General features: G+C 73.4%; 101 protein-coding genes, 1 tRNA gene and 1 pseudogene (1 of these 103 cut by a window edge). 34 read left to right on the forward strand and 69 right to left on the reverse strand.

The features are described 5' to 3' along the window. Positions 1-418, forward strand: partial view of a PhzF family phenazine biosynthesis protein gene (locus ACFYNO_RS00250; RefSeq protein WP_388002654.1) — the 3' portion only. Its footprint begins 437 nt before the window's first position; only the last 418 of its 855 coding nucleotides appear in the window; its start codon lies off the left edge, out of view; its stop codon occupies positions 416-418. A 43-nt stretch (positions 419-461) separates the two neighbouring features. Continuing rightward, positions 462-1,367 carry a 5'-3' exonuclease H3TH domain-containing protein gene (locus ACFYNO_RS00255; RefSeq protein WP_388004269.1) on the forward strand — a complete coding sequence of 302 codons (906 nt, stop codon included), beginning with the start codon at positions 462-464 and terminating at the stop codon, positions 1,365-1,367. A gap of 9 nt (positions 1,368-1,376) precedes the next feature. On the opposite strand, the gene ACFYNO_RS00260 is transcribed toward ACFYNO_RS00255, so the two are convergent. The 3 genes from ACFYNO_RS00260 to ACFYNO_RS00270 are packed head-to-tail and all read right to left on the reverse strand — an operon-like array spanning position 1,377 to position 3,553. Continuing rightward, the gene (locus tag ACFYNO_RS00260; protein ID WP_388002657.1) at positions 1,377-1,865 is read right to left on the reverse strand and encodes a SitI3 family protein; all 489 of its coding nucleotides are present in this window, start codon (positions 1,863-1,865) and stop codon (positions 1,377-1,379) included. Positions 1,866-1,883: 18 nt separating this feature from the next. Then, complete coding sequence (locus ACFYNO_RS00265; protein ID WP_388002660.1) at positions 1,884-3,227, reverse strand: putative T7SS-secreted protein; 1,344 nt, start codon at positions 3,225-3,227, stop codon at positions 1,884-1,886. Then, on the reverse strand, positions 3,227-3,553 hold the full coding sequence (locus tag ACFYNO_RS00270; RefSeq protein ID WP_388002663.1) for a WXG100 family type VII secretion target: 327 nt from the start codon (positions 3,551-3,553) through the stop codon (positions 3,227-3,229). Before ACFYNO_RS00270 ends, ACFYNO_RS00265 begins: the two co-directional genes overlap by 1 nt. Before the next feature lie 222 nt (positions 3,554-3,775). Between ACFYNO_RS00270 and ACFYNO_RS00275 the strand changes: the two genes are divergently transcribed. Further along, positions 3,776-4,804: a sphingomyelin phosphodiesterase gene (locus ACFYNO_RS00275; protein WP_388002666.1), complete on the forward strand. Its 1,029-nt coding sequence runs from the start codon at positions 3,776-3,778 to the stop codon at positions 4,802-4,804. A gap of 153 nt (positions 4,805-4,957) precedes the next feature. Here the strand turns inward: ACFYNO_RS00275 and ACFYNO_RS00280 are convergent, their stop codons facing one another. Then, positions 4,958-7,822, reverse strand: a complete 2,865-nt coding sequence (locus ACFYNO_RS00280) for a DEAD/DEAH box helicase (protein ID WP_388002669.1) — start codon at positions 7,820-7,822, stop codon at positions 4,958-4,960. 173 nt (positions 7,823-7,995) lie between these two features. On the opposite strand from ACFYNO_RS00280, the gene ACFYNO_RS00285 reads away from it, so the two are divergent. Then, positions 7,996-8,370, forward strand: coding sequence for a hypothetical protein (locus ACFYNO_RS00285; RefSeq protein ID WP_388002672.1), 375 nt, complete (start codon positions 7,996-7,998; stop codon positions 8,368-8,370). Here the strand turns inward: ACFYNO_RS00285 and ACFYNO_RS00290 are convergent. Further along, positions 8,339-9,520, reverse strand: a complete 1,182-nt coding sequence (locus tag ACFYNO_RS00290; RefSeq protein ID WP_388002675.1) for an aminotransferase class V-fold PLP-dependent enzyme — start codon at positions 9,518-9,520, stop codon at positions 8,339-8,341. The two genes, ACFYNO_RS00285 and ACFYNO_RS00290, sit on opposite strands and share 32 nt — an antisense overlap. A gap of 48 nt (positions 9,521-9,568) precedes the next feature. Here ACFYNO_RS00290 and ACFYNO_RS00295 point away from each other — a divergent pair, with 48 nt between their 5' ends. Continuing rightward, on the forward strand, positions 9,569-11,638 hold the full coding sequence (locus ACFYNO_RS00295) for a prolyl oligopeptidase family serine peptidase (protein WP_388002678.1): 2,070 nt from the start codon (positions 9,569-9,571) through the stop codon (positions 11,636-11,638). Positions 11,639-11,694: 56 nt separating this feature from the next. On the opposite strand, the gene ACFYNO_RS00300 is transcribed toward ACFYNO_RS00295, so the two are convergent. The 6 genes from ACFYNO_RS00300 to ACFYNO_RS00325 form a co-directional block, all read right to left on the reverse strand. Then, entirely contained in the window at positions 11,695-13,419 is a 1,725-nt protein-coding gene (locus ACFYNO_RS00300) for a glycoside hydrolase family 36 protein (RefSeq protein WP_388002681.1), read from the reverse strand. A 225-nt stretch (positions 13,420-13,644) separates the two neighbouring features. After that, positions 13,645-14,649, reverse strand: a complete 1,005-nt coding sequence (locus ACFYNO_RS00305; protein ID WP_388002684.1) for an ABC transporter ATP-binding protein — start codon at positions 14,647-14,649, stop codon at positions 13,645-13,647. After that, positions 14,646-15,620 carry an ABC transporter ATP-binding protein gene (locus ACFYNO_RS00310; protein WP_388002687.1) on the reverse strand — a complete coding sequence of 325 codons (975 nt, stop codon included), beginning with the start codon at positions 15,618-15,620 and terminating at the stop codon, positions 14,646-14,648. The genes ACFYNO_RS00305 and ACFYNO_RS00310 overlap by 4 nt, the downstream gene beginning before the upstream one ends. Further along, positions 15,617-16,606 (reverse strand): ABC transporter permease, encoded by a 990-nt coding sequence (locus ACFYNO_RS00315; protein WP_388002690.1) that lies wholly within the window; start codon positions 16,604-16,606, stop codon positions 15,617-15,619. Before ACFYNO_RS00315 ends, ACFYNO_RS00310 begins: the two co-directional genes overlap by 4 nt. Continuing rightward, positions 16,603-17,553, reverse strand: a complete 951-nt coding sequence (locus tag ACFYNO_RS00320; protein WP_388002693.1) for an ABC transporter permease — start codon at positions 17,551-17,553, stop codon at positions 16,603-16,605. The genes ACFYNO_RS00315 and ACFYNO_RS00320 overlap by 4 nt, the downstream gene beginning before the upstream one ends. 16 nt (positions 17,554-17,569) lie before the next feature. Beyond that, the gene (locus tag ACFYNO_RS00325) at positions 17,570-19,318 is read right to left on the reverse strand and encodes an ABC transporter substrate-binding protein (protein ID WP_388002696.1); all 1,749 of its coding nucleotides are present in this window, start codon (positions 19,316-19,318) and stop codon (positions 17,570-17,572) included. Between the two features lie 306 nt (positions 19,319-19,624). Here ACFYNO_RS00325 and ACFYNO_RS00330 point away from each other — a divergent pair, with 306 nt between their 5' ends. Next, on the forward strand, positions 19,625-20,113 hold the full coding sequence (locus ACFYNO_RS00330; RefSeq protein WP_388002699.1) for a glutathione peroxidase: 489 nt from the start codon (positions 19,625-19,627) through the stop codon (positions 20,111-20,113). Positions 20,114-20,342: 229 nt separating this feature from the next. Here ACFYNO_RS00330 and ACFYNO_RS00335 read toward each other — a convergent pair whose 3' ends face one another. From ACFYNO_RS00335 to ACFYNO_RS00350, 4 genes are all read right to left on the reverse strand, one after another. Beyond that, complete coding sequence (locus tag ACFYNO_RS00335; protein WP_388002702.1) at positions 20,343-20,648, reverse strand: hypothetical protein; 306 nt, start codon at positions 20,646-20,648, stop codon at positions 20,343-20,345. 185 nt (positions 20,649-20,833) lie between these two features. Further along, on the reverse strand, positions 20,834-23,704 hold the full coding sequence (locus ACFYNO_RS00340; protein WP_388002705.1) for an ATP-binding protein: 2,871 nt from the start codon (positions 23,702-23,704) through the stop codon (positions 20,834-20,836). A gap of 183 nt (positions 23,705-23,887) precedes the next feature. Then, the gene (locus ACFYNO_RS00345; protein WP_388002708.1) at positions 23,888-24,916 is read right to left on the reverse strand and encodes a nitronate monooxygenase; all 1,029 of its coding nucleotides are present in this window, start codon (positions 24,914-24,916) and stop codon (positions 23,888-23,890) included. A 147-nt stretch (positions 24,917-25,063) separates the two neighbouring features. Beyond that, positions 25,064-25,732, reverse strand: coding sequence for a TetR/AcrR family transcriptional regulator (locus tag ACFYNO_RS00350; RefSeq protein ID WP_388002711.1), 669 nt, complete (start codon positions 25,730-25,732; stop codon positions 25,064-25,066). 129 nt (positions 25,733-25,861) lie between these two features. Here ACFYNO_RS00350 and ACFYNO_RS00355 point away from each other — a divergent pair, with 129 nt between their 5' ends. Further along, complete coding sequence (locus ACFYNO_RS00355) at positions 25,862-26,992, forward strand: hypothetical protein (RefSeq protein ID WP_388002714.1); 1,131 nt, start codon at positions 25,862-25,864, stop codon at positions 26,990-26,992. 269 nt (positions 26,993-27,261) lie between these two features. Further along, positions 27,262-28,215, forward strand: coding sequence for a hypothetical protein (locus tag ACFYNO_RS00360; protein WP_388002717.1), 954 nt, complete (start codon positions 27,262-27,264; stop codon positions 28,213-28,215). Positions 28,216-28,352: 137 nt separating this feature from the next. On the opposite strand, the gene ACFYNO_RS00365 is transcribed toward ACFYNO_RS00360, so the two are convergent. The 3 genes from ACFYNO_RS00365 to ACFYNO_RS00375 form a co-directional block, all read right to left on the reverse strand. Continuing rightward, a complete protein-coding gene (locus ACFYNO_RS00365) occupies positions 28,353-28,853 on the reverse strand; it encodes a GNAT family N-acetyltransferase (protein ID WP_388002720.1) in 501 nt (166 codons plus the stop codon). A gap of 103 nt (positions 28,854-28,956) precedes the next feature. Further along, positions 28,957-29,601, reverse strand: a complete 645-nt coding sequence (locus ACFYNO_RS00370) for a response regulator (protein WP_388002723.1) — start codon at positions 29,599-29,601, stop codon at positions 28,957-28,959. Next, complete coding sequence (locus ACFYNO_RS00375; protein ID WP_388002726.1) at positions 29,598-30,974, reverse strand: sensor histidine kinase; 1,377 nt, start codon at positions 30,972-30,974, stop codon at positions 29,598-29,600. The genes ACFYNO_RS00370 and ACFYNO_RS00375 overlap by 4 nt, the downstream gene beginning before the upstream one ends. A gap of 182 nt (positions 30,975-31,156) precedes the next feature. Here ACFYNO_RS00375 and ACFYNO_RS00380 point away from each other — a divergent pair, with 182 nt between their 5' ends. Then, positions 31,157-32,230 carry an ABC transporter permease gene (locus tag ACFYNO_RS00380; RefSeq protein ID WP_388002729.1) on the forward strand — a complete coding sequence of 358 codons (1,074 nt, stop codon included), beginning with the start codon at positions 31,157-31,159 and terminating at the stop codon, positions 32,228-32,230. Further along, on the forward strand, positions 32,227-32,937 hold the full coding sequence (locus tag ACFYNO_RS00385; RefSeq protein ID WP_388002732.1) for an ABC transporter ATP-binding protein: 711 nt from the start codon (positions 32,227-32,229) through the stop codon (positions 32,935-32,937). The genes ACFYNO_RS00380 and ACFYNO_RS00385 overlap by 4 nt, the downstream gene beginning before the upstream one ends. Positions 32,938-32,953: 16 nt before the next feature. On the opposite strand, the gene ACFYNO_RS00390 is transcribed toward ACFYNO_RS00385, so the two are convergent. The 19 genes from ACFYNO_RS00390 to ACFYNO_RS00480 all read right to left on the reverse strand — a co-directional run bounded on the left by ACFYNO_RS00390 (position 32,954) and on the right by ACFYNO_RS00480 (position 49,548). After that, entirely contained in the window at positions 32,954-33,226 is a 273-nt protein-coding gene (locus ACFYNO_RS00390) for a Uma2 family endonuclease (protein ID WP_388004272.1), read from the reverse strand. A gap of 324 nt (positions 33,227-33,550) precedes the next feature. Then, the gene (locus ACFYNO_RS00395; RefSeq protein ID WP_388002735.1) at positions 33,551-34,252 is read right to left on the reverse strand and encodes a GntR family transcriptional regulator; all 702 of its coding nucleotides are present in this window, start codon (positions 34,250-34,252) and stop codon (positions 33,551-33,553) included. A gap of 128 nt (positions 34,253-34,380) precedes the next feature. Next, positions 34,381-35,313 (reverse strand): ornithine cyclodeaminase family protein, encoded by a 933-nt coding sequence (locus ACFYNO_RS00400; RefSeq protein WP_388002738.1) that lies wholly within the window; start codon positions 35,311-35,313, stop codon positions 34,381-34,383. Next, positions 35,310-36,284, reverse strand: coding sequence for a proline racemase family protein (locus tag ACFYNO_RS00405; protein ID WP_388002741.1), 975 nt, complete (start codon positions 36,282-36,284; stop codon positions 35,310-35,312). Before ACFYNO_RS00405 ends, ACFYNO_RS00400 begins: the two co-directional genes overlap by 4 nt. Beyond that, entirely contained in the window at positions 36,284-37,630 is a 1,347-nt protein-coding gene (locus tag ACFYNO_RS00410; RefSeq protein ID WP_388002744.1) for an aldehyde dehydrogenase family protein, read from the reverse strand. The genes ACFYNO_RS00405 and ACFYNO_RS00410 overlap by 1 nt, the downstream gene beginning before the upstream one ends. Next, positions 37,627-38,631, reverse strand: coding sequence for a proline racemase family protein (locus tag ACFYNO_RS00415; RefSeq protein ID WP_388002747.1), 1,005 nt, complete (start codon positions 38,629-38,631; stop codon positions 37,627-37,629). Before ACFYNO_RS00415 ends, ACFYNO_RS00410 begins: the two co-directional genes overlap by 4 nt. 79 nt (positions 38,632-38,710) lie before the next feature. Next, positions 38,711-39,574, reverse strand: coding sequence for a dihydrodipicolinate synthase family protein (locus ACFYNO_RS00420; RefSeq protein ID WP_388004275.1), 864 nt, complete (start codon positions 39,572-39,574; stop codon positions 38,711-38,713). A 209-nt stretch (positions 39,575-39,783) separates the two neighbouring features. Further along, entirely contained in the window at positions 39,784-41,193 is a 1,410-nt protein-coding gene (locus ACFYNO_RS00425; protein WP_388002750.1) for an FAD-dependent oxidoreductase, read from the reverse strand. Next, on the reverse strand, positions 41,174-41,488 hold the full coding sequence (locus tag ACFYNO_RS00430; RefSeq protein ID WP_388002753.1) for a (2Fe-2S)-binding protein: 315 nt from the start codon (positions 41,486-41,488) through the stop codon (positions 41,174-41,176). Before ACFYNO_RS00430 ends, ACFYNO_RS00425 begins: the two co-directional genes overlap by 20 nt. A gap of 24 nt (positions 41,489-41,512) precedes the next feature. Further along, complete coding sequence (locus ACFYNO_RS00435; RefSeq protein WP_388002756.1) at positions 41,513-42,676, reverse strand: NAD(P)/FAD-dependent oxidoreductase; 1,164 nt, start codon at positions 42,674-42,676, stop codon at positions 41,513-41,515. A 150-nt stretch (positions 42,677-42,826) separates the two neighbouring features. Continuing rightward, complete coding sequence (gene tatC, locus ACFYNO_RS00440; RefSeq protein WP_388002759.1) at positions 42,827-43,777, reverse strand: twin-arginine translocase subunit TatC; 951 nt, start codon at positions 43,775-43,777, stop codon at positions 42,827-42,829. Positions 43,778-43,844: 67 nt separating this feature from the next. Next, positions 43,845-44,096: a twin-arginine translocase TatA/TatE family subunit gene (locus ACFYNO_RS00445; protein ID WP_388002762.1), complete on the reverse strand. Its 252-nt coding sequence runs from the start codon at positions 44,094-44,096 to the stop codon at positions 43,845-43,847. Between the two features lie 143 nt (positions 44,097-44,239). Then, the gene (locus ACFYNO_RS00450) at positions 44,240-44,413 is read right to left on the reverse strand and encodes a hypothetical protein (RefSeq protein WP_388002765.1); all 174 of its coding nucleotides are present in this window, start codon (positions 44,411-44,413) and stop codon (positions 44,240-44,242) included. An 8-nt stretch (positions 44,414-44,421) separates the two neighbouring features. Continuing rightward, entirely contained in the window at positions 44,422-44,673 is a 252-nt protein-coding gene (locus ACFYNO_RS00455) for a hypothetical protein (protein WP_388002768.1), read from the reverse strand. Further along, entirely contained in the window at positions 44,670-45,623 is a 954-nt protein-coding gene (locus tag ACFYNO_RS00460; protein ID WP_388002771.1) for a helix-turn-helix transcriptional regulator, read from the reverse strand. Before ACFYNO_RS00460 ends, ACFYNO_RS00455 begins: the two co-directional genes overlap by 4 nt. Next, entirely contained in the window at positions 45,620-46,606 is a 987-nt protein-coding gene (locus ACFYNO_RS00465; protein WP_388002774.1) for a helix-turn-helix transcriptional regulator, read from the reverse strand. Before ACFYNO_RS00465 ends, ACFYNO_RS00460 begins: the two co-directional genes overlap by 4 nt. Before the next feature lie 129 nt (positions 46,607-46,735). Beyond that, positions 46,736-47,110, reverse strand: a complete 375-nt coding sequence (locus ACFYNO_RS00470) for an FKBP-type peptidyl-prolyl cis-trans isomerase (protein ID WP_388002777.1) — start codon at positions 47,108-47,110, stop codon at positions 46,736-46,738. Positions 47,111-47,258: 148 nt separating this feature from the next. Further along, positions 47,259-48,578: an FKBP-type peptidyl-prolyl cis-trans isomerase gene (locus tag ACFYNO_RS00475; protein ID WP_388002780.1), complete on the reverse strand. Its 1,320-nt coding sequence runs from the start codon at positions 48,576-48,578 to the stop codon at positions 47,259-47,261. Between the two features lie 154 nt (positions 48,579-48,732). Further along, positions 48,733-49,548 (reverse strand): FKBP-type peptidyl-prolyl cis-trans isomerase, encoded by an 816-nt coding sequence (locus tag ACFYNO_RS00480; RefSeq protein ID WP_388002783.1) that lies wholly within the window; start codon positions 49,546-49,548, stop codon positions 48,733-48,735. Between ACFYNO_RS00480 and ACFYNO_RS00485 the strand changes: the two genes are divergently transcribed. Further along, positions 49,526-49,825 carry a hypothetical protein gene (locus ACFYNO_RS00485; protein ID WP_388002786.1) on the forward strand — a complete coding sequence of 100 codons (300 nt, stop codon included), beginning with the start codon at positions 49,526-49,528 and terminating at the stop codon, positions 49,823-49,825. The genes ACFYNO_RS00480 and ACFYNO_RS00485 overlap by 23 nt on opposite strands. Positions 49,826-49,845: 20 nt before the next feature. On the opposite strand, the gene pafA is transcribed toward ACFYNO_RS00485, so the two are convergent. The 7 genes and pseudogenes from pafA to arc form a co-directional block, all read right to left on the reverse strand. Continuing rightward, on the reverse strand, positions 49,846-51,207 hold the full coding sequence (gene pafA / locus ACFYNO_RS00490; protein ID WP_388002789.1) for a Pup--protein ligase: 1,362 nt from the start codon (positions 51,205-51,207) through the stop codon (positions 49,846-49,848). Positions 51,208-51,360: 153 nt separating this feature from the next. Beyond that, entirely contained in the window at positions 51,361-52,119 is a 759-nt protein-coding gene (prcA, locus tag ACFYNO_RS00495) for a proteasome subunit alpha (RefSeq protein ID WP_388002792.1), read from the reverse strand. A gap of 42 nt (positions 52,120-52,161) precedes the next feature. After that, positions 52,162-53,004 (reverse strand): proteasome subunit beta, encoded by an 843-nt coding sequence (gene prcB, locus ACFYNO_RS00500; protein WP_388002795.1) that lies wholly within the window; start codon positions 53,002-53,004, stop codon positions 52,162-52,164. 68 nt (positions 53,005-53,072) lie between these two features. Then, a pseudogene (locus ACFYNO_RS00505) lies at positions 53,073-53,489 on the reverse strand (endonuclease domain-containing protein); the annotation flags it as partial. Beyond that, positions 53,443-53,661: a ubiquitin-like protein Pup gene (locus tag ACFYNO_RS00510; RefSeq protein WP_388002798.1), complete on the reverse strand. Its 219-nt coding sequence runs from the start codon at positions 53,659-53,661 to the stop codon at positions 53,443-53,445. The pseudogene ACFYNO_RS00505 and the gene ACFYNO_RS00510, both read right to left, overlap by 47 nt. Before the next feature lie 108 nt (positions 53,662-53,769). Continuing rightward, on the reverse strand, positions 53,770-55,281 hold the full coding sequence (dop, locus tag ACFYNO_RS00515) for a depupylase/deamidase Dop (RefSeq protein ID WP_388002801.1): 1,512 nt from the start codon (positions 55,279-55,281) through the stop codon (positions 53,770-53,772). A 125-nt stretch (positions 55,282-55,406) separates the two neighbouring features. Next, positions 55,407-57,173, reverse strand: a complete 1,767-nt coding sequence (gene arc / locus ACFYNO_RS00520) for a proteasome ATPase (protein WP_388002804.1) — start codon at positions 57,171-57,173, stop codon at positions 55,407-55,409. Between the two features lie 223 nt (positions 57,174-57,396). Between arc and ACFYNO_RS00525 the strand changes: the two genes are divergently transcribed. Beyond that, positions 57,397-57,699: a ferredoxin gene (locus ACFYNO_RS00525; protein WP_388002807.1), complete on the forward strand. Its 303-nt coding sequence runs from the start codon at positions 57,397-57,399 to the stop codon at positions 57,697-57,699. A 32-nt stretch (positions 57,700-57,731) separates the two neighbouring features. On the opposite strand, the gene ACFYNO_RS00530 is transcribed toward ACFYNO_RS00525, so the two are convergent. The 3 genes from ACFYNO_RS00530 to ACFYNO_RS00540 form a co-directional block, all read right to left on the reverse strand. After that, positions 57,732-58,355 (reverse strand): hypothetical protein, encoded by a 624-nt coding sequence (locus tag ACFYNO_RS00530; RefSeq protein ID WP_388002810.1) that lies wholly within the window; start codon positions 58,353-58,355, stop codon positions 57,732-57,734. Between the two features lie 155 nt (positions 58,356-58,510). After that, the gene (locus ACFYNO_RS00535) at positions 58,511-59,470 is read right to left on the reverse strand and encodes a tRNA (adenine-N1)-methyltransferase (RefSeq protein WP_388002813.1); all 960 of its coding nucleotides are present in this window, start codon (positions 59,468-59,470) and stop codon (positions 58,511-58,513) included. 61 nt (positions 59,471-59,531) lie between these two features. After that, the gene (locus ACFYNO_RS00540) at positions 59,532-60,782 is read right to left on the reverse strand and encodes a site-2 protease family protein (protein WP_388004278.1); all 1,251 of its coding nucleotides are present in this window, start codon (positions 60,780-60,782) and stop codon (positions 59,532-59,534) included. A 192-nt stretch (positions 60,783-60,974) separates the two neighbouring features. Between ACFYNO_RS00540 and ACFYNO_RS00545 the strand changes: the two genes are divergently transcribed. Both ACFYNO_RS00545 and ACFYNO_RS00550 read left to right on the forward strand, forming a co-directional pair. Further along, positions 60,975-61,868, forward strand: a complete 894-nt coding sequence (locus ACFYNO_RS00545; RefSeq protein WP_388002816.1) for a RecB family exonuclease — start codon at positions 60,975-60,977, stop codon at positions 61,866-61,868. Continuing rightward, positions 61,869-62,540, forward strand: a complete 672-nt coding sequence (locus ACFYNO_RS00550; RefSeq protein WP_388002819.1) for a response regulator — start codon at positions 61,869-61,871, stop codon at positions 62,538-62,540. It begins immediately after the preceding gene. A gap of 48 nt (positions 62,541-62,588) precedes the next feature. Here the strand turns inward: ACFYNO_RS00550 and ACFYNO_RS00555 are convergent, their stop codons facing one another. The 3 genes from ACFYNO_RS00555 to metH all read right to left on the reverse strand — a co-directional run bounded on the left by ACFYNO_RS00555 (position 62,589) and on the right by metH (position 68,797). Beyond that, positions 62,589-64,205 (reverse strand): ABC transporter substrate-binding protein, encoded by a 1,617-nt coding sequence (locus ACFYNO_RS00555; RefSeq protein WP_388002822.1) that lies wholly within the window; start codon positions 64,203-64,205, stop codon positions 62,589-62,591. A gap of 291 nt (positions 64,206-64,496) precedes the next feature. Then, positions 64,497-65,201, reverse strand: a complete 705-nt coding sequence (locus tag ACFYNO_RS00560; protein ID WP_388002825.1) for an HAD family hydrolase — start codon at positions 65,199-65,201, stop codon at positions 64,497-64,499. A 92-nt stretch (positions 65,202-65,293) separates the two neighbouring features. Then, positions 65,294-68,797 carry a methionine synthase gene (gene metH, locus ACFYNO_RS00565; protein WP_388002828.1) on the reverse strand — a complete coding sequence of 1,168 codons (3,504 nt, stop codon included), beginning with the start codon at positions 68,795-68,797 and terminating at the stop codon, positions 65,294-65,296. 195 nt (positions 68,798-68,992) lie between these two features. On the opposite strand from metH, the gene ACFYNO_RS00570 reads away from it, so the two are divergent. Together ACFYNO_RS00570 and ACFYNO_RS00575 are read left to right on the forward strand one after the other, a co-directional pair. Next, positions 68,993-70,012, forward strand: coding sequence for a hypothetical protein (locus ACFYNO_RS00570; RefSeq protein WP_388002831.1), 1,020 nt, complete (start codon positions 68,993-68,995; stop codon positions 70,010-70,012). A gap of 23 nt (positions 70,013-70,035) precedes the next feature. Then, positions 70,036-70,845: an alpha/beta hydrolase fold domain-containing protein gene (locus ACFYNO_RS00575; protein ID WP_388002834.1), complete on the forward strand. Its 810-nt coding sequence runs from the start codon at positions 70,036-70,038 to the stop codon at positions 70,843-70,845. A gap of 40 nt (positions 70,846-70,885) precedes the next feature. Here the strand turns inward: ACFYNO_RS00575 and ACFYNO_RS00580 are convergent, their stop codons facing one another. After that, positions 70,886-71,506 (reverse strand): disulfide bond formation protein DsbA, encoded by a 621-nt coding sequence (locus tag ACFYNO_RS00580; RefSeq protein WP_388002837.1) that lies wholly within the window; start codon positions 71,504-71,506, stop codon positions 70,886-70,888. A 32-nt stretch (positions 71,507-71,538) separates the two neighbouring features. Then, positions 71,539-72,684, reverse strand: a complete 1,146-nt coding sequence (locus ACFYNO_RS00585) for a phosphoribosylaminoimidazolecarboxamide formyltransferase (protein ID WP_388002840.1) — start codon at positions 72,682-72,684, stop codon at positions 71,539-71,541. 236 nt (positions 72,685-72,920) lie between these two features. On the opposite strand from ACFYNO_RS00585, the gene ACFYNO_RS00590 reads away from it, so the two are divergent. Continuing rightward, a complete protein-coding gene (locus ACFYNO_RS00590; protein ID WP_388002842.1) occupies positions 72,921-73,637 on the forward strand; it encodes an HAD family hydrolase in 717 nt (238 codons plus the stop codon). A 41-nt stretch (positions 73,638-73,678) separates the two neighbouring features. Beyond that, positions 73,679-74,461: a GNAT family N-acetyltransferase gene (locus ACFYNO_RS00595; protein ID WP_388002844.1), complete on the forward strand. Its 783-nt coding sequence runs from the start codon at positions 73,679-73,681 to the stop codon at positions 74,459-74,461. A gap of 66 nt (positions 74,462-74,527) precedes the next feature. Here ACFYNO_RS00595 and ACFYNO_RS00600 read toward each other — a convergent pair whose 3' ends face one another. Further along, complete coding sequence (locus ACFYNO_RS00600; protein ID WP_388002846.1) at positions 74,528-77,788, reverse strand: discoidin domain-containing protein; 3,261 nt, start codon at positions 77,786-77,788, stop codon at positions 74,528-74,530. Positions 77,789-77,891: 103 nt separating this feature from the next. On the opposite strand from ACFYNO_RS00600, the gene ACFYNO_RS00605 reads away from it, so the two are divergent. Beyond that, on the forward strand, positions 77,892-79,031 hold the full coding sequence (locus ACFYNO_RS00605) for a LacI family DNA-binding transcriptional regulator (RefSeq protein ID WP_388002849.1): 1,140 nt from the start codon (positions 77,892-77,894) through the stop codon (positions 79,029-79,031). A 40-nt stretch (positions 79,032-79,071) separates the two neighbouring features. Here ACFYNO_RS00605 and ACFYNO_RS00610 read toward each other — a convergent pair whose 3' ends face one another. Further along, entirely contained in the window at positions 79,072-80,082 is a 1,011-nt protein-coding gene (locus ACFYNO_RS00610; protein WP_388002852.1) for a LacI family DNA-binding transcriptional regulator, read from the reverse strand. Positions 80,083-80,158: 76 nt separating this feature from the next. Between ACFYNO_RS00610 and ACFYNO_RS00615 the strand changes: the two genes are divergently transcribed. The 3 genes from ACFYNO_RS00615 to ACFYNO_RS00625 all read left to right on the forward strand — a co-directional run bounded on the left by ACFYNO_RS00615 (position 80,159) and on the right by ACFYNO_RS00625 (position 83,259). Further along, positions 80,159-80,971: an SGNH/GDSL hydrolase family protein gene (locus ACFYNO_RS00615; RefSeq protein WP_388002855.1), complete on the forward strand. Its 813-nt coding sequence runs from the start codon at positions 80,159-80,161 to the stop codon at positions 80,969-80,971. A gap of 88 nt (positions 80,972-81,059) precedes the next feature. After that, positions 81,060-82,139: a PAC2 family protein gene (locus ACFYNO_RS00620; protein WP_388002858.1), complete on the forward strand. Its 1,080-nt coding sequence runs from the start codon at positions 81,060-81,062 to the stop codon at positions 82,137-82,139. 259 nt (positions 82,140-82,398) lie between these two features. Beyond that, positions 82,399-83,259 carry a slipin family protein gene (locus ACFYNO_RS00625; protein WP_388002861.1) on the forward strand — a complete coding sequence of 287 codons (861 nt, stop codon included), beginning with the start codon at positions 82,399-82,401 and terminating at the stop codon, positions 83,257-83,259. 20 nt (positions 83,260-83,279) lie between these two features. Here ACFYNO_RS00625 and mshC read toward each other — a convergent pair whose 3' ends face one another. From mshC to ACFYNO_RS00645, 4 genes are all read right to left on the reverse strand, one after another. After that, on the reverse strand, positions 83,280-84,509 hold the full coding sequence (gene mshC / locus ACFYNO_RS00630) for a cysteine--1-D-myo-inosityl 2-amino-2-deoxy-alpha-D-glucopyranoside ligase (RefSeq protein WP_388002864.1): 1,230 nt from the start codon (positions 84,507-84,509) through the stop codon (positions 83,280-83,282). 92 nt (positions 84,510-84,601) lie between these two features. After that, complete coding sequence (locus ACFYNO_RS00635; RefSeq protein ID WP_388004281.1) at positions 84,602-85,432, reverse strand: SCO1664 family protein; 831 nt, start codon at positions 85,430-85,432, stop codon at positions 84,602-84,604. A gap of 41 nt (positions 85,433-85,473) precedes the next feature. Further along, positions 85,474-86,040: a DUF3090 domain-containing protein gene (locus tag ACFYNO_RS00640; RefSeq protein WP_388002867.1), complete on the reverse strand. Its 567-nt coding sequence runs from the start codon at positions 86,038-86,040 to the stop codon at positions 85,474-85,476. 71 nt (positions 86,041-86,111) lie between these two features. Then, positions 86,112-86,816: a histidine phosphatase family protein gene (locus tag ACFYNO_RS00645; RefSeq protein ID WP_388002870.1), complete on the reverse strand. Its 705-nt coding sequence runs from the start codon at positions 86,814-86,816 to the stop codon at positions 86,112-86,114. A 90-nt stretch (positions 86,817-86,906) separates the two neighbouring features. Between ACFYNO_RS00645 and ACFYNO_RS00650 the strand changes: the two genes are divergently transcribed. Next, entirely contained in the window at positions 86,907-87,707 is an 801-nt protein-coding gene (locus ACFYNO_RS00650; RefSeq protein ID WP_388002873.1) for a CorA family divalent cation transporter, read from the forward strand. 16 nt (positions 87,708-87,723) lie between these two features. Here the strand turns inward: ACFYNO_RS00650 and ACFYNO_RS00655 are convergent, their stop codons facing one another. Then, positions 87,724-88,770 (reverse strand): LLM class F420-dependent oxidoreductase, encoded by a 1,047-nt coding sequence (locus tag ACFYNO_RS00655; RefSeq protein WP_388002876.1) that lies wholly within the window; start codon positions 88,768-88,770, stop codon positions 87,724-87,726. 151 nt (positions 88,771-88,921) lie between these two features. On the opposite strand from ACFYNO_RS00655, the gene ACFYNO_RS00660 reads away from it, so the two are divergent. Further along, a complete protein-coding gene (locus tag ACFYNO_RS00660) occupies positions 88,922-89,902 on the forward strand; it encodes an aldo/keto reductase (RefSeq protein ID WP_388002879.1) in 981 nt (326 codons plus the stop codon). Next, the gene (locus ACFYNO_RS00665) at positions 89,899-91,974 is read left to right on the forward strand and encodes an ATP-binding domain-containing protein (protein ID WP_388002882.1); all 2,076 of its coding nucleotides are present in this window, start codon (positions 89,899-89,901) and stop codon (positions 91,972-91,974) included. Before ACFYNO_RS00660 ends, ACFYNO_RS00665 begins: the two co-directional genes overlap by 4 nt. Positions 91,975-92,175: 201 nt before the next feature. Here the strand turns inward: ACFYNO_RS00665 and ACFYNO_RS00670 are convergent, their stop codons facing one another. After that, positions 92,176-92,775: a hypothetical protein gene (locus ACFYNO_RS00670; protein ID WP_388002885.1), complete on the reverse strand. Its 600-nt coding sequence runs from the start codon at positions 92,773-92,775 to the stop codon at positions 92,176-92,178. Between the two features lie 297 nt (positions 92,776-93,072). On the opposite strand from ACFYNO_RS00670, the gene ACFYNO_RS00675 reads away from it, so the two are divergent. Further along, positions 93,073-93,267 (forward strand): DUF5703 family protein, encoded by a 195-nt coding sequence (locus ACFYNO_RS00675; protein ID WP_388004284.1) that lies wholly within the window; start codon positions 93,073-93,075, stop codon positions 93,265-93,267. Between the two features lie 60 nt (positions 93,268-93,327). On the opposite strand, the gene ACFYNO_RS00680 is transcribed toward ACFYNO_RS00675, so the two are convergent. The 3 genes from ACFYNO_RS00680 to ACFYNO_RS00690 form a co-directional block, all read right to left on the reverse strand. Then, a complete protein-coding gene (locus tag ACFYNO_RS00680; protein WP_388002888.1) occupies positions 93,328-94,206 on the reverse strand; it encodes a chaplin in 879 nt (292 codons plus the stop codon). A gap of 258 nt (positions 94,207-94,464) precedes the next feature. Then, the gene (locus ACFYNO_RS00685) at positions 94,465-94,707 is read right to left on the reverse strand and encodes a chaplin (RefSeq protein WP_388002891.1); all 243 of its coding nucleotides are present in this window, start codon (positions 94,705-94,707) and stop codon (positions 94,465-94,467) included. A 176-nt stretch (positions 94,708-94,883) separates the two neighbouring features. Continuing rightward, positions 94,884-96,197 carry a M20/M25/M40 family metallo-hydrolase gene (locus ACFYNO_RS00690; RefSeq protein WP_388002894.1) on the reverse strand — a complete coding sequence of 438 codons (1,314 nt, stop codon included), beginning with the start codon at positions 96,195-96,197 and terminating at the stop codon, positions 94,884-94,886. A 220-nt stretch (positions 96,198-96,417) separates the two neighbouring features. Between ACFYNO_RS00690 and ACFYNO_RS00695 the strand changes: the two genes are divergently transcribed. From ACFYNO_RS00695 to ACFYNO_RS00710, 4 genes are all read left to right on the forward strand, one after another. Next, positions 96,418-96,502, forward strand: a tRNA-Leu gene (locus ACFYNO_RS00695). Between the two features lie 455 nt (positions 96,503-96,957). Next, positions 96,958-99,717, forward strand: a complete 2,760-nt coding sequence (locus ACFYNO_RS00700) for an AAA family ATPase (RefSeq protein WP_388002897.1) — start codon at positions 96,958-96,960, stop codon at positions 99,715-99,717. A gap of 252 nt (positions 99,718-99,969) precedes the next feature. Then, positions 99,970-101,592, forward strand: a complete 1,623-nt coding sequence (locus tag ACFYNO_RS00705; RefSeq protein WP_388002900.1) for an MFS transporter — start codon at positions 99,970-99,972, stop codon at positions 101,590-101,592. A 147-nt stretch (positions 101,593-101,739) separates the two neighbouring features. Beyond that, entirely contained in the window at positions 101,740-102,195 is a 456-nt protein-coding gene (locus ACFYNO_RS00710; protein ID WP_388002903.1) for an SsgA family sporulation/cell division regulator, read from the forward strand. Between the two features lie 92 nt (positions 102,196-102,287). Here ACFYNO_RS00710 and ACFYNO_RS00715 read toward each other — a convergent pair whose 3' ends face one another. From ACFYNO_RS00715 to ACFYNO_RS00730, 4 genes are all read right to left on the reverse strand, one after another. Next, complete coding sequence (locus ACFYNO_RS00715) at positions 102,288-102,995, reverse strand: YoaK family protein (protein WP_388002906.1); 708 nt, start codon at positions 102,993-102,995, stop codon at positions 102,288-102,290. 81 nt (positions 102,996-103,076) lie between these two features. After that, positions 103,077-104,960 carry an amidohydrolase gene (locus ACFYNO_RS00720; protein ID WP_388002909.1) on the reverse strand — a complete coding sequence of 628 codons (1,884 nt, stop codon included), beginning with the start codon at positions 104,958-104,960 and terminating at the stop codon, positions 103,077-103,079. Between the two features lie 53 nt (positions 104,961-105,013). Next, positions 105,014-105,640: a CE1759 family FMN reductase gene (locus tag ACFYNO_RS00725; RefSeq protein ID WP_388002912.1), complete on the reverse strand. Its 627-nt coding sequence runs from the start codon at positions 105,638-105,640 to the stop codon at positions 105,014-105,016. A 17-nt stretch (positions 105,641-105,657) separates the two neighbouring features. Beyond that, on the reverse strand, positions 105,658-106,740 hold the full coding sequence (locus ACFYNO_RS00730) for an LLM class flavin-dependent oxidoreductase (RefSeq protein ID WP_388002915.1): 1,083 nt from the start codon (positions 106,738-106,740) through the stop codon (positions 105,658-105,660). A 291-nt stretch (positions 106,741-107,031) separates the two neighbouring features. Between ACFYNO_RS00730 and ACFYNO_RS00735 the strand changes: the two genes are divergently transcribed. Together ACFYNO_RS00735 and ACFYNO_RS00740 are read left to right on the forward strand one after the other, a co-directional pair. Next, a complete protein-coding gene (locus tag ACFYNO_RS00735) occupies positions 107,032-107,694 on the forward strand; it encodes a hydrolase (protein WP_388002918.1) in 663 nt (220 codons plus the stop codon). A 32-nt stretch (positions 107,695-107,726) separates the two neighbouring features. Continuing rightward, positions 107,727-108,209 carry a DoxX family protein gene (locus ACFYNO_RS00740; protein ID WP_388002921.1) on the forward strand — a complete coding sequence of 161 codons (483 nt, stop codon included), beginning with the start codon at positions 107,727-107,729 and terminating at the stop codon, positions 108,207-108,209. 134 nt (positions 108,210-108,343) lie between these two features. Here ACFYNO_RS00740 and ACFYNO_RS00745 read toward each other — a convergent pair whose 3' ends face one another. Continuing rightward, positions 108,344-108,898: a Dps family protein gene (locus ACFYNO_RS00745; protein WP_388002924.1), complete on the reverse strand. Its 555-nt coding sequence runs from the start codon at positions 108,896-108,898 to the stop codon at positions 108,344-108,346. 337 nt (positions 108,899-109,235) lie between these two features. On the opposite strand from ACFYNO_RS00745, the gene ACFYNO_RS00750 reads away from it, so the two are divergent. After that, positions 109,236-110,072 (forward strand): alpha/beta fold hydrolase, encoded by an 837-nt coding sequence (locus tag ACFYNO_RS00750; protein ID WP_388002927.1) that lies wholly within the window; start codon positions 109,236-109,238, stop codon positions 110,070-110,072. Positions 110,073-110,217: 145 nt separating this feature from the next. Continuing rightward, positions 110,218-111,141: a VOC family protein gene (locus tag ACFYNO_RS00755; RefSeq protein ID WP_388002930.1), complete on the forward strand. Its 924-nt coding sequence runs from the start codon at positions 110,218-110,220 to the stop codon at positions 111,139-111,141. Positions 111,142-111,251: 110 nt separating this feature from the next. On the opposite strand, the gene ACFYNO_RS00760 is transcribed toward ACFYNO_RS00755, so the two are convergent. Next, entirely contained in the window at positions 111,252-112,292 is a 1,041-nt protein-coding gene (locus tag ACFYNO_RS00760; protein WP_388002933.1) for a helix-turn-helix domain-containing protein, read from the reverse strand. Positions 112,293-112,371: the final 79 nt, after the last annotated feature.

Consider the following 112,371-nt stretch of genomic DNA (forward strand, 5'->3'; position numbering starts at 1 on the left):
CGAGGAGCTGGACCCGGCCTTCCCGCCGCTGGTCTCCTGCGCGGGCTCCCGCCACCTGGTGCTGGCGGCCGCCACCCGGGAGCGGCTGGCGGCGCTGGACTACGACTTCGACCGGCTGGCCGCCTTCATGACGGCCCATGACCTGACCACCGTCCAGCTGGTCTGGGCGGCCGGCCCGACCGTCTTCCACGTCCGCGACCCGTTCCCGGTCGGCGGCGTGGTGGAGGACCCGGCCACCGGCTCGGCGGCGGCCGCCTTCGGCGCCTACCTGCGCGCCCTGGACCTGGTGCCGGAGCAGGCCGAACTGACCCTCCACCAGGGCGAGGACATGGGCAGCCCGGGCGAGCTGCTGGTCGAACTGCGGCCCGGCGACGCCCGGGTGCGGGTCACCGGCGCGGCGGTGCGGCTGCCCGACTGACGGTGCGGGCCGCGATAATCGGGCGGTGACCGCACCGCGACTGATGCTCCTCGACTCCGCCAGCCTGTACTTCCGGGCCTACTTCGGCGTGCCCGAGTCCATGAAGTCCCCGGACGGCATCCCGGTGAACGCCGTCCGGGGCCTGCTGGACTTCATCACCCGCCTGGTCCAGGACCACCGCCCCGACCAGCTGGTCGCCTGCATGGACGCCGACTGGCGCCCCCAGTGGCGGGTCGACCTGATCCCCAGTTACAAGACCCACCGCCTGGCCCCCGAGGGCGCCCCCGGCGAGGAGGAGGTGCCCGACACCCTCTCCCCCCAGGTCCCGGTGATCGAGCAGGTCCTCGACGCCCTCGGCATCGCCCGCATCGGCGTCCCGGGCTACGAGGCCGACGACGTCATCGGCACCCTCGCCACCCGCGCGGCCGGCCCGGTGCAGATCGTCACCGGCGACCGGGACCTCTTCCAGCTGGTGGACGACGCCCGCGGCGTCCAGGTCGTCTACCCCGTCAAGGGCGTCGGCGCGGCCCAGCTCGTCGACGAGGCCGCGCTGCGCGAGAAGTACGGCGTCACCGGCACCGAGTACGCCGACATGGCAGCCCTGCGCGGCGACCCCAGCGACGGCCTCCCGGGGGTGAAGGGCATCGGCGAGAAGACCGCCGCCCAGCTCATCCGCGAGTACGGCAACCTCGCCGGCATCCGCGCCGCCGCCGCCGACCCGCTCTCCAAGCTCACCCCCGCCCGCCGCAAGAACATCCTCGAAGGTGCCGCCTACCTCGACGTCGCCCCCACCGTGGTCCGCGTCGCCACCGACGTCCCGCTCCCCGACTTCGACCCCGCCCTCCCCCACGAACCCCTCGACCCCATGACACTGGAAGCCCTCACCACCCGCTGGGGCCTCGGCAATTCCCTCACCCGCCTCCTCGACACCCTCGCCGCCACCCGCTGAGAACGGCGCTCACTCCGGGTCGGAGAACTCCACGGTCTGCCGGCGGTAGGGCCCGGGGACCGCGGCCAGGCGGTGCGGCGGCCACAGCTCGGAGCGCTCGCTGAGGCTCAGCTCGCCGTCCAGGCGGGCGAGCCAGACCTCCTCCGACTGGAAGTGCAGGACGGCGTCACCGGGGATACGGGCCAGCAGCTCGGCGGTGAGGCGGGTCATGTCGTCCTGCTGGCCGACGATGTCGCCGTCCTTCCCGAGGTCGAAGGAGACCGAGACGGTCGGCGAGAACGCCCGGCCCCCGACGAGCGGATCGCCCCAGGGGATCGGCGTCATCGGAGTCACGTAGGTCGTGGTGCCGTACGCCGTGACCGCTCCGTCGCCCACCAGCAGTTCGGGGGTCGCGGAGGCGTCGAACAGCCGGAGTGACCGGGCGGTCTCGCCGAGGGTTCGGGCGACCTCGTCCACGGAGAGCGGGGTGGCCAGTTCGAGGCTGTAGGAGAGGGACATGTTCGTCTTCCTGCTGGTCTAGGGGTAGAGGTTGATCACGTTGCCGGCCTTGTCGATCACCTTGACCTCCTTGAGGCCGCTGACCGGATAGTCGGTGAGCTGCTGCTTCATGGCGGCCACGTCCACCGGGGTGTCCGACATGTTCAGCACGATGCGGTCCGCCTGGCCCTTGTTGATCTTCTTCTGCATTTCCGAGGCGATGTTGCGGGGGTTGTCGGAGGTGGGCGAGAGGCAGTCCATGATCTCGCCCTCGACCCGGTAGTCGGGGTTCTTGGCTCCGGGCACGTCGGGGTTCTGCTCGACCTTGTAGCCGTTCTTCGCCAGGATCTCGGCCGACTCGTTCTCCCGTCCCAGCGCGCGGACGGTCGTCGGATCGGCGTTCTTCGGGATGTTGGTGACCCGGCCGCCCGGGGTGGCGGCCGGGTCGGCCGCTCCCGACGGCTGGGTGCCCAGGTTCGGCGTGGAGCTGCCGCCGCCCCCGCCGCCGTTGCCCTGCATCTGGACCCGATCGGGACCGACCGCGTCCTTGGCGAGCTGGGTGGCTCCGAGACCGGCCGCACCGAGGCCGGTGGCGATGACGCCCGCCGAGAGGACGTTGACCGGGACGCCGATCAGGGCGCCCGCACCGGTGAGGTCCAGACCGACGCCCAGGACCTCACCACCGGCCCCCAGGGTCGCGAGCGTCAGGCCGAACGCCACCTCCCCGACGGCACCCGGGTCGTGGAGCATCGCGTTGCCCACCGAGGCCAGGTCCTCGACCGCGGTCTCCCCGACGTTCAGGAGGAAGTCCCCCGCGTCGGAGAAGAAGTCGCCGACGTCGTCCCAGAAGCCGGGCTCCTCGGGAGCCTTGCCGTAGGCCTTGGCAACCTTGTCGGCCGCGGCGTCGCCCGCGGTCTTGAGCTGGTCGCGGGCACCGCTCAGGATCTGCTGCGCCGCCGCGCGCGTGGCATCGCCGGGGTCGGTGAACGGCAGGCTGTGTCCGGCGGTCTTCTCGGCATCCTGGTGCTGCGTCTTGGCCGTGTCCGTGGCGCTCTGCCCCGCGTTCCACTGCCGGATCGCCTCCGCCGCCTGTCCCTGCGCCCAGGTCAGGGTGCCCTGATAGGACGTCAGCGCGGCGGCGGCGTCGTGGAAGCCGTCACCCGCCTCCAGCCATTTGCCGGGCTGGCCCTTGAAGGCGTCGCGGAAGGCGTCGCCGGCCTGGCCCGACCACCCGTCGGTGGTGTCGATCCGCTGCAGGCCCTCGCCGGTGGAGTGGAGCGTGTCGCCGTAGCTGGTCAGCCAGGCGGCGGTCGAGGCGATCGCATCCGGGTTGCCCGGTATCAGCTCGTTCGGGTCGGAGGTCTGCCCCAGTTCCTTCGCCATCACTTCGCCCCCGGGTCCGCGCCGCTGTCACGGCTCAACGTGCCGCTGAGGTGGCCGGCGATCTGGCCGTCGACCTCGCGGTAGGCCTTCACGCTCGCGTTCAACCGCTGGGAGACCGCCTGGGCGTCCTTCGCCAGGTTCTCCACCCCCAGTTCCCAACGGGTGCAGAACGTCTTCAGGACATCGGCCAGATGACCGTGTCCGATGTCGCTCTTCTGCGGGTCGAGATCGCTGACCTTCCTGAACTGGAGCTTCGCCAGTGTGTCCGTGATCCCCGAGGAGGCGTCGTCCAGCGCACCCAGATCGACCCTGAATCCCTCCGACATGATCCCCCGTCTCCACGCCAAGCGGCGAAGTGCTGTTCCAACCACCCAAGATAACAAAGCGACAGATGCAAAGTTGTCCGGACAGCTTGCCCAGGGTTGTGCAGACAGCTTCCTGCTGTTCTCCTGGACGTACTTACCGGTAGCTACCGTTTGCGGCTGTCAGAGCACCGTCAGATCCCCACCGTCAGATTCCCGCTGACGCACCCTCGGAGCACCCACACCATGACCCTGCGCCGCACCACCGCCGCGCTCTTCGCCGCCGCCACCGCCACCGCGCTCCTCTCCGGCGCCCACAACGCCTCCGCCGCGACGGCGCCGAGCACCCTCTCGGTCTTCGCCTGGAACGTGGACCTGGGCACCTCGGTGGTCGACTGGAGCCAGAACGAGCAGGCCTCGACCCGCACGCCGGTGATCGAGTCGATCGTCCGCCGGCACAACGCCGACGTGGTGATCCTGGACGAGCTGTTCAACAACTCCTCGATCGGCGACATCAACAGCAAGCTCGCCGACCTCTACCCGTACCGCACCCCGGTGGTCGGCGGGACCTGCTCCGGCGGTGGCTGGAACGGGACCAGCGGCAACTGCTCCAGCTCCCCGTTCGTGATCAACGGCGGGACGATGATCCTCTCGAAGTACCCGATCGCCGCGCAGTACCAGCACGTCTTCAGCAACTCCACCTACGGCACCTGGGACTACCACGCGGACAAGGGCGCCGCGCTGGTCCAGGTGAACAAGGGCGGCGTGAAGAGCTGGGTGGTCGGCACCCACCTGCAGGCGGACGAGTCGGACACCTCCACCGACACCACCCAGTCCACCCGGCTGGCCCAGCTGGGCGAGATCAGGTCCTGGGTGAACGGCATCGTCGGCAGCTCGGCGCCGGTGCTGATCGGCGGCGACCTGAACGTGGAGTACTACAACGGCCAGGCCCGCGGCGACTACGCCAACGCCCAGGCCGCGGCGGGCGGCGTGCTCGGCACCCCGGCCACCGACCCGTCCTCCTCGCTGACCACCATGGACTGCACCGTCTCGGCCTGGTGCCAGTACATGGCCGGCGTGGAGACCTTCCCGGCAAACTACCGGGACGACCTGGACTACCTGGGCTACCTGAACGCCCCGGGCCGCCCGGTGCCGGTCGCGCTGCCGCAGGTGAAGACCGACTTCGACCCGCAGGCCGGCTGGACCGCCGGCCAGCTGGACACCGAGTCGCCCAGCGACCACTACCCGGTCGAGGCGACCTTCCAGCTGAACTGAGATCTGCATCGACTGCGCGGGCTGACGCCGCGGGGGGGGGGGCGGCGGGCGGCCCCCGCGCCGCCGCCCCCCCCCCCCGCCGCGCCCCGGGGGGGGGGGGGGGGGGGGGGGGGGGGCCCCCCCCCCCCCCCCCCCCCCCCCCTCGGCGCGTGCTCAGCCCACCGAGGAGTAGGCGATGATGCCGCGCCGCAGCCCGTCCACCGCCTTGCGGGCGGTGGCGCGCAGCTCGCTGTCCTCGCCCGCCGCGTCCTGGATCTGGCCCAGCACGTCGATCAGCTGCTTGGTCCAGCGCACGAAGTCGCCGGCCGGCATCTCGGCGTCCCGCAGCACCTGGTCCAGGCTGTGCCCGAGGGCCCAGCGGTAGGCGGCCCAGGCGAAGCCCAGGTCGGGCTCGCGCTGGCCGACGCCCTCGGCGGTGTTGATCCGGTGCTGCTCCTCCAGCGCGTCCAGGTGGCCCCAGATCCGCACCATCCGGCCCAGCGCATCCTTGGCCTTGCCCTCCGGCAGCCGGGGCGCGCCCGCGTCGTCGGACTGCCGGGACTCGTAGACCAGGGCGGAGGCGCAGGCGGCCAGCTCGGCCGCGGCCAGGCCCTTCCAGACGCCCTCCCGGATGCACTCCGAGGCGAGCAGGTCCAGCTCGCCGTAGAGCCGGCCGAGCCGCTTGCCGTCCGAGGTGACGGTGTCCCCGGCCAGGTAGCCGAGGTCGCCGAGCAGCCCGCAGACCCGGTCGAAGGTGCGCGCGATGGTGTGGGTGCGCGAGCGCATCTTGCGCTCCAGCACCTCGGTGTCCCGGTGCAGCCGCTGGTAGCGCTCGGACCACCGGGCGTGGTCCTCGCGCTCGTTGCAGCCGTGGCAGGGGTGGGCCCGCAGCTCGGTGCGCAGCCGGGCGATCTCGGGGTCGTCGGCCGCGGCGGCCCGGCCCCGGTGGAACCGCTCGGGCTCCACGTGGCCGGCCTTGGTGCGCAGCGTGGAGGCCAGGTCGCGGCGGGACTGCGGGCTGCGCGGGTTGAAGGACTTGGGGATCCGCAGCCGGTCGATCGGCACCACCGGGTGCGGGAAGTCGATCATCGCCAGCCGCTTGACCTGCCGCTCGGCGGTGAGCACCACCGGGCGCGGCCCGTCCTGGTAGTCCGGGTGCCGCATCCCGCCGCGGCTGCGGCTGACCGGCGGCAGGCCGGGGTCGAGCACCAGGGCGAGGCCGGCGAACCGGCCGGTCGGCACGTGGATCACGTCGCCGGGCTTGAGCGCCTCGACCGCCTCGATGGCGGCCGACCGGCGCTGGCTGCTTCCCTCGCGGGCCAGCTCGTTCTCCCGGTCCTTGAGCTTCCGGCGCAGGCCCATGTACTCCTGGAAGTCGCCCAGGTGACAGGTCATCGACTCGCGGTAGCCCTCCAGGCCCTCCTCGTTCTTCTGCACCTGCCGGGAGATGCCGACCACCGAGCGGTCGGCCTGGAACTGCGCGAAGGAGGTCTCCAGCAGCTCCCGGGAGCGGTGCCGGCCGAACTGGGCGACCAGGTTGACCGCCATGTTGTAGGACGGCTTGAAGGAGGAGCGCAGCGGGTAGGTGCGGGTGCCGGCCAGGCCGGCCAGCACCTCCGGGTCCAGGCCGCGCTGCCAGAGCACCACGGCGTGGCCCTCGACGTCGATGCCGCGGCGCCCGGCCCGGCCGGTGAGCTGGGTGTACTCGCCGGGGGTCAGGTCGGCGTGCGCCTCACCGTTCCACTTGACCAGCTTCTCCATGACCACCGAGCGGGCCGGCATGTTGATGCCCAGGGCCAGCGTCTCGGTCGCGAAGACCGCCTTGACCAGGCCCTTGAGGAAGAGCTCCTCGACCACTTCCTTGAACCGCGGCAGCATGCCGGCGTGGTGCGCGGCCACCCCGCGCTCCAGCGCGTCCAGCCACTCGTAGTAGCCGAGCACGTGCAGGTCCTCGTCGGGGATCGCGGCGGTGCGCTCCTCGACGAGGGCGCGGACCTGGCGGCGCTCCTGGTCGGAGTTGAGCCGCAGCCCGGAGTGCAGCACCTGCTGCACGGCGGCCTCGCAGCCGGCCCGGCTGAAGATGAAGGTGATCGCGGGCAGCAGGCCCTCGGCGTCCAGCCGGTCGATCACGTCGGCCCGGCCCGGGGTCCAGACCCGGCTGGGCCGGCCGTTGGGCATCGAGCGGCCGCGGCCGCGCCCGGCGAACCGGGGGTTGCGGTCGGCTTCGGCCCGGGCCAGCCGGACCAGCTCGGGGTTGACGGCCTTGCCCGGGTTCTTCTGGTTGCCCTTGGGCCGGCCGTCCACGTCCGGGTTGGAGAACAGGTCGTACATCCGGTTGCCGGCCATCACGTGCTGCCAGAGCGGGACCGGGCGGTGCTCGGCGACGATGACCTTGGTGCCGCCGCGCACGGTGTCCAGCCAGTCGCCGAACTCCTCGGCGTTGGAGACGGTGGCGGAGAGCGAGACCAGGGTGACCGACTCGGGCAGGTGGATGATCACCTCCTCCCAGACCGCGCCGCGGAACCGGTCGGCGAGGTAGTGGACCTCGTCCATCACCACGTAGCCGAGGCCGTTCAGGGTCGAGGAGCCGGCGTAGAGCATGTTGCGCAGCACCTCGGTGGTCATCACCACCACGGGCGCGTCGCCGTTGACCGTGTTGTCGCCGGTGAGCAGGCCGACCTTGGCGGCGCCGTAGCGCTTGACCAGGTCGGCGTACTTCTGGTTGGACAGGGCCTTGATCGGGGTGGTGTAGAAGCACTTGCGGCCTGCGGCCAGCGCGAGGTGGACGGCGAACTCCCCGACGATGGTCTTCCCCGAGCCGGTGGGGGCGGCGACCAGCACACCCTCGCCGGCCTCCAGCGCCTCGCAGGCCTCGATCTGGAAGGGGTCGAGCGGGAAGTCGTAGAGCTCCTGGAATCCGTACAACTCGGTGCGCTGCTCGATCGCGCGCCGGCGGGCGGCCGAATAGGCCTCGGCTGGGCTCATCTCTTCGGCGGACAGAGCGCTGCTCCTGGGGTCACGGGTGTGCTGTTCCTGCATCTCAGCCTGAGGTTACCCGTCTGGGCTGACATCGATCACACCGTTTTGCCCACTGCTGACGGTCACATCAGCACACCGTCCGTCACCTTTCGATCAGCTGTGATCAATCGTCAACCCTGCGTGTCCGCGCTCCCTAGAGTCGACGGAAACCTGTGATCGAGAGGGGAACGGCCGTGGCGAACGTGGAGTCGGCGCTCAAGGAAGCGATGACCATCGAGGGCTCGATCGGGGTGGCCCTGGTCGACTACGGCAGTGGCATGGCGATGGGCATGCTGGGCGACAACAACGAGCTGAACCTCGAGGTGGCCGCGGCCGGGAACACCGACGTGGTGCGGGCCAAGATGCGCACCATGGAGCTGCTCAACCTGCACGACAACGAGATCGAGGACATCCTGATCACCCTCACGGGTCAGTACCACCTGATCCGGCCGCTGACAAAGCAGACCGGCCGCGGGCTCTTCCTCTACCTGGCGCTCGCCCGCAACCGGTCCAACCTGGCCATGGCCCGGCACCAGCTCAGGCTGATCGAGAACGCCCTGGAGGTGTGAGCAGCGCGCCCAGCCCGTCGGCCAGCCGCTCGTACTCCTCGGGCCGGTTGTAGATCTGCGCGCTGACCCGCAGCACCCCGCCGCCCGCCCAGGGCCGCACCGCCACCCGGGTGCCCAGCTTCGCCAGCACCTCGGCCATCAGCGGCCGGACCTGCTCCTCGGTCTCGGCCACCCCGGCGGGCAGCCGCACCGCACCCATCGAGACGCCCGGCGAGGCCGGCAGCTCACCCAGCCCGGTGCGCTCGACCAGCAGCCGCCGGCCGTACTCGGCGAGCCGGGCGTTGTGCTCGCGCACCCGGTCGAGGCCGAGCCGGTGCAGCAGCGCCAGCCCGGTGGGGGCGGCCAGCCAGCCGGTGTAGTCGGCGGTACCCCGCCACTCGACGTTGCCCGGGAATCCGCCCGCGTGCTCCCAGGAGTAGGTGAGCGGGCGGACCCGCTCACGCCAGGCCGCGGAGACGGCCAGCACGGCGGTCGGCCGGGGGGTGAAGGCCCACTTGTGGAGGTTGCCGAACCAGAAGTCGGCCCGCTCGACCTCCAGGTCCACCGGCAGCATCCCGGGCGCGTGCGCGGCGTCCACCAGGGTGATCACCCCGCGCGCGGCCAGTGCGTCCAGCAGTGCGGGGGTGGCGACCACCCGGGCGGTCGGCGAGGTGATCTTGTCCAGGATCACCGCCCTGGTCCGCGCGGTGACGGCGGCCAGCACCAGCGGGGCCGGGTCGGCCGCCTCCAGCGGCAGCGCCACCACCCGCACCACGGCACCGCACTCGGCGGCCCGGCGCTCGGCGGCCAGGTTGACCACGCCGTAGCCGTGGTCGGTCACCAGGATCTCGTCACCGGGGGCGAACGGGATGGTGTCCAGCGCCACCGCGATCGCCTCGGTGACGTTGCTGAGCAGGGCCAGTCCGGCCGGGTCGGCGTTGAAGAGGCCGGCCACGGCGGTGCGGGCCTCGGCCACCCGGCCGGGCGCGGTGAGGAAGAAGTCGTCCGGGTCGGCCTCCTGCTCGCGGCGGAAGGCCAGCTGGACCTCGGTCACCTCGCGCGGGACGGTGCCGTAGGAGCCGTGGTTGAGGTGGGTGACGGCGGGGTCGAGGTCGAAGAGCTCGGCGGCGTCCTCGATCGGGTCCGGGAGAATTGCTGTGTGACATTTCACACTGCACATTTCTAGCCGAATGGCCCGCCCGGGGGCAACCATCGGGCAGTGACCACTGACGACCACTTTCTCGCACTCAGCGCCGCCACCGGAAGGTTCAGTTACGGCGCGCCCCGCGCGTTCAGCTTCTCGGCCGACGGCGACCGGCTGCTGCTGCTCCGCTCGGCCGGCCCCCGGGACGCCTTCGACCGCCTCTGGCAGCTGGACCTGACCACCGGTCAGGAGCGGCTGCTGGCCGACCCGGCGGCCCTGCTGCCCGGCCGCACCGGCGACCCGGCCGACCTGCCGCTACTGGAGCGCCGGCTGCGCGAGCGCACCCGGCTGTTCGCCCGCGGAATCGGCACCTTCGCCGCCACCCCCGACGCCGGCACCGCCGTCTTCGCGCTCGACGGCCGGCTCTTCCGGGCCCGCCCGGACGGCGTCGAGCAGCTGCCCGCCGCCGGCCCGGTCTTCGACCCCCGCCCGAACGCCGACGGCAGCGCCATCGCCTACGTGGTCGACGACGTGCTCCACCTGACCGGCCGCGAGCAGCCGCTCAGCCCGGCCGACGGCGCCCGCTGGGGCGTGGCCGAGTTCGCCGCCGCCGAGGAGCTGGGCCGGCACCGCGGCCACTGGTGGGCGCCGGACGGCAGCGCCGTGCTGGCCGCCCGGGTGGACGACTCCGCGGTGCCGCGCCGCCACTTCGCCGACCCGGCCCACCCGGACCGCCCCGCCGAGTCCTTCAGCTACCCGCAGGCCGGCGGCCCCAACGCCGACGTCCAGCTCTGGGTGCTCGGGCTGGACGGCTCCCGGGTGCGGCTGGACTGGGACGCCGAGCGCTACCCGTACGTCAGCGCGGCCGACTGGGACGGCAACGGAGAGATCCTGCTCACCATCGCCGACCGGCTGCAGCAGCGGGTGCTGCTGCTCAGCGCGGACCCGGCCACCGGCCGGACCACCGAGCTCTCCCGCACCGAGGACCACTGCTGGGTGGACGACCTGCCCGGCACCCCCGCCCGGCTGGCCGACGGCTCGCTGCTGACCTCCGCCGACAGCCCGGACGGGCAGGCCCGGGCGGTCGCTCTGGACGGCAAGATCCTCAGCTCCGAGCGGATCCAGGTCCGCCGGGTGGTCGGCCGGCTCGGCACCCGGCTGCTGATCGAGGCCACCGACGGCGACCCGGCCGACCAGCAGGTGCTCGTCCTGGACCCGGCCGACGGCGCGCTGGAACGGCTCTCCGAAGGCCCCGGCGTGCACTCCGCGCTGGCCGCCGGCGAGAGCCTGCTGCTGATCTCCGCGACCGGGACGGGCGTGCGCCGCCGGGTGCTGCGCAGGGGCGTGGAGACCGAGCTGGCCGATCTCAGCGAGCCGCTGCCCTACCTGGTCCGGCCCAAGCTGGCCCGGGTCACCGAGCACGGCCTGCCCACCGCCGTGGTCTACCCGCGCGGGCACCGGTCCGGCGAGCGGCTGCCGGTGCTGCTGGACGTCTACGGCGGCCCGGGCTACCAGGCGGTGGCCAGCGAGCCGCGACGCTGGCAGCTGCGCCAGTGGTGGGCCGACCAGGGCTTCGCCGTGGTCACCATCGACAACCGGGGTACGCCGTTCGTCTCCCCCGCCTTCGCCAAGGCGATGTTCCGCGGCTTCTCCCGGGTGACCATGGAGGACCAGGTCGCGGGGCTGCTGGCGCTCGGCGAGCGCGAGCCGGACCTGGACCTGGGCCGGGTCGCGGTGCGCGGCTGGTCCTACGGCGGCTACCTGGCCGCGATGGCCGTGCTGCGCCATCCGGAGGTCTTCCACGCCGCCTCGGCCGGCGCGGGCCCGACCGACTTCCGCACCTACGACACCGCCTACACCGAGCGCTACCTCGGCCTGCCGCAGGAGAACGAGGAGGTCTACCTGGCCGACTGCCTGCTGCCGGACGCCCCGGCGCTGACCCGGCCGCTGCTGCTGATCCACGGCCTGGCCGACGACAACGTGCACCCCTCGCACACCCTGCGGCTCTCCGCCGCCCTGCACGCGGCCGGCCGCCCGCACAGCGTGCTGCCGCTGCCCGGGATCAGCCACCTGACGGCCGAGGGCAGCCACGAGCGGATGGTCGCCGCCGAGCTGGCCTTCCTGCGGTCCGCGCTCGGGCTCTGATCGGACGCCGGAGGGCCCGGCCGACCGGCCGGGCCCTCCGCGCAGCTGACGGCAGGTCAGCGGCGCAGCGTCAGCAGCGAGCCGCGGGCGGCCGTGACGGCCAGCTCGGTGCCGCACTCCACCGCGTACTCGCTGAGCACGGCGCCCTGGGCGTCGCGCACCAGCACCTCGACCGAGCCCAGCGGTTCGGGGAAGCTGAGCCGGACCTGCGGGTCGGCGTCGGCGTTGGCCACCAGCAGCAGCGACCACTCGGCGTCCGCCTCGATCGGCACCGGCGCGTACCGGCCGAAGGCCCGGGCGGCGCCGTCGGCCGACTCCAGCAGCGGGTAGCCCAGCTCCGGGCGGTAGGCCCGGAACCGGCCGCGCTGCAGCAGGTCCACGTGCTCGCGGGCCACCTCCAGCCAGAACCGCACCGCGGCCAGCTGCTCCGGGCTCTGCAGCCCGAGGTCCACCGAGACCTGGGCGGTGGCGAAGAAGACCTGCTGCAGCAGCACCGCGATCTCGGTCGGCGACTCGCCCGGGTGCCAGGTCAGCGGGTCGGCGTGCACGGCCAGCGGGCCGGCGGTCAGCCGCAGGTCGGTGGTGCGCTGGCGGTTCTCGGCGGCGTTGTGCGGGCAGTCGGTGGCCCGCACCATGGTGGCGTGCGGCCACAGGCCGGGGCCGACGTACGGCTGGCGGTGCTCGATCAGCAGGCCGGCCGGCAGCACCTCGTCCAGTTCGGCGAGCAGCAGCCGCACGCCCTCGGTCGCGGCGCCGGCCCGGGCGAAGGTGTCGATGAAGTCCACCTTGAGGCCGTCCAGCCCGTACCTGGTGACCAGCTCGCCGAGCCGGGCCACCAGGTGGGCCCGGACCTCGGGGATCGACGGGTCCAGCACCGAGGTCTGCAGCTCCTCCCGGTAGGAGAGGTGGCGCCCGGCGAACCGCTGCCCGAGGGCGCTGCGGTCGCCGGCGAACGGCAGCGCGCACCAGAGCAGGTAGCCCAGGCCGAGGTCCTGCACCCGCTGCACGTGCTCGGTGAACTCGGGGAAGGCCGGCTCCCAGTCGCCCGCGGTGCCGTAGGAGCGGGTCACCTCGGGGGTCTGCCAGCCGTCGTCCACGATCACCGCGCCGAAGCCGAGCGGGGCGGCCAGTGCGGCCAGCCGCTCCACCTCGGGGGCGGTGATCTCCAGGTGCTTGGCGTACCAGGTGCAGAAGACCGGCTCGAAGGCCTCGTCCGGCACCCGGGCCGGACTCAGCCCGGCCTCCCACCACTGCACCATCTCGCGCACGGTGTCGCTGAAGTGGCGCTGGGTCAGGTCCAGCCGCAGCACGATGCGGCCCTGCTGCTCGGCCCAGCCGGTGAAGTCGCCGGTCTCCTCGACCACGCCCTCGCCGATCCGCACCGGGCCGACCGGCTCGGCCACCGCGTAGGTGCACAGCGCCGCGTCACCGGCGCCGACCAGCGAGCCGATCGGGGCGCCGGAGGCCAGCGAGGCCTCCCGGGGCTCGCTCCAGGACGGCGGCAGCCAGCGGCCGTCGGTGTAGGGGCGCCAGAGCGCGGTGGCCCCGGTGCAGGGCAGCCGCCACTCGATCCGCACCCGCGCGGGCAGCTCGTCCGAGGCGCCCGCCGGGGCGGCCTCGATCTGCAGCAGCCGGTCGGTGCCGCTGACGGAGACCTCCAGCTCGGACGCGCCGACCGCCACCGCCCGCAGCCGCAGGCCGGGGACGGGGCTCGCGAGTTCCCGGGTGGTCTCGGTGCGACCGGAGGGCGGCGCGCTGCCGTCCCAGCTCAGGGTTGCCACAGGTGCTGCCTCTCTCGATCGCGAAGGGTGTCTCGATCGCGAAGAACGGGGCCCGGTCGGGCGCGGTCCTCGTCAGGGTCCCCACCGCGCCCGACCGGGGGTCGGGGGTGCCGGCGGCGGCACCGGGTGGGCCGCCGCCGGCAGGGGTGCTCCGGCCGTGCAGGGGGTGGAGCGGCACGACAGGGCGGTACCCGGCCCGCGGGGTGGTCGGGCCGGGTACCGGTCTCACTCGCCGTCCGGGCTGTTCCCGTTCTCCGGGCTGTTCCCGTTTTCCGGGAAGTGGCAGGCGACCTGCCGCTCGCCCGGTCCGGAGGTCAGCTGCAGCAGGGGTGCTTCCGTGCGGCAGACCTCCTTGGCCTTGGGGCACCTGGGGTGGAAGGTGCAACCGCTCGGCGGGTTCGCGGGGCTCGGCGGGTCGCCGAGCAGCACGATCCGCTCCCTGGCCCGCTCCGCCGCCGGATCCGGCAGCGGCACCGCGGAGAGCAGGGCCTTGGTGTAGGGGTGCGCCGGGTTGGCGTACACCTGCTCCTTCTCACCGATCTCGACGATCCGGCCGAGGTACATCACGGCGACCCGGTGGCTGATGTGCTTGACCACCGCCAGGTCGTGCGCGATGAAGACGTAGGCGACGTCCAGCTCGCGCTGCAGCCGCTCCAGCAGGCCGACGATCTGCGCCTGGATGGAGACGTCCAGGGCGGAGACCGGCTCGTCCGCGACCACCAGCGAGGGGCGGGTGGCCAGCGCCCGGGCGATGCCGATGCGCTGGGCCTGGCCGCCGGAGAACTGGTGCGGGTAGCGGTCCAGGTGCTCCGGCGCCAGGCCGACCAGCTGGATCAGCTCGCGCACCTCCTTGACCTGGTCGGCCTTGGAGACGCCCTGGGCGCGCAGCGGGGCGGAGATGATCTGCTGCACGCTCTGCCGCGGGTTCAGCGAGGCGAACGGGTCCTGGAAGATGATCTGCAGCTTGGCCCGCAGCGGACGCATCTCCCGCTGGCTCAGCTTGCTGATGTCCTGGCCCTGGAACCGCACCTGACCCGCCGTCGGGTCGAGCAGCCGGACCAGCATCCGCCCGGTGGTGGACTTGCCGCAGCCGGACTCGCCGACCAGGCCGAGGGTCTCGCCGGGCCGGACCTCGAAGCTGAGGCCGTCCACGGCCTTGATCCCGGCCCCGCGGCGGCGCGAGGGGTAGGTCATGCCGAGGTCGGTGACCTGCATCAGGGGGGTGGTCATTCGGTCACCTCGGGGTGGCTGCAGGCGCTGCGGTGGCCCTGGACCACCTCGAGCAGCGGCGGGCGGGCCGCGGTGCAGCCGTCGTGCGGGGAAGCCGCGTAGACCGCGCAGCGCGGGTGGAAGGCGCAGCCGGCCGGCGGGTTGAGCAGCGAGGGCGGGCTGCCGGGGATGGCCCGCAGCTCCTCCCCGTCGCTGTCCAGCCGGGGCAGCGAGTCCAGCAGGCCGCGGGTGTACGGATGCCGGGGCAGGGCGAACATGGTGTCCGCGTCCGCCTGCTCGATGGCCGAGCCGCCGTACATGACCAGCACCTGGTCGGCGACCCGGGCGATCACCCCCAGGTCGTGGGTGATCATGATGACGCCGAGGCCGCGCTCGTCCTTGAGCTTGACCAGCAGGTCGAGCACCTGGGCCTGGACGGTGACGTCCAGGGCGGTGGTCGGCTCGTCGGCGATGATCAGGTCGGGTTCGCAGGCCAGGGCCAGCGCGATCATCGCGCGCTGGCGCATGCCGCCGGAGAACTGGTGCGGATACTCTCCCGCCCGGCGGGCCGGCTCCGGGATGCCGACGTCGCCCAGCACCTCCACGGCGCGGGCCCAGGACACCTTCTTGCTGGACCCGAAGTGCTCCCGGTGCGCCTCGGAGATCTGGTCGCCGATGGTGAAGTACGGGTGCAGCGAGGTCAGTGCGTCCTGGAAGATCATCGCCATCCGGCGGCCGCGCAGCTTGCGCACGGCCTCCGGGTCGGCGCCGATCAGCTCGGTGCCCTCGAACTTCACCGAACCGGTCACCTTGGCGCCGCGGTGCAGGCCCATGACGGCCAGCGAGGTGACGGACTTTCCGGAGCCGGACTCGCCGACCAGGCCGAGCACCTGGCCGCTGTCCACCGAGAAGTCGACTCCCTTGACGGCCTTGACGATGCCGTCGGGGGTGTTGAACTCAACCGCGAGGTCGCGGACTTCGAGCAGCGTCACGACAGCCTCGCTCGGGGGTCGATCCAGGCGTAGAGCACGTCCACGACCAGGTTGGAGCTGACGATGAAGAAGGCGGCGAGCAGCGTGATGCCCATGACCACGGGCTGGTCGGAGGCGTTCAGCGAGTGGGCGAACAGCTTGCCCACGCCGGGCAGGCCGTACAACTGCTCGGTGATCACCGCGCCGGCCAGCAGGCCGCCGAGGTCCATGCCGAGCATGGTGACCACCGGGGTCAGCGCCGGGCGCAGCCCGTGCTTGCCGACCACCCGGCCCTCGCGCAGGCCCTTGGCCCGGGCGGTGCGGACGAACGGCTCGCCGAGCGTCTCGATCACCGAGCTGCGGGTCATCCGGGCGTACATCGCCGCGGTGGCCAGGGCCAGGGTGAGGCAGGGCAGGATCATGTTCTGCGCCCAGCCGACCGGGTCGGCGGTGAAGTCGACGTACCGCGGCAGCGGGAGCCAGCCCCACTGCATGCAGACGAAGTACATGAGCAGCATCGCGGTGAAGTACACCGGCATCGCGGCGGCGCCGATGGTGCCGACCATCAGCGACCGGTCGATCCAGGAGTTCTTCTTCAGCGCGGAGACGACGCCGGCCAGCAGGCCCATGATCAGCCAGAGCACGGCCGAGCCGATCGCCAGCGAGATGCTGGTGGGCATCGAGCTGGTGATGATGCTCCAGACGGGCAGGCCGGTCTGGAAGGAGTAGCCGAAGCACGGGAAGTCGCACTGCACGGCTTGCGTGCCGGTGCCCATGGTGCGGCCGGTGAAGATCGACGACACGTAGCGGGCGAACTGCTCGTACACCGGTTGGTTGAGGCCGAGCTGCTGGCGCACCTCGTTCACGTGCTCCGGGGTGCAGGACTTGCCGCACATGGCCTGGGCCGGGTCGGCAGGCAGCAGGTAGAAGATCGTGAAGGTCACCGCGCAGATGATCAGCAGGGTGAGCGCGATTCCCAGGAGTCGGCGGATCAGATAGGCGATCATCCGTTGCCGCCCTTCGGGTCCAGGACGTCGCGCAGCGCGTCGCCGAGCAGGGTGAAGCCGAGCACCACCAGGAAGAGGCAGGCGCTGGGCAGGACGAAGAACATCGGGTCGTGCTTGTAGTACAGCTCCGAGTCGCTGATCATCTGGCCCCAGGAGGCCGTCGGCGGACGGACACCGACACCGAGGAAGGTGAGGCCGGCCTCGGACCCGATCAGGGTCGGGATCGCCAGCGTCACGTAGACGATGATCGTGCTGCTCAGGTTGGGCAGGATCTCGGTGAGCACGATCCGGGCGCTGCCGGTGCCGCTGGCCCGGGCCGCCTCCACGTACTCGCGGTGCTTGAGCGAGATCGTCTGGCCGCGCACCACGCGGGCGATGTAGGGCCAGGTGAAGAGGCTCATCACGATGATCAGCAGCAGCACCCGGTTGATGTTGTTGGCTACCGAGAGCAGCGCGATCATGAAGATCAGGCTCGGGAAGGACATCATGATGTCCATGAACCGGCTGATCACCATGTCGATGCGGCCGCCGAAGTAGCCCGCGATCACTCCGGCCGTGACGCCGACCGCGGTGATCAGCAGTGCCGAGGCGAAGGCCACCAGCAGCGAGATCTGCGCGCCGAACAGCAGGCGGGAGAAGACGTCGTGGCCGATCACCGGCTCGACGCCGAGCCAGTGGCTGGAGCTGACGCCGCCGGCGCTGCCGTAGGGCAGGCCGCCGAGGTTGGGATCGATCGACCACTTGTCGGTGTCGGTCGGGCCCCAGCCCTCGATGTTGGAGAGCGGTGATGCCAGCAGTGCCAGCAGGATGAAGAAGAAGATGAGGCCGAGGCCGATCATGGCGGCCGGACGGCGGCGCAGGCGGCGCCAGGCCGAGCGCCAGGGCGAGGCGGGAGCCTGCACCTGGCGCTCGGCCGGCTCCTGCACGGCAGGAACGGTGGTGGTCACCTTGGGTACAGCCTTCTTACTTCGCGGACTTCAGGCCAATGGTGGCGTAGTCGATCTGCGCCGACCAGATCGGGGAGCCGAAGGCGCCCGCGACGTTGGAGCCGACCAGCAGCGGCTTGTTCTGCCAGGTCAGCAGCGGGGCCGGCATCTCGTCCATGATCTTGGAGTCGAGGGCGGTCCAGGCCTTGTTGGCCTCGTCGATGTTGGTCAGGTTCTCGATCCGGTCGATCTCGGCGTTAACGGCCGGGTCGTTGAACCGGGTCTTGTCGCCGAAGTTGCCGGTGTCGGTGATCAGGCGACCGTCGAAGATCATCGGCAGGAAGGTGGAACCGGACGGGTAGTCGGGGCACCAGCCGGTGATGGTCATGCCGGTCTGCTTGTCCTTGTTGCCGGTGGTCGAGTTGACCTGCGCGGCGTCGATCGCGTTGATGGTGACGTTGATGTTGACCCGCTTCAGCGCCGCCTGGATCGCCTCGGCCTGGGTCTTCTGGGCCATCGAGACGGTGATGGTGGTGGAGAAGCCGCCGGACAGGTTGGCCTTGGCCAGGTAGTCCTTGGCCTTGTCGGTGTCGCCGCCGCCCGGGATCTTGAAGTGGTCCACCGCGGTGCCGCCGGTCAGCGCCGGGGGCAGGTAGGTGGTCGCGACGCCGCTGAGCTGCGGGCCGCCGACCGCGGTGACGAAGGCGTCGCGGTCCAGCGCGTACTCCACCGCCATGCGGGCGTTCAGGTCGTTGAACGGCGCCTTGCTGTTGTCCAGCGCCAGCATCGTGGTGCAGTTCTCGTTCTCGCTGACCAGGCGCGACTTGACGGCCGGGTTGGTGACCACGTCGGCGACCTTGGAAGCCGACATGTCGGCGTACATGATCGCGCTCTGGTCGTCGCCCTGGTCGGAGATCATGCGGTCGGCGATGCCCTCGGGGCTGCCGGTCTGGTCCATCACGATCTTGTCCGGGTACGCCTTGCGGACCGAGTCGCCGGCCGCGTCCCAGTTGGTGTTGCGGACCAGGGTGAGCTGCTTGCCCCGGTCGTAGGTGTCGATCTTGTACGGGCCGGAGGCGACCGGGTGGTTGCTGTAGGTGGTGCCGGTGTCCTTGGCCTTCGGGACCGGGACGAAGGTGGGCAGGGTGACGGTCTGGCCGAACTCGGCGACCGGACGGTTCAGGTGGAAGACGATGGTGCCGGCGTCCGGCGTCTCGATCGAGTCGTTGCCCAGCTCGCCGCTCTTGGTCGGGCCCTTGTAGTCGGCCGGGGCCACCAGGTAGCGCTTGGCGTAGTCCGGGCCGCCGGAGAGGTCGGGGTCGAAGGACCGCTCGACGTTGTACTTGATGTCCTGGGTCACGATCGGCGAGCCGTCCTCGTACTTGAGGCCGGGCTTCAGCTTGAAGGTCCAGGTCTTGTCGTCCGCGCTGGGCTCACCGGTGTCGGTGGCGAGGTCGCCGACGACCTTCAGGCCGTCCGGGCCGGGCGAGGCCTCGAAGGTGGTCAGCGAGCGGTAGAGCAGCCGCAGGCCGAAGTCCATCTCGGGCTCGGTCCAGTTGCGGGCCGGGTCGAGGAAGGCGAGGTCCTGGTTGGACAGGATGTGCAGCGTGCCGCCCTTGACCGGGGTACCGCCGATGATGTCCGTCTGCGAGGTCAGGCCGTTGGCGCTCTGGGTCGGGCCCGGGCCGTTGCCATCGTTGTGGCTGGTCTTGGAACACGCCCCGAGACCGAGGGTGAGTGTCGTCGCGATCGCCGCCGCAAGGGCGACGTGGGTACGCCTGGTCATGTGCATCTCCGCGATGGGGGGCCCGAGTTGAGCCGCGAGCTCGGGCGGGGACCGATGGGCAACCGCCGTCGAGGTGTGACCCGTAACATAGTAATGTGAAATTGCACAGGCAAGAGGTGACCGCTTCCGTTATCCAGCTGTGTCCGTACGGTGCCTGCGGCACTTGCCAGTACGGTGACAAAACGGCTGGTCAGCGACTAGTTGATAGACAAACAGCGCACAACGGGGAGACGCCTCCGTGATCTCCCGTCAGGGCGCTACCGTGGACCGGGTACTGCTGTGACCCGACCCGAAAGGCCGCTCGACATGAGCCTCCACGACATCCCGCTGCGCACCCTGGGCGGCGAGCCCACCTCGCTGGCCGAGTACAAGGGCAAGGCCGTCCTGATCGTCAACGTCGCCTCCAAGTGCGGCCTCACCCCGCAGTACGCGGGCCTGGAGCGGCTGCAGGAGCGGTACGCCGCCCGCGGGTTCACGGTGCTGGGCGTGCCGTGCAACCAGTTCGCCGGCCAGGAGCCCGGCAGTGCCGAGGAGATCCAGACCTTCTGCTCCACCAGCTACGGCGTCACCTTCCCGCTGCTGGAGAAGACGGACGTCAACGGCGAGCAGCGGCACCCGCTCTTCGTCGAGCTGACCGCCTTCGCCGACGCCGAGGGCGCCGCCGGCGACGTGCAGTGGAACTTCGAGAAGTTCCTGGTCTCCGCCGACGGCGAGGTGGTCGGCCGGTTCCGCCCGCGCACCGAGCCCGAGGACGCGGTGGTCACCGCCGCCATCGAGGCCCGGCTGCCGGCCTGAGTCCGTGCTCTGACGGCACCACGGACAACGCCCCGGAACGCCGCCACCCCCGCGGCGCGGGCCGCGGGGGTGGTGCTCCGGCGCGGCGGCGGCTGACTCAGGATCAGCCGCCGGCGCGTCAGTTCACGGGGTGTCAGGTGACGGGTGTCGGCCGGCCCGCTGCAGGGTCGGGCCGACCGACGTCCAGGGGTACCGGAGCGCGGCCGCGGACGGACGGCGCGCACCGGTCTCAGAGCGCCTCGGCTCCGGGGACCACCCGGCTGAGCCGGGCCAGCCTGGCCAGGCCGGGGGTGCGCCCCGCGGCCCGGCGGCGGGCCGGCTGGACCAGGGCCGCCGGACAGGGCTGGACCGCGAAGCGCGGGTGCGGGATCAGCCGGGCGGTGAGCCCGGCGACGAGTTCGTCGCCGAACTCGAGGGCCACGAAGTGCTCGCGGGCGTAGCGGCGGAACCGCTCGCGCCGTCCGCGCGCATCGGGCAGTCCCAGGGCGCCGGCCTCGACCAGCTCGGCGACACCGGGCAGTACGCGAGTTCCCATCGGCTCGACCTCCCGCAGGTGGAACGACTGCTTGCCGCACCAGGAGACTCGACACCGCGCTAGGTGAACAATGGGTGGCGCTACCCATAGGCCCTCTTCGAACCCTAGGTAACGCGCCGGTCAGCGGATTTCCGCCCCGCAGGGCGGCTGTGCCGACCCGCCGCCCCGCAGGGGCTGACCCGCCGTCACCCCGTGCCGCCCGGGTCCTGCGCCGCCAGCGCGTCGCGCAGCTCCCGCCGGGCCACCCCGAGCTTGCGCAGCACGTTGGCCACATGGTGCTCCACGGTGCGGGGCGAGAGGAAGAGCGCCTGGGCGATCTCCTGGTTTCCCACGCCCTGGGCGAGCAGCTCGGCCACCTGGCGCTCGCGCGGCGACAGGCCCTGGCCGTAGCCGCGCCGGCCCGGGGAGGCCGGCCGGCCCAGGCCCAGATCCCGCCGCAGCGCCTGGCAGCGGGCCGCGTCCGAGGTCGCGCCCAGCCGCTCGAACACCTCCTCGGCGGCGCCCAGCGCCTCCTCGGCGCCGTTCGGGTCGGGCTCGGCCAGCGCCCGGGCCAGCCGCTCGGCGACCCGGGCCGCCTCGTAGGGCCGCCCGATCCGCTGCCAGGCGGCCCGGGAGCGCTCGTGGGCGGCCGCGGCCGCCTTCGCGTCGACGGCCTCCAGCAGCAGTCCACGGGCGTGCTCCAGCGCGGCCACCACGGCCGGCGCGTCCAGCTCCAGCAAGGCCTCGGCGGCCTCCCGGACCAGTGCCTCGGCCGCCGCCCGGTCGTCCAGCGCCAGCGAGCACTCCACCGCCACCGGCAGCAGCTCGGCCGACCGGGCCCAGGCCCCGGACTCGCGCAGCGCGGCCAGCGCCGGCCGCAGGGTGGCCGCGGCCGCCTCCAGCTCGCCGGCCGCCAGCCGCAGCGACGCCAGGCCCGCCGCGCCGCGCAGCACCAGGGTCACCTGGGACTCCCGCTCGCCGGCCGCCAGCGCCTCCGCGTACTCCCGCTGGGCCAGCGCCAGCCGGCCGCGGGCCGCCGCGATCCGGCCCAGCAGCATGGACCGCTCGGTGCGCATCATCGCCAGCTCCTGGTACTCCGCGCCGAGCGCGGCGAACCGCTCCTCCATGCCGTCCCACTGGCCGGCCAGGCCGTCCAGCCGCAGCAGCGCGATCCGGCTGTAGCACTCCAGGTACGGGATCGCCGCCCGGCCGGCCAGCCGGGCGCTGTCCCGCAGCAGCCGGCGGCCGCGCCCGTCGTGGCCGAGGTCCACCGCGACGTCGCCCACGTTGTAGAGGGCCCGGGTGGTCTGCCGCACCACCTCGGCGTTCTCCGCGGTCTGCGGCAGCAGCTCCAGCTCGGGCCAGCACGCCGGGTTGCCCTCCCGGGCCAGGAAGGTCAGCCGGGTGGCCCGGACGGCGGCCTCGACCGCCTCGTCCGGCTGCGCGGCGAGCGCCTGCCCGGCCCGCTCCAGCCAGCCCCAGGAGCGCTGCCCGGCGCTCTCCCGCTCGTTCATCGCCAGCGCCACCATCGCCCGGGCCGCCCGGGCCGGACGCTCCGTCAGCTCGCCGACGGCCTGCTCGATCTGGTCGAAGCCGGCCCGGTCGCCGCCCTGGACCGCCATCAGCAGGCCCAGGGTGAGCCGGATCTCGCCGCGGTCGGCGACCGAGAGCTGCGGGTCGGCGATGATGCCGTTCAGCAGCTGGGCGCTGGCCACCGCGTCCACGCCGTCCGCCGCGATCCGGGAGAGCGCCAGCGCTGCTCGGCCGCGTCGCACCGCGTCCAGGCCCGGCTCGGCGAGCAGGCTGCGCAGCAGCGCGCCGGCGCTGCCGCTGTCGCCCAGCGCCACCGCCTGGGCGGCCGCCTCCTCGGCGACCTGCTGCCAGGCCGGCCGGTCGCCCAGCGCCAGGGTGTGGTGCGCGATCTGCACCAGCGGGCGGGGCTCGCGGACGGTCAGCGCCTCCACCGCCCGGCGGTGCAGGGCGGCCCGGCGCGGGCCCGGGATCCGGCGGTAGGCGACCTGCTGGGCCAGCACGTGGCGGAAGGCGTAGGTCGCGTTCGACGGCTCGTGCAGAGCGGCCACCCGCAGCGCCTCGGTCAGGCCGGCCGCGGCCTCCTCGGCGGTCAGGCCGGCCACCGCGGCCAGCATCTCCTCGTCGGCCGGCACGCCGAGCACCGCGGCAGCGGCCACCACCTGGTCGGCCACCGGGGTGAGGCCGGCCAGCCGCTCGGTGACGGCGTCGCGCAGGCCGCGCGGCACCTCGGACTGCTCCAGGTCGGCGGCCAGCTCGGCGCCGTCGGCCAGGGCCGCCGGGTCGCCCCGCTCCACCAGCGTGATCAGGTCCTCCTCGGCGACCAGGGGCAGGCCCTGGCTGCGCCGGTACAGCACCCGGCCGAGCGCGGGCGTGGCCAGCGCACCGAGCGCCGCCCGGGCCAGCTCGTGCACCTCCGGCTCGCCCAGCGGCTCCAGCCGGATCAGCGCGCCGCCCACGCCGGGCGGGCGGCGGTAGGCCGCGCCGAGCACCGGGGTGTCCGGCGGCAGGTCCTCGGCCCGGTAGGTGAGCACCAGGGCCAGGCCCGGCGGCAGGTCGCGGGCCAGCAGCAGGAGCAGCTCCCGGGTGGCATCGTCCACCCAGTGCAGGTCCTCGATCACCAGCACCACCTGGCCGAGCGCGCCGAGCAGCGCCCGCACCGCCTGGACCAGCCGGTGCCGGCCGGCGGTCGGGTCGTCCGGGCTGGGCGGCGCGGGCGGCAGCCGGTCGGCCAGGTCGGGCAGCAGCGGGGCCAGCGCGCCCGCGCTCGGCGGGATCCGCTCCACCGGCGGCAGCAGCGGGCCGACCCCGCGCAGCGCGTCCACCACCGGGCCGAACGGCAGCGGCTCGCGCAGCGGGTGGCAGAAGCCGGTCAGCACGTGGCCCTCGGCGCCGGCCGCCAGCGCCTCGGCGACCAGGCGGGACTTGCCGATCCCCGCCTCCCCCTCGACCAGCACCACGGCCGGCGGGCGGCGCACCGCCGCGACCAGCCGGTCCAGCTCGCGCTGCCGTCCGACGAAACCGAACCCCGCCCCGCTCACCGGCATCCGACCCGTCCACCAGCGCCGGTCCGGGCGGTCCCCAGGGCGATCGTCGCGGTCTCCGTGGGGGCTGTCAGCTGAGGGTGCGGTGCGGCCATATGCCCATCATGACGGCGATCGGCGCCGCTCCCCCCTCCGGGTGCCCAATCGTTGCGTTGTTTCGCCCTGTGGCCGTTTGTTGAATTCTGGTCAAACCTGAGCCCAGAGCGCGGTGGTCAACTCCGCGGCCGGACCGGGGCGGGCGGAGCGGAAGGCGGTGCCCGCCCAGAGGTGCATGGACTGGCTCTCGCCGGCCCTGGCCGCGGCGGCGCGCAGCGGGGCGGTCAGCTGGTGCACCTCGGGGTAGGCGGCAGGGGCCTGGCCCGCGTGGCGGTCCATGAAGGTGTTGCGCAGGCCGCGGGCCGGGCGGCCGGTGAAGGCCCGGGTGACGGCGGTCTCGGTGAACTCGCCGGAGGCCAGCGCGGCCCGGTGGCCCGGGGAGGTGCCGGCCTCGTCGGTGCGCAGGTAGGCGGTGCCCAGTTGCACGGCCGTGGCGCCGCCGGCCAGGGCGGCCCGGATCGCGGCGCCGTCGCCGATCCCGCCGGCCGCGACCAGCGGCAGGCCGGGGACCGCCGAACGCACCGCCGCCAGCAGCTCCGGCAGCGGCTCGGTGCCCGGCTCGGCGGCGGCGTCGTGGGTGCCGCGGTGGCCGCCGGCCTCCGGGCCCTGCACGCAGAGCGCGTCCATGCCCAGCTCGGCGGCGGCCGCCGCCTCGGCCGCACTGGTCACGGTGGCGACCTGGGCGGTGCCCGCGGCGCGCAGCGCGGCGGCCTCGGCCGGGCTGGGCAGGCCGAAGGTGTAGGAGACCAGCGGGACCGGGTCGGCGACCAGCGCGGCGATCTTGGCCGGCCAGTCGTCATCGTCGGCGGGGAAGGCCGTGGGCAGTTCGGCGCCGAGCCGGTCCGCCTCCGGGCGCAGCAGCTCGCGGTAGGCGGGCACGGCGGCGACGGCGGCCGGGTCGCTGGGCGCGGCGGCGAAGAGGTTGACGCCGAACGGGTGGTCGGTGAGCTGCCTGGTCCGAGCGATCTGCTCGGCGGTGGCGGCGGCGGTGCGGTAGCCGGCGGCCACGAAGCCGAGTCCGCCGGCCGCGTTCACGGCCGCGACCAGTTCCGGCGTGGAGGCGCCGCCCGCCATGGGGGCGGCGATGATGGGGAGCGCGAGGTCCTGGAGTGAGAACACGGCGCCACTCTACGGACCGTCAGCTCGGCGGGCGGGCAGGGGCGGCGGGTGCGGCTCGGGCGCGGGGGCGCGGGCTCGGGTGGGGTTGCCGGCGCGGGTGGGCTCGGCAGTGCAGGCGGGCTCGGCAGTGCGGGTGGGCTCGGCGGCTCAGAGGATGCGGGCGCCGGTCCGGACCAGGGCCAGGCGCTCGGGCGGGCAGCCGTCGCCTGCGGCCAGGCGCACGGCGGCGTCGGCGACCGCCTCCGGGGTCAGCCGCGACTCCTGCCGGGTGCACTCGCGGACCACCGCGACCGAGCCCTCGACCAGGCCGAGCACCAGCTCGGCACGCAGGTGCAGCTCGGCCTCGGAGAGCGGGTCGGACGGCTCCAGCGTGGCGATCAGCTCGCGGTAGGCGGCGGCCTTCTGGCAGCGGGTCTCACGGAAGCCGGCGAAGCGCTCGCCGCGCACCTCCGGCAGCTGGTGCAGCGCGAGCAGGTTGGAGAGGCCGGAGAGCAGCAGGTCGGTGTCGAACCGGACCAGCGCCCAGAGCCGCGCGCCCGGCACCGGCTCGCTCCCGGCCAGCAGGCGCTGCGCGTAGGCGAGCGACGGGGCGACGGTGCACTCCAGCAGGGTCGCGAGGATGTCGTCCTTGCTCGCGAAGTGGTGGTAGAGCGTGGACTGGCGGATGCCCGCGCGCTCGGCCACGGCCCGGGTCGTGGTGGCGGGGTAGCCGTCGCGGGTGAACAGCTCGGCGGCCGCGGCCAGCACCTCGGCGCGGGCGCTGCGGGGCGCGGGCGGCGGCGAGAGGTCGTGCGGGGGCACGGGGTGGGTGGGCATTGGGTGATCCTCCCACACCGGTGCCCGGCACCGGGCGGAGTAACTTCGCAGAGCGATCCGCCCTGGCCCTGCGTAGTTTCACATCGGGACGACGACGTCCCTCCCCCACCTCGCCACGGAGTACCACCCATGCGGATCCCCACGCTGCTCGCGGCAGCCGTTCTGCTGCCGCTGCCGTTCGCCCAGGTCGCGCAGGCGGCCGACACCCGACGTCCGATGCCGACCGCGCAGTCGCCCTTGCAGTCGCCCGTGCAGTCGACGCCGGAGTCGACGGTGTCGACTTCCGGTGCCGGTCCGACGTCCGGAGGGCCGGCCGACCCGGCCGGCTCCTCTTCCGCGGCCCCTGCCTCCGCTGCTGCACCCGCTTCCGCCGCTGCTCCCGCCGGACGGAGTCCGGCACTGCCGCCCACGGTCGGGGTCGCGCCGCACATGCTGGTCGGCCCGGCCGTGCGGTCGGCCGCGCGGCCGGCGGGGGCGGGCCGGCGGGCCGCCTACGGCAAGGACCTCAGCGTCTCGGTCAGCCCGCCCTCGTTCCCGACCGCCCCCGGGGCCGTCGGCACGGTGCTGGTGACGGTCTGCAACAACGGCACCGAGACGCCGGCCTCCGCGACCCTGGTGGTCAACGGCCCGGCCACCCCCGGCCTGGTGCTCAGGACCAACCACGGCGGCTCGGACGGCGGCTGGAACTGGATCCGCTTCCAGGTCGCCCAGAACCTCGCCCCCGCGCAGTGCGAGACCGAGCAGATCTTCGCCAGCTCGCTCTCCACCACGCCCGGCCCGAAGAGCTACCCCGGCGGCACGGCCGTGGTCACCTGGGACCCGGCACAGAACCCGGACGACAACTCGGCCACCTGGGCCTTCGACACCTCGGCGCCGGTCACCAACGGCGTGCTGGAGCTGTGGCGGCCGCCCAAGCCGGCCGCGCCCGGCAACCCGGCCGACTTCGAGGTGCTGGAGCGCAACCTCGGCCCGTCCTCCTCCTCGTTCACCGGCCGGGTGGTGGCCACCCTGCCGGCGGGGTCGAAGTGGCTGAGCACCGCGCCGGACTACCGGCCCTGCACCATCTCGCCGGACGGCACCACCGCGACCTGCGACGATTCGGTCAACAACACCTGGGCCAGCTTCAACCGCGGCTTCGCGCTCCAGGTGGACCCGGCCGCCGTGCCCGGCACCAGCATTCCGGTGACGGTCACTCAGGAGGCGCCGCAGAACCCGGACCCGCAGCGCTTCACGCTGACGGTGCTGATCCCCGTCTGCTGAACCTCACCCGCTGACCCCGGCCCGCTGATCCTGCATCGCTGATCCTGCACCGCCGGTCGTTCCTGCCCGCACCAGAATCTCCTGGTGCGGGCAGTTTCGTCAGGACAAGTTGTCGCCTGCTGATGACAGCTCAGTAAAACCTATTGTCTTGTCATGTCCGAGGTATGGACGTCCCCCAGGGCGGACTGGTTGGGTAGCCGCTGCACCCCGCGCCTCCCCGGCGCGCTACCCCCGCACTCCCCGATCCCTCACTCCGGGAGGACTCCCCCATGCCTTTCCCCACCCTCGTCTCCTCGCGGCGCGCGCTGGCCGTGCTCGGCGCGGCCGCCCTGGCCACGGCCGGCTTCGCCGGCGCCGGTGCCGCTCCGGCTTCGGCCACCACCACCCACTTCGGCATGAAGCCGCTGCACGGCGGCGTGCACGGCGCCCAGAGCCAGAGTGCCTCGGCCCGGAGCACCAGCACGCTGAGCGTCGGCTCCAGCGCGAGCCAGGGCGTGGTCTCGCCGACCCCGAAGGTCTACCTGGTCTTCTGGGGTTCGCAGTGGAGCAGCGACCCCGCGGGTGTGGCGCCCGACCTGCAGAACATGTTCAAGGGCCTCTACGGCACCCAGGACACCTGGGGCACCATCCTGAGCCAGTACTGCGAGGGCGTCGCCAAGGGCACCGTGACCTGCGGGAGCAACGGCACCCACGTCCAGCACCCGACCAGCTCGCCGCTGGCCGGCACCTGGTTCGACAACACGGCCGCCGCCCCGGGCAGCGCCACCGCCGCGCAGCTCGCCGCCGAGGCCGCCAAGGCGGCCTCGCACTTCGGCAACACCACCCAGGCGCCGAACCTCAACGCGCAGTACGTCATCGTCTCCGCCACCGGCACCCACCCGGACGGCTTCCCGAACAGCGGCTTCTGCGCCTGGCACGACAAGACCAGCTCCTCCTACGGCACGCTGGCCTACACCAACCTGCCGTACGTCCCGGACACCGGCGTCGACGGCTGCACCACCCTGACCGACGGCCGGGCGCTCTCCGGGATCGAGTCCACCGAGACCCACGAGTACGCGGAGACGGTGACCGACTTCTGGCCCAGCATCGGCTGGAACGGCGGCAACGGCGAGATCGGCGACGCCTGCGAGAACATGGACGCCTTCGTCCCGCTCTCCACCGGCAGCTTCGACCTCCAGGGCCTCTGGTCGAACTCCGCCAACAAGTGCGTCACCAAGGGCTGACCCGCCCCCGCCCCTGAATGCTCCGGGGCCGCTCCCGCGCACGACTGCCCACGGGAGCGGCTTCGGCCAGGCGGTCGCCTTCGTGGCGGGCGGCGCCGCCTCTGAGTCCCCCCGATCCTCCGTACCGCTCACTCCCCTCACTCCCCGGCGGGCCGCACCTCCTTGCGCAGCGACATCGAGGAGACCTCATACCCTGCGCGGCGGTAGAGGGCGATGGCCGCCTCGTTGTCACCCGCGACATTGAGCCCCAGCGCCGACCAGCCGGCCTCCGCGACCAGTACCTCGGCGGCGCGGAGCATCGCGCTCCCGTAGCCGCGGCGGCGGTGGGGCGGCAGGACCCGGATGTCGTAGAGCCAGGCCGCGTCGGCGGTGCCCACGGCCTGCCGCGGATCGGGGCCGATCCACGCGAAGCCCACGACCTCGCCGCTCTCCGCGTCCTCGGCCGCCACCAGGTGGTGGCGGGCCGTCCCGAGCCCGTCCGGCAGGAACTGCGCGGTGCCCTTGCGGGTCCGCTCCCACGCCTGTGCCTCCGACATCACCTGGCCGAGCACCCGCGCCGTCTCGGCCTCCCGCTGCTCCGTCGCCACCGCGTACTCGGCCGACGTCATCTGCCGCAAGGTCACGTTCCGCGTCGTCATGACGCAATTCCACCACGCCCGTTGCCCACTGCCCCAGGACCCACTGCCCCCGCTCAACCGCCGCACACGGCCGGCCCGCAGCACCTCATACGCCCGGGCGCCCTCATGCCGGGCGGATCAACCCGTTCGCCAGGCCCGCCGCGATGGCGGCCGTGCGGCTGTCGACTTTCAGCTTCTCGTAGATGTGCACCAGGTGGGTCTTCACCGTCGCCTCGCTGATGAACAGCCGCTTGGAGATCTGACGGTTCGGCAGTCCCTCCGCCAGCAGTTGCAGGATCTCCGCCTCGCGGGGCGACAGCGACGGGCGGCCGGCCCGGACCCGGCCGAGCAGCCGGGCCGCGACCGGCGGGGCGAGCACCGTCTCGCCGCGGGCCGCCGACTGGACGGCGGCGACCAGCAGCTCCGGCGGGGCGTCCTTGAGCAGGTAGCCCGTGGCGCCCGCCTCGACGGCGGTGAGGATGTCGGCGTCGGTGCTGTAGGTGGTGAGGATCAGCACCGCGGGCGGATCGGGCAGCGCGGTGATCCGCCGGGTGGCCTCGACGCCGTGCATGCCTCCGGTCATCTGGAGGTCCATCAGCACCACATCGGGCCGGGCTTCACCGCGCTGCTCCAGCTCGGCGAGCAGGCGCAGCGCCTCGGCGCCGTCGCCCGCCTCACCGACGGCGGTCAGCTCGGGCATGTCGTCGACCAGGGCCCGCAGGCCGCGGCGGACCACCGGGTGGTCGTCCACCAGCAGGACACGGATCACGGGCGACTCCCTTCAGGGGTCGGTGGGACAGAAGTGGGGTCGGGGGCGGGGTCGGGAGCGGGGGCGGCGGCGGCGCCGGGTCTGTGCCGACCGTCCGCCGGGTCGAGATCGGGCCCGGCCCAGGAGTAGCCTCCGTCCGCCCGCTCCAGGTCGAGCGCGCGCAGCGGCAGCGAGGCCGCGACGGCGGTGCCCTCGCCCGGGGCGGACTCGACGGTGAGCGTGCCGCCGAGCGCGGCGATCCGCTCCCGCATGCCGTGCAGGCCGAACCCGCCGTCCTCGCCGGGGCGCTGGCTACCGGGGGTGAAGCCGACGCCGTTGTCGAAGACATCGAGGGTGACCTCGTCGTCCAGGTAGCCCAGGGTGACCGCGATCCGGTCGGCCGAGGCGTGCTGGACGGCGTTGGACAGCGCCTCCTGGGTCAGCCGGAGCAGCGCGACCTCGGCCTCCACCGGGAGCGGGTAGGGCTCGCCCTCCAGGTGGAAGTCGGCGCCGCGCCGGGCCGACTGGCGGCGCAGGGCCTCGGTGAGGGTGGCCTCCTCCAACGCCGGCGGGGTCAGCTCGCGGACGAAGCGGCGGGCCTCGGCCAGGTTCTCCGCGGCCGTCGCGGCGGCCTCGCGGATCCGCTCGGCCGCCACCGCCGGGTCGCCCGGGAGCACCGACTCGGCGGAGCGGGTCAGCAGCAGGATGCTGGAGAGGCCCTGGGCCAGGGTGTCGTGGATCTCGGCGGCCAGCCGCTGCCGCTCGGCCAGCCGGCCGGCCTCGCGCTGGCTCTCGGCCAGCTCGGTGCGGGCGGCGTTGAGCGAGGCCACCATCCGCAGCGCGATGTCCACCGCCTGGTGGCGCTCCCGGCTCTCCCGGTAGAGCGCCGCGTAGCCGGCGGCGGTGAGCACCGCGACGGCCAGGCCGGCCAGCGGGCCGAGCACCTTGGGCGTGGTGAGGCCGCCCGCCGTCTCCGCCTGGGCCAGCACCACCACCCCCGTCACCAGCAGCAGCACCGGCACCGCCCAGCGCAGCGGCAGCAGGTGGAGCAGCACGAAGTAGAGCGGAAACGCCAGGTAGCTGAACTCGGCATGACGCAGCGTCAGCAGCGTCCAGAGCACCAGCACCACCGCGAGCCAGGCGCAGGCCCAGCGGCGGTCGGAGCGCAGCCGCTCGTCCACCCCGCCGAGGGCGTAGACGGAGCCGAGCAGCACCACACCGATCAGGCTGTTCTGCCCCAGCTCGCCGGTGGCCAGGCCGCGCACGACGAGCACCGCCAGCAGGGTGAAGAACAGCCCGTGCAGGGCGATGCTCATCATCCGCAGGGCGGGCGTGCTCGCAGAATGACCGGTGGGCACCGGTCCGGCGAGGTCGGGGCGGTCGATACGGCTCACGGGACCGAGAGTACGGCGTGACCTGCGCGGATTCACGCGGCACGGTATCAACCGTTCGATGTATTCGAGGCTCCATCGTGCGGTGGGTCGGGAAGGCGATCGTCTCGCCGATACCGCGGGGCGCGGTCGCTGGGGAGAGTTGATGGCGTACCGGCCGACCGTTCCGATCCGAGAAGGTGCCCATGTTCGTCGCCCTGCGTGACATCCGCTTCGCCAGGGGTCGCTTCGCCCTGATGGGCGCGGTGGTCACCCTGATCACCACCCTGGTGGTCTTCCTGTACGGGCTGACAGGTGGGCTGGCCTCGGCCGCCTCCTCCACCATCGCCGAGCTGCCCGCCGACCGGATCGTCTTCGGTGCCCCGGCCGGCGCCGATCCGACCGTCTCGTTCAGCTCCAGCACCGTCTCGCCCGGGCAGCAGGCGGCCTGGGCCGCGGCCCCCGGGGTCCGCGCGGCGGACGGGATCGGCCTGGCGATGACCCGGCTGACCGGCACCGGCGCGGCCGTCTCGGTGAGCGTGCTCGGTGCCCCGGCCGGCCTGTTGCCGCCGCTCTCCTCGGGCGCCGCCCCGGGCGACGGGCAGGTGGCGGTCGGGTCGGACACCGCCTCGAAGAGCCGCCTGACGGTCGGTCAGCAGGTCCGGATAGGCGCGCGCACCCTCACCGTCTCCGGCATCACCGCCGAGCGCTCCTACGCCCACGCGCCCACCGTGTGGACCACCCTCCCCACCTGGCAGGAAGTGAGCGGGCAGGCCCAGCCCACCGCGCTCGCGGTCTCGCTCGACGGCGCCGCCGCCCCGGGCGCGGTGGACCGGGCGCAGAACACCAGGGCCGTCCCGGTGGACGACGCCCTGTCCGGCATCGACGGCTTCTCCGCCGAGCAGGGCAGCCTGCAGATGATCCAGGGCTTCCTGTTCGCGGTCAGCGCCCTGGTGGTCGGCGCCTTCTTCACCGTCTGGACGGTGCAGCGCAAGCCCGACATCGCCGTGCTGAAGGCGATCGGCGCCGGCAGCGGCTACCTGGTGCGGGACGCCTTGGCCCAGGCCGCCGCGGTGCTGCTGGGCGGGGCCTTGCTGGGCGGCGCGGCCGGTGCCGTGGGCGGCCTGCTCGCCGGGGCCGCGGTGCCGTTCGACCTGAGCGCCGCCAGCGTGGCCGTGCCGGTGGCCGTGATGGTGCTGCTGGGCCTGCTGGGCGCCGCGCTCGCCGTGCGCCGCATCACCGCCGTCGATCCGATCACCGCTCTGGGGGCCTCCCGATGACCACTGCCATGACCGACCAGTCCGCCCTGCACACCCGCACCGGCCTCGCCCTGTACGGCGTCACCCTCACCTACCCCGACGGGGAGCAGCGCCTCACCGCGCTGGACGAGGTCTCACTGGAGGTCGCCCCCGGCGAGTTCGCCGCCGTGGTCGGGCCCTCCGGGTCCGGCAAGTCCAGCCTGCTGGCGGTGGCCGCCACCCTGCTCACCCCGGACCGCGGGCGGGTGCTGATAGACGGGCAGGACGCGGGGGCGCTGAGCCCCGCCGCCCGCACCGCGCTGCGCCGGGAGCGGCTGGGCATCGTCTTCCAGCAGTCCAACCTGCTCGCCTCGCTGACGGCGGTCGAGCAGCTGCTGGTCCTCTCCCACCTGCGCGGCGAGCGCCCCTCCGCCGCGCGGTCCCGGGCCGAGGCGCTGCTGGCCTCGGTCGGCCTGGCCGGCCCCAAGCAGCAGCGCCGCCCGCACCAGCTCTCCGGCGGCGAGCGCCAGCGGGTCAACATCGCCCGCGCGCTCTTCGGCAGCCCCTCGGTGCTGCTGGTCGACGAGCCCACCTCGGCCCTGGACCACGAGCGCGGCCGCCAGATCGTCGGCCTGCTCGCCGAGGTGACCCGCGAGCACCGCACCGCGACCGTCATGGTCACCCACGACCGCGACCTGCTGGACCGCACCGACCGGGTCCTGGAGATGCACGACGGGAGGCTGGTCTAGCGTGCGCGCCCCCGGGTCAGTCCTGCGGCTTCTCGGAGCCGAGCACGTAGTCCACCTCGAAGGTGACCTCCACGCCGATCGAGGCCGGGAGCGTGACGGACTGGCCCGGGTGATACACCGCCTGCACCCGGTACTCGCCGTCGCGCGGGTCGGAGAGCACCAGCACTCGGCGGTTGGTCCGGTCGATGATGACGTAGACCGGGATGGCGGCCTGGGCGTAGCTGAGCGGCTTGCGGCGCAGGTCGTCGGCCATGTCGGACGAGGTGACCTCGGCGACCAGGCGGAAGATGCACGGGGGGCGCCTACCCGCCGATCAGCCGTTCTTCACACCACCAGGTGTCAACCGCCGCCGACCGTTGCCGCCTCATCCCCCCGCGAAGGCATACACCGCGAAGCAGGCCCCTCCCGCCGCTGCGACCGCGCGCCAGGTGCGCGAGGGCCAGGGGCCGTCGAAGCGGCGGCCGGCGCCGGCTCGCCGGTGCCCGGTGCCGGACGGCCCAGCTGCGGAGGGCGGTTCTGGTGTCCGTGTCCGGCCCAGGGCAGGCGGCGGCCCGCTCCGCGGCCTGCTACCGGGGCGCCGGGGTACCGGTCCGCGCTCGTACCCCGGTACGACTCAGCGCTGTCCGAGCCGCAGCGGCGCCGACTTCTCGCTCTCGCCCGCAGCCCAGAGCGAGCGCACGTGCCCGAGGTGGCGCGCGATGCACTCCTGGGAGGCCGCGACGTCGCCGGTGAGCATCAGGTCCAGCAGTTCCAGGTGCTCCTCGGCGGAGGAGACCAGCTCGCCGCGCTGGTCGAGCCGGGTCAGGCCGTAGAGCCGGGAGCGCTTGCGCAGGTCGCCGACCACCTCGACCAGGCGGGAGTTGCCGGCCAGCGCCAGCAGGCTGAGGTGGAACTGGCGGTCGGACTCCAGATAGGCGATCAGGTCGTGCTTGCGCGCGGCCGCCACGATCTCCTCGGCCACCGGCCGCAGCGCCTCCAGCTGCTCACGGGTGGCGGTGCGGGTGACCTCGCCGATGGTCGGCACCTCGATCAGGGCGCGGATCTCGGTGAACTCGTCCAGGTCGCGCTCGGTCATCTCGGTGACCCGGAACCCCTTGTTCCGGACGGCCTCGACCAGGCCCTCGCGGGCCAGGTCGAGCATCGCCTCGCGGACCGGCGTGGCCGAGACGCCGAAGTCCGCGGCCAGCGCGGGCGCCGAGTAGACCACGCCGGGGCGCAGCTCACCCGAGATCAGCGCGGCCCGCAGCGCGTGCGCGACCTGGTCGCGCAGGCGCTCCTGGACGGAGATGAGGGGGCGGGGCTTCGACTCGGTCACTGCGGTCCTCCGGATGGTGCGGAGCACCAGCGTACAATGTCACGTTTTCGTTGGGCGCTCACGGTTGACCCATCATGCCGCTTGACGTGCCATCAGGGAACGTCGGGGGCCGCACGGCCCGACCGCGGTCACCCAGCGGACCGCCGGTGCACCGCGGCCGCCACCGCCAGATCCTGCCAGGCCATCCCCACGCTCTTGAAGAACCGTGGCCGATCCGTCGGCACCTGCGCGTCGCCGCCGACCAGTTCGCCCAGGTTCGTCCACTCCTTGGCGGCCGCCTCCCGCAGCTGCGGGTCGGCGGGCAGCGGCACCAGCAGGTCGCCCGCCTCGCGCAGCGCCACCGCCCGGGCCTCCACGTAGCAGGCGGCCCGGCCGACCAGCGCGCCGTCCACCTCGCGCCCGACCGGCGAGTGCGAGCCGACGGCGGCGACCGCCGCGCGGTCCGGCACCAGCGCGCCGTCGAAGAGCGGCTCCTGCGCGGTGGTGCAGCAGACCACCAGGTCCGCCTCCGCCACCGCCTCCGGGGTGCCGGCCGCCGCGGCCAGGCCGAGCCCGGCCGCGTGCGCCACCAGCCCGGCGACGGCCTCGGGCCGGCGCCCGACCACAGTGACCCGCTCCAGCGGCCGCACCGCCAGCAGCGCCGCCAGGTGCCCGTAGGCCTGCGGCCCGGTGCCGAAGAGCACCAGGTGCGCCGCCCCGGGCGCGGCCAGCCGGTCCAGCGCCACGGCGGTGACGGCCGGCGTGCGCAGCGAGGTGAGCGCGATCCCGTCCATCAGCGCCAACGGCATCAGGCTGGGCCCGTCCAGCAACAGGTAGCTGCCGGTGATCCGGGGCAGCCCGGCCGCCGGGTTGGCGGGCGCCACCCCGGCGATCTTCACGCCCGCGTACTGCGCGGTGGCGGCCGGCATCAGCAGCAGCTCGCCGGCCGGCACCGGCACGTTGAGCCGGGCCGGGCAGTCCTCCGGGTCCAGCCCGCCGCGCAGCACCTCGGTGAGCGCGGCGAAGGCCTCCTCGGCGGTCAGGTCGACCGCCAGCACGGGCAGTGCCCCAGCGGTGCTCACAGCAGGAACCCCGTTCCCAGTTCGTCCTGCTCGCCGAGCAGGAAGCGGTGCTCGCCGGTGCGGTGCGCCGTGCCGGTGACCTCGGTCAGCCAGGCGCCGTCGCGCTCGCCGATCACCCGGCCGGTGAAGACCGAGCCGATCACCGACTCGTGCCGCAGCACCTGGCCGGTGGCCAGCCGGCCCTGGTCGGCCAGCAGGGCCAGCCGGGCCGAGGTGCCGGAGCCGCACGGCGAGCGGTCGATCTGGCCGTCCGCGAAGACGGTGACGTTGCGCTGCGCGGGGCCGTCGGGGGTGTCCGGCAGCTCCTGGAAGAAGATCACGCCGTACAGGTCGTGGTCGGCCAGCAGTTCGGCGCGCAGTTCGCGGCCGAGCGCGGTCAGCTCCGGCAGGGTGGCGAGCGAGACCTCGGGCACCCGCACCGAAGCGTAGACCGCCCCGGAGTCGGCCAGGTCGGCCTCGTACGCGCCGCTCGCGGTGACGATCTTGCGGCCGCGCTCGAGCACCCGGGTGGGCACGTTGCGGAAGGCCACCGAGGCGGTCCGGCCGCCCCGCCGCTCGACCACGGCGGTCACCCGCCCCGAGGGCACGTCGATCCGCACGTGCGCCCGGCCGTCCTCGGGCGCGGCGACCAGCCCGCTGTCCACGGCCCAGGCGCCGAGCGCGATGGTGCCGTGGCCGCAGGCGGTGGAGTAGCCGTCCTTGTGGAAGAAGAGCACGCCCAGGTGGGCCTCGCTGTCGTCCGGCGGCACCAGGAACCCGCCGTACATGCCGGCGTGGCCGCGCGGCTCCCGGGTGAGCAGTTGCCGCACGGTGTCCAGCGCGCTGGGGCGCGGGTTGGTCGGGGTCCCGCCGGCGCCGAGCGCGATGGCCCGGCGCTCGGCGACGGTGTCCCCCGCCACCGGCGGCAGCCCGGCCGGAACGATCCGGAAGGGCTCACCGGCGGTGTGGTAGTCGACCGTTTCGATGATCATCAGATCGTGCCGGCCGGGAGCAGCGAGACGGTCCGGGTGGTGGTGTAGAACTCGAGCGCCGCCCTGCCCTGCTCGCGCGAGCCGTAGGAGGCCGCGCCGGAGCCGCCGAACGGCAGGTGGAAGTCCACGCCGCTGGAGGGGGCGTTGATCCGCACCATGCCGGCGTTCAGCCGGTCGGCCGCGGCCATCGCCACGTCCAACTGGGTGGTGTGCACCGAGGCGGAGAGGGTGTGCGGGGTGGCGTTGGCGATCGCCAGCGCCTCGTCCAGGTCGGCGGCGGGCAGCAGCACGGCCAGCGGGCCGAAGAACTCCTCGGTCAGCAGCGAGTGGCCCTCGGGCACCGACTCCAGCAGGGTCGGCTCGATGAACCAGCCGTCCTGCTCCGGCACCTGCCCGCCGGTCACGGCGACCGCGCCCCCGGCCACCGCGCTGTCGATCGCGCCGGCCAGCTTGGTGCGGGCCGCCTCGTTGATCACCGGGCCGCCCTCGACCGCGGGGATCGCCTTGGCCAGTGCCTCGCGCAGCGGGCCGTAGGTGTCGCCGACGGCGACCACCCGGCCGGTGGCGGTGCACTTCTGGCCCGCGTAGCCGGCGATGGCGTAGGCCAGGTGGGCGGCGGCCTGCTCGATGTCGGCGCCGGGCAGCACGATGGCGGTGTTGGCGCCGCCCATCTCGGCCTGCACCGGCACGCCGCGCTCGGCGGCGGTGCGGACCACGAAGCGGCCCACGCCGGTGGAGCCGGTGAAGGAGATGATGTCGGCGGCCCCGACCAGCGCGGTGCCCTCCTCGGCGCCGCCGGGAACCGCGGTCAGCACGTCGGCCGGCAGGTCCATCAGCTCGGCCAGCCGCAGGCCCAGCGCGGTCGCCTCCGGGGCGGGCTTGAGCACCACGGTGTTGCCGGTGGCCAGCGCGGGCGCCAGCTTCCAGACCGGGATCGCCAGCGGGAAGTTCCACGGCGTGACCAGCCCGGCCACCCCGTACGGCTTGCGGCGGGTGTAGAGCAGGCCGGGGCCGGCGGCGGTGTCGTGCAGCTCGCCGACCTGGCCGAACGGCGCCTGCGCGTAGTAGCGCAGGATGGCGACGGCCCGACCGACCTCGCCGCGGGCCTCGGAGAGCGGCTTGCCGACCTCCCGGAGCATCAGCGCGGCCAGTTCCTCGGCCCGGCCGGCGATCGCGTCGGCGGCCTTGCCGAGCGCGGCCGAGCGGGCCGCGGCGCCGGCGGCCAGCCAGCCGGGCTGGGCGGCCCGGGCCCGGGCCACGGCGGCCGCCACGCCCTCGGCGCCGGGGGCGGGCGCCTCGACCACCAGGTCGGTCGGGTCGGCGGGGTTGTACGAGGTCACGCTCACAGCAGGAATCCTCCGGGGAAGGGGTCCGTCGGGTCGAGGAAGTACTGCGCCGTCCCGGTCACCCAGGCGCGGCCGGTCACCGTGGGCACCACGGCGGGGCGCCCGGCCACCTCGGTCTCCTCGACCAGCCGACCGGTGAAGGTGGTGCCGATGAAGGAGTCGTTGCGGAAGTCGGTGTCCAGCGCCAGCTCGCCGCGGGCGTGCAGCTGCGCCATCCGGGCCGAGGTGCCGGTGCCGCAGGGCGAGCGGTCGAACCAGCCGGGGTGGATGGCCATGGCGTGCCGGGAGTGCCGGGCGGTCGAGCCGGGGGCGGCCAGGTAGACGTGGTGCACGCTGTGGATGGACGGTTCCTCGGGGTGCACCGGGCGCTGGCCGGTCGCGTTGATCGCGTCCATCAGGGCCAGGCCGGCCTGCAGGATCTCCTGCTTGCGCTCGCGCTCGAAGGGCAGCCCGAACTCGGCCAGCGGCAGGATCGCGTAGAAGTTGCCGCCGAACGCCAGGTCGTAGCCCACCGTGCCGTAGCCGGGCACCTCGATCTTGCGGTCCAGGTCGACCGAGAAGGAGGCGACGTTGCGGATGGTGACCGCGGTGGCGGCGCCGTTCTCCACGGCCACGTCGGCGACCACCAGCCCGGCGGGGGTGTCCAGCCGGATCGTGGTGACCGGCTCGACCACCGGGACCATGCCGGTCTCCACCAGCACGGTGGCGACCCCGATGGTGCCGTGGCCGCACATCGGCAGCAGGCCGGAGACCTCGATGAAGAGCACCCCGAAGTCGGCGTCGGGGCGCGTCGGCGGCTGCAGGACGGCACCGCTCATCGAGGCGTGGCCGCGCGGCTCGTACATCAGCAGGGTGCGGAACTGGTCCAGGTTCTGCTGGAAGTGGATCCGCCGCTCGGCCATGGTGGCCCCGGGGATCACGCCGAAGCCGCCGGTGATCACCCGGGTGGGCATGCCCTCGGTGTGCGAGTCGACGGCGTGGAAGACGTGGCGGGTGCGCATGGTGACCCTTCGTCGGAGGGAAGCCCGCCGCCGACTGCGGTGGCGGCGGCGGGCTGCTTCATCGGCCCGGCTCAGCCGGTCAGCGCAGGCCCTCGGCCAGCGCCTTCTCGGTGGCGGCGCGGACGGCCGCCTCGATCTCGCCGGTCAGGGCCGCGCGGGGGGCGCGGACCGGGCCGCCGGGACGGCCGGCGATGTCCATCGACAGCTTGATCGCCTGGACGAACTCGGTCTTGGAGTCCCAGCGCAGCAGCGAGTGCAGCTGCTTGTAGAGCGGCAGCGCGGTGGCCAGGTCCTTGGCGACGGCGGCCCGGTAGAGCTCCGACGAGGCCTTCGGCAAGGCGTTCGGGTAGCCGGCGATCCAGCCCACGGCGCCGGCCAGGGCCAGCTCCAGCAGCACGTCGTCGGCACCGATCAGCAGGTCAAGGCCCGGGGCCAGCTCGGCGATCTCGTAGGCCCGGCGGACGTCGCCGCTGAACTCCTTTACCGCGACGATGCTGCCGTCGGCGTGCAGCTGGGCGAGCAGCGAGGGCACCAGGTCGACCTTGGTGTCGATCGGGTTGTTGTAGGCCACGATCGGCACGCCGGCCTGGGCGACCTCGGTGTAGTGGGCGCGCACCGCGGCGGCGTCCGCCCGGTAGGCGTTCGGCGGGAGCAGCAGCACGGAGCCGCAGCCGGCCTCGGCGGCCTGCTCGGCCCAGCGGCGCGACTCCGCGCTGCCGTAGGCGGCCACGCCCGGCATGACCCGGGAGCCGTCGCCGGCCGCCTCGACGGCGGTGGTGACGACCTTGGCCCGCTCCTCGGCGGTCAGGGTCTGGTACTCGCCGAGCGAGCCGTTGGGGACGACGCCGTCACAGCCGTTGGCGATCAGCCAGCTGACGTGCTCGGCGTAGGCGTCGTAGTCGACGGACAGGTCCTCGCGCAGCGGGAGCGCGGTGGCGACCATGATGCCGCGCCACGGACGGGTGCTGTCGTGTGTGGGGTTCGTCACGAGGGCATCTCCTTGATGAGGTGTGACATTTTATAGATAGTTGAGCGGAACACGCAAGGGGCGCGCGGGGTCGTTCATCGGCTGCCGGGTGCTGCCGGCCACCGGGGTGGTCTTCCGCGCGCCCGACCGGGACGGCCGGGCGCGCGGAAATCTGTGGGACGGCGTCAGTCCTCGGGCAGCGCCGCCAGGTCGCCGAGCCGGACCGGGCAGGAGAGCGGGCGGCTGTCGGCGGTCGGCTTGTCACTGCCGGAGAGGCAGGCCACCGCCGGACCGCACATCCGCCCCTGGCACCAGCCCATGCCGGCCCGGGTGAGCAGTTTCACGCTGCGCGGATCGGTGGCGCCGAGCTCGGTGACCGCCTCGTCGATCTGTCCGGCGGTCACCTCCTCGCAGCGGCAGACCTCGGTCTCCGGCCGCAGCCAGTCCCGCCAGCTCGGACCGGGCCGGTGCGCGGCGGCCATCAGCTCGGCGAAGCCGCGCAGCCGCCGGCGGGCCGAGAGCGCCCGGCCCGCGGGCGCCCGGTCGGCGACCGCCAGCGCGGCCAGCTCGCCCTCGGCGGCGGCCAGCTCGGCCCCGCCGACGCCGCAGGTCTCGCCGGCGGCCCACAGGCCCGGCACGGTGGTCTGCTGCCGGCGGTCCACGGCCAGTGCCAGGGTGCCGTCCGGCACCTGCCGGGTGGCGGCGCCCAGCTCGGTGGCCAGCTCCAGCTGCGGCACCAGGCCGTGGCCGATCGCCAGCGCGTCGCAGGCGATCTTCCGCTCGCTGCCGGGCACCGGCCGCCAGTCGCGGTCCAGCCGGGCCACCGTGACGGCGCTCACCCGGTCGGTGCCGTGTGCCTCGACCACGGCGCTGGAGCGGCGCAGCCGCACCGTGTGGCGGGCCAGCGCGGCGCCGTGGGTGACCGCCTCCACCAGCTTGGCCGGGTTGGCGGCGAGCACACCGGGCCGGCGGGCGTAGCCGAGGTAGTTCCCGGCCTCCACGACGGCCGGCACCTCGGCGCCGGCCGCCGTCAGCGAGGCGGCGGCTGCCAGCAGCAGCGGGCCGCTGCCCGCCACCACCACCCGGCTCCCGGGCAGCACCAGGCCGGCCTTGAGCATCGCCTGCGCCCCGCCCGCGGTGACCACGCCGGGCAGCGTCCAGCCGGGGAACGGCAGCTGCCGCTCGTAGGCGCCGGTGGCCAGCAGCACCGCGCGGGCGGTGACGGTGGCCCGGCCGCCGCTGTCGGCACCGGTGGCGGCGTGCAGCCGCCAGGGGTCGCGGCGCTCCAGCAGGTGCACGTGGTGCTGCGGCAGGTAGTCGATCCGGCCCGCGGCGCGGTGCTCGGCCAGCCGGTCGGCCAGCCCGGTGTAGACCGGCCAGTGGTGGTGCAGCCGGTCCGGGCGGGCGGCGTGCAGGGCCGGCGACGGGTGCCGGTAGTACTGCCCGCCGGGCCGCGCGCCGGCGTCCAGCAGCACGCAGCGCAGGCCCTGGTCGGCGGCGGTCACCGCGCCGGCCAGCCCGGCCGGGCCGGCGCCGATCACGGCGAGGTCGTACGGGCGGTCGGCCCCGGTGGCCTCAGACGGCGAGGTCGGCATGACCGTGGCCCTCCTGGGTGGTGACGGTGGTGCCGGGCTCGGCCGGGAGCAGGCAGGTGCGCTGGTTGGGGCGGCCGTCGACGGTCGCCAGGCAGTCGAAGCAGGCGCCGATCCCGCAGAACGCGCCGCGCGGGCGGTCGGCCACCCGGGTCCGGCGCCAGGCCACGATGCCCTGTGCCCAGAGCGCGGCGGCGATGGTCTGCCCGGGCAGCGCGGGGATCGGCCGGCCGTCCAGCTCGATGGTGTGGGCGGGCTCCGGCTCGGCGGCGGCCAGCCTGGCGGGGGTTCGGCGCATGGCGTGGGGTCCGATCTCGGGGGGTCAGTCGGTGAAGCGGTCGGGGCTGAACGGCGCCAGGTCCACCGGCTCGGCCCCGGTCAGCCGGCGGCCGGTCAGCTGCTCGGCGATCAGCAGGCCGGTGGCGGGGGCCAGGCCGATGCCCGCGCCCTCGTGGCCGCAGGCGTGCACCAGTCCGGGCACCCGGGGGTCGGCGCCGATCGCCGGCAGGTGGTCCGGCAGGTAGGGGCGGAAGCCCCGGTAGGCGCGCAGCACCTTCACGTCCGTCAGGAACGGGAAGAGCGCGGCGGCCTGCCGGGCCAGCCTGCCCAGCGCGGCGGTGGAGACGGTGCGGTCGAAGCCGACCCGCTCCCGGGTGGCGCCGATCAGCACGGTGCCGGAGGGGGTGCCCTCGACCACCGCGGAGCTCTGCAGCGCGGCCGAGCCGCTGGCCACGTCCGCCACGTAGTCGGCGGCGTAGACCTTGTGCCGGACCACCCGCGGCAGCGGCTCGGTGACCAGCACGAAGCCGCGCCTCGGCAGCACCGGCAGCCCGACGCCGGCCATCGCGGCGATCTCCCCGCCCCAGGTGCCGCCGGCGTTGATCACGGCGCCGGCCGCCAGGGTGCGGCGCTCGGTGCGGACGGCGCGCACCGCGCCGTCCGGGCCCAGCTCGATCCCGGTCACCCGCTCGCCCAGGTGCAGCCCGGCGCCCGCCCCTGTCGCGGCGCGGAGCAGGTGAGCGGCGGCGAGCGCCGGCTGCACCTGGGAGTCCTCGGGGTAGTGGAAGCCGCCGGCCAGCCCCTCGGCCAGGTGCGGCTCGAACTCGCGCAGCGCCTCGCCGGCCACCTCCTCGGCGATCACGCCGACCGCCCGCTGGGTGGCGGCGAACTCGCGCAGCGCCTGCTGCCCGGCGGGCGCGGCGGCGACCACCAGGCCGCCCTTGGGCTCGTACTCGAAGCGCGGGCCGAGCTCCTCGGCCAGCTCGCGCCAGAGCACCGCGGAGAGCTGGGCCAGCTCCAGTTCGGGGCCGGGTGCCTTGTCGGAGAGCAGCAGGTTGCCCTCGCCGGCACCGGTGGTCCCCCCGGCCACCGGTCCGCGGTCGACCACGGCGACCGAGAGCCCGGCGCGGGCGGCGTAGAACGCGCAGGCGGCACCGACGACGCCGGCACCGATCACCACGACGTCGTGGGTTGGTCTCGTGAGCACGGCAGTAATATGTCACATGGTTTTTCGCCTGCCAAGCCGACCCCCCGAACCGGTGGCCTGCCGCAACGGTCCACCGGGGAGGCCGAAACACCGGTGCCCCGGTCCGCGGGCAGCGGACCGGGGCACCGGTGGCAGAAGGGTGACGGGGCGTCAGGTGACGTCGTCGTCGGCGTAGGAGTGGCGGGCCGGCGGCACCGAGGCCACCGGGGCCGCCGAGGCCGTCTCGGGCCCGCCCGCGGCCACCGACTCGGCGCCGGCCACCTCCTCCACCGACAGGTCCACGTGCGAGGCCTCCTCGTCGGAGAGGTCGGCGTCCGGGTTGCGCCGGCGCCGGCGCCGGTCGTTCAGCAGCGCGAAGCCCACCGCCAGGAAGTACAGGATCCAGATCGGCGCGGCCAGCGCCAGCATGCTCACCGGGTCGGCGCTCGGCGTGGCCACCGCGGCGAAGATCGTGATCGCCATCACCATGCCGCGCCACCACCCCAGCATCCGCTTGCCGGTGAGCACCCCGCCCAGGTTCAGCATCACCAGCAGCAGCGGGAACTCGAAGGCCAGGCCGAAGACCAGCAGCATCCGGGTGGCGATGTTGAGGTAGTTCTCCACCGGCAGGATCTGGCTCGCCCCGATCGGGGTGAACGAGCCCAGCACCTCGATGGTGGTCGGCATCAGCAGGTAGGCGCAGGTCACGCCGCCCAGGAAGAGCGGGGTGCCCAGGCCCAGGAAGGTCAGCGAGTAGCGGCGCTCGTGCTTGTGCAGGCCCGGCGAGACGAACGCCCACAGCTGGTAGAGCCAGATCGGCACCGCCGCCACCAGGCCCGCGGTGACGCAGACCTTCAGGGTCAGGTTGAACGGCTGGGTGACACCGATCACCGCGATCTGCGCGCAGTGCTTCACCCCCGGCTTGGGCTGCCCGTTCGGCAGGCAGGCCGGCAGCGGACTCATCAGGAAGTGCAGCAGCCGGTCCTTGAAGAACGCCGCCGCGATGGTGCACACGACCACCGCCAGCGCCGACTTCACCAGCCGGTTCCGCAGTTCGCGCAGGTGGTCGCCCAGGGACATCCGTCCGTCGGGCGTCTTCGGCGGCTTGGAGGACTTGCTCAACCCCGGTCCTTGGTGACTCGATGCGACGTGGCCCGCCGGGCGGCGGCCACGGGGCGGTGCCGGACGGCTAGCGCTGGGCGCGGCCGGCCGGTGGTTCGACAGCGGCACCCGGCGCGGCCTTGACCACCCGGGCCGGCTCGACCGGGGCCGGCTCGACCGGGTGGGCCTCCTTGGCGTACTCCTCGCGCAGCGCCGCCGTCTCCCGCTTGAGGATCCGCATCGACCGCCCGACCGAGCGCGCCAGCTCGGGCAGCCGCTTGCCGCCGAAGAAGGCGGCCGCCATCACGACGATGATCAGGAACGCCAGGACCCTGCCCACCGGCTGCCACCCACTCCCACGACTCGTACGGACCTGCACCGGTACCACGGTGGGAAGCCTAACCCGCGCGCCGAGCCCGGCAGGAGGCCCCCGGCCTCACGACCAGGTGAAGATTGGCCGGCTCACCCGCGGCCCGGCCCCGCTCACCCGCGCGATGCCGCCGACAGCTCCTCGCCCGCCGCGGAGAGCGCCGCGGTGGCCGCCTCCACCTCCTTGGCCAGCCCCCGCACCCCCGCCCACACCCGCAGCGCGAGCACCCCCAGCACCAGCAGCCCCGCCGTGGCCAGGCCGACCACGGCCAGCAGGATCCAGGTCATCGCTTCCGTCACCCCTCGATCGGCAGCAGCCGCATGGTCGACACCCCGGCGCCGGTCAGCGCCTCCACGATCTTCTCCCCGGCCGGCTTGCGCACCGAGGCCCCGCAGGCCGGGCAGCTGAAGCTGTAGAAGGTGCGCTCCTTGGTGGCGCCCAGCGCCAGCCGGAAGCCGGCCGCCGGCACCTCCACCTTCTCCCGGCACTGCGAGCAGTAGACCTTGAACCGGGTCCCCGGCTCGTCCGCCGGCTCCTCCTCGGTCACTCGGCGACCCCGTACCCCGCCAGGGCGGCCAGCGCCGCGGCCCGGGCCTGCTCGGCCAGCGGCTCCGGCGCCACGATCCGCCCGTCCGGGCCCAGCCGCAGCGCCAGGGTGCGCAGACCGGACGGGTCCGAGCTGCGCAGGGTGATCCGCAGTCCGCCGTCGGGCAGCTCCTCCGCCAGGTCGTGCGTGTAGTACTCGGCCACCCAGCGCCCGCCGGGACCGACCTCGACCACCACCTCCGGGTCGTCCGCGGCCGGGTTCACCAGGCCCTGCGAGAGGTCGCGCGGCTCCAGCCGCGGCGGGTCGGCCGGCTCGTCCAGCACCTTCACCTCGGCCACCCGGTCCAGCCGGAACAGCCGCCGGTCCTCCGAGGTGCGGCACCAGCCGTCCAGGTAGGTGTGGCCCTCGGTGAGCAGCCGCACCGGGTCCACCTCGCGCTCGGTCATCGCCGCGCGCCCGTGCGAGTAGTAGCGCAGCCAGATCCGCCGGCCCTCGCTCAGCGCCCGGTCGATGTCGGCGAAGACCCGGCCCTCGGCCTCGAAGGTCACCCCGACCCGGGCACTGCCCTCGGCCGACTCCCCCGCCGCGCCCTCGATCTTGGCGACCGCCCGGGTCAGCGCCTGCCGGTCCCGCTCCCGCAGGCCGGGCAGGCCGGCCACCGCGCGGGCCGCCACCAGCAGCGCCGTGGCCTCGTCCGCGGCCAGCCGCAGCGGCTGGGCCACGTCGTCCACGTTGTGCCACCAGATCCGCTCGCCGTCGGTGTCGATGTCCAGCAGGTCGCCGCCGCGGAAGCTGGTGCCGCACATCGGCAGCACGTTCAGGTCGGCGATCAGCTCGCGCTCGCTGATCCCGAACGCCCGGGCCACCTCGGCCACCTCCGCGCCGGGCCGCTCCCGCAGGTAGGTCACCAGCGAGAGCATCCGCCGGGTCTGGTCGATCGCGTTGCTCATGCCCGCTCCCCCTCCAGCGCGAGGCCGGCCACCGCGCGCAGCCGCTCGATCAGCTCGGCCCGCAGCTCCTGCGGGGCCAGCACCACCACGTCCGCCCCGTACTCGGCCAGCTCGGCGTCCAGCCCGAGGCCGTGCGGGATCTCCAACTCGTCCCACTCCGCGTCGATCTGACACTCCTTCAGGGCCTTGGCCCGGAGCGGGTAGGCGGCCCCGCGGCGCAGCCGCACGGTGGCCGTGGCGGTGGCGCCCTCGCCCGCGAACCTGGCCACGGTGGCCCGCACGTCCACGTGCTCGGGCACCGGCGCGGTGAACGCGCCCTGCCGCGAGCGGACCTTGCCGACGATCCGGCTCAGCCGGAACACCCGGGAGGCGCCCCGGTCCCGGTCCCAGCCCGCCAGGTACCAGTGCCCGCGCCAGCACTCCAGCGCCCACGGCTCCACAGCCCGCGGCTCGCCCACCGCGGCACCGGCCTTGCGGTAGTCGAAGGCCACCGGGCGGCGGTCCCGGGCCGCCAGCAGCAGCGGCTCGAACGCCGCCTCCCGGACCGGGATGTACGGCTCCAGCGCGGTCCCGCCGGCCGCCTCGGTGTCGGTGAACGGCACCCCGGCCGCCCGCAGCTTCTGCAGCGCACCGCTGGCCGCGCCCGACAGCCGGGCCTGCTGCCAGACCTTCGCCGCCAGGCTCAGCGCGGCCGCCTCCTCGGCGTCCAGCGCGATCTCCGGCAGCCGGTTGCGGTCCGGCCGGGCCAGGTAGCCGGCCTCCCCGTCCAGGGTGTTCTCGTCGACGTCGATCACCAGCCCGAGTTCGCGCAGGTCGTCCTTGTCCCGCTCGAACATCCGGTTGAAAGCGTCCTCGCTGCCCTGCGCCCCGGCCTCCCGGTAGGCCTCGATGGACTCCCGCAGCTCCCGCTTGGAGAGCGGACGTCTGGTGTTCATCAGGCACAGGGCGAGATTCATCAGCCGCTCCGCCTTGGCGATCGCCATCGCTGACCCTTCATGGTCGTCCCGAACCGGTGACCCCGGCGGCCTCGACCGTACCGGTAGCGGGACCTGCGGCGAAAGCCGAGGCGGCCGCGCCCCCGCAACGGGAGCGCGGCCGCCTCGGAGAGGTCGTCAGACCGCGATCAGGTCGACCACGAAGATCAGGGTCGACCCGGCCGGGATCAGCGGGCTCGGCGACTGGTTGCCGTAGGCCTTGTGGGCCGGGATGATCAGCTCGCGCCGACCGCCGACCTTCATGCCCACGACGCCCTCGTCCCAGCCCTTGATGACGCGGCCGGCGCCCAGCGGGAACTTGAAGGTCGAGCCGCGGTTCCAGCTCGCGTCGAACTCCTCGCCGGTCTCGAAGGTGACACCGGCGTAGTGCACCTCGACCACCTGGCCCGGCTTGGCCTCCTCGCCGGTGCCCACCTCGATGTCGCGGATGACCAGCTCGGCCGGCGCGTCGCCGCCCGGGAAGTCGATCTCGGGCTTGGTCTTCTGGCTCACAACTGCCTCATCTCGTCGTCAGTGCGCAACACGGCGGCGGACCGCCGCCGGTAAGGCTCCCTCAGGAACCACCGTACGGCCGTCCGCCGCCGCCGTTGATCAGGTCCGGCCCCGAGTCGCCCCGGAAGCCGGTCACCGCACTATCTTGTCATCCCTGCCCGGCCGAGCCGACCCCGGCGTCCAGGATGTCGATCACGAAGACCAGCGAGGCGTTGGCCGGGATGCCGCTGCCCTGCGGCGGGTTCGCGCCGTAGGCCTGGGCCGCCGGGATCACCAGCTCGATCCGGCTGCCGACGTTCTGGCCGACCACGCCCTTGTCCCAGCCCGGGATCACGTTGCCGCCGCCGGTGACGAAGCTGAAGGCGGTCTTCTTGTCCAGCGAGGAGTCGAACTTCTTGCCGTCCTTCAGCGTGACGCCGGTGTACTGCACCACCGCCAGCTCGCCGCTCTCGATCTTCGGGCCCTTGCCCTGGATCAGCACCGCGGTCTTCAGGTCGCTCGGGTCCGCCGCGTTGGCCGGCGGGGTGATGGTGTCGGCCTTGCCGTCACCGTTGACCGTCACCGCCGCGAAGTCCGAGGACGGCGGGGTCACGTCGCCGCTCACCCGGGAGTCCGGGGTGTTCACCCGCTGGATGTCCACCACCAGCACCAGGTCGTCCTTCGGGCCCAGGCCCAGGGTCGAGTTGCCCGCGCTGCCGAAGGCCGCCGCCGGCGGGGCGACCACCAGCAGACGGCTGCCCGCCTTGTGGCCCACCACGGCCGAGTCCAGCGCCGGGATCAGCTGGCCCAGGCCCGCCTGGAACAGCTGCGGCTTGCCCTGGTCGTAGGAGCCCTGGATGTCCTTGCCGGTCGTCCAGTCCTTCAGCGTGAAGTCGGCCGAGACCCAGTTGCCCTTGTCCACCTTGGTGCCGCTGCCCTCGCTGAGCGGCTTCACCACGAAGGAGCCGTCCGACTTCTCGGACGGCAGGGTGATGTCCGCCTTCTTGCCGAAGTCGCCGGAGACCGTCGGCAGCACCTTGGCATCCGCCTTGATCGGCGGCACCGCGGGGGCGCTCGGCGAGGCCGAGGGCGCCGCCGTCGCCGTGTCCGAGGCGGTGCTCTTGGTGTCGCTGCCGCTGTTCACCACGTAGAGGCCGATGCCGCTGCCCACCAGCAGCACCGCCAGCACCACCCCGAGGACCACGCCCAGCCGGCCGCCGGAGCCGACGTTCTCGTAGTCGGCCTCCGACTCCTGCTGCTTGCGCACGGTGGAGGCGAAGACCTGCGGCTCGTCCGACTTGCTCACCGGGAGGGCCGGACCGGCCTCGTCCGGGTCGCCCCAGCCGGCCTGCCGCGCGATCATCGCGGGCGGGACGACGATGGAAGCGCGGTCGCTCGCGGCCGAGCCACCGGGGCCGGAGACCACCGGGTCGGCGAGCGCGCCGCTCGGGTTGTCGGCCTCGGTCGGGCCCGACGGATTCTCAGCCATTTCTCCCCATCCTCGCCATCGGATCACTGGACGCTGTGCGAATCGCCAGCAGTATGGCAGCTCGCCATGAGGACGGGCACTCATCGGGTGTCCATGACACACCGGGAGTACCCGCCCGCGTGACGGCGTCCACCCCGGGGGTGGACGTCCGCGGTTACACAGCTTCCAGGATGTCGATCACGAAGACCAGGGTCGAGTTCGCGGGGATACCGTTCTGTGCTGTTGCGCCGTACCCGAGCGCCGGCGGGATCACCAGCTCCACCCGGCTGCCCACCGGCTGGCCGACCAGCCCCTTGTCCCAGCCCGGGATCACCGCACCGGTGCCGATCTGCAGCACCTGGGCCCCGCCGTGGCTCCACGAGGAGTCGAACTGCTGCCCGTTGCTCCACAGCACCCCGGTGTACTGCAGCACCAGCGACTGGCCCGCCTGCACCGGCTTGCCGTCGCCCTTGATCAGCACACTGGTCTGCAGATCGCCCGGCGGCTGGGTGTTCGCCGGGATCGTGATCGTCGGCGCCGCCTTGCCGTTGTCCTTCACCTGCGGCTGGTTCGCCGGCGGCTGCGTCATCGCCCCGGTCAGCACCGAGTCCTGCGGCACCGACTGCATGATGTCCAGCGCGAACACCACCGTGTCGTCCTTGCCCACGCCGAGCTGCTGCGTCGTGTTGCTGCCGAACGCCACCGACGGCGGCGCCACCACCAGCAGCCGGCTGCCCACCTTCTTGCCCACCACGCTCTGGTCGAAGGCCGGCACCAGCTGCCCGATCCCCGCCTGGTACAGCTGCGGCTTCGCGCCCGCGTCGTACGAACTCGGCACGTCCTTGCCGGTCGTCCAGTCCTTGGCCGTGTAGTTGACCGTCACCCAGTCGCCCTTGCCGACCGTCGCACCGTCCCCCTCCACCGCCGTGCTCACCACGAACTGCCCGCTCGGCTGGCCGGACGGCAGCGTGATCACCGCCTTGCTGCCCACCGCCCCGCTCACCATCGGCATCGGCGAGGCCGACCCCACCGCCGACGGCACCGAAGGCGCCGAGCTCGTCGGCGCCGGCGACGGGCCGCTCTTCACGGGAGACTTGCTGCTGCACGCGGCCAGCAACGCCATCATCGGCACGAGTACCAGCAAACCGGCTCTGCGGCGCACGGGGGCGGTTCCTCACTGTCGGTCACATTTACGGATCGTCAAACGCGACCAGAATAAAACCGGCGTGCCCCGTCACCGTGGAGGACGGGGCACGCCGGCCGGATGAAGCCGATCACAACGGGCCGATCACATGCCGGCGATCAGCTTCTCCACCCGCTCGTCGACCGAACGGAACGGATCCTTGCAGAGCACCGTCCGCTGCGCCTGGTCGTTCAGCTTCAGGTGCACCCAGTCCACCGTGAAGTCCCGGCGCTGCTCCTGCGCCCGCCGGATGAAGTCGCCGCGCAGCCGGGCCCGGGTGGTCTGCGGCGGCACCGACTTCGCCTCGAACACCTTCAGGTCGGTGGTCACCCGCTTCGCCTGGCCCTTGTTCTGCATCAGGTAGAAGAGGCCCCGGCGCCGGTGGATGTCGTGGTACGCCAGGTCGATCTGCGCGATCCGCGGGTTGGACATGCTCATCTGGTGCTTCTCGCGGTACCGCTCGATCAGCTGGTACTTCATGATCCAGTCGATCTCGGTGCCCGCCTTCGCCAGGTCCTCGGTGCGCACCGCCTCCAGGGTCCGTCCCCAGAGCTCCAGCACCCTGCCCACCGTGCCCTCGTTCAGGCCCTTGCGCTCGGCGAACTCCAGCGCCTTCTCGTAGTACTCCTCCTGGATCTCCAGCGCGCTCGCCTCCCGACCGTTGGCCAGCCGCACCTGGTGCCGGCCCGTCAGGTCGTGGCTCACCTCGCGGATCGCCCGGATCGGGTTCTCCAGCGTCAGGTCCCGCATCACCACCCCGGCCTCGATCAGCCGCAGCACCAGATCGGTCGCACCCACCTTCAGCAGGGTGGTGGTCTCCGACATGTTCGAGTCCCCGACGATGACGTGCAGCCGCCGGTACCGCTCCGCGTCCGCGTGCGGCTCGTCCCTGGTGTTGATGATCGGACGCGACCGGGTGGTCGCCGAACTGACGCCCTCCCAGATGTGCTCGGCCCGCTGGCTCACGCAGAACACCGCACCGCGCGGCGTCTGCAGCACCTTCCCCGCCCCGCAGATCAGCTGCCGGGTCACCAGGAACGGGATCAGCACGTCGGCCAGCCGGGAGAACTCCCCGTGCCGGGCCACCAGGTAGTTCTCGTGGCAGCCGTAGGAGTTGCCGGCCGAGTCGGTGTTGTTCTTGAACAGGTAGACGTCGCCCGCGATGCCCTCCTCGTGCAGCCGGCGCTCGGCGTCCACCAGCAGGCCTTCGAGGATGCGCTCCCCCGCCTTGTCGTGCGTCACCAGTTCGGTGACGTCATCGCACTCCGGAGTGGCGTACTCGGGGTGCGAACCGACGTCCAGGTAGAGGCGGGCGCCATTGCGCAGGAACACATTGCTGCTGCGCCCCCAGGAAACTACGCGGCGGAAGAGGTACCTGGCCACCTCGTCCGGAGACAGACGCCGTTGTCCCCGGAACGTACACGTGACGCCGTACTCGTTCTCCAGCCCGAAAATTCGGCGGTCCATGCAGGGACTTTACGCTTCCGGGGGCCTTTCGAAACCGTTTTCCGCGCCTCAATCGGATGACAGATCGGCAGCCCGCGGAATCGCCCGGCGAGTCGCGGACACGGCTGCGGGGTGCGGCGCCCGTGCGCCGCACCCCGACCCGCTGACGGGCCCTCAGTCCTCGTCTGTGGACTCCGCGGCGCCCTCGGCCGACTCCTCCGCGGCCGACTCCTCGCCCGCCAGCAGCCGGCCCAGCTGAGCGCCCAGCACCCGCTTGAACTTGCGCTGCTGCGGCCGCACCCGGTCCAGCACCGCGACCTCCAGCTGCTCCGGGGTCAGGGTCCGCGGGGTGCCCCCGTTGGGGTCCCGGGCCAGCGACTCCACGGCCAGCTTCAGCGCCTCGGCCAGGCTCATCCCGACCCGGTGGCGCTGGCCCAGGTAGCTGCCGATCGAGTCCGCGTTGCCGCCGACCACCACGGTGTTCTGCTCGTCCACCACCGAGCCGTCCGGGGTGAGCCGGTAGATCTGGTCGTCCTCGGGCGACCGGCCGACCTCGGCCACGATCAGCTCCACCTCGTACGGCTTCTCGCCGACCGAGGAGAAGATCGTGCCCAGGGTCTGGGCGTACACGTTGGCCAGCCCGCGGGCGGTCACGTCCGCCCGGTCGTAGGAGTAGCCGCGCAGGTCGGCGTAGCGCACCCCGCCGATCCGCAGGTTCTCGAACTCGTTGTAGCGCCCGACCGCCGCGAAGGCGATCTTGTCGTAGATCTCGGACACCTTGTGCAGCGCCCGGGAGGTGTTCTCGGCCACGAAGACGATGCCGTCGGCGTAGGTGAGCACGACCACGCTGCGGCCGCGCGCGATGCCCTTGCGGGCGTACTCCGCGCGGTCCGCCATGGCCTGCTGGGGCGAGACGTAGAACGGTGTGGACACCGGCGGTCGTCCCTTCTGACTCGGTCTGGGTGGAGTGGCGGACTAGAGGAGCGGGGCCTGCGGACCGTCCGGCTGGCTGCGCCGGCGGTCGGTGACGGCCACCGCGATCTCGGCCACCTCCGCGTCGCCGAGCCGGCGGAAGCCGTCCTCGGTGATCAGCGTGACGATCGGGAAGATCTGCCGGGCCAGGTCCGGGCCGCCGGTCGCCGAGTCGTCGTCGGCGGCGTCGTAGAGCGCCTGCACGACCAGGGTGGCGGCCTCCTCGGCCGTCAGGTCCTGGCGGAAGAGCTTCTTCATCGACCCGCGGGCGAAGACCGAGCCGGAGCCGGTGGCGGCGAAGCCGCGCTCCTCGGAGCGGCCGCCGGTGACGTCGTAGGTGAAGATCCGGCCGCGCCCGAGGTCCAGGTCGTAGCCCGCGAAGACCGGCACCACGGCCAGGCCCTGCATGGCCATGCCCAGGTTGCCCCGGATCATCGTGGTCAGCCGGTTGGCCTTGCCCTCCAGCGAGAGCACGGTGCCCTCGATCTTCTCGTAGTGCTCCAGCTCCAGCTGGAAGAGCCGCACCATCTCGACCGCGAGGCCCGCGGTGCCGGCGATGCCGACCGCGCTGTACTCGTCCGCCGGGAAGACCTTCTCGATGTCGCGCTGGGCGATCACGTTGCCCATGGTGGCCCGCCGGTCACCGGCGAGCACCACGCCGCCGTCGAAGACCACGGCGACGATGGTGGTGCCGTGCGGCGCCTCGACCGTCAGCCCCGCCGGAAGCGCACGGCGCCCCGGGAGCAGATCGGGCGAGTGCTCGGCCAGGAACTCGATGAACGACGAGGATCCCGGGGTGAGGAAGGCAGCCGGTAGACGCCCGGTGCCACGAGTGTTGGCTTCCACACGATTCCTTCCAGGTGGTCGGCAGCCCGCCGGAACGCGTCGGGCCGGTCCCGCATCCGTCCCAGCGCCGCGTTGCACGCGAAGCAGAGGATGCCACGGACCCTACCCGTTCCGTGGTCGTGATCCACATGCTCGGCGGGTTTGTCGAGACAGATCGGACAGGTGCCCGCCCGGGTCTCGAGCATGGCTCCGGAACCGGCCTCGGAGCGGCCGCGGTGTTCCGGCGGCAACGGCTCTCGCGGTTCCGCCCGGGCACCCCGACGCGCGGCTGCGGGGCCTTGCCTCGGCCCGCTGCCGCGCGTCGTGGTGGCCCGCACCGCGGATCCGGCACACCGCCCGCGGCCCGTTCGGCCGCGAGCGGTTCCGTGCGAATTCAGCGACTGCGAGGGTCGGCCTGCATTTCGAGCAAGGTGCCTCGGAATGCATTTCCCGTACTGGCTACTGCCCCCCCTTTTGAACGAAGCCGCGCACGAAGTCCTCGGCATTGGACTCGAGGACCTCGTCGATTTCGTCCAGCACCGCGTCGACGTCGTCGCTCAGCTTCTCCTGGCGCTCCTTGAGCTCCTCGGACTGCTGGGCTTCCGCCGTCTGTTCCTCGGTCTCCTCGGTGGCGCGGTTCTCCCGCTGCTGACCGCCGCCGGTGTCCTTGGTAGCCATGCCCCTCACCCCTCTGCATCGTCGGTCGGTAGTTCTGTTCATTCAACGCCTGGGCCGCACCGGGATGATTCCCCGTCAGCGCACCTTTCACCCACCGTAGTGGATCACTCACCCGCCGCTGAGCACCCGGACCAGGTCCTCGGCGGTCCGGCAGCGGTCCAGCAGCTCCTTGACGTGGTTGCGGGTGCCGCGCAGCGGCTCCAGGGTGGGGACCCGCTGCAGCGAGTCCCGGCCGGGCAGGTCGAAGATCACCGAGTCCCAGGAGGCCGCCGCGACGTGCTCCGCGTACTGCTCCAGGCAGCGGCCGCGGAAGTAGGCCCGGGTGTCCTCCGGCGGCTGGTGGACGGCCCGCAGCACGTCCTCCTCGTCGAGCAGCCGCTCGAACCGGCCGCGGGCGACCAGGCGGTTGTAGAGGCCCTTCTCGGCCCGCACGTCGCTGTACTGCAGGTCGACCAGGTGCAGCCGGGGGTTGTCCCAGTCCAGTCCGTCGCGCTGGCGGTAGCCCTCCAGCAGCTCCCGCTTGGCGATCCAGTCCAGCTGCTTGGACAGGCTCATCGGGTCCCGCTCCAGCCGGGAGAGCACGTCCTCCCAGCGGATCAGCACGTCCTTGGTCTGCTCGTCGGCGTCGTGGCCGTAGCGGTCCTCGACGAACTTGCGGGCCAGTTCGTAGTACTCCATCTGGAGCTGCACGGCGGTGAGCTTGCGCCCGTTGCGCAGGGTGATCAGGTGCTCCAGCGCGGGGTCGTGGGAGACCCGGTGCAGGGTGCGCACCGGCTGGTCCACGGCCAGGTCGACCGCGATGAAGCCGGCCTCGATCATCGAGAGCACCAGCGAGGTGGTGCCGAGCTTGAGGTAGGTGGAGATCTCGGAGAGGTTGGCGTCCCCGATGATCACGTGCAGCCGGCGGTACTTCTCGGCGTCGGCGTGCGGTTCGTCCCGGGTGTTGATGATCGGGCGCTTGAGGGTGGTCTCCAGGCCGACCTCGACCTCGAAGTAGTCGGCCCGCTGGCTGATCTGGAAGCCGTTGGCGGAGCCGTCCTGGCCGATGCCGACCCGGCCGGCGCCGGTGACCACCTGGCGGGAGACGAAGAAGGGGGTGAGGTGGCGCACGATGTCGGCGAACGGGGTGGCCCGCTGCATCAGGTAGTTCTCGTGGGTGCCGTAGGAGGCGCCCTTGTTGTCGGTGTTGTTCTTGTACAGGTGGATGGTCTGCCCGTTGGGCAGTTCCAGGGCGCGGGCTGCCGCCTCCGCCATGATCCGCTCGCCGGCCTTGTCCCAGAGCACGGCGTCGCGCGGGTTGGTCACCTCGGGCGAGCTGTACTCGGGGTGGGCGTGGTCGACGTAGAAGCGGGCGCCGTTGGTGAGGATGATGTTGGCGAGGCCGATGTCCTCGTCGGTGAGCTGGCTGGCGTCCGCGACCTCGCGGGCGAGGTCGAATCCGCGCGCGTCGCGCAGCGGGTTCTCCTCCTCGAAGTCCCACCGGGCGCGGCGCGCCCGGTGCATCGCCGCCGCGTAGGCGTTGACGATCTGGGACGAGGTGAGCATGGCGTTGGCATTGGGGTGGCCGGGTACGGAGATGCCGTACTCGGTCTCGATGCCCATCACGCGCCTTACGGTCATCCGGCCCTCCTTGCCCGGTGCTGCCCGTCCGCCCCGCCGGCGGCGGGGCGCCGACGTCCCTGGAGTGCGCCGCGGCTGACGGAGCGTCGGTTCCGTCAGCCGCGGTTGGTGGTTCCGGAGCGCTGTTACAGGTACTGACCGGTGTTGGCCACGGTGTCGATGGAGCGGCCGGACTCGGCGCCCTGCTTGCCGGTGACCAGGGTGCGGATGAAGACGATCCGCTCGCCCTTCTTGCCGGAGATCCGGGCCCAGTCGTCCGGGTTGGTGGTGTTGGGCAGGTCCTCGTTCTCCTTGAACTCGTCCACGCAGGCGGCGAGCAGGTGGGAGACCCGCAGACCGCGCTGGCCGTGGTCGAGGAAGTCCTTGATCGCCATCTTCTTGGCCCGGTCCACGATGTTCTGGATCATGGCGCCGGAGTTGAAGTCCTTGAAGTACAGGACCTCCTTGTCACCGTTGGCGTAGGTGACCTCCAGGAAGCGGTTCTCCTCGGTCTCGCTGTACATCCGCTCGACCACGGACTGGATCATGGCGGCGACGGTGGCGTCCAGCGAGCCGTCGTGCTCCTTGAGGTCGTCCGGGTGGAAGGGCAGCGAGTTCTTCAGGTACTTGGAGAAGATGTCCTTGGCGGCCTCGGCGTCCGGGCGCTCGATCTTGATCTTCACGTCGAGGCGGCCGGGCCGCAGGATCGCCGGGTCGATCATGTCCTCGCGGTTGGAGGCGCCGATCACGATCACGTTCTCCAGGCCCTCGACGCCGTCGATCTCGGCGAGCAGCTGGGGGACGATGGTGTTCTCGACGTCGGAGCTGACGCCGGATCCGCGGGTGCGGAAGAGCGACTCCATCTCGTCGAAGAAGACGATGACCGGGGTGCCCTCGCTGGCCTTCTCGCGCGCCCGCTGGAAGACCAGGCGGATCTGCCGCTCGGTCTCGCCGACGTACTTGTTGAGCAGCTCGGGGCCCTTGATGTTGAGGAAGTAGCTCTTGCCCTGCGGCCGGCCGGTGACCTCGGCGACCTTCTTGGCGAGCGAGTTGGCCACCGCCTTGGCGATCAGCGTCTTGCCGCAGCCGGGCGGGCCGTAGAGCAGCACGCCCTTGGGCGGGCGCAGCTCGTACTCCTTGAAGAGGTCGGCGTGCAGGTAGGGCAGCTCGACCGCGTCGCGGATCTGCTCGATCTGGCCGCTGAGGCCGCCGATCTGCCGGTAGTCGATGTCCGGGACCTCTTCGAGGACCAGTTCCTCGACCTCGGCCTTGGGCACGACCTCGTAGACGTAGCCGGAGCGGGACTCCAGCAGCAGTGCGTCCCCCGGGCGCAGGGTGACCCCGCGCAGCGGCTCGGCGAGGCGCACCACCCGTTCCTCGTCTGTGTGCCCGGTGACCAGGGCCCGTTCGCCGTCCTCGAGGACCTCCTTGAGGGTGACGAGTTCGCCGATCGATTCGAAGGCGAAGGCGTCGACGACGTTGAGCGCCTCGTTGAGCAGCACTTCCTGGCCGCGCTGGAGGTCGTCCAGGTCGATGGCGGGGCTGACGTTGACCCGCAGCTTGCGGCCGCCGGTGAAGATGTCGGCGGTGCCGTCCTCGTTGCGGCTGAGGAAGGTGCCGAATCCTGCGGGCGGCTGGGCCAGCCGGTCCACCTCTTCCTTGAGGGCCACGATCTGGTCGCGGGCCTCGCGCAGGGTGGCGGCCAGCCGCTCGTTCTGGGCGGTCACGCCGGCCAGGTTGGTCTGGAGCTCGACGATCCGGTCTTCGAGGATCCTCGATGAGCGCGGGGCGTCGGCCAGCTTGCGTCGCAGCACGGCGATCTCCTGCTCCAGGTACGAGACCTGTGCGGCCTCGTCGGAACCACGGGCGGGCTTTCCGGCACTGCGGTTGTAGTCGTCTTCGTGGGCTGCCACGGTCCTCACCTCCTCCGGGGAGCGGGATGCTTCCAGACCCTACCTGTACCAGGGGTCGTGTAAACCCCTAGATCAAGAAAGACGGAAGGGGTGTGTCCGATCTTCACCCGTGTGTGCTTCCCCTCTGGCTGGTGGATACCCACCGCACACGCCCGGAAAGCGGGCTGGGGGTATGGTCGAGCGAGTCCATACCCGATCGTGACCGTACCTAGGCAGGAAACCGATGTCAGTGACCAGTGGGGCGGAGTCCGCCGAGCCGCTCGAGGTGTGGATCGATCAGGATCTGTGTACTGGCGACGGGATCTGCGCCCAGTACGCGCCGGAGGTCTTCGAACTGGATATCGACGGCCTGGCCTATGTGAAGGGCGAGGACGACGAATTGCGCCAGCAGCCGGGGCAGTCGGTTCCGGTTCCGCTGACGCTGCTTCAGGACGTGGTGGACTCGGCGCGCGAGTGCCCGGGCGACTGCATCCACGTGCGCCGGGTGGCGGACGGCGTCGAGGTGTACGGACCGGACGCGGACTAGCGGCGGTTGACGCCCGGTCGGCCGACGGGGCGTCAGGTGGCGCTGTTGGGCACGCTGTGCTCGGTGCGCGCGAAGCCGCCGCCGTGCCGGGTCCACTCCAGGCCGACGGTGGTGTCCGGGCAGCAGCGCGGCACGTCGGCACCGGAGTAGCCGCGGGCGGTGGCGGTGACGGTGCCGTCGGAGCGCAGCGCGAGCTTGGTGACGGAGTAGCCCTGATGCCAGTCGAGCAGGGTGTCCTGGATCCGCGGCGCTCCGTCGGGGCCGGCGGTGAGCAGGAAGACGCCGTCGGGGGCCGTGCCGTTGCCGGCCTGGCAGTGCGCGGCGGCGATGGTGGCGGGCACGCCGTCGCCGAGGTCGGCGGCGAAGCTGAGCGAGACCTGGACCGGGAACGGCCCGCAGTCCAGCGGCAGGACGGCGCCGGCCGGGTCGGGGGCGGCGCCGGCGGGCAGCGGCCTGGGGAGGTCGGCCGGGCCGGGCGCGGTGGCCGCGGCCGCGGTGCGCGCGGTGGGGGCGATGGCCATGACGGCGGCGACCAGGGCCGCGCAGCCGGCGGCGACGGCGCTCCAGCGCCAGGGGCCGGAGCGGACCGGCGGGCGCCCGGCCGACGGTTGCGGGTGGGCTGCCGTGCTGTCCGCGACGTCCGCTGCGCTGGGCAAAGAGGTCCCTCCACCGGCCGGGGTGTCTGTGCTGGGGGCAGCATCGTCGCACATCAGCGGCGCCCTGTCCGCACAGGGGTGCGGCCTGCCGGGCGGGTGTGCGGGTGCGCTGAAGGCCCATCGGATTCCGATGGGCCTTCAGCGGTCGGGCGGGGTCAGTCCTGGTCGATGACCGGGGTGGCGGTCTTGGCGACGGCCCGGGCGGCGGCGCGCTCGGCCAGGCTGGGCTGCGGCTTGTTGTCGTTGTCGAAGTCCTCGCCGTAGGCGCCCTTGGCGGGGCGCCGGTGGCGCAGCGGGGGCTCGACGCCGTCCGCCATCCGGCGGGCGGTGAGCAGGAAGCCGGTGTGGCCGATCATGCGGTGGTCCGGGCGGACGGCCAGGCCCTCCAGGTGCCAGGTGCGCACCATGGTCTCCCAGGCCTGCGGCTCGGTGAAGCTGCCGTGCTCGCGCAGCGCCTCGACGGTGCGCGACATCTGCGTGGTGGTGGCCACGTAGCAGCAGACCAGGCCGCCGGGGACGAGCGCCTTGGCGGCGACGTCCAGGCACTCCCAGGGGGCGAGCATGTCCAGGATGACCCGGTCGACGTCGGTCTCGACCAGGTTGTCCTGGAGGTCGCCCACGGTGAGCTTCCAGGCCGGGTGCGGGCCGCCGAAGTAGCGTTCGACGTTGCCGCGGGCGATGTCCGCGAAGTCCTGCCGGCGCTCGTAGGAGGCGAGCATGCCGGTGTCGCCGACGGCGCGCAGCAGGTAGCTGGAGAGCGCGCCGGAACCGACGCCCGCCTCCACCACCCTGGCGCCGGCGAAGATGTCGGCCATGGCCAGGATCTGCCCCGCGTCCTTGGGGTAGATGACGGCCGCACCGCGCGGCATGGACAGGACGTAGTCGGGGAGCAGGGGGCGCAGCGCGAGGTAGGGCACGTTGCCCGTGGTGCGGACCACGGTGCCCTCGGGCGAGCCGATCAGTTCGTCGTGCGGGAACGCACCCTTGTGGGTGTGGTAGTTCTTCCCGGCTTCGAGCGTGAACGTGTAGTGACGGCCCTTGGGGTCGGTCAGCTGTACCTGGTCCCCGACCTTGAATGGCCCCCGCCTGCGGGTGGCACCGGTCGGTTCGGACATGCGGACAATCCTATAGCGAAGCGGACCCCCGCCCCGACCACCGCCGCTGGGGCGGGCCCGGTCAGCGGCGGGCCAGGGCGGCGCTGAGCCGGCGTTCGACGTCGGCGACGGCGAGCACGCCGTAGACCCCGCCGTCCTCGGCGAGCACCAGGTACTCGCTGGCGGGGGTGGCGCGCAGGGCGGCGAGCAGGTCCTCGCCCTCCAGGCCGACGGGCAGCCGCAGGCCGGGTTCCAGGGAGCGGGCCAGGCCGCCGGAGGCCACCCAGGGGCGGCGGTGCTCGGGGATCTGGAGCACGGCGGACTCCTTGACCAGGGCGATCGGGTCGCCGTGGCCGTCGGTGATCACCACGGCGCCGGCCTCGGCCTCGCGGGCCCGGCGCAGCGCCTCGGCGATCGAGGTGTCGGCGCCGACCTGGACGGCCCGGCGGGTGAGGCCGCGCACGCCCAGGCCGGGCAGCGCCTCCTTGAGCCGGGCGTTGCGGACGGCGTTGCCCGCGCCGTTCCAGATCACCACGGCGAGCACGGCGGCCAGCGCGGTGTCGAGCAGCGACTCGCCGCCGCTGCGCTGGCCGCCGGAGTGGGCGTTGGCGTAGGCGGGCAGGCCGAAGAGGACCAGGACGGCGAGGGCCCGGCCGGCCCAGGCCGCGGCGACGGTGCCGGTCATCGCCCGGCCGGTGATGCCCCAGACCACGGCGCGCAGCATCCGGCCGCCGTCGAGCGGGAGTCCGGGGAGCAGGTTGAAGGCGGCGACCACCAGGTTGGCGACGGTGAGCCCGGCGAGCAGCACGCCGGGGACGGTCTCCAGTTCGACGGTGCGGGTGAGCAGGTAGCAGAGGCCGCCGAGGACCAGGGAGAGCAGCGGTCCGACGAAGGCGAGCCAGAACTCGCGGCCGGGGGTCTCGGCCTCCTTCTCGATCTCGGAGACGCCGCCGAAGAACTGCAGCTGGATCCGGCGCACGCCGAGCCGGTAGCGCAGCGCGACCAGCGTGTGGGCGAGTTCGTGGACCAGGACGGAGGCGTAGAAGGCGATCGCGAAGGAGAGCGCGATCAGGTAGCGGGTGAAGCCGAGGTCGGGCAGCACGCCGGCGAGCTGGTCGCCGAAGAGCCAGGTGATCAGGGCGGCGATCAGGAACCAGGAGGGCCCCACGTAGATCGGTACGCCGAACGGCCGGCCGACCAGGATGCCGCCGCCGGGGCGACGGGGGTCGCCGGAGCCGGGCCCGTCCTGCCCGTCCTGCTGGTCCTGCTGGTCCTGCGGCGAGCCGTCGGGGCCGGGCGGCCCCGGCGGCTGCTGGGAGGTCTGCTGTCCCATGGTGTCGCTCACCGTGGCCCCTTCACCCGTCGTCTGGTCCCGCGTCGTTCCACCGCTCTGCCCCCGAACGCTACGTGATGGGGGGCCGCGGCGCCGGGGACCCCTCGCTGGAGTCCTACCCACTTCGCGCCACCCCGCCGCTGTCGGCGGTCTGGCAGCAGGATGACAGCCGGACCCCATAGGGTCGGGTGCATGCAGCAGACCGAGACCGCCGAACCGACCGGCACCGACCGCGGGCCGGTGCCGCCGAGCGGCCTGTCCCCGTCGCGGGCCGGGGACTTCCTGACCTGCCCGTTGCTCTACCGGCTGCGGGTGATCGACCGGCTGCCGGAGCCGCCGAGCGCGGCCGCGACCCGCGGCACCCTGGTGCACGCCGTGCTGGAGCGGCTGTTCGACCACCCGGCGGACCGGCGGACCCCGGACGCGGCGCTGGCGCTGCTGCGCCCGCAGTGGGAGCGGCTGCTCGGTGAGCGGCCGGAGCTGGCGGGGCTGTTCCCGGAGGCGCCGGAGCAGGGCGGGGCCGAGCTGGCCCGCTGGCTGGCGGACGCGGAGAAGCTGCTGAACCAGTGGTTCCGCCTGGAGGATCCGACCCGGTTGGAGCCGGTGGAGCGGGAGCTCTACGTGGAGACGGTGCTGGAGTCGGGCCTGAAGCTGCGCGGCTACATCGACCGGGTGGACGTGGCGCCGACCGGTGAGGTGCGGCTGGTGGACTACAAGACCGGCCGCGCGCCCTCGCGGGACTTCGAGGGCAAGGCGATGTTCCAGATGAAGTTCTACGCCCTGGTGGTGTGGCGCTGGAAGGGCGTGCTGCCGAAGCGGCTGCAGCTGGTCTACCTGGGCGGCGGCGGGGAGGTGGTGACCTACGATCCGGACGAGGCGGACCTGCTCTCGGTGGAGCGCAAGCTGCTGGCGCTCTGGGAGGCGATCGGCCGGGCGGTGGCCACCGGTGACTTCCCGGCCACCCGCAACCGGCTCTGCGACTGGTGCGACCACCAGGCGAGCTGCCCGGAGTTCGGGGGGACTCCGCCGCCGTACCCGCTCCCCCTGCAGAAGACGGTGACGAGTATGACGAGCGAGGAGTCCTAGGTGACGATCCGTGTGCTGCTGGTCGACGACCAGCCACTGCTGCGCACCGGTTTCCGGATGATCCTGGAGGCCGAGGCGGACCTGGTGGTGGTGGGCGAGGCCGGGGACGGTCAGCAGGCGCTGGAACAGGTCCGGGCGCTGCAGCCGGACGTGGTGCTGATGGACATCCGGATGCCCCGGATGGACGGTGTGGAGGCGACCCGGCGGATCGTCGGGCCGGGCCGCGACGGGCCGGTGAAGGTGCTGGTGCTGACCACCTTCGACCTGGACGAGTACGTGGTGGAGGCGCTGCGCGCGGGCGCCAGCGGGTTCCTGCTGAAGGACGTGCCGGCCGAGGAGCTGGTGCAGGCGATCCGGGTGGTGGCGGACGGTGCGGCGATGCTGGCGCCGTCGATCACCCGGCGGCTGCTGGACATGTACGCCACCCGGCTGCCGGCCGGGGACGAGGCCCCCTCCCCCGCGCTGACGGCGCTGACCGAGCGGGAGATGGAGGTGCTGCGGCTGGTGGCCAAGGGCCTGTCGAACGCGGAGATCGCGGCCGAGCTGTTCGTCAGCGAGACCACGGTGAAGACCCACGTGGGGCACGTGCTGACCAAGCTGGGGCTGCGCGACCGGGTGCAGGCGGCGGTCTTCGCCTACGAGAGCGGCCTGGTCCGGCCGGGCGCGATGTGACCGGCCGCCGGGTGCCGTCCGGCTGCGGACGGCACCCGGCGGGGCGGCTCAGTCGCGGCCGATGGCCGCGAACCGGAAGTAGCCGGTGGAGTCCACCGTGCTGGCGACGCCCGTGATGTTCGGCCGGGCGGCGTAGAACGCGGTGTTCTGGAAGAGCGGCAGGATCGGCACCTCGGTGGCCAGCGTGTTCTGGATCGTGCCGAAGGTGCTGCCCGCGGCGGAGCGGTCGGCCTGCTTCAGCGTGTCGGGCACCAGCTTCTGGCTGATCTGCGGGTCGTCGAAGCCGTTGTGGAAGACGCCGCCGTCCACCACCAGCGGGACCACGAAGTCGTCCGCGTCGGGGTAGTCGGCGCTCCAGCCGATGGTGAAGGCCTGGAAGCTGCCGTCGGTCCAGCTCTTCTTGAAGGCCTCCCAGTCGGTCACCTGGTTGACCGTCACCTGGAACAGGCCGCCGGCCTCCAGCTGGCGCTTGATCGCCTCGGCCTCGGCGTCCTTGGCCCGGGCCCGGGACCAGGTCAGGTTGAACTTGACCGGGGTCTGGATCTTGGCGGCGGCCAGGATCGCCTTGGCCTTGGCCAGGTCGGGCTGGCCGTAGCGGTCGTAGAAGGCGGTGTTGTGGCCGGTGATGCCGGCCGGGACCACCGAGTAGAGCGGCTCGGCGGTGTGCTGGTAGACGTCGCGGGCGATCGCCTGCCGGTCGAGCAGCTGGGCCACGGCCTGCCGCACGGCCTGCTGGCCGGTGGTGGCGTCCTTGGTGTTGAAGACCATGAAGCGGGTGTCGCCGCTGTCGGCGGTGGTGACCTTCAGGCCGTCCTTGCCGGTCCGCTGGTCGCTGAGCAGCTGGGCGGCGGCGGCCGGGTCCAGGCTGTTGTCGGTGAGGTCGACGGTGCCGCTGTCCAGGGCGGACTTGAGCTGGCCCGGGTCGGTGAAGAAGCGGACCGCGAACTTGTGGTTCTTGAGCTGCTGGTCGCCCTTGTACTTGCCGTTGGCGGTGAGGGTGATCCTGCCGATGCTCTTGGCGCCGCCGTCGGTGGTCTCCTCGATCGAGGAGACGGCGTAGGGGCCGGAGCCGACCAGCTTGTCATTGGACAGTTCCCTGTCGGCGGGGAAGACCTGGTGGTCGACGATCACGCCGGCGCCGCCGGCCAGCTTGTCGGGCAGCACCGCGTCGGGCTGGGAGAGGTGGAAGACCACCTCGGTGTCGCTGGTGGCCTCGACCGACTTGACGGTGTCGAAGAGCGAGGAGGGCCCGTTCGGGTCCTTGATCGCCTTCATCCGGTCCATCGAGAAGGCGACGTCCTTGGCGGTCAGCGGGTGGCCGTTGGAGAAGGTCAGCCCGGTGCGCATGGTGCAGTGGTAGGTCATCGCGTCGGTGCCGGTGAACTCGCAGGACTGGGCCGCGTCGGGCTGCGGCACGGTGCCGCCGGCGGGGAAGCGGAGCAGGCCCTGGAAGGTGTTCTCCAGGATCAGCCAGGAGCCGAGGTCGTAGGCGCCGGCCGGGTCCAGCACCTCGGTGCTGTTGACGGTGCCGAGGGTGATCGGGGCGGAGCCGCTGTCGCCGGCTATCGACTTGACGGAGCCGCAGCCGGTCATGGCGGTGGCGAGCAGCGCGGCGGAGCCGAGGGCGGCCAGCCCGCGGGGGGCGCGGCTGAGGGCAGGACTCATGCGTTCCTTCTCGGTGCAGGCCGGCCGCGGGTGGGCCGGCGGGCGGCCGCCGCACGGCTCCTGGTGGGAGCCCGCGCCGGCCCGGCCGCCTCGGTGTCGGGATGGACCGAAGCAGCCTGCCACACCACGGGAACAGGGCTGACCGGCCAGCGGACGGGCGGTCAGCGGATTCCCAGGAAAAGCTGTCGAGTTGTCAGCGCTTGTCCCGATTTACCCGCATAGCCACGTACATGACATATCGCCCGGATGCCGAGAAGGAGACGAGCGTCACACGTGGAGCGGGCCAGGCCCTCAGACCGGGGCCGGCACCAGCGAGCGCAGCAGGGCCAGGTCCAGCTCCGCCAAGGAGCCCAGCACCAGCCGGCCGGGCCCGGGCGGGATCGGCGCCACCGAGGGCACCGCGACCACCTGGCAGCCGGCCGCCTCGCCCGCCTGCACCCCGAGCGGCGCGTCCTCGATCACCACGCAGCGGGCCGGCTCGGCGCCGAACCGGGAGGCGGCCAGCAGGTAGGGGTCGGGATTGGGCTTGGTCCTGGCCACCTCGTCACCGGCCACCGAGAAGGCGAACGGGTGGTCGCCGAGGTTCTTCAGCACCAGGTCGATGATCCGCCGGTGCGAGGCGGAGACCAGCGCGGCGGGGATGCCGTTCTCCCGCAGCAGCGCCAGCAGTTCGGCCGCGCCCGGCATCAGCGGCGCGCCGCCGTCCAGCAGCTCGGTGAACCGCCCGTTGATCCGGTCGGCCAGCTCCTCCCGCGGGATCTCCAGCCCGGTCAGCGCCAGCAGGTAGTCCATCACCCGGGTCATCGGGCCGCCGACCAGCTGGGCCCGGTGCTCCTCGCCCAGCGGGTGGCCCAGGTCGGCGAAGAGCGAGGACTCGGCGTGCCACCAGAAGTCCTCGGTGTCCACCAGGGTGCCGTCCATGTCCACCAGGACCGCCTGCAGCCCGCTCCCCCCGTGCTCGCCGAGGGCCGGGCTGGTGGTGTCGACGGTGGTCATGCGGCACTCCCCTTCGCTGCGCGGCCCCCGCCCGGGAAGACGGGGGCCGTCCAGCATACGCGCGGCCCGGCGAAGTGCTCGTGATCGCGGGGTTACCGCGCGTTGAAGTACTTCGCCTCGGGGTGGTGGATGACGATCGCGTCGGTGGACTGCTCCGGGTGCAGCTGGAACTCCTCGGAGAGCACCACGCCGATCCGCTCCGGGCGCAGCAGCTCGGCGATCTTGGCGCGGTCCTCCAGCTCCGGGCAGGCGCCGTAGCCGAGCGAGAACCGGGCGCCGCGGTACTTCAGCTGGAACATGTCCCGGACGTCCTGCGGGTCCTCCTCGCCGAAGCCCAGCTCGAACCGGACCCGGGCGTGCCAGAACTCGGCCAGCGCCTCGGCCAGCTGCACCGACAGGCCGTGCAGCTCCAGGTAGTCGCGGTAGGAGTTGCCCGCGAACAGCTCGTTGGCGGCCTCGGAGACCCGGTTGCCCATGGTCACCACCTGGAGGCCGACCACGTCCCGCTCGCCGGACTCCTCCGGGCGGAAGAAGTCGGCCAGGCAGAGCCGGCGGCCGCGGCGCTGGCGCGGGAAGGTGAACCGGGTCCGCTCGGTGGCCCCGTCCTCGTGGTAGACGATCAGGTCGTCGCCCTTGGAGGCGGCCGGGAAGTAGCCGTAGACCACGGCCGGCTCCAGCCAGCCCTCGGTCTGCAGCCGGTCCAGCCACATCCGCAGCCGCGGCCGGCCCTCGGTCTCCACCAGCTCCTCGTAGGAGGGGCCGCCGGTGCGCGCCGCCTTCAGGCCCCACTGGCCCTTGAAGAGCGCGTCCTCGTCCAGCCAGGAGGCGTAGTCGGCGAACGGGACGCCGCGGATGATCCGGTCGCCCCAGAACGGCGGGGCCGGCACCCGGTTGTCCACCGCCACGTCGGAGCGGATCTGGCCGAGGTTGACCTCCTCCGGCTCCTCCACCTCGACCCGGGCGTGCCGGCGCTGGCGCAGCTCGGGCAGTGCGGCGCCGGGCACCCCGCGCTTGATCCCGATCAGCGCGTCCATCAGCCGCAGGCCCTCGAAGGCGTCCCGGGCGTAGCGCACCTCGCCCTGGTAGATCTCGTGCAGGTCCTGCTCCACGTAGGCCCGGGTGAGCGCCGCGCCGCCGAGGATCACCGGGAACCGGCCGGCCAGCTTGCGCTGGTTCAGCTCCTCCAGGTTCTCCTTCATGATCACGGTGGACTTGACCAGCAGGCCGGACATCCCGATCACGTCGGCGTTGTGCTCCTGGGCGGCGTCCAGGATCGCCGAGACCGGCTGCTTGATGCCCAGGTTGACCACGGTGTAGCCGTTGTTGGAGAGGATGATGTCGACCAGGTTCTTGCCGATGTCGTGGACGTCGCCCTTGACGGTGGCCAGCACGATGGTGCCCTTGCCCTCGTCCTCGGACTTCTCCATGTGCGGCTCCAGGTGGGCCACCGCGGTCTTCATCACCTCGGCGGACTGCAGCACGAAGGGCAGCTGCATCTGGCCGGAGCCGAACAGCTCGCCGACCACCTTCATGCCCTCGAGCAGCACCTCGTTGACGATCTCCAGCGCCGGACGGGCCGTCAGGGCCTCGTCCAGGTCGGCCTCCAGGCCCTTGCGCTCGCCGTCGATGATCCGGCGCTGCAGCCGCTCCTCCAGCGGGAGCGCGGCCAGCTCCTCGGCCTTGGAGGCGGCGGTGGAGGCGGTGGAGACGCCCTCGAAGAGCTGCAGCAGGCGCTGCAGCGGGTCGTAGCCCTCCCGGCGCCGGTCGTAGACCAGGTCCAGCGCGGCCTCCCGCTGCTCCTCCGGGATCCGGGCGATCGGCAGGATCTTGGAGGCGTGCACGATCGCCGAGTCCAGGCCGGCCTGCACGCACTCGTGCAGGAAGACCGAGTTGAGCACCTGGCGGGCGGCCGGGGAGAGGCCGAAGGAGATGTTGGAGAGGCCGAGCGTGGTCTGCACGTCCGGGTGGCGGCGCTTCAGCTCGCGGATCGCCTCGATGGTCTCCAGGCCGTCCTTGCGGGACTCCTCCTGCCCGGTGGCCAGGGTGAAGGCCAGGCAGTCAACCAGGATGGAGGACTCGGCGATGCCGTACTCCCGGCCCAGCTGCTCGATCAGCCGCTCGGCGATCGCCACCTTGGTCTCGGCGGTGCGGGCCTGGCCCTGCTCGTCGATGGTCAGCGCGATCAGCGCGGCGCCGTGCTCGCGGGCCAGCGCGGCGATCCGGCCGAACCGGGTCTCCGGGCCGTCGCCGTCCTCGTAGTTGACCGAGTTGAGCACCGCGCGCCCGCCCAGCATCTCCAGGCCGGCCCGCAGCACCTGCGGCTCGGTGGAGTCCAGCACGATCGGCAGGGTGGAGGCGGTGGCCAGCCGGCCGGCGATCTCCTTCATGTCGGCCACGCCGTCCCGGCCGACGTAGTCCACGCACAGGTCGAGCAGGTGCGAGCCGTCCCGGATCTGGTCCCGGGCGATCTCCACGCAGGCCTGCCAGTCGCCGGCCAGCATCGACTCGCGGAACTTCTTGGAGCCGTTGGCGTTGGTCCGCTCGCCGATCGCCAGGTAGGAGGTGTCCTGGCGGAACGGGACCGGCTGGTAGAGCGAGGCGGCGGCGGGCTCCGGGCGGGGGTCGCGGGCGGCCACCGGGCGGCCCTGCAGCCGCTCGACCACCTGGCGCAGGTGCTCGGGGGTGGTGCCGCAGCAGCCGCCGACCAGCGAGAGGCCGTACTCGCGGACGAAGGTGTCGTGCGCGTCGGCCAGCTCCTCGGGGGCCAGCGGGTAGTAGGCGCCGTCCTTGGTGAGCACCGGCAGGCCGGCGTTCGGCATGCAGGACAGGCCGATCCGGGCGTTCTTCGCCAGGTAGCGCAGGTGCTCGCTGTACTCCTCGGGCCCGGTGGCGCAGTTCAGGCCGATGTAGTCGATGCCCAGCGGCTCCAGCGCGGTGAGCGCGGCGCCGATCTCCGAGCCGAGCAGCATGGTGCCGGTGGTCTCCACCGTCACGTGCACCACGACCACCAGGTCGAGCCCGGCCTCGGTCAGCGCGTCCTGGCAGCCGAGCACGGCGGCCTTGGTCTGCAGCAGGTCCTGGCTGGTCTCGATCAGCAGCGCGTCGACGCCGCCGGCGATCAGGCCGGCCGCGTTCTGCCGGAAGCCCTCGCGGACCGCCTCGAAGGTGACGTGGCCGAGCGTGGGCAGCTTGGTGCCGGGGCCGATCGAGCCGAGCACCCAGCGGGTCCGGCCGTCGGCGGCGAACTCGTCGGCCACCTCGCGGGCGATCCGGGCGCCGGCCTCGGAGAGCTCGAAGATCCGCTCCGGGATGTCGTACTCGCCGAGCGCGCTCAGGTTGGTGCCGAAGGTGTTGGTCTCCACGCAGTCGACGCCGACCGCGAAGTACTCCCGGTGCACGCCGCGCACGATGTCGGGGCGGGTCACGTTGAGGACCTCGTTGCAGCCCTCCAGGTCCTGGAAGTCCGCCAGCGTCGGGTTCTGCGCCTGCAGCATGGTGCCCATCGCCCCGTCGGCGACCACCACCCGGGTGGCGAGGGCTTCGCGCAGCTCGTTCGCACGGGACTGCTGGGCGGATGTGGGGACACTGGTGGCCATGGGGCTGCTCCCTGGGTGCGACGGCTGTCGGCTATGCGCTCCCCCTGACGGGGATGCACGTCGTCAGCGTATCCGCCCGAGGGCCCCGCCATGCACGGCATTCCGTATGGTGGGCTCTTCGAGGGAGGGGCCGTTTTGACTGTTTCGCAGGCTTTCCGCCGGTTCGGCTCGTGGATACGGAGGCGGCGCCGCCGCTTGGCGCTGGTTTCCGCCCTGCTGGCCACGCTGCTGGTGCTGCCGTTCGGGGTGGCCGCGCTCGCCCTCTGGTGGGCGGGGGCCGGGGATCCGGACGCCCGGGCGCGCAGCCGCGGGCGGGACGCGGTCTGGCTCGGCCACGCCTGGGTGGACGGCCGCAAGGGCCCGGCGGACCTGGCCGGTCTCCCGCAGCTGGTCCGCGGCGGCGTCCGCGACCTCTACGTGCACGCCGGCCCGCTGGAGCACGACGGCTCGCTGCGGGCCGACCGCTACCCCGCCGCCGCCCAGCTGGTCGCGGCCGTGCACCGGGAGCTGCCCGGGGTGCGGGTGCAGGCCTGGCTGGGCGACCTGGTGGCGCCGGAGAGCCCGGAGGGGCTGCACCTGGACGACCCGGTGGTGCGCGGCCGGATCGTGGATTCGGCCCGGCAGGTGCTGGACGCCGGCTTCGACGGGGTGCACTACGACCTGGAGCCGGTGCACTCCGGCTCGGCCGGGTTCCTCCAGCTGCTGGACGCCACCCGCGCCGTCACCTCGGCCCGCTCGGCGCCGCTCTCGGCGGCCGCCCCGCAGATCGACCCTCCCCCGCCCTTCGGGCGGTGGTACCCCCATCCGGCGCCGCACTCGGTGGCCGCGCTCACCGGCCACCCCAAGTGGTGGTCGCAGCAGTACTTCGGCGAGGTGGCCCGGCGGGTCGACCAGATCGCCGTGATGTCCTACGACACCGGCATGCCGCTGCCCTCGCTCTACCGCGGCTACGTCGCCCAGCAGACCGGGCTGGCGCTGCAGGCGGTGCCGGAGTCGGTGGACCTGCTGATGGGCCTGCCCGCCTACTGGGCCGACGAGTGGGGGCACCGCGGCTCGGCCGAGACCGTGCCGGCGGCGGTGGCCGGGGTGCGCAAGGGCCTGTCCGACCGGGCGCCGGACCGGCAGAACATCGGCGTGGCGCTCTACGCCGACTTCTCCGCCACGGACCGGGACTGGGCCGCCTACCGGCGCGACTGGTGCCTGTTGGCGAGCTGACGGACCGTCCGTAGGGTGGCGGGATGAGCGACGACCTCTCCGCGGTGGAGCCGCGCCGGGACCCGGACGGCTTCCGCACGCACCACGGGCTGACCTACGCGGAGCCGCTGGGCTTCCGCCCGCTGCTGCTCGACCTGCACCACCCGGGCGGCCCCGCGCCGGTGCCGCTGGTGGTCTGGCTGCACGGCGGCGGCTTCCAGTCCGGCGACCGGCGCTACCCGCCGCGGACGGTGCCGCCGGGGCTGCTCTGGCGGGCGCTGACCCGCGCCGGGCTGGCGGTGGCCACCATCGACTACCGGCTCTCCGGCGAGGCGCGGTTCCCGGCCCAGCTGGACGACATCGCGGCGGCGCTGGCCTTCCTGCGCCGCAACGCCGGGCAGCTCGGGCTGGACGCCGGGCGGATCGGCACCTGGGGCGAGTCGGCCGGCGGCGCACTGGCCGCGCTGGCCGCCTTCGCCGACCCCGGGGTGCGGGCCGCCGCGCTCTGGTATCCGGTGACGGACATGCTGGCCCGCCACCCGCACGACGCGGACTCCTCCGAGGGCCGGCTGCTCGGCGGCGTCCCGTCCGAGCTGCCCGGGCTCGCCGCCCGGGCCAGCGCGGTGGCCCAGGTGCCGGCCGAGCCGCCCGCGGTGCTGCTGCAGCACGGCGCGGCCGACACCGTCGCCCCGCCCGAGCACAGCGAGCGGCTGCACGAGGCGCTGCTGGCGGCGGGCGGGCGCACCGAGCTGGAGCTGGTGCCCGGCGCCGAACACATCTGGGCCGGCGCCGAGCCGCGGGTGCCGGAGCTGGTGGACCGCGCGGTGGCGTTCCTCGCCCGCGAGCTGGTCTGACGCCGCATCGGCTGCCGGTGCGGCGTCAGACCGTGGTGGGTCAGCTGAAGTCGAGGTCGCCGGTGCGGGTGCGCTTCAGCTCGAAGAACTTCGGGTAGCCGGCCAGCAGCCGGGCGCCGTCGAAGACCTTGACGGCGTCCTCGCCGCGCGGGATCGCGGTCAGCACGGGGCCGAAGAAGGCCACCCCGTCGATGTGCAGGGTCGGGGTGCCGACGTCCTCGCCGACCGGGTCCATGCCCTCGTGGTGGCTGCGCTTCAGCGCCTCGTCGTACTCGGTGCTCTTCGCGGCCTCGGCGAGCTCGGCGGGCAGGCCGAGCTCGGCCAGCGCCTCGGCGATCACCGCGTCGAAGTCCTTGTTGCCCTGGTTGTGGATCCGGGTGCCGAGCGCGGTGTAGAGGTCGCGCAGCACCTCGGGGCCGTGCTTCTCGGCGGCGGCGATGCAGACCCGGACCGGGCCCCAGCCGACGTCCATCAGGTCCCGGTACTGCTGCGGCAGGTCACGGCCGGTGTTCAGCACCGACAGGCTCATCACCCGGAAGTGCAGGTCCAGTTCGCGGTGCTGCTCGACCTCCAGGATCCAGCGGGAGGTGATCCAGGCGAACGGGCAGATCGGGTCGAAGTAGAAGTCGACCCGGGTGGGCGTGCTCTGGTCATTGGTCATGGGGCCACCCTAATCCCGGCCGGGAGCCGTGGTCAGTGGTGGAAGAGCCGCAGGCCGGTGCGGACCAGGGTGATGCCCAGTTCCGCGCAGGCCGCGGCGACCTCCGCCGAGCGGACCGAGCCGCCGGGCTCGACGATGGCGGCCGCGCCGTGCCGGTGCGCGTGGTCCACGTTGTCGCGGAACGGCAGCGCGCCGTCCGAGACGAAGGTGACCCCGGAGAGCCGGGCCAGCCAGGCGGCCCGGTCGGCCGGGCCCAGCGGGTCGGCGGCGGCGGTGAGCGCGGCGGCGAACCGCTGCTGCTCGTCGGCGGTGAGGTCGCCGTCCAGGTAGCGGATCCGCCAGTTGACCCGGTCCTGGCGGCGCACCTCCTCGCGGAAGGCGAGCGCCCGCACTGCCGGGTGGCGGCGCAGCCACCAGCTGTCGGTCTTGGCCCCGGCCAGCCGGGTGCAGTCCACCCGGGACTGCTGGCCGGCGCCGATCCCGACGGCCACCCCGTCGTGCAGGTAGCAGACCGAGTTCGACTGGGTGTACCGGAGCACGGCCAGGCCGAGCAGCGCGTCCGCCTCGGCGGCGGGCGGCAGCGCGCCGCCCAGCAGCGCGGGGGTGAGCTCGGTGGTGTCGCGCTGCTGGGTGAGCCGCAGGCCCAGCAGCTCGCGGGTCTCCTCGACGGGCGGCTCGACGGCCGGGTCGGCCTCCAGCACCAGGAACCGGCCGCCCTTCTTGCGGCTCAGCCGGGCCACCGCGCCGGGCTCGTAGCCGGGCGCCACGATGCCGTCGCTGACCAGGCCGCCCAGCAGTTCGGCCAGGCGCGGCGAGACCGGGTGGGAGAGCGCCACCAGGTCGCCGTAGGAGGACTTGGGGTCGGCGTCGCGGGCCCGCAGGTAGGCGGCGGCGGTCTCGTCCAGGCTTGCCGGGTCGATGCCGTAGGGCTCGGTGACGGCCGGGTCCACCGGGCCGGCCAGCGCGGCGCCGGCCGGAGAGACGTGCTTGAAGGAGGCGGCGGCCACCCGGCCGGTGGCCCGGTGCGCCTCCCTGACGAGCTGCCAGGCGTTGAGGGCGTCGAGGAGGTTGATCAGCGAGGGCTCGCCGTTGACCACCCGCAGCGGCCACCGGCCGGGCTGCACGGGTTCGGCGGGGGCGGCCTGCTGGTGCGGGTTCATGCCGTAGCGCAAGCGCATGCGGGGCTCCTGTGGCGTCAGCTGACGGTGCGTTGGTGAGCTGACGGGGCGCCCAGGCGGTCGACGCGCACATCGGGGTCGGTCGGCGGCCGCTCCCCGGTGGTGCCCCACCCTCGCCAGTCGCGGCCGGTCCGGAGTATACGCAGCGCGGCAGTTGCCGCCGTCGCCCGGCCGGTGCGGGATGATCGGGGGCGGGGGGCCGCGATCCGCTGCGGCCGGAGCCGACCGGAGGGGACATGAACGGCGAGCCGTCCGCACCGCTGCTGGTGCTCTGGGACATCGACCACACCTTGATCGACGGCGGCACGGTGGCCCGCCGGGCCTACGCGGCCGCCTTCCAACGGGCCACCGGCCTGCCGCTGACCAAGGCCTGGAGCTTCGACGGGCGGACCGAGACGGCCGCGATGACCGAGGTGCTGCGGGCGCACGACCTGGATCCGGGGGCCGGCCTGCTCGCCACCTTCATGGACCTGCTGGTGGCGGAGATGCGGGAGCGCGCGGACGACCTGGCCGACGAGGGCCGGGCGCTGCCGGGGGCCCGGGAGGCGCTGCGGACGCTGGCCGGGGTCGGCGGGGTGCGGCAGTCGGTGCTGACCGGCAACCTGCAGGCGCTGGCGGTGCTGAAGCTGAGCGCCTTCGGCCTGACCGAGCACCTGGACCTGCGGTTCGGCGCCTACGGCGAGGACGCCTACGAGCGCACCGACCTGCCGGCGCACGCCTTCGACCGGGCCGAGCGGGTGCTCGGGCGGCGGTTCGCCGGCGCCGAGACGGTGGTGGTCGGCGACACCGTGCGCGACGTGCTGACGGCCCGGGCGGTCGGCGCCCGCGCGGTCGCGGTGGCCACCGGCGCCGTCCCGGCGCCGGAGCTGGCCGCGGCGGGGGCGGACGTGGTGCTGCCGGACCTGGCGGACACCGCCGCGGTGCTGGCGGCGGTCACCGGGCAGCGGCCGTAAATCCGCTTGCCCGGACCGGGCACCGGTGGTGGGCTGGGCGGATGGACAACGAAGCGGTACTCGCCCGGTACGACCAGGAGCTGCGCCGGGAGGCGGAGTCGGACGGGCCGGGGGCCGTGGTCGAGCGCACCGGCTCGGTGGTGCGGCAGGACGGCGGTGAGCTGGGCTGGTCGGCGGTGCTCTGGTCCGGCCTGGACGAGGCCGGGGCGGACGCCGCCATCGCCGAGCAGGTGCGCTGGTTCGCCGCCCAGGGGCGGGAGTTCGAGTGGAAGCACTACAGCCACGACCGCCCGGCCGACCTGCCCGAGCGGCTGCTGGCGGCGGGCTTCACGGCCGAGCCCTCGGAGACCCTGATGGTGGCCGAGGCCGCCGGGCAAACCGCCGAGGTGGCGCTGCCGGACGGGGTGCGGCTGCGCACCGCGACCGACGAGGAGGGCGTCCGGCAGCTCTCCGAGGTGCACCGGGCGGCCTTCGGCGAGCACGCCGACCGCTTCGAGGCGCAGCTGCTGGCCCAGCTCGCGGAGTCGCCCGGGACGCTGACCGTGGTGCTGGCGATGGCCGGTGGCCGGGCGGTCGGCGGGGCCCGGATGGAGACCCTGCCCGGGGTCTCCTTCGCCGGGCTGTGGGGCGGCGGCACGCTGCCCGAGTGGCGCGGCAAGGGGCTCTACCGGGCGTTGGTGGCCGAGCGGGCCCGGGCGGCGGTGGCCCGCGGCTACCGCTACCTCCAGGTGGACGCGCTCCCCACCAGCCGGCCGATCCTGGAGCGGCTGGGCTTCACGGCGCTGACCACCACCACGCCGTTCACCTGGTCGCCCGGGGCCTGACGGGCCCGGAACGCCTGACGGGCCGCCACCCGCTGCTGCGGGTGGCGGCCCTGACGGTGCGCGGGGTCAGCTGTTCCAGACCTGGAACTCGGAGATCTGGCCGGCCGGCCAGCCGGTGTTGGCGGTGATGTCGAGGCGGAAGTAGCGCTTGCTGGTGGCCGGGAAGGTGATGGTCACCGTGTTGCCGTTGGCGCTCGGGTCGAAGGTGTAGGAGGCCGAGCCGACCAGCGTGGAGAAGGTGGAGCCGTCGGTCGAGCCCTGCACCGACAGGGTCTGGCTGCGGGCGCCCCAGGAGGCGGGCAGCTGGAGCACCACCTTGTCGGCGGTCTGCGCGGAGCCGAGGTCCACCTGCAGCCACTGCGGCAGGGCGTTGTCGGTGCTCTCCCAGTAGCTGGTCTGGTTGCCGTCGGTGGCGTTGCCGGGGGCGTAGTTCTGGGTCTGGCCCGAGGCGGTGGCCGCCTTGCCCAGCGCCAGGTCGGTGTTACCGCCGCCGGTACCCCCGCCGGTGGCGGCGCCCGTGAAGGCCTCGAAGTCGGAGAGCTGCGCGGCCGCCCAGCCGGTGTTGCCGGTCACCACGACCCGCAGGTAGCGGGCGCTGCTGCCGGCCGGGACCGGGATGGTGACGGTGTTGCCGTCGGCGTTCGGGTCGAAGGTGTAGCCGGCCGGGCCGGCCAGGGTGGTGAAGGCGGAGCCGTCGGTCGAGCCCTGCAGCGACAGGGTCTCGGTGCGGGCGCTCCAGGCGGTGGACGGCGGCAGCTTCAGCACCGCCCGGCCGATCGGGAAGGACTGGCCGAGGTCCACCTGCGCCCACTGCGGGAAGCCGCCGTTGGCACTCTCCCAGTAGGTCGACGGGTCGGGGTCGGTCAGGTTGGCGGGCGTGTAGCTGCCGTTGCTGGAGCTGGCGGTGGCGGGGGCGCCGGCCGCCAGGTCGGTGTTGCCGTCGATGCCGCTGCCGGTCAGGGCCACGGTGGTCGGGGCGTTGTTGGCGTTGCTGGCGATGCTCAGGCTGCCGGTGCGGGCGCCGCCCGCGGTCGGGGTGAAGGTGACGCTGACCGTGCAGGAGGCGCCGACGGCCACGGTGGCGCAGGTGTTGGTCTGGGCGAAGTCACCGGTGGTGGTGATGCCGGAGACGGTGGCCGCGCTGGTGCCGGAGTTGGTCAGGGTGACGGTCCGGGCGGCGCTGGTGGCGCCGACCGCGGCGGCCGGGAAGGCGAGGCTGCCCGGGTTGGCGCCGAGCACCGGGCCGGGCGCGGTGCCGGTGCCGGAGAGCGCGACGGTGCTGGTGGTGCCGCCGGCGGTGACGGTCAGGCTGCCGCTGCGGGCGCCGGTCGCGGTGGGCGCGAAGGTGACGCTGACGGTGCAGGAGCCGTTGGCCGCGATCGAGGAGCCGCAGGTGTTGGTCTGCGCGAAGTCGCCGCTGGTGCCGATCGCGGAGACGGCGGCGGCGCTGCCGGTCGGGTTGCTGACCGTGACGGTCTGCGCGGCGCTGCTGCCGCCGGTGGCGACCGGGCCGAAGCTCAGCGCGCTCGGGGCGGCGGTGACTCCGGTGGCCGGGTAGGGCGGGAAGACCGGGGTCGGCCACGGGCCGCAGAGCGGGGTGCCGGAGATGCCGGAGTTGCCGCCGCCGTCGGTGACGGTGAAGTTGCCGCCCTCGCAGTTGTAGACCGGGCTGCCGGCACCGACGCCGGTCGCGGTGACGTTGCTGAAGCTCGCGGCGCCGCCGGTCTGCTCCTGGAGCGCGAAGGTGCCGGTGCCGTTGATGGTGACGTTGTTGAGGCTGACCCCGCTGATGGTGCCCTCGACCCACTGCACGGCCTCGTACGGGCTCTGCTCGATCAGCGCGTTGGAGACGTTGACCGGGCCGGTGATGGCGCCCTGGCTGCCGTCGAACCAGAGCGCGCCGACACCGAACTGCCAGTTCGGGTCGAGGCTGCCGTCCCGGATCAGGGTGTTGTTGCTGATCGTGGTGGTGCCGACCGGGGTGGAGGTGAAGCGCTGGCCGACGTGGATGCCGCCGCCCTGGGCGAGACCGGTGTCCACCACCAGGTTGCCGCTGACCGTGTTGTCGTGGCCGCCGTAGACGGCGATGCCGTTGGCCAGGATCTGCAGCTGCACGGTGTTGTTGGTGATCTTGTCGTTGGCGTCCGCGCCGATCGCGGAGTCGGCCCAGGTGGCGATGCCGTCGTCGCCGGTGTTGCGCAGGTCGCTGTTGGTGACGGTGGAGTTGGTGACCCCGCCGTGGAAGTTGATGCCGTCGGCGGTGGTGTCCCGGATCCGCATCCCGGAGAAGGTGAGCGAGTCCATCGGGCCGTCCATCCAGGCGCCGACCTTCAGGTGCTCGATCCACAGGTTGCCGACCGTGGAGCTGCTGAGCGCGCCGCCGATGCCGTTCACCTGGGCGCCGTCGTTGCGCTCCTGGACGTCGCCGGAGATGGCGAAGTCGTGCAGGTGGACGTTGCTGCTGGCGTTGGGGGCGGAGTTGCCGTAGAAGCCGGGGGCCGCGCCGGTGACGGTGGAGTACCACATGCCGGCGCCCGCGATGGTCACGTTGTTGACCGCGATGTGGCCGGGCACCTTGTAGCTGCCCGGCGGCAGCCAGACCGTGCCGCCGGGGCCGGCCGCGCTGATCGCGGCGTTGAAGGCGGCGGTGGAGTCGGCCGCGCCGGTGGGGTCGGCGCCCTGACCGGTGACCGAGACCGAGCCCGCGGGCTGGGCGGCGGCCGCGCCGACCTGCTCGAAGTCGGCGAAGTCGACGGTGTAGGAGGAGGCGGTGTCTCCCGGGTCGACCTTCAGGGTGAAGGTGGTGCCGGCCGGGTAGGTGGTGCCGAACAGCCGGTGGGCCTCGTCGTAGAAGTGGTGCGGGTTGCTGCCCGGGGTGTTGGTGAACGGGTAGCTGCCGTAGTACCAGCTGTAGGCGTTGGTGAGCGGGAAGTCGCTCTGCTTGGCGCCGTTGACGTAGAGCGAGAGCGGGGCGGTGTAGACCGAGCCGTTCGCGGTGTCCGGGATGCTGTAGCGGAAGTCGATCGAGTTGGTCGCCACCGGGGTGGTGAAGGTGACGTACTGTCCGCTGCCCTGCAGGGTCACGGCCTTGCGGCCGGAGGCCTCGTCGGCGAGCTGGCCCTGGGCGTAACTCGGGCCGATCACGGTGCCGTTGGTGGCGGAGTTCTCCGCCTGCACCTCGACGTACGGCAGCGCGGCGCCGGAGCCGCCGGTGGCCGTGGCGGCCAGCGCGGGCGGTGCCGCGACGGCGAGCACTCCGCCGCCGAGCAGGGCGGCGCTCCCGGCGAGCGCGACGGCTCGCCTGAGCAGTTGGGAAGGGGAAGGCAAGGCTGGCTCCTTCGCGAACAGGGGTGGGGGATTCGCGGCGTGGCGCACGGGTGGAGCGGGGCTCCGTGGGGCGGCGGCGCGTGGGAACCGTAACGGCTGCGATATGAGGCCGCAATATCCTGATCCTGAGCTGTTGAACTTACTCACGAACCTGTCGGATTTACTGCAAGCACTGCGCACTGCTTGCAATCAGGTGCGTGCCTTTTGCGGGCCCTGCCCTATGCTTCCGGCCATGACACGACGACTCGCGGAGGTGGCCGCGGCGGTCGGGGTCAGCGAGGCCACCGTCAGCCGGGTGCTCAACGGCCGCCCCGGGGTGGCCGAGCGCACCCGCGCCGCCGTGCTGGCCGCGCTGGACCGGCTCGGCCACCAGCGCCCGGAGCGGCTGCGCGAGGAGCGCTCGCGGCTGGTCGGGCTGGTGCTGCCGGAGCTGCAGAACCCGATCTTCCCGGCCTTCGCCGAGGCGGTCGGCGGGGCGCTGGCCGGGCAGGGGTTCACGCCGGTGCTCTGCATCCAGACCGCGGGCGGGGCCAGTGAGGCCGAGTACGTGGACCTGCTGCTTCAGCACCGGGCCTGCGGGGCGGTCTTCGTCGGCGGCCAGTACGCCCAGGCCCACTCCTCGCACGAGCACTACCACCGGCTGGTCCGGCGCGGCCTGCCCACCGTGCTGATCAACGCCGCGGTGCCCGACCTCGGCCTGCCGCAGGTGAGTTGCGACGACCGGATGGCGGTCCGGCAGTGCCTGGGCCACCTGCTCTCACTGGGCCACCGGCGGATCGGGCTGGCCCTCGGGCCGCCGGACCACGTGCCGTCCCGGCGCAAGCTTGCCGCCGCCCGGCAGGTGCTGGCGGCGGCCGGGCTGCCGCTCCCGGCCGAGCTGGTGGAGCACGCGCTCTTCTCGCCGGAGGGCGGGCAGGCCGCGGCCCGTCGGCTGATCGCCCGCGGCGCCACCGGGATCGTCTGCGCCTCCGATCCGCTGGCGCTGGGCGCGGTGCGGGCGGCCCGCCGCGCCGGACTGCGGGTGCCCGGGCAGGTGTCGGTGATCGGCTACGACGACGCGCCGTTCATGAATTGCGCCGGGCCGCCGCTGACCACCATCCGGCAGCCGATCGAGGCGATGGGCCGCACCGTGGTGGAGCTGCTGGCGGCCGCCCTGGCGGGCAGCCCGGTCAGCCACCAGGAGCTGCTCTTCGAGCCGGAGCTGGTGGTCCGGGGCACCACCGGGCCGGCACCCAGGGACTGAGCCCGTCGACTTCCTGCGCGGAGCCGTCCCTGACCGCCGGTCAGCTCCGCGGTGCGGGCGCGGTCGAGCCGCGGACCACCAGCTCCGGCTCGAAGAGCAGTTCGTCATGGGTCACCCGGGCGCCGCCGATGGCGCCGGTGAGCAGTTCCACGGCGGCCCGGCCCATCGCCTCGATCGGCTGGCGCACCGTGGTCAGCGGCGGGTCGGTGCAGGTCATGAACGAGGAGTCGTCGTAGCCGACCACCGAGACGTCGGCCGGCACCGAGCGCCCGGCCCGCCGCACCGCCCGCACCGCGCCCAGCGCCAGCGGGTCGGAGGCGCAGACCACCGCCGTGACGCCCTGCCGCAGCAGCCGGGTGGTGGCCGCCTGCCCGCCCTCCAGCGAGAACAGCGCCCGCTCCACCAGCTCCTCGCCCAGCTCCAGCCCGGCCCGCTCGGCCGCCGCCCGGCCGGCCGCCAGCTTGCGCTGCGAGGGCACGTGGTCGGGCGGGCCCAGCACCAGGCCGATCCGCCGGTGGCCCAGCTGGTGCAGGTGGCCCATCGCCTGCTCCACCGCCACCGCGTCGTCGCAGGACACCCGCGGGAAGTCGAGGTGGTCGACGGCCGCGTTCAGCAGCACGGTCGGCAGGTTGCGCTCGGCCAGCCGCCCGTAGTGCCCGTGCGGGGCGTCGGCCTGGGCGTACCAGCCGCCGAAGAAGATCACCCCGGAGACCTGCTGCTCCAGCAGCAGCTCCACGTAGTCCGGCTCGCTCACCCCGCCCGCGGTCTGGGTGCAGAGCACCGGGGTGAACCCCTGCCCGGCCAGCGCTCCGCCGACCGCCTCGGCGAAGGCCGGGAAGATCGGGTTCTGCAGCTCCGGCAGCACCAGCCCGACCAGCCGCGCGCGTTCGCCGCGCAGCTGGGTCGGCCGCTCGTAGCCCAGCACGTCCAGCGCGGTCAGCACCGCGATCCGGGTCGACTCGGAGACCCCCGGCTTGTCGTTGAGCACCCGGCTCACGGTGGCCTCGCTGACCCCGACCTTCCTGGCCACCTCGGCGAGTCGTCGCGTCATGGCCGTCATCCTAGAGAGTGTCCGCCGAAGCGGCGGTCGCCCACCTTGCGCAGTCGACTGGCTACCATGCGTTGCCATGAGCCTCCTGCGCCGCACCTGCGCCTGCGCCGTCACCGCCGCCGTCCTGCTGCTCGGCACCGGACCGGCGCGGGCCGCCGAGCCGGGCGGCGGCTACACCGCGCTCGGCGACTCCTACGCCTCGGGTGTCGGCGCCGGCGCCTACGACCCGGCCTCCGGCGACTGCCACCGCAGCGCCAACGCCTACCCGGCGCTCTGGGCCGCCGCCCGCCCCGGCACCGCGCTGACCGATCTGGCCTGCTCCGGCGCCACCACCGCCGACGTGCTCAACGGCCAGCTGCCCCGGCTGCCCCGCGGCACCGGCCGGGTGACCCTGACCATCGGCGGCAACGACCTGGGCTTCACCGACGCGGTGCTGGCCTGCCTGCAGCCGCTCACCACCGACGCCCGCTGCGACCAGGCGCTGGCGCACAGCGCCGACCTGCTGGACCACCAGCTCCCCGGCAGCTACGACCGCCTGCTCACCGCCGTCAGCGCCGCCGCGCCGGGCGCCCGGGTGGTGGTCACCGGCTACCCGGACCTGCTGCAGACCACCGGCTCGCTGCTCTGCTGGACCGGCACCGAGCAGCGCCGGGCCCGGTTCAACGAGCTGACCGACCGGCTGGACGAGCTGATCCGCCGCCAGGCCGCCGCCCACGGCGCCCGGTTCGCCGACCCCCGCCCGGCCTTCGCCGGCCACGGCGTCTGCGCCGGTCAGGCGGGCGAGTGGATCAACGGCATCGTGCTCGGCACCCTCTGGGAGTCCTTCCACCCCACGGCCGAGGGCCAGTCGCACGGCTACCTCCCGGTGGTCTCCGACGCACTCTCCTGATCCCTGCGTACGCGGGGCATCAAAGCCCGTAGGCTGGGCAGGTAGGGTCCGTGGAACGGGGCGTTCCACGTGCGGAGGGAGACGCTGGGTGATCGAGCTGGAAGATGTTCCCGAGTTGATCGACCCGGTCATGGTCTGTGCCTTCGAGGGCTGGAACGACGCGGGCGACGCCGCCTCCACGGCGGTCGGCCATCTGGACGAGACCTGGGGCGGGAAGGTGTTCACCGCGCTGGACGCGGAGGACTACTACGACTTCCAGGTCAACCGCCCGACGGTCTGGCTGGACGGCGGGGTGCGCCGGATCACCTGGCCCACCACCCGGCTGTCGGTGGTGCGGGTGACCGAGCCGACCACCCGCGACCTGGTGCTGGTGCGCGGCATCGAGCCGAGCATGCGCTGGCGGTCGTTCTGCAACGAGCTGCTGGGCCTCGCGCACGAGCTGGGCGTGGAGCTGGTGGTGATCCTGGGCGCGCTGCTCGGCGACACCCCGCACACCCGCCCGGTGCCGGTCAGCGGGGTCACCTCGGACGCCGCCCTGGCCCGCCGGCTGGACCTGGAGGAGAGCCGCTACGAGGGCCCCACCGGGATCGTCGGCGTGCTGCAGGAGGCCTTCGCGCACGCGGGCGTCCCGGCCGTGACGCTCTGGGCCGCCGTGCCGCACTACGTCGCCCAGCCGCCGAACCCCAAGGCGACCCTGGCGCTGCTGAACAAGCTGGAGGACCTGCTGGACCTGCGCATCCCGCCGGGCGACCTGCCCGAGGACGCCCGGGCCTGGCAGCTGGGCGTGGACCAGCTGGCCGCCGAGGACAGCGAGGTGGCGGAGTACGTCCAGCAGCTGGAGGAGGCGCAGGACACCACCGAGCTGCCGGAGGCCAGCGGCGAGGCGATCGCCCGGGAGTTCGAGCGCTACCTGCGGCGCCGGGAGAACCAGGGCCCGGGCGGCGAGAAGGGCGAGAAGGCACCCGGCGGCCGGGCGCTGCTGGACCGCTCCGCCGAGGCCGGCGGCCCGGCCGAGGCCGAGGCCGAGGAGGAGCCCTCCGAGGGTGCGGAGGGCGGGGAGGCGCGGGAATCCGGCGGCCAGGAGGCCCCGGGCGACGGGGCCGAGGAGGACCAGGGCACCGAGGGTGCCGAGGGCGCGGACGGCCGGGACGGCAGCCAGCGCGGCTGACCGGCCGTCGGCGGCGGGGCTGAGCCGCCGTCAGGAGCACTGCGGTCTCGAGCCGATGACCGGCGTCGGGCAGCCGCCGGTCATCGGCCGGGACCAGTGCATCGGTCCGGACCGTGTCCTGTCAAGGGTCTAGACCAGTCCTCAGATTCGCCACACAACCGGAACCCTCCGCTCCGCCCTGCCGCCGCCGGCCCCCCGCGCAGTACCGTGGAGGTCCGACCGTGAGATTCCGGCCGTCGGGTGTGGCCGAGGTGACGCCATGGAGGTCCTGGTAGCGGTGCTGGGGGCGCTGGCCGGTATGGCCGCGCTCGGGGGCGCCTGGGCGGCGCTGAGCATACGCGTGGTGCAGCAGTGGCAGCGCGGGGTGGTGTTCCGGTTCGGCCGGGTCCGCGAGCAGATCCGCTCCCCCGGCGTGGTGGTGCTGGTCCCGGCCGTCGACCGGCTGCGCCGGGTGAACGTGCAGATCGTCACCCTCCCGGTGCCCGCCCAGGAGGGCATCACCAAGGACAACGTGACGGTCCGGGTGGACGCGGTGGTCTACTTCAAGGTGGTCGACCCGGTCCGGGCCACCGTCACCGTGCAGGACTACCAGTTCGCCATCTCCCAGGTGGCGCAGACCTCGCTGCGCTCGATCATCGGCAAGAGCGAGCTGGACGACCTGCTGGCCAACCGGGAGCCGATCAACCAGGGCCTGGAGCTGATGCTGGACAGCCCGGCGCTCGGCTGGGGCATCCAGATCGACCGGGTGGAGATCAAGGACGTGGCGCTGCCCGAGTCGATGAAGCGCTCGATGGCCCGGCAGGCCGAGGCGGACCGGGAGCGGCGGGCCAGGATCATCACCGCCGACGGCGAGTACCAGGCCAGCAAGCAGCTCTCCGAGGCGGCCCAGATCATGAGCGCCACCCCGGCGGCGCTGCAGCTGCGGCTGCTGCAGACCGTGGTGGAGGTGGCGGCGGAGAAGAACTCCACCCTGGTGCTGCCGTTCCCGGTGGAGCTGCTGCGCTTCCTGGAGAGCGCCACCGAGGCCCACGAGAGCACCGTGGAGGCGGTGGAGAGCGCCCTGGAGACGGAGAAGCGGCAGGCCGCCGACCCGGGAGCGGATCAACGGCCTGCCGACTAGCGGATCAGCGGGTCAACGGTTCAGAGCGCGACGCCCAGCAGCGCGTCCACGGTGCGCGAGACGAGGCCCGGCGCCCCCGTGTCGGTGCCGCCCCCGGCCTCCTGCAGCGCCGCCCAGCGGTCCACGGCGGCCAGCGCGGCCGGCGCGTCCAGGTCCTCGGCCAGCGCGGCCCGCACCTCGGCGAGCAGCTGCTCGGCCGCCGGTCCGTCCGGCCGGGAGACCGCGCTGCGCCAGCGGGCCAGCCGCTCCAGCGCCTCGTCCAGGACGTCCTTGGTCCACTCCCACTCACTGCGGTAGTGCCGGGAGAGCAGCGCCAGGCGGATCGCCGCCGGGTCGACGCCCTCGCGGCGCAGCGCCGAGACGAAGACCAGGTTGCCGCGCGACTTGGACATCTTGTGGCCGTCCAGCGCGACCATCCCGGCGTGCACGTAGGCCCGGGCGAACGGGTGCCCGCCGGTGGCGGCCTGGGCGTGCGCGGCGCCCATCTCGTGGTGCGGGAAGGCCAGGTCGGTGCCGCCGCCCTGGATGTCGAAGCCCATCTCCAGGTACTGCAGGGCGATCGCCACGCACTCGATGTGCCAGCCGGGCCGGCCGTGGCCGAGCTCGGTGTCCCAGGCGGGCTCGCCCGGGCGGGCGGAGAGCCAGAGCAGCGCGTCCAGCGGGTGGCGCTTGCCCGGGCGGTCCGGGTCGCCGCCGCGCTCGGCGAAGACCGGCACCATCTGCTCCCGGGTCAGTCCGGAGACCTCGCCGAAGTGCGGGTCGGCCTCGACCGAGAAGTAGATGTCGCCGTCCAGCTCGTAGGCGGCGCCGCTGGCGAGCAGCCGCTGCACCAGCGGGACGATCCACGGGATGGACTCCACGGCGCCGATGTACTGCTTCGGCGGCAGGATCCGCAGCGCGGTCATGTCCTCGCGGAAGAGCGCGGTCTCGCGCTCGGCCAGCTTGGTCCAGTCCTGACCGGTGGCGACGGCGCGCTCCAGCAGCGGGTCGTCGACGTCGGTCACGTTCTGCACGTAGTGCACCTGCCGGCCCTGGTCCAGCCAGACCCGCTGGACCAGGTCGAAGGTGTTGTAGGTGGCGGCGTGGCCCAGGTGGGTGGCGTCGTAGGGGGTGATCCCGCAGACGTAGATGCGGGCGGTGTCACCCTCGGGGACCACCTCCCGGACGGTGCCGGTGGCGGTGTCGTGGATACGCAGAGGGAGTCCCTGACCTGGTAGGGCGGGAACCTCGGAAGCTGGCCAGGCATGCATGAAAAGGACTCTAACCTTGCGATCATTTGAAAGGCTAACCAGTCAGCGGAATCGGCTGAAAGAGACGAGCCGATCCGCCGCTGGCAGCCGGATCAGACCGGCGGCCAGGGGATCGAGGGCCATTCGTCCGAAGGCACCGGGTGCCGACCGGCCCGCAGCAGGGCCGCGGTGCGCTCCCGAGTGGCCGTCAGCTCATCCGCCGTCAAGTGCTCCGCCAGCCGCTTCCCGAGCGCGCCGTCCAGCTCCGCGGCCAACCGCTCCAGCACCGCCACCGCCTCCCCGGTCAGCGGCTGGTCGGCCCAGCCCCAGAGCAGGGTGCGCAGCTTGCCGGAGGAGTTGAAGGTCACACCGTGGTCGATGCCGTAGATCCGGCCGTCGGCGGCCGGCAGCAGGTGGCCGCCCTTGCGGTCGGCGTTGTTCAGCACGGCGTCCAGCACGGCCATCCGGCGCAGCCGCTCGTCGTCCGCGTGCACCAGCAGCACCGGGCGGCCGCCCTCGGCCTGCGCCTGTACCACGGCCAGCCAGCCGGGCTCCGGGCCGGACGGGTCCTGCAGCGCCAGCATCGGCGCCGCCCCCTGGTCCGGCTCCACCCAGACCTGCGCCATGCCCGGGCCGAACGGGCCCTCGCGCAGCACGGTCGGCGGGATCAGCGCCCAGCCGGAGGCGGCGGACAGCTCGTAGGCGGCCACCTCGCGGCCGGCCAGGGTGCCGTCGGGGAAGTCCCAGAGCGGGCGTTCGCCGCGCACCGGCTTGTAGACGCAGAGCGCCTCGGTGCCGTCCAGCTCGACCGAGCAGAGCAGGGCGGCGTTGGAGGCGTCGGTCAGCTGGCCGTGCACGGTGAGCGCGCCGGAGCGCAGCAGCTCCAGGGCGGCCGCCGGGTCGGCGGCCAGCGCGGCGGTGGCGGCCGGGTCGGGCGCCGGTATCTCCGCGGCCTCCTCCTCCGGCCGCGGCCCCTCCTCGGCGCTCAGCGCTTGTAGCCGTTCTGGCGCGGGCACAGGTGGCCCTCGGGGTCGAGCGGGAGGTTGCAGAACGGGCAGGGCCGGCGGCCGGCCGCCACCAGGTCCAGCGCCCGCTTGGCGAACACCCGGGCCATCGCGCCGGTCAGCCGCACCCGCAGCAGGTCGGGGCCGTTCTCCTCGTCGAAGACCGGCTCGGCCTCCTCGTCCTCCTCGGCGTCCTCCAGCAGCGCCTGCGCCTCGACCACCAGGCAGCTGTCGTCCGAGTCCCAGGCCAGCGCCATGGTGCCGACCCGGAACTCCTGCTCCAGCGGCAGGTCCAGCGGCGCGGTGTCGATCAGGTCGGTGGGCGCCACCGCGGGGATCGGCGCCTGGCCGGCGCTGCGCCGCAGCGCCTCGTCCAGCACCTCGTCCACCCGCTCTGCCAGCGCCGCGACCTGCGTCTTCTCCAGCAGCACGCTGGTGATCCGGCCGCGCGCGCTGGCCTGCAGGAAGAACGCCCGGGAGCCGGGCTGGCCGACCGTGCCGGCCACGAACCGCTCGGGCTGGTCGTAGTAGAAGACCTGTCGGGGCACTCTCTCGCTCCGGTTGTCTGGGACGGGGTCTGGTACGGGCTCCGGGTGCCTTCCCACCCTACGGCGTGCGGCTAGGCGGCCGCGGCGCCGGTGGATCCGCCCACCGGCGCGTCGCCCTCGGGGGTCGGGTGGCCGGCCGGGCGCGGGCCCAGGCCGGTGACCGTGCCGGTGTCGCCCATCCGCAGCAGGAACGGGCGCAGCGGGGTGTAGCGGATCGCGGTCACCGTGCAGGGGTCCACGTTGATCCGCTGGAAGTGGTCCAGGTGCAGGCCGAGCGCGTCGGCCACGATCGCCTTGATCACGTCGCCGTGGGTGCAGGCGATCCAGACCGCGTCCGGGCCGTGCTCGGCGGCGACCTTCTCGTCCCACTCGCGGGCCGCCGCCACCGTGCGGTGGCTCAGCGCGCGCAGCGACTCGCCGCCCGGGAAGGCGGCCGCCGAGGCGTGGTCCTGCACGGTGCGCCAGAGCGGCTCCTTGGCCAGCTCCGCGAGCGGGCGGCCGGTCCACTCGCCGTAGTGGCACTCGCCGAGGCGGTCGTCCAGGGTCGGCTCGCCCAGCTCGGGCCGGGCGGCGAGCAGCGGGGCCAGGGTCTGCCGGCAGCGCTCCAGCGGGCTGCTGACGGCCTGGGCCAGCGGGACGCCGGCCAGCCGCTCCACCAGCTGCCCGGCCTGGCCGTGGCCGGTCTCGTCCAGCTCCACCCCCGGGGTCCAACCGGCGAGGATCCCGGCGGAGTTCGCGGTCGACCGGCCATGGCGTACCAGCAGCAGTGTGGGCATGCCCCAAGCCTAAGGGGTGGTCGGGAGCGCCCGGCAGCGGCCGCGAGCCGTTCCCGGCCCCGGGCCCCTCCGCGGGCCACAATGGGAGCCGTGATCACGGACTCCGCCCACTACCGGGACGGCCGTCGGATCGCCGCCACCGGCGGCCCCGGCATCGACGGCGGCTTCGTCTGGATCGGCCTCGCGGATCCGGGCGGAGCCGAGTTCGCGCAGGTCGGAGCGGTGGCCGGGCTGCCGGCCGGCACGGTCGCGCAGGCTCTGGGCGCCCCGCGCCAGCCGGGGGTGACCCGGCTGCCGGAGGCGCTGCTGGTGGTGCTGACGACGGTTCAGGGCGTCCGCGCCGGGGTGACCACCGGTCAGCTGGTGCTGCTGGTCGGCGAGGGCTTCGTGCTGACGGTCCGCCACGGGCCGCCCGGGCCGATGCGCGGGCTGCGGGACCGGCTGGAGCAGCAGCCGCAGCTGCTGGCGCACGGGCCGGCCGCGGTGCTGCACGCGGTCTGCGCCGCCACCCTGGACGAGTACCTGGCCGCGCTGGCCGCCGAGCCCGGCTCCCGGGTGCTGCGGACGGCGGCCCGGCAGGTGCTCGGGCCGCTGCGCGAGCTCTCCGCCGGGCTGCTGCCCGCCCTGCGCGAGCCCGTCGAGCTGCTGACCGCCGCGAGCGCGCCGGAGCCCGCGCCGCCGCGGGCCGCCGTGCGCGGGGCGGCCGACCGGCCCGGCGTGCACCGGCTGGCCGCCTGGGCGGCGCTGACGGCGCCGCCGGTGCTGCTGGCCGGGTACGCGCTGGTGGACCGGGACGCGGCGGTGCCCTACGGATACCCGCTCGGCGCCGGTGCGACCGCGCTGGCCTGCGGGGTGCTGCACCGGCTGTTCAAGCGGTGGGAGTGGCTGTAGCTCAGGCCACGCCGACTCAGGCCAGGCCGGCGTGTTCCAGGGCCGCCACGCCGGTGCGCAGCGCGGTGATCCGCTCCTCCAGGGTCCAGCCGGACGGGGCCAGGGTCAGCGTGGTCACCCCCGCGTCGGCGTAGGCGCGCATCCGGTCGGCGATCCGCTCGGTGCCGCCGAGCAGCGAGACCGCGTCGATCAGCTCCTGCGGCACGGCGGCGGCCGCGCCCGGCTTGTCGCCGGCCAGGTAGCGCTGCTGGATCTCCTCGGCCTGCTGCTCGTAGCCCATCCGCCGGGCCAGCTGGTTGTAGAAGTTCTTCTCCTTGCTGCCCATGCCGCCCAGGTAGAGCGCCACGTAGTCGCGCAGCGAGTCGGCCAGCGCCGGGATGTCCTCGCCGACCGCGATGTTGACGGTCGGGCAGAGGTCGAAGCCGTCCAGCGTCAGCCCGGCCTTGGCGCGGCCGGCCCGCAGCGGGTCCAGCGACAGCCCGGCGTGCTCGGGCGAGAAGAAGATGCCCAGCCAGCCGTCGGCCAGCTCGCCGGTCTGCTCCAGGTTCTTCGGGCCGATCGCGGCGATGTAGAGCGGGATCCGCTCGCGCACCGGGTGCACCGTCAGCTTCAGCGGCTTGCCCGGGCCGCCGGGCAGCGGCAGCGTCCAGTTGGCACCCTGGTGGACCAGCCGCTCCCGGGACATCGCCTTGCGGATGATCTCCACGTACTCCCGGGTGCGGGCCAGCGGCTTGTCGAACCGCACGCCGTACCAGCCCTCGGAAACCTGCGGGCCGGACACCCCGAGGCCGAGCCGGAACCGGCCGCCGGAGAGGGCGTCCAGGGTGGCGGCGGTCATCGCGGTCATCGCCGGGGTGCGGGCCGGGATCTGGAAGATCGCCGAGCCGACGTCGATGCGCTCGGTCTTCGCGGCCACGTAGGAGAGCACGGTGGCCGCGTCCGAGCCGTAGGCCTCGGCGGCCCAGCAGACCGAGTAGCCGAGGCGGTCGGCCTCCTGGGCCACCGCGATGTTGTCGGCGTCCAGGCCGAGTCCCCAGTAACCGAGGTTGATGCCGAGTCGCATGGCGGGCGTGCCTTCCTGAAGGGGCCGTTGGCGGGTCCACGCTAGCCGGGCCGGCGACCGCGTTGCTACCGACCGGTAGGCGTGGCGCGCATCACATTGCGGCGGGTGCGCGGTTACGCTCGTGGTCACCGATCGAGGGGGTCCTGCCGCCATGCACCAACGCAACCTGGGCCGCACCGGCCTGCGGGTCTCCCGGCTGGGGCTGGGCACCATGACCTGGACCGGCGACACCGACGAGGCCGAGGCCGCCGAGCAGCTGAAGGTGTTCGCCGACGCCGGCGGCACCCTGGTGGACACCGCGGACGTCTACGGCGACGGCGCCGCCGAGTACCTGCTGGCCCGGCTGATGGAGAGTCTGGTCCCGCGCTCCGAACTGGTGATCGCCACCAAGTCCGGCGGCGCGCCCGGCCCCGACGGCCGGCCCGACGCCTCGCGCGGCCGCCTGCTCGCCGCGCTGGACGCCTCGCTGCGCCGGCTCGGCACCGACTACGTGGACCTCTGGCAGGTGCACGCCTTCGACCCGGCGACCCCGACCGAGGAGACCCTGCACGCGCTGGACCTGGCCGTCTCCTCCGGCCGGGCCCGCTACGCCGGGGTGGCCGACCACTGCGGCTGGCAGCTCGCCAAGGCGGCCACCTGGCAGCGCGCGGTGCCGGGACGGGTGCCGCTCTCCTCGGTGCTGATGGAGTACTCCCTGCTGCAGCGCGGGATCGAGCGCGAGGTGCTGCCCGCCGCGCTGGACGCCGGGGTGGGCCTGCTGGCCGCCTCGCCGCTCGGGCGCGGGGTGCTGACGGGCAAGTACCGGCACGGCCTGCCGGCCGAGTCCCGGGGCAGCTCGCCCTACCTGGCCGGCTTCGTCAAGCCCTACCTGAGCGGGCGCTCCCGGCGGATCGTGGACGCGGTGGCGACGGCGGCCGACGGGCTGGCCAGCAGCCCGCTCGCGGTGGCGCTCTCCTGGGTCCGCGACCGCCCCGGGGTGGCCTCCGCCGTGGTCGGCGCGCGCACCGGGGCTCAGCTGCAGGCGGCGCTGTCGGTGGAGGCCCTTACGCTTCCGGATGAGATCCGCGGCGCGCTGGACGACATCTCGGCGCCGGTGCGCCGCTACCCCGATCAGGACTGGAACGAACTGTGAGTCAGACGCAGGACCCGGCCGGCGGGCCGGTGCCCGAACCCCGCGGCGCTTCGGACGGGGGGCCGGGGGGCTCCGGGAACGACGGGAACGAGGCGTCGGAGGCGGCCCGGCCGGCGGCTCCGTTCGCGACCGCCGCCGATCCCGCCGGCAAGGCCGCGCAGCTGGCCGCGCTCACCGCGGCCGTGCGGGCCGTGGAGCAGCGCGACCCCGCCGAGCGCCCGGCCGCCCGGCCGGCGCGGCCCGCTCCGCAGGCTCCGCCCGCTTCGGAGGGTGAGGCGAAGGCACCCGCTGCCCCCGCGGCGCCCGCCCCCGTGGTGCCCGAGCTCCCCGCCGACGCGCTGCGCGCCACCGTGCAGTTGCTCACCCACGGCGGCGCCCCGGCCGCGGCCGCCGCCGAGCTGGCGCAGGCCGCGCTCGGCGTGCTCGGCGAGGACGCGCCGGCCGTGCTGCAGGAGGACCCGTGGGCGCTGCTGGGCCTGCCCGGCGTCCGCCCCGAGCAGGCCGACGGCTTCGCCCAGGCACTGCTCGGCCCCGCCGCCGGGCCGGGCGACCCGCGGCGCGGCCGGGCGCTGGCCGTCTGGCTGTTGGAGCAGGCCGCCCTGCGCGGCCACTCCGCGCAGACCGCGCAGGAGCTGCACGCGGCGCTGGAGAAGGCCGGCCTGCCCGATCCCGACGAGGCCGTGCAGGCCGCCCTGGAGGACGGCCGGGTGCTGCCGTTCCAGGAGGAGGAGACCGGCCCCGGTGCCCGCCCGGTCGCCGAGGACGAGGAGCCGCCGATGCGGGTGCTCTTCGCGCTGGAGCGGCTGGCCCAGGCCGAGGAGTCGGCCGCCGAGGGCCTGGCCCGCCTGCTGGCCACCTTCGGCACCCCGACCGCCGAGGCCTCCGAGGCCGCCGGGGCCCCCGAGGTGGAGCCCGCCGACTGGGAGCGCGCCGCCGAGGCGGCCGGCTCCGCCTCCGCCGCCGCGCTGGTCCGGGCCGTCGCCGCCGCCCCGCTGGTGCTGCACACCGGGGACGCCGCCGCGCTCGGCGAGCTCTCCGCCCTGCTGCGCGCCGCCCGCGGCCTCGGCCTGCGCGCCCGGGCCGCCTCCTGGACCGGCTATGGCCGCGACGCGCTCGGCGAGCCGGAGTCCGTCACGCTGGCCGAGCTGCTGCGCCCGGGCGCCGTGGAGCGCACCGAGGACGACTTCCTGGCGCTCGACCTGCTCGTCGTCCAGGACGCCCCGCTGCTCGACCTGGAGCAGGCCGCCACCCTGCTCGACGCGCTGGCCGACGGCACCCGCCTGGTGCTCAGCGGCGACCCCGGCCAGCTCTGGTCGGCCGGCCCCGGGCGGCTCTTCGCCGACCTGCTGGCCGCCAAGGCCTGCCCCGTGGTCGCCTCCCGCACTCCCGACCTGGGCCCGATCGGCGAGCTGGTCTCCGGCATCGGCATCGGCGAGCTGACCGAGGTCGAGGCGCCGGAGAAGCAGGTGGTGATCCTGGCCGCCCGGGACTCCGGCGAGGCCGTGCACCGCGCCGTGCAGTTGCTCACCGACTCGATCCCGCGCGCCCTCGGCATCCCCGCCGAGCAGACCGTGCTGCTCACCCCCGGCCACGGCGGCCCGGCCGGTACCCGGGCGCTGAACGCGGCTGCCAAGGCCCGGCTCAACCCCGGCCCGGGCCGGTTCGCCGGCTTCGACCCGGGCGACCGGGTGGTCTACTCGCCGGTCCCCGGCATCAACCACCCCGGCCGGGTGGTCGGCGGCGACCAGGCCGGCCTGCGGCTGGCGCTGGCCGACGGCGGCGAGCTGGTGCTGCCGCCGGAGCGGGTCGACCGGCTCCGGCACGGCTGGGCCCTGACGGTCCACCAGGCGCTCGGCCGGCGCTGGCCCGGCGCCGTCGTGGTGATCCCCGAGGAGGCGGGCCCCGGTCTCACCCGGCAGTGGGTCTACACGGCCTTCGGGCGGGCCGAGCGGCACCTCTCCGTGGTGCACGCGGCCGGCCCCGCGCTGGCCCAGGCGGTCGCCGAGCGCCCCGCCGCGCCGCGCACCACCCGGCTGCGCGCCCTGCTCGCCGAGAGCACGCCCCTCGGCTGAGACCCTGGCCCTGGCTGCCGCACGGACGCGGGGGGGGGGGGGGCCCCCCCGGGGGGGGGGCCCCCCCCCCGCCCGGCGCCGCGGCCCCCCCCCCCCCCCCCCCCCCCGCGCCCCCCCGCGCGCCCGCGCCCGCCCCCCCCGGCCCGCCCCCGCCCCCCCGCCCGCCGCCCCCCCCCCCCCCCCGCGTCCGTGCGGCCGTGCTCAGTCCACCTCGTCCTCGTCGTAGACCTCGCTGACGTCGAACCGGCAGAGCAGCAGGTGCGGGTCCGGGCTGTCGAACGGCTCGGAGAGCCACTCCCCCGGCTCGGCCGGGTCGGAGGCCGTCACCCAGAGCGTCGCGTCGCCCTCCTCCAGCCCGAACTCCTCCGCCCGGGAGGCGATCTCGTCCGGCTCGAACTCGCCGAACAGCACGCCCACCGCGGCCGTCACGCCCTCGCCCGGCTCGGCCGGCTCCAGCGACTCGTCCACCCGCTCGGCCTGGGCGCGCAGCCGGCGCGGGTCGGCGATCCGGTAGTCGCGGCGGATCAGCACGCTGATCGCCTCCGGCTCCTCCGGGCCCCGGTAGCTGCTCGCTCCGCCGTCGCCGGGCACCTCGAACGGGGTGACCTCGTCGTACACCTCGTACAGCAGTTGGTCGTAGTGGATGGCTGCCGCGGCCAGCTCCTCGTAGGCGGTGAAGACGGCGGGGTCGTCGGCGGTGGTGGTACTGGACACCGCTTCCAGATGGCGGTCGATGGCGGCCTTGACCGCCTCGGCGGCTTCGCGAACCTCGGACCGGGTGAGCTGCGCGGCATCAGACATGGGACAGACGCTATCCGTACCGAGGCCCGAGGTGCACAGGGGTTGGCGTCTCAGTTTGCGAAAGCCCGGTAATTTGACCGGTAATGTCCGAACCGTGTGCATCTGTGCCTGCCGTGGCGTTTCCACGACCCGCCCCAGGGAATTGATTACCCATCAGTTCGCTTGTCGGGTGAGGATGGCGGTGCGGCCGGTGCCGTTGTGGTCGGACCCCCTGCCGCAGCACCGGTGTCACCGTCAGAGGCAGGTCGTAGGCTTGCCGCAGACAACGCTGAGGAGGCGACCTTGACCCCACCGAAGCTGGTCCGGCAGCCCGAGTACGAGTACCAGTCCCTGCGGATGCCGCGCGGCACCTCGCGCAACGCTGCCAGGCAGTTGCTCACCGACCACGCCGAGTACGGGCACTGGGAGCTGGACCGGCTGCGGCTCTACCCCGACGGCAGCCGGACGGTGCTGCTGCGCCGGCGGATCATCCGCCAGATCCGCAGCTGGTGAGGCGGGCCGAATAGTGCCGCGGCCGGATCGGCCGCGGCACGGACCGCTCCGCGGGTGCGGTCAGGCGCCGCTGCGGGCCGCCCGGCGGTAGAGCACGCCACCGGCCACCAGCAGCGCGAGGCCGGCCGGGGCCAGCACGTCGAGGCCGTCCACACCGGTGTACGCCAGGTGGGTGGCCGCGGCCGGCGCCTGCTGCGGGGCGGCGGGGGCCTGCTGCACCACCGGGGCCGCCACCGGCGCGGCGGCCGGCGGCTGCGCCGAGGTCCGGGTGCCGGTCACGCCGGCCACCGAGCCGGTGGGGGCGGAGACCGGGGCCGCCGGGGTGGAGCCGACCGGCGGCGGGGCCTGCGGGTGACCGGGCGTCTGGTGGTTGACGCAGTCGTTCCCCATCGCCGGGTTGAGCAGGCCGACCACGTCCACCGAGTCACCGCAGGCGTTGACCGGCACGCTGACGGGCAGCTGGCCGTTGTTGCCGGAGCCGACGCCCGGCGAGCCCTGCGTGGCGCCGGAGGCGGAGCTGCCGGCCACCGGGGGCGGCGGGACGCCGGGGATGCCCGGGGTGCCGGGGCCGTTCTGGCCGCCGCTGTTCTGCCCACCGCTGTTCTGGCCGCCGCCGCTCTGGTCGCCACCGTTCTGGCCACCGCCGGTCTGCGAGCCGGTACCGCCCTGGCTGCCGCCGTTCTGCGAACCGCCGCCCGCCTGGCTTCCCCCTCCGTGGTGGGCGGGGGCGCTGGTGTTGCCGCACTGGTTCCCGTAGGCCGGGTTCAGCAGGCCGACCACATCGACCGTGTTGCCGCAGACGTTCACCGGCGCGTCCAGCGGGACCTGGACGGTGTTCCCGGAGGCCACCCCGGGTGACCCGGCCGCCGCCCCCTCGGCCTCGGCCCCGCCCGCGTAGGCGTAGCCGGCGGTCGAGGCCAGCACGGTGCCGGCGGTCATCGCCGTGAGGATCCCTTTTCTGGCAACCTGACGCATTCGTACCCCTGACATGTGATGGTCGGAAATTCCGACGAAAGCTTTTCCCGCCCACGGTTCAACGACTGAGCCGCCGAAAGGTTGAGCCAACCGGTGGCAGCTCACCCGATCAGGTGGATTGAAGCGTCGGCCATTGATGAAACGGAACCGATTCCCGGCCCGCCCCTCCACATGCCGGAAGGGGCACCCCCGCCTCGGGGTGCCCCTTCCGTGGTGCTGCTGCTAGCCGTTGAAGCAGGTGTCGCCGAACGCCGGGTTCAGCAGGCCGATCACGCTGATGGTGTTGCCGCAGACGTTGACCGGCACGTGCACCGGGACCTGCACCAGGTTGCCGGAGACCACGCCGGGCGAGTCGGTGGCGGCACCCTCGGCGCCGGCCCCGCCGTTCGCCGAGGCGATGCCGGCGCCGGCCAGCATCAGCCCACCGGCGGTGGCCGCCACGGCCGCGATCTTCTTGACGTTCATGAATTCCTCCTGATGATCCGGGCGGCGCGGTCATCCCGGCCGCCATAGGAGTGAACGACGCTCTGCCATTCGAGTGATGGCAGCCGTTCGTCATTCACTCCTACCGGTGATGATTCGCTAGCCCTATCGACCGACAATCAGAGGAATTCGATTTCCTGCTCTCCCGCCCGCTCCGGTCAGCAGGCGTCGATGAACCGGTCCAGCACCCGGACCCCGAACTTCAGGCCCTCCACCGGCACCCGCTCGTCCACGCCGTGGAACATCCCGGCGAAGTCCAGCTCCGGCGGCAGCTGCAGCGGCGCGAAGCCGAAGCAGCGGATGCCCAGGTCGGTGAAGGACTTGGCGTCCGTGCCGCCGGAGAGGCAGTACGGCACGGCCCGGGCGATCGGGTCCTCGGCCCGCAGCGCCGACTGCATCGCCTCCACCAGCGGCCCGTCGAAGCTGGTCTCGATCGCCTTGTCGTGGTGCAGGCTCTCCCGCTTCACCCGCGGCCCGAGCACCGAGTCCAGCTCCGCCAGGAACTCCTCCTCGTAGCCCGGCAGGAACCGCCCGTCCACGTGCGCCGTGGCCTGCCCGGGGATCACGTTCACCTTGTAGCCGGCGCCCAGCATGGTCGGCTGCGCGGTGTTGCGCAGCGTGGTGCCGATCATCTTGGCGATGCCGCCGAGGATGCGCAGCGTCTCGTCCATGTCCTCCGGGTCCAGCGGCACCCCGAGCGCGTCCGACAGCTCGTCCAGGAAGGACCGCACCGACTTGGTGATCCGCAGCGGGAACTCGTGCCGGCCCAGCCGCGCCACCGCCTCGCACAGCTCGGTGATCGCGTTGTCGTTGTTCATCATCGACCCGTGCCCGGCCCGGCCCTCGACCGTGAGCCGCATCCAGTGCATGCCCTTCTCGGCCGTCTCGATCAGGTAGAGCCGCGCCCGGTCGTTCACCGTGAAGGAGAACCCGCCGACCTCGCCGATCGCCTCGGTGACGCCCTCGAACAGGTCCGGGTGCTTGTCCACCAGGAACCGCGCCCCGTACGACCCGCCGGCCTCCTCGTCGGCCAGGAACGCCAGCACCAGGTCGCGCGGGGGCTTGCGCCCGGTGCGCAGCCGGTCGCGCACCACGGCCAGGGTCATCGCGTCCATGTCCTTCATGTCCACGGCCCCGCGCCCCCAGACGCACCCGTCCGCGATCTCGCCGGAGAACGGGTGGTGGGTCCAGTCCTCGGCGTTGGCGGGCACCACGTCGGTGTGCCCGTGGATCAGCAGCCCGGGCCGCGACCGGTCCTCCCCCTCGATCCGCACCACCGTCGACGCCCGCCCCTTGGCCGACTCGAAGATCTTCGGCTCCAGCCCGAACTCCGCCAGCTGCTCGGCCACGTACTCGGCCGCCGCCCGCTCCCCCGGGCCGGACTGGTCGCCGTAGTTGCTGGTGTCGATCCGGATCAGGTCCCGGCAGATCTCCGCGACCTCGGACTCCCCGTTCACCGTCGCCCCACTCATGCGCCCTCCTCGTCACCGGCCATCGAGGCCAACCTCCCGCCATCCTCCCCCAGGCCCCGCCCGCCCCCAAGGAATTCCCCGGGACAACCTCCCCGATCCCAGCCGTCCACCCCCCGGCCACCCCCACACCCCTAGGCTTTTGGGCCCCCACGCCATCCTTTGCTACAGTTATCCATGTCAGCCCGGCCAGTCACCGCACCGGCCGCGCGGACACCACCTAGTCCGGGTGGCGGAATGGCAGACGCGCTAGCTTGAGGTGCTAGTGCCCTTTATCGGGCGTGGGGGTTCAAGTCCCCCCTCGGACACCGACCGTAAGCCCACGGCTTTCGGACATGTGCTGGTTGAGATTCCTCTCAACCAGCACATTGTGCTTTCCGGGGTCGTACGTGAGGACCAGGCCGAGCCGCTGGCAGAGCGTGGCGCGTTCCGCCGGTTTCGCGGCTGCCAGGACTGTGACCAGGTCGCTGTGGGCCCGGACCAGGACGGCGATGTCGTCACGGGTCACCTGACCTGCTCGGGCCGACCGAGCAGTACGTGGTTCGGCCTCGGGCCGGCCGCGGGCGGCGTACGTCTCGGCGATCCACTGGCTGATCACGGCAGGTTCGCCCCCCGGCTTTAGCGCGGCGATGGGCTGCCGTCTTCGCGTCACGCTCCGCGTGCGTGCGGGTGCGGGAGCGGCTGCCGACCCCTGCGCCGAAGCTGGCAGGATGGCCTGACCGCATCGCAGTCACGAGGCCGTGACCAGGCAGAACAGGTAGCTATGGTGAACACCCGAAGGAACGGGCCGGCCACGTCCGCGATCTTCGGCCGCGAGTCGGAACTGGCCCGGGTCGGCAGCCTCCTGGATGCCGCGGGAGGCGACGGGTCCCACGTCCTGGTCCTCACCGGGGAGCCGGGCGCGGGGAAGAGCACACTGGTCGAGTGGGCCGCCGCGGAGGGCGGCGCCCGGGGTTTCCAGGTCCTGCGCGTCCGTGGCAGCGAAGGGGAGAGCGGACTCGCACTCGCCGGGCTGCACCAGTTGCTCCGTCCCCTCCTGGTCGGCCTCGACGACTTGCCGGGGCGTCAACGCACGGCGCTGCGCTTCGCGTTCGGGATCGACGAGGAAGGCGAGGCACCCGTCGATCCGCTGCACCTGCGCGTCGGCGTGGTCACGCTCATCACCGAAGCCGCCGCCCGGCAGCCCCTGCTGCTCGTGGTCGACGACATCCAGTGGCTGGACCTCGGGTCCCTGGACCTCCTGGCCTTCGTCGCCCGCAGGCTCGACGGCGAGGCCGCGGTCATGCTCCTGGCCTCCCGCGAGGACGGCGTGCCCGGGCGGTTCGACCGCGAATTCCCCCACCTCGTCACGGGTCCGCTGACCCGTGCGGACGCCGGGCTGCTCCTGAACGTGCAGCCGACCCCGCCGACCGGACGGGCACGAACACAGGTACTCGAGGACGCGGCCGGCAATCCCCTCGCACTCATCGAGCTGTCCCGGGCGGTCGCCAAGGGAACGGGCCCGCTGGGGGCGGCACAGGCGCTGCCGCTGACCCGTCGGCTGGAGAACCTCTTCGCCGCCGAGCTCCCGGCCCTGCCACCGGACACCCGTGCCGCGCTGCTCCTGGTCGCGGCCGCCGGCACGACACGGCTCGCGGACATCCTGCGGGCAGCGGCCGGCCGCGACGCGATCGCCGACCTGCTGCCCGCCGAGAGCGCCGGACTCCTCCGGCTGGACGGCGGGCAGGTCGTGCTGCGCCACCCCCTGGTGCGTTCCGCCGTCTACCAGGCAGCGACCTTCGCCGAGCGCCGTACGGCGCACCTGGCCCTGGCCGAGGCGTTCGCGGCCGAACCCGACCGTCGGGCCTGGCATCTGGCTGCCACGGTCGCCGGCCAGGACGAGACCGTGGCGGATGCCCTCGCCGCAACGGCCGAACGAGCCCGCGGCCGCGGCGGCTACGCGGCCGCGGCGGCTGCGCTGGAACGCGCGGCCGAGCTCACGCCCGACCCCGAACTCGGCTCGCGACGCATGCTGGCCGCGGCGACCTCGGCGATGCACGCGGGGCACCCACAGTGGGTGGGAGAACTCACCGCCCGCGTCGAGGGCCTGACCGGGGACCCGGTCACCCGGGCGGAGGCCAAGCTCTGGGGAGGATGGGCCCTCGGCCTGACTTTGCGTCACCAGGAGGCGCTGAGGGCCCTGCTGTCCGTCGGGGAGTCCATGGCCGAGGTCGCGCCGCTGCTCGCCCTCGCCGCCGTCGGCACCGCCTCGACCTATGCGTACAACACGGGTGATCCGTTCTACGGCAACGAGTTGCTGCGCATCGGGGATCTGATCAAGGCCGAGGGAGGTCTCGCCGACCGGGCCTGGCTGGAGACGGCCGTCCGGGGGCACAGCCACCGCCGACAGGCCCTCGACCTGTTCCACCGTGCCCTCGCGGCCATGGAGCCGGACTCGCTCTTCGATCTGACCGTCCTCAGCGGCGTGGCCATGAAGCTCGACGAGGCGGAGGAGGCCACTCGACTGCTGGGCCGCACGATGGACCATCTACGACGTGCCGGCACCGCCGGATCGAACGCCACCATCACGCAGGCGCTGGCTAACGTCCAGTGCGACACGGGGGCTTGGGCGGGGGCGCTGGCCGCGACCGAGGACGCGTACTGGATGGCCTCGGAGGCCGGGGAGGACAACGTCACCATCGGCTCCCTCGTCCTGCAGGCCACCCTCGGCGCCTTCCGGGGGGAGTACGAGGCCGCCTGCGCCCGGCTGCAGGAAGCGGTGTGCGGACTGGACCTGCGCAACGCCCGTCTGCTGCAGGTCCGTTACCACTACGCGCTGGGCATGGCCAAAGTGGTGGAGGGCGACCACGAGGGCGCCTACGCCGAGCTCCGCAACACGTTCACCCACGACTACCGACCCGCCCCGGTCCACTACCACGCCTCCGCCTACTACGTGGCCGATCTCGCCGCCGCGGCCGTCCGGGCCGGACGGATCGACGACGCCCGGCTCGTGCTGGAGGCGACGGAACGCACGCTCGGCAGCGAGCGGTCGCCCCGCGTGCAGGCCATCGTGCATCGCGCCGCAGCCCTGGTCAGCGAGACCGACGAGGCTGCCGAGCAGCACTTCCACGCCGCCCTGGCCGATCCGGCGGCACGCCGGTGGCCGTTCGAACACGCCCTTTCCCAGCTCGACTTCGGCGAGTGGCTGCGCCGTCGGCGGCGCACCGCCGAGGCTCGTCAGCCGCTGAACGACGCGCTGGAGACGTTCCGGCGCCTCGGCGCCCGTCCGTGGATCGACCGCGCCGCGGCGGAACTGCGCGCCGCGGGAGCCTCCGTCCTCCAGGGCTCCGAACCGACCCCGAAGGCCGAACTGACGCCGCAGGAAATGCAGATAGCCGAGTTGGCCGCGCAGGGACTCACCAACCGGGACATCGCGTCCCGGCTCTACCTCTCGCCACGCACGGTCGGGTACCACCTCCACAAGGTCTTCCCGAAGCTGGGCATCACGTCCCGGGCCCAACTCAGGGACGCCCTTTCGGAGTGACGCACCGCTGCGACCGCTCCGGCTGTCGGGCACGGGTCCTGGTCCGCGGCCGCACCTCCGCAGCTGTGCAGGACGGGGACAGCGGTGGGGCGCGAACGGTCAAGTCCGCCCGGCAGGTCCGGCCTAGCGTTCCCGGCAGAGGGAGCGAGGGGCTCTCCCGGGGCCGCCCGACGACGTCGACCTTCCCTGTGCCGTCGCGTCGTCGGGCTTCCCGGCCGGCAGAACGTGATGGGGCGAGCGAGTGGTGCGTCGATGACCGGGACCGGTGAACAGGTCGGCACCGCGGGCGGTTCGGCCTGGTCGCCGCTGCGCGGGCGCGTCTTCCGCGACCTCTGGCTGGCTCAGTTCGGTTCGAACATCGGCAGCTGGATGCAGACCGTCGGTGCGCAGTGGCTGCTGGTCGGGCACGGTGCCGCCCAGGTGTCCATGGTCCAGCTCGCGGCCGGCCTGCCGGTGCTCTTCCTCGCGCTGCCCGCCGGGGTCCTGGCCGATCTCGTGGACCGGCGCCGCCTGCTCCTGGTGATGCAGGCCGCCATGGCGCTGGTGGCCGCGGCGCTGGCCGTGCTGGCCTTCGCAGGACTGCTCGGAACCTGGGCGCTGCTGGCCCTCACGTTTCTCCTGGGATGCGGGAACGCGCTCAACGGCCCGGCCTGGCAGGCGGTGCAGCCGTCGCTCGTGCCGCGGGACGAGCTGCGCCAGGCCGCGGCGCTGGGGGCCGTGAACCAGAACCTGGCGCGTGCTGTCGGCCCGGCTCTCGGCGGAGCGTTCGTCGCCGTCCTCGGGGTCGGCTGGACCTTCGCCGTCAACGCCGCGTCCTTCCTCGGCATCCTGGCGGTGCTGGCGACCTGGCGGCCCGGCGGCCCGGCGCGCGCCCCCGGGTCGGCTCAGGAGCGCGAGCACCTGATCGCGGCCCTGAAGGCCGGCGACCGGTACGTCCGCAACGCACCCAGGATCCGCCGGATCCTGTTGCGCAGCGTGCTGTTCGTGCCCGGCGCCTCCGCCCTGTGGGCGCTGCTGCCGGTAGCCGCTCATCAGTCCCTCGGTCTCGGTGCCGCCGGCTACGGGCTTCTCCTGGGTGCGGTGGGACTGGGCGCCGTCGCGGGAGCGGCGGCACTGCCGGCGGTGTCCCGGCGGATCGGCGGCAACGGCGCGCTGGCGCTCGCCGGAGCCGTCTTCGCGGGCGCGCTGCTGACCATCGCCGTCAGCACGAACGTGCCGCTCACCTTCCTGGCGCTGTTCCTGGCAGGAGCGGCGTGGATCACGGTGCTGTCCACCTTGAACGCGGGCCTGCAGGTCGCGCTGCCGGCCTGGGTACGGGCCCGCGGCGCGGCCTGCTACCTGCTCGTCTTCCAGGGCGGCAGCGCCCTCGGTTCGCTGCTCTGGGGACAGTTGGCGCAACATGCCGGCGTCTGCGCGGCAATGGTCCTGGCGGCGCTGTCCCTCCTCGTCGGGGTGCTGTCCCTGCACCGCCTTCCCCTGCTCGGCGGCCGGGCCGACCCGACGCTCTCGGAGGCCTGGCCCGAACCCCAGGTGGTCGTCGAACCGGCCCCCCAGGACGGACCGGTCCTGGTGACCGTGACCTACCAGGTGCGGGCGGAGCAGGTTCCCCGGTTCGCTGCGGCGATGCGGAGGGTGGAGTCCTCCCGGCGCCGCACGGGCGCCGTCACCTGGGGCCTGTACCGGGACGCGGGCCGGCCGGAGCAGTTCGTCGAGACGTTCACCGTGGCATCGTGGTCGGAGCACCGCGCACAGCATCACGGGCGCTACACCGGAACCGACCGCGCCTTCGAGACCGACTCCCGGGAACTGCTCCACCGGGAACCGACCGTCGCCCACGCCATGATGGTGCGTGGCACGGGCGACGCCCAAGGCTGAACCGCGAACGTCGCGCCGCGGCCCGCGCCTTGATCGTGCGGCACATCGCGTCCCGCCCGGACGGCGAACCGCGCGAGTGAGCCCTGACGGCCCGCTTCACCCCGCGCCCGGAACGCGCACCCATCCCGACACCCTCCAGGAAGATCCATGCCCGCCCAGCACTCCGTCTCCAGCCCCCGGCCCCGCCCCGAAGGAACCAGCACCGAGATCCACCTCGACGCCCGGATCATCCTGAGCGAGGATCAGGCCCTCGACATCCCGGTCCGCTTCGGTTACCGCGGCGACGACCCGTTCGCCGTCGCGCTCGAATTCCTCGGCCCCGCCGCCGCAGCGGGCACCTGGCGGTTTTCCCGCGAGCTCCTGCGGGACGGACTGCGCAAGCCCGCCGGCCTCGGCGACGTCCGTATCTGGCCGCCCTGCCCCTGCCACGGCCGCCCCCACCTGCGCGTCATGCTCAAGGGATCCGACGGATCCATCCTCCTCGACCTCCCGACCCGGCAGGTGCGCCGCTGGCTCCGCCGGGAAAGCTACGCGCTCGTCCCCCACGGCACGGAGGGCAACGCGATCGACTGGGACACCGAACTGCACGGCCTGACTTCCTGATGTCCCAGCGGCACGCTGAGACACGGTGACGCACGGCGCCCCCGCCCTCGCCGACGTCACGGCGGGGGCGGGGGCAGTAGCGGTTCGGCCACTCACTCCCGGTACAGCAGGACGGTGAGGCCGGCCAGGACCGCGCTGGCCACCAGGGCCCAGGCGACCTGCCCGTGCAGCACCAGGACCGCCCCCGGCAGGGCACCGGCCAGCATGGTGGCGACGGCGAGGATCCTCCTGCGCTGGCGGGGCCCGGTGCCGCCGGCCGGGCGGGAGTCGGCCGCCAACCCGGTCAGGGTCAGGGTCAGCACGGTGGTGGTGAGATCCGGCACCCCGAGGCCGCGCACGGTGCCGTTGCGCAGGCCCATCGCCACCGCCACGAGCGCGATCACGGCGAGCCGAACGGACCCGTTCGCACCCCACGCGAAGACGACGGCAGCGGCGATCACGTGCAGCACGACCTCCAGGATCAGCGCGGTGCGCAACCACCGGACACGTCCGACGGCGGCGCGCCGCACCGCGAGCCGGCCGGCCAGTCCCGCGCCGACCAGGAAGGCGCCGAGGGAGGTCAGCGAGCCGGTGACGGAGAACCCGGGCGCTCCGGCCAGGGCGAATGCGATGACGACGACGTTGCCGGTCATGTTCGCCGTGAAGACGTGGCCGAGACCGAGGTAGCTCACCGCGTCGATCAGACCGCTGACCACGGTGAGGCCGAACAGGGCCAGCGCCAGCGGGTGGCGGTCGTGGACCTGCGGTCCGGGCAACTGGGGCGGTGCTGTGGTGCGGGGACCGTCGGCGGACGTGGGCACGACGCCTCCTTGGGGTGTCGGGGGATGCGGGCAGGGGCACCGCCTCGATCAGGCGGTGCCCCTCGTCACGTTGATGGATGGTCAGAAGAAGCAGGGGTCCGCCGGCACCGCGGGCTGCCCGGGGAGGGCGAGGCCGCGCGCCGAACGCCAGGCGTGCTGCTCCTCGGAGGCCGCCACGGCGTCCAGTACGCCCTCGGCCTGCTGGACGCCGGCCAGGCTCGGCGCAGGGGTGGCGTGGTAGCCGCCGAAGCGGGTGACCGGGCTCCAGGACGGCGTCACCGCGGGCAGCTCCGGGACCAGCCCCCGGTGCTCCTGGGCACCGTGGACGATCCGTCCGCCGACGACGGTGAGGACGGCCTCGATGTGCGGGATGTCCGCCTCGGGCACGCTGAAGTAGTCGGCGCTGAGCAGCGCGACGTCCCCGTAACTGCCCACAGTCAGACGCCCCTTGACCGCTTCCTCGCCGGTGAGGCGGGCGCCGCCCAGGGTGTAGAGCTCCAGCGCCTGCTCGCGGCTGAGCCGGTTGTGGTCGGCCGCCAGTCGCCGCCCGCTGACGGCACGGCCCGAGACCAGCCAGTGCAGCGCGACCCACGGATTGTAGGAGGAGACCCGGGTGGCGTCGGTGCCCCCCGCGACGGTGAGGCCGCGGTTCAGCATCGCGCGCACGGGCGGGGCCTCGGCGGCGGCCGGGGCGCCGTAGCGCGAGACGAACGCCTCGCCCTGGAAGGACAGGCGGTTCTGCACGGAGACGGCACCGCCCAGGGCGGCGATCCGGTCGAGGCTGTCCGGGCTCACCGTCTCCGCGTGGTCGAAGAGCCAGCGGTTGCCGTGCGGGAAGAGGCCCTCGGCGGCGAGCTTCTCGAAGACGGCGAGGTCGCGGCGGATGGTCTCGTCGTAGGTGGCGTGCAGGCGGAAGCCCCAGCCGTTCTCCATCAGCAGGCGGACTGCCTTCTCGAACTGCGCTTCGTAGGCGCCAAGTTGTGGCCGGGGCTCGGTGAAGTTCTCGAAGTCGGCGGCAGCCCAGGTGAGGTTCTCGCCGGCGCCGTTGAGACGCAGCCACTCATCGCCTCCGGGTTTCACGGTGCTGATCCAGCGGTTGAGGTCGTCCAGCTCCTGCCCCGCGGTCTGTGGGAAGAGGTGGTAGGCGATCCGCAGCGTCAGCTCGCCCCGGCGGGCCAGTTCCATGACGGTGCCGTAGTTCTCCGGGAAGCTCTGGAAGCCGCCGGCGGCGTCGATCGCGGAGGTGAGGCCGAAACGGTTCAGCTCGCGCAGGAAGTGCCGGGTGGAGCCGGCCCGGTCCGCCTCGTCCAGCATCGGCGCCTTGGCCAGCGTCGAGTAGAGCAGCAGCGCGCCCGGGGCGGCGATCAGCAGGCCGGTCGGCTCGCCGTCGTGGCCGCGCACGATCTGACCGCCGACCGGGTCCTGGGTGTCCCGGGCGAAGCCGGCGGCGCGCAGCGCCGCCCGATTGAGCAGCGCCGACTGGTAGAGGTGCAGCACGAACACGGGCGTGTCGGGGGCTGCGGCGTTGAGCTCCTCCAGGGTGGGCAGTCGGCGCTCGGCGAACTGGTCGGCGGACCAGCCGCCGACCACGCGCACCCACTGGCCGGGCGGGGTGCGCTCTGCCTGCACCTTGAGCATGGCCAGGGCCTCGCGCAGCGTCCGGACGCCGTCCCAGCGCAGCTCCATCACGTAGTTGAGTCCGCCGCGGATGACGTGCAGATGGGCGTCGTTGAGCCCCGGGACGGCCCGACGGCCGAGCGCGTCGACCACCCGGGTGCCGGGGCCGACCAGCGGGACGACCTCGGCGTCGTCGCCGACGGCCTGGATCGATCCGGCGCGGATCGCGAGCGCGGTGGCCTGGGGACGGCCGGGGGCGTTGGTGTACACCTTGGCGTTGCGGATGACCAGGTCCGCAGGCTGCTCCGGGGCGCCGGGGCGGACGCCCGCGACGGGCATGGTGGCCATGATGAGTCCTTTCACGCAGGGGAGTTCGGCGGATCGGCGAGCCACTCGCCGGCTCAGTGCAGGCTGTGCGCGGCGGGCGGCGGCGCCAGCGCCCGGCTTCCGTCGCCCTGCGGAACGGCGGCGGCGAGGGTCAGCGCCGCGAGCTCCGCCCCGGCTCGCTCGAGCCGCACCGGCAGGGTGTCGGTGCGCGCGTCGCCCGTCCCGCCCCAGTCCTCGGAGGCCGCGAAGACGGCGGTCGGGGCGACCAGCGCGCGCTGGTAGGCGAAGAGCGGGCGCATCGCGTGCTCCAGCGCCAGGGAGTGGCGCGCGGTGCCGCCCGTCGCGCCGATCAGCACCGGCTTGCACGCCAGGGCGCCGGGATCGAGCAGGTCGAAGAACGACTTGAACAGGCCGCTGTAGGAGGCCGAGAAGACCGGCGACACGGCGATCAGCGCGTCGGCCGTGCTCACCTCTGCCAGCGCGTCGGCCAGCACCGGAGCGGGGAAGCCGGAGAGCAGGTGGTTCGAGATGTGGGTCGCCAGTGGACGCAACTCCTGCAACTTCACGCGGACTTCACGCCCGGCGGCGACGAGGTGCCTCGAGCTGGCCTCGGCGAGGCGGTCCGCCAGCAGGCGGGTGGACGAGGGCTGGCTCAGCCCTCCCGAGATCACGGCCAGCGTGATCGGCGAGGTCGGTTCCATGTCGGGCTCCGTTGCGGTCAGGAGGCGCCGGTGGCGCGGTCGCGGAGAGTGGCGTGGGTGGGTGCGTCGGGCACCGTCGTGGGCCGGCCGACGGCGAACTCCTTGCGGAGCACCGGCACGACCTGCTCGCCGAGGATGTCGAGCTGCTCCAGCACGGTCTTGAGCGGGAGGCCGGCGTGGTCCATCAGGAAGAGCTGGCGCTGGTAGTCGCCGACGGCCTCGCGGAAGCCGAGGGTGCGCTCGATGACCTGCTGCGGGCTGCCGACGGTCAGCGGCGTCTGCTCGGTGAAGTCCTCCAGCGACGGGCCGTGGCCGTAGACCGGCGCCTTGTCGAAGTACGGCCGGAACTCCCGTACCGCGTCCTGGGAGTTGGCGCGCATGAAGACCTGGCCGCCGAGCCCGACGATGGCCTGCTCGGGCGTGCCGTGGCCGTGGTGGGCGAACCGGGTGCGGTAGAGCTCCACCATCCGGCGGGTGTGCTCCTGGGGCCAGAAGATGTTGTTGTGGAAGAAGCCGTCGCCGTAGTAGGCGGCCTGTTCGGCGATCTCCGGCGAGCGGATGGAGCCGTGCCAGACGAAGGGCGGCACGCCGTCCAGCGGGCGCGGAGTGGCGGTGAAGGACTGCAGCGGGGTGCGGAAGCGGCCCTCCCAGTCGACCACCTCCTCGCGCCAGAGCCGGTGCAGCAGTGCGTAGTTCTCCACGGCGAGCGGGATGCCCTGGCGGATGTCCTGGCCGAACCAGGGGTAGACCGGGCCGGTGTTGCCGCGCCCGAGCATCAGGTCCACCCGGCCGTCCGCGACGTGCTGGAGCATCGCGTAGTCCTCGGCGATCTTCACCGGGTCGTTGGTGGTGATCAGCGTGGTCGCGGTGGAGAGGATGATCCGCTCGGTGCGCGCGGCGATCCAGCCGAGCATGGTGGTGGGCGAGGACGGCACGAACGGCGGGTTGTGGTGCTCGCCCATGGCGAAGACGTCCAGGCCGACCTCCTCCGCCTTGAGCGCGATCGCCAGCATCGCCTTGATCCGCTCGTGCTCGGACGGCGCCCGTCCTGTGGTGGGGTCGACGGTCACGTCGCCGACGCTGAATATCCCGAACTGCACGGGGTGCCGCCTTTCCGCTGACTGGCCGAGCCCGATCGGGCCCCAGCGAAACCTAGGCAGCCGGCGGCCGGCGAAGTACTTCGCAGCGCATCACCACTTGCCCCTCAGTGCACTGCGGCCGTCGCCCGGCCCGGCGGCGGTCAGCCGTGCAGTCTCGGACCACTGCACGGACGCACAGCGAGCAGGCCCTCCGGCCGTCGCGTTCTAGCGTCGTCGACGTGGCGCCCCGCTGGGTCGGGTCGCGCCTGATGGGACATCAACCACCGTAGAAACCAAGGAAAGAGAAGAACCATGGTCGACTTCGCCCACGTGCACGCCGCCCCGAGCCCCGACCTGCTCACCCCGGAGAACTCGATGATGCTGTTCGTCGACCACCAGCCGCAGATGTTCTTCGGCACCGGCAGCGGCGACCGCACCGCCATCATCAACTCCACCGTCGGCCTGGCCAAGGCGGCGAAGATCTTCGACGTGCCGGTGGTGCTCTCCACCGTCGCCGCCGAGTCCTTCTCCGGCCCGATCCTCCCGCAGCTGAAGGCGGTCTTCCCGGACCACGAGGTCATCGACCGGACCACCATGAACGCCTGGGAGGACGAGGCTCTGGTCGAGGCGGTCAAGGCCACCGGCCGCCAGAAGATCATCCTGTCGGGCCTGTGGACCGAGGTCTGCCTGGTCCTGCCGGCGCTCTCGGCGCTGAGCCAGGGTTACGAGGTGTACGTCGTCTCCGACGCCTCGGGCGGCGTCAGCCCGCAGGCCCACGAGCACGCCCTGCAGCGGATGACCGCGGCCGGCGCCGTTCCCGTCACCTGGGTGCAGGTGCTGCTGGAGCTCCAGCGCGACTGGGCCCGGACCGAGACCTACGTCCCGGTGACCGACCTGGTCAAGGAGCACGGCGGCGCCTACGGCATGGGCATCGTCTACGCCCAGTCGATGATCGACCCGCACGCCGCCGGCTGACGGACCACCACGGACCCAGACCGGAGTCAGACATGAACACGGGTCTTCTCCTGCTGCGCCTGGTCGTCGGTCTGCTGATCGCCGGCCACGGCGTCCAGAAGATCAGCTTCCACCTCGGTGGCAGCGGACTGGCGGGTGGCACCGCGGAGTTCAAGGGTGACGGCTTCCGCGGTGGCAGGCTCACCGCACTCGCCGCGGGCGGCACCCAGCTGGGCGCCGGAGTGATGCTGGCCCTCGGCCTGCTCACTCCGCTGGCCGGCGCGGGCGTCATGGGGGTGATGACCGTGGCCCTCACGGTCAAGTGGCCGCACGGACTGTGGGTTCAGCACGACGGGTACGAGTTCCCGCTCGTCCTGATCGTCACCGGTGCGGCGCTGGCCGCCACCGGCCCCGGCCGGTGGTCGGTCGACGGCGCTCTCGGCCTCGCACACTGGCCGTTGTGGTGGATGCCGGTGGCGATCGTCGCGGGTGTGGGCGGCGGGTTGGCCACGCGGCTCGCCCTGCACCGCACCTGAGGCAGCCGCGGCTTCACCCGCTCGGGCCCCTGGACGACTTCCCGTCCAGGGGCCCGAGCCGTTCGGCGACGGGCGGGGAGCAGGGGAACGCCCGGGGCCGGGACCGTCGGGACGACGGGCCCGGCCCCAGCGGATCACGCCCCGGTCTGCGGGGTGACGACGAGGTGCTCGGCGAGGAACCAGACCTGGGACTCACCGGTACGGATGACCTGGGAGACCAGGAGGTCCTGGGTGCCGTCGTCGCCGAGTTCCGCCGTGCGGGTGGCCGCGTCACGGGCCTCGGCGAGGATGGTCTCGTGGGCTTCGAGGAGTCGCGAGACCATGGCGAGCACGTCCTCGACGCCGTCCGGCGGGCGCGGAACGGACGTGAACTCGGCGGCGTGGCGAGGATCGCCCACCGCCACACCGCCCAGGCTCTGCACCCGCTCGGCGAGCACGTCGACCAGGTCCAGCTGCTCCTGCGCGTGCTTGTCGAAGAGCAGGTGCAGCTGGTAGAACGTCGGGCCGCGCATGCCCCAGTGGTGCTTCTTGTACATGGCGTACAGGAACTGGGTGTCGGCGAGGATGCGGTTGAGCCGCTGGCACGAGTACTGCCGGGTGTCGTGGGCCAGCGCGATCGGCAGTTGGGTGACGGTGCCGAACTTCTGGATCTCGGGGCTGTGCTGGTGCAGGCGAGGCTGGCTGGTCATGGCTTCCTTGGCTCTTCGGAGTCGGAGTGTCGGTTGTTCAGGGAGCGGACGGCCTCGGGGTCGCTGGTCCGGTCGGCGCCGCAGACGATTCCCCAGGCCGGCCACCACGGTAGGAACACGCGGGCCTGCCGCCTGTTCCGCCAACGCACCGCCCACGGCCGGTCCGTGCACCGGGTCGAAGCCGACCTTCCGTCAGCTGCCGAGCCGCAGGCGGGCGCGGACCACGCACAGCACTCTCGGACGACACCGGGTGCTCTCACGGACAACCGGCCACCGCCGACCGCCCCTAGCGTGTGGCCCATCGCATCCCGAGTGCCGTCCGAAAGGAACAAACCCCATGCCGTTCATCACCGTTGGCCAGGAGAACTCCACCTCCATCGACCTCTACTACGAGGACCACGGTTCCGGGCAGCCGGTCGTCCTCATCCACGGGTTCCCGCTGGACGGGCACTCCTGGGAGCAGCAGAGCGCCGCGCTGCTGGACGCCGGCTACCGGGTGATCACCTATGACCGCCGCGGCTTCGGCCAGTCCTCCCAGCCCACCGCCGGCTACGACTACGACACCTTCGCCGCGGACCTCAACACCGTGCTGGAGACCCTGGACGTCCAGAACGCCGTGCTGGTCGGCTTCTCGATGGGCACCGGCGAGGTGGCCCGCTACGTGTCCGCCTACGGCTCGGGCCGGATCGCCAAGGTCGCCTTCCTGGCCTCGCTGGAGCCCTACCTGCTCAAGACCGAGGACAACCCGGAGGGCGCCGCCCCGAAGGAGTTCTTCGACGGCATCGTCGCGGCGGTGAAGGCCGACCGCTACGCCTACTACCGCGACTTCTTCCAGGACTTCTACAACCTGGACGAGAACCTCGGGACCCGGATCAGCGAGGAGGCCGTCCGCAACAGCTGGAACGTCGCGGCGGGCGGCGGGTTCTACGCCGCCGCGGCCGCCCCGTCGACCTGGTACACCGACTTCCGTACCGACATCACGCGCGTCGACGTGCCGGCGCTGATCCTGCACGGGACGGGCGACCGCATCCTGCCCCTCGCGAACACCGGGCAGCTGTTCCACCGCGCCCTGCCGTCCGCCGACTACGTGGAGATCGAGGGCGCGCCGCACGGCCTGCTCTGGACCCACGCCGCCGAGGTGAACGAGGCGCTGCTGGCCTTCCTCGCGAAGTGACCCGGCTCGGCCGTGGCGCGATCGCGCCACGGCCGTTCCTGCCGCTGCGGGCCCGCCACTCCCTTGGGCGGGCCCGCAGCGGCACCCACGGATCCGCCTCCGGCACAGCGGACGCCGGACTCGAACGACAACCGGGAGGTTTCCCATGAAGCACGGCTTCGGCCGACGGATGGCCCCGTTGGCAGTGGCGCTGGCCGCGCTGACCGCGGTCGTCACCACCTCGGCGGCCCAGGGCGCCCCGTCGACGCCGGCGGGCTCGCACCCGCAACTGGCCGTCGGGCCGCAGTACGACACCACGCACGTGTACGTCGCACCGGGTACGGAGCAGGCGTTCGTGCGGAGTTGGACGTCCACTTTCGGCGGCACCACGCTCGGGCCGGTCTCCACCCAGGTGACGCCGGCACCCAGCCGGACGCTGTCCGAGCTGATCCTGTCGCCGGTCGGCACCCTGTCGGTGTTCGACTACACCACGCCCGTCCCGTCCCCGTTCGGCGCCGAGCGCACCGGCTGGCTGGTGTCCGACCTCGACCGGGCGGTCCGGACCGCCCGGGCCGACGGCGCCTCGGTGACCGTGGCGCCGTTCGCCGACCCGATCGGCCGGGACGCCGTCATCCAGTTCCCCGGCGGGATCAACGCCCAGCTCTACGTGCACGACACCGCGCCGTCCTACCCCGCCCTGGCCAGTGTGCCGGAGAACCGGCTCTACCTGTCGCCGGACGCGGTCGGCGACTTCCTGCACAGCTACCTCTCCTTCACCGGGGGCCGGATCACCTCCGACGACCGGCGGGCCGACGGCGCCGCCATCGGCCTGCCCGGAACGGGCTACCGGCTGATCCGCCTCACCTCCGGTTTCGGCACCACCGCGGTCACGGTGACGGACGGTCACCTGCCCTACCCGTTCGGCCGGGAACTCACCGGTTACGGTGTGTCGGAACTGGGCGCGACGCTGGACAGGGCCAAGGCCGCCGGCGCCTCCGTGTTGTGGGGGCCGGTCACCACGGGCGGCCGGGAGAGCGCGATGGTGCAGTTCCCGGGTGGCTACGTCGCGGAGCTCCACTCCGGGCGGTGACGGGCGGCGTGGTCGGATGGCGTGGTCGGGTGGCGAGCAGCCGGACTGCTCGCCACCCGTGCCGTTGCAGCCGGCCGATCGGGCGGGCCCGACAGCCGGCTGCCGCCCTGTCACGCCGGGACGGCGGGTCCGGACGTGCGGGCGGACTCCCGGCGCCCACCGCCCAGCAGGCGCGGACGTACCGCGGCGGGAGCGGGGCCCGTCGCCAGACCCGCCTGCCACTCACGGGGAGAGACTCCGTACGCCGCCCGGAACGACCGGCTGAAGTGGCTGGCGCTCACGAATCCCCAACGGCCCGCGACGGCCGCCACGGTCGCCCGGCCCGCCGCCGGGCCGGCCAGGTCCCGCCGGCACACGGCCAGGCGCTGCTGCTGGATCCAGCGAGCCACCGTCACGCCCTCGCAGCGGAAGAGCTTGTGCAGGTACCGCACCGACACGTGGTGGGCGGCCGCGATCCGCTCCGGAGCGAGGCCAGGGTCTCCCAGGTGGCGCAGGATGTGGTCCTTCACGCGGGCCAGGGTGGCGCGGGCCGCCTCGGGCGCGTCCGGGACGGATCGACCGCGGCGCTCCTGGGCGAGCACGAGGAGCAGGTCCAAGGCCGTCGCGGCGAGGCGGGCTGCCACCTCCGGTTCCAGCGAGCCGGCCGACCGGGAGAGCCGTGCCAGATAGGCGGCCACCAGCGCAGCGGTGCCGTCACCCGTGTCGAAGACCGTGGCAGTGAGCTCTCGCAGATCCTCCTCGGACCCTCCCATCGCCGACCGCGGCCAGTGGAAGGCCGTGAACGCGAAGGACTCGTGCAGCTCCTTGGCGAACGGCCGACCGGCGTCGGAGATGGCGAAGACGCCCGGGCGCAGCAGCGCCTGACGGCCGTCCTGCTCCAGCCGGGCGGTGCCGTGGTGCTGGAGCGCCAGCGTGAAGTGGTCCTCCCCGCCGCGGGCGATGAGCCCGGCGGTGCGGGCCACCCGCTGCGGTCCCGCCTCCACCAGGGAGACCTGCACGGCGCCCAGCTGGTGGCTGGTGACGGTGGCGGGGGCGGGCGCGGATTCGAGCAGGGACACGTCCAACGGGATGAAGGTGTGGGAGATCACCTCGTGCCAGTACTCGGCACGGTCGGCGGGCCGTACCGCGGCGGTGTCGAGGACGACGGACATCAGCACTCCTGTCACGGCTGCACGGGCAGGCCGGACCAGCCGGTCCGGCACGCGGGGATTCGGGCGGGTACGCGGTCAC

Origin of the sequence: Kitasatospora sp. NPDC006697, from assembly GCF_042869935.1 — a bacterium.
Classification (GTDB): Bacteria; Actinomycetota; Actinomycetes; order Streptomycetales; family Streptomycetaceae; genus Kitasatospora.

Coding starts and splice junctions, on each gene's coding strand:
- ACFYNO_RS00255 (WP_388004269.1), top strand. CDS start 462: ATGCTCCTCGACTCCGCCAGCCTGTACTTCCGGGCCTACTTCGGCGTG.
- ACFYNO_RS00260 (WP_388002657.1), bottom strand. CDS start 1,865: ATGTCCCTCTCCTACAGCCTCGAACTGGCCACCCCGCTCTCCGTGGAC.
- ACFYNO_RS00265 (WP_388002660.1), bottom strand. CDS start 3,227: ATGGCGAAGGAACTGGGGCAGACCTCCGACCCGAACGAGCTGATACCG.
- ACFYNO_RS00270 (WP_388002663.1), bottom strand. CDS start 3,553: ATGTCGGAGGGATTCAGGGTCGATCTGGGTGCGCTGGACGACGCCTCC.
- ACFYNO_RS00275 (WP_388002666.1), top strand. CDS start 3,776: ATGACCCTGCGCCGCACCACCGCCGCGCTCTTCGCCGCCGCCACCGCC.
- ACFYNO_RS00280 (WP_388002669.1), bottom strand. CDS start 7,822: ATGCAGGAACAGCACACCCGTGACCCCAGGAGCAGCGCTCTGTCCGCC.
- ACFYNO_RS00305 (WP_388002684.1), bottom strand. CDS start 14,649: ATGACCACCCCCCTGATGCAGGTCACCGACCTCGGCATGACCTACCCC.
- ACFYNO_RS00315 (WP_388002690.1), bottom strand. CDS start 16,606: ATGATCGCCTATCTGATCCGCCGACTCCTGGGAATCGCGCTCACCCTG.
- ACFYNO_RS00325 (WP_388002696.1), bottom strand. CDS start 19,318: ATGACCAGGCGTACCCACGTCGCCCTTGCGGCGGCGATCGCGACGACA.
- ACFYNO_RS00330 (WP_388002699.1), top strand. CDS start 19,625: ATGAGCCTCCACGACATCCCGCTGCGCACCCTGGGCGGCGAGCCCACC.
- ACFYNO_RS00335 (WP_388002702.1), bottom strand. CDS start 20,648: ATGGGAACTCGCGTACTGCCCGGTGTCGCCGAGCTGGTCGAGGCCGGC.
- ACFYNO_RS00340 (WP_388002705.1), bottom strand. CDS start 23,704: ATGCCGGTGAGCGGGGCGGGGTTCGGTTTCGTCGGACGGCAGCGCGAG.
- ACFYNO_RS00350 (WP_388002711.1), bottom strand. CDS start 25,732: ATGCCCACCCACCCCGTGCCCCCGCACGACCTCTCGCCGCCGCCCGCG.
- ACFYNO_RS00355 (WP_388002714.1), top strand. CDS start 25,862: ATGCGGATCCCCACGCTGCTCGCGGCAGCCGTTCTGCTGCCGCTGCCG.
- ACFYNO_RS00360 (WP_388002717.1), top strand. CDS start 27,262: ATGCCTTTCCCCACCCTCGTCTCCTCGCGGCGCGCGCTGGCCGTGCTC.
- ACFYNO_RS00365 (WP_388002720.1), bottom strand. CDS start 28,853: ATGACGACGCGGAACGTGACCTTGCGGCAGATGACGTCGGCCGAGTAC.
- ACFYNO_RS00380 (WP_388002729.1), top strand. CDS start 31,157: ATGTTCGTCGCCCTGCGTGACATCCGCTTCGCCAGGGGTCGCTTCGCC.
- ACFYNO_RS00385 (WP_388002732.1), top strand. CDS start 32,227: ATGACCACTGCCATGACCGACCAGTCCGCCCTGCACACCCGCACCGGC.
- ACFYNO_RS00405 (WP_388002741.1), bottom strand. CDS start 36,284: ATGATCATCGAAACGGTCGACTACCACACCGCCGGTGAGCCCTTCCGG.
- ACFYNO_RS00415 (WP_388002747.1), bottom strand. CDS start 38,631: ATGCGCACCCGCCACGTCTTCCACGCCGTCGACTCGCACACCGAGGGC.
- ACFYNO_RS00420 (WP_388004275.1), bottom strand. CDS start 39,574: ATGGTCGCCACCGCGCTCCCGCTGCGCGAGGACCTGTCCGTCGACTAC.
- ACFYNO_RS00425 (WP_388002750.1), bottom strand. CDS start 41,193: ATGCCGACCTCGCCGTCTGAGGCCACCGGGGCCGACCGCCCGTACGAC.
- ACFYNO_RS00430 (WP_388002753.1), bottom strand. CDS start 41,488: ATGCGCCGAACCCCCGCCAGGCTGGCCGCCGCCGAGCCGGAGCCCGCC.
- ACFYNO_RS00450 (WP_388002765.1), bottom strand. CDS start 44,413: ATGACCTGGATCCTGCTGGCCGTGGTCGGCCTGGCCACGGCGGGGCTG.
- ACFYNO_RS00460 (WP_388002771.1), bottom strand. CDS start 45,623: ATGAGCAACGCGATCGACCAGACCCGGCGGATGCTCTCGCTGGTGACC.
- ACFYNO_RS00465 (WP_388002774.1), bottom strand. CDS start 46,606: ATGGCGATCGCCAAGGCGGAGCGGCTGATGAATCTCGCCCTGTGCCTG.
- ACFYNO_RS00475 (WP_388002780.1), bottom strand. CDS start 48,578: ATGGCTGAGAATCCGTCGGGCCCGACCGAGGCCGACAACCCGAGCGGC.
- pafA (WP_388002789.1), bottom strand. CDS start 51,207: ATGGACCGCCGAATTTTCGGGCTGGAGAACGAGTACGGCGTCACGTGT.
- ACFYNO_RS00510 (WP_388002798.1), bottom strand. CDS start 53,661: ATGGCTACCAAGGACACCGGCGGCGGTCAGCAGCGGGAGAACCGCGCC.
- dop (WP_388002801.1), bottom strand. CDS start 55,281: ATGACCGTAAGGCGCGTGATGGGCATCGAGACCGAGTACGGCATCTCC.
- ACFYNO_RS00525 (WP_388002807.1), top strand. CDS start 57,397: ATGTCAGTGACCAGTGGGGCGGAGTCCGCCGAGCCGCTCGAGGTGTGG.
- ACFYNO_RS00535 (WP_388002813.1), bottom strand. CDS start 59,470: ATGTCCGAACCGACCGGTGCCACCCGCAGGCGGGGGCCATTCAAGGTC.
- ACFYNO_RS00540 (WP_388004278.1), bottom strand. CDS start 60,782: ATGGGACAGCAGACCTCCCAGCAGCCGCCGGGGCCGCCCGGCCCCGAC.
- ACFYNO_RS00545 (WP_388002816.1), top strand. CDS start 60,975: ATGCAGCAGACCGAGACCGCCGAACCGACCGGCACCGACCGCGGGCCG.
- ACFYNO_RS00555 (WP_388002822.1), bottom strand. CDS start 64,205: ATGAGTCCTGCCCTCAGCCGCGCCCCCCGCGGGCTGGCCGCCCTCGGC.
- ACFYNO_RS00560 (WP_388002825.1), bottom strand. CDS start 65,201: ATGACCACCGTCGACACCACCAGCCCGGCCCTCGGCGAGCACGGGGGG.
- metH (WP_388002828.1), bottom strand. CDS start 68,797: ATGGCCACCAGTGTCCCCACATCCGCCCAGCAGTCCCGTGCGAACGAG.
- ACFYNO_RS00575 (WP_388002834.1), top strand. CDS start 70,036: ATGAGCGACGACCTCTCCGCGGTGGAGCCGCGCCGGGACCCGGACGGC.
- ACFYNO_RS00580 (WP_388002837.1), bottom strand. CDS start 71,506: ATGACCAATGACCAGAGCACGCCCACCCGGGTCGACTTCTACTTCGAC.
- ACFYNO_RS00585 (WP_388002840.1), bottom strand. CDS start 72,684: ATGCGCTTGCGCTACGGCATGAACCCGCACCAGCAGGCCGCCCCCGCC.
- ACFYNO_RS00590 (WP_388002842.1), top strand. CDS start 72,921: ATGAACGGCGAGCCGTCCGCACCGCTGCTGGTGCTCTGGGACATCGAC.
- ACFYNO_RS00595 (WP_388002844.1), top strand. CDS start 73,679: ATGGACAACGAAGCGGTACTCGCCCGGTACGACCAGGAGCTGCGCCGG.
- ACFYNO_RS00605 (WP_388002849.1), top strand. CDS start 77,892: ATGAGGCCGCAATATCCTGATCCTGAGCTGTTGAACTTACTCACGAAC.
- ACFYNO_RS00610 (WP_388002852.1), bottom strand. CDS start 80,082: ATGACGCGACGACTCGCCGAGGTGGCCAGGAAGGTCGGGGTCAGCGAG.
- ACFYNO_RS00615 (WP_388002855.1), top strand. CDS start 80,159: ATGAGCCTCCTGCGCCGCACCTGCGCCTGCGCCGTCACCGCCGCCGTC.
- ACFYNO_RS00625 (WP_388002861.1), top strand. CDS start 82,399: ATGGAGGTCCTGGTAGCGGTGCTGGGGGCGCTGGCCGGTATGGCCGCG.
- mshC (WP_388002864.1), bottom strand. CDS start 84,509: ATGCATGCCTGGCCAGCTTCCGAGGTTCCCGCCCTACCAGGTCAGGGA.
- ACFYNO_RS00645 (WP_388002870.1), bottom strand. CDS start 86,816: ATGCCCACACTGCTGCTGGTACGCCATGGCCGGTCGACCGCGAACTCC.
- ACFYNO_RS00655 (WP_388002876.1), bottom strand. CDS start 88,770: ATGCGACTCGGCATCAACCTCGGTTACTGGGGACTCGGCCTGGACGCC.
- ACFYNO_RS00660 (WP_388002879.1), top strand. CDS start 88,922: ATGCACCAACGCAACCTGGGCCGCACCGGCCTGCGGGTCTCCCGGCTG.
- ACFYNO_RS00670 (WP_388002885.1), bottom strand. CDS start 92,775: ATGTCTGATGCCGCGCAGCTCACCCGGTCCGAGGTTCGCGAAGCCGCC.
- ACFYNO_RS00680 (WP_388002888.1), bottom strand. CDS start 94,206: ATGACCGCCGGCACCGTGCTGGCCTCGACCGCCGGCTACGCCTACGCG.
- ACFYNO_RS00685 (WP_388002891.1), bottom strand. CDS start 94,707: ATGAACGTCAAGAAGATCGCGGCCGTGGCGGCCACCGCCGGTGGGCTG.
- ACFYNO_RS00690 (WP_388002894.1), bottom strand. CDS start 96,197: ATGAGTGGGGCGACGGTGAACGGGGAGTCCGAGGTCGCGGAGATCTGC.
- ACFYNO_RS00700 (WP_388002897.1), top strand. CDS start 96,958: ATGGTGAACACCCGAAGGAACGGGCCGGCCACGTCCGCGATCTTCGGC.
- ACFYNO_RS00705 (WP_388002900.1), top strand. CDS start 99,970: ATGACCGGGACCGGTGAACAGGTCGGCACCGCGGGCGGTTCGGCCTGG.
- ACFYNO_RS00710 (WP_388002903.1), top strand. CDS start 101,740: ATGCCCGCCCAGCACTCCGTCTCCAGCCCCCGGCCCCGCCCCGAAGGA.
- ACFYNO_RS00720 (WP_388002909.1), bottom strand. CDS start 104,960: ATGGCCACCATGCCCGTCGCGGGCGTCCGCCCCGGCGCCCCGGAGCAG.
- ACFYNO_RS00725 (WP_388002912.1), bottom strand. CDS start 105,640: ATGGAACCGACCTCGCCGATCACGCTGGCCGTGATCTCGGGAGGGCTG.
- ACFYNO_RS00735 (WP_388002918.1), top strand. CDS start 107,032: ATGGTCGACTTCGCCCACGTGCACGCCGCCCCGAGCCCCGACCTGCTC.
- ACFYNO_RS00740 (WP_388002921.1), top strand. CDS start 107,727: ATGAACACGGGTCTTCTCCTGCTGCGCCTGGTCGTCGGTCTGCTGATC.
- ACFYNO_RS00745 (WP_388002924.1), bottom strand. CDS start 108,898: ATGACCAGCCAGCCTCGCCTGCACCAGCACAGCCCCGAGATCCAGAAG.
- ACFYNO_RS00750 (WP_388002927.1), top strand. CDS start 109,236: ATGCCGTTCATCACCGTTGGCCAGGAGAACTCCACCTCCATCGACCTC.
- ACFYNO_RS00755 (WP_388002930.1), top strand. CDS start 110,218: ATGAAGCACGGCTTCGGCCGACGGATGGCCCCGTTGGCAGTGGCGCTG.
- ACFYNO_RS00760 (WP_388002933.1), bottom strand. CDS start 112,292: ATGTCCGTCGTCCTCGACACCGCCGCGGTACGGCCCGCCGACCGTGCC.